Consider the following 114,417-nt stretch of genomic DNA (forward strand, 5'->3'; position numbering starts at 1 on the left):
TGACATCCGTCTTCAGATCCGAGATGTCCCGCTTGACCTCGACCATGTCGTTCTTCAGGAGCGTCACATCGGTCTTCAGATCCGTGACGTCCGTCTTCAGATCCGAGATGTCCTGCCTGACCTCGACCATGCCCCTTTTGAGACCCGAGACATCGATCTTGAGGAACTCGACGCTCCGGTGAACCTTGTTGAGGTCCTCCTTCGTGGCGAGGGTGTCCATCCTCGTCATGATCTGTTCGAACATCGGAGCCACGTATTCCCTGATTTCGGCGCGGATGATCTCCTGCAACATGCGTCTTCTTTCTTGAGAGTACCGGGGCGCCACCGGAGGGGGCCGGCGCCATGACACAGGAGGGGCGGCGAGAACACTACCGGGATCGGGTACTCCAGGTACGGAATCAGTCACGCCGGGTAAAGCGACGGGTAAACGGATCCACTACCTGTAGGGACAGGAGTATCACGGAGAGTTGATATCTCCTATCCCGCGGTGGTGACCTCACATGATCGTGCTCGGTGTCCTGTGGATGATCCTGTCCCCCCTGTGCCTGTGGCTGCTGTTCCGCGGTCGCACACCGGCCAGGCTGGGCGGGCTTCTCACACTCGCCGGGCTTGAGGTGGCCACGATCTGGCTCACCGTCGGGACTGAGACCGAGGTGCCGCTCGCCCTGGCGGTCGGCGCTCCGCCCGCCGTACAGGCCGAGCGGCCCGCGCCGTGCCCGGTGCGGGCGCTCGCGCCGGAGCAGGCCAGGCTGGTCAAGCGCGGAGGCGAGCTCCACTCGGTGACTCTCTCCTGGCCGGCGGCGGCCGGCGAGTGCGACACCGCGACCGTCCGCCTGCACCACGCGCACAACCGGATCAAGGTGTGGGTGCAGGAGGGGCCGGCGGGGCGCCCATCCGCCGGCGCCCGGGCGTTCCCCGTCACCGTGGCGGGCGGTACGGCCTCCACGGAAGTCCTGCTCGTCCCGCCGCTGCCCGGCAGGAAGGGCCTCACGGCGATCGACGGCCGCACCGGCCGCCCCATCGCCCTGCGCTGACCTCTCCGAGGGGCGGCGGCCGACTGCCCCGCCGCCCCGCATCGCCGGGGAGGAGGCGGGCGATCGGATCCGCGCCGGACCCCGGGGCACGGCCGGCGGCCGTCCCGGCGCGGGTCAGGCACCGGTACGACCGATGACCGTCCCGGCCACGCCGGACCCCGGCGCGGCCGTCCCGGTTCCTACCGCGATCGTTGGGTGGCCCAGTGGCGGATCTTGTCGATGCGCTCCTGGATCTGCTCGGCGGTGGCCTGGGCGATGGCCGGGCCGCCGCAGGCGCGGCGCAGTTCGGCGTGGATGACCCCGTGGGGCTGGCCCGTGCGGTGGTTCCAGGCGCCGACCAGGCCGTTGAGCTCCCGGCGCAGGTTGGCGATCACTTCGTGCGGGGTGAGCTCGGGCTCCTTGGGCTCGGGCTTGTTCCGCTTGGCCTTGAGCTGGTCGGACTGCCGCTTGCTCAGCAGGGTCCGGACCTGGTCGGGCTCCAGCAGACCGGGCAGGCCGAGGAAGTCCTCCTCCTCCGGCGACCCGGGCTCGGCGGCGGCGCCGAACTCGCCGCCGTCGAAGAGCACCCGGTCGAAGGTGGCGACCGCCTCCAGGGTCTCGAAGGGCAACTCGTCGCCGACGACGTCGGGGTTGCCCTTCTTCCGGTTGGCGTCCTCGATCAGGAAGTCGTCGAGTCCCTCCTCGGGGAGCTTGCGGTCGAGCACGTGGTCGCGCTCGGCCTCCATCTCCCCGGCCAGGCCCATCAGGGTCGGCACCGAGGGCAGGAACACCGAGGCGGTCTCGCCGCGCTTGCGGGCGCGGACGAAACGGCCGACGGCCTGGGCGAAGAACAGCGGGGTCGAGGTGCTCGTGGCGTAGACGCCGACGGCCAGGCGCGGGATGTCGACGCCCTCGGAGACCATCCGGACCGCGACCAGCCAGCGGTCCTGCGACCCGGAGAACTGCTTGATCTTCTTGGACGCCTCGGGGTCGTCGGACAGGACGACCGTGGCCCCCTCGCCGGTGATCGCGCGGATGTGCCGGGCGTAGGCGCGGGCCGTCTCGTGGTCGGTGGCGATCACCAGGCCGCCCGCGTCGGGCACGCCTCTGCGCACCTCGGTCAGCCGCCGGTCGGCCGCCTGGAGCACCTGCCGGATCCAGTCGCCCTTGGGGTCGAGGGCGGCCTTCCAGGCCTGGCCGAGCTGGTCCTTGGTGAGCGGGGTGCCGAGCGTCGCGGCGATCTCGTCGCCCGCGCGGGTGCGCCAGCGCATCTCCCCCGCGTAGGCGAGGAAGATGACCGGCCGGACGACGCCGTCGGCCAGCGCCGGGCCGTACCCGTAGGAGTAGTCGGAGACGCTCCTGCGCACCCCCTCGCCGTCCTCGGCGTAGGTGACGAACGGGATGGGGTTCACGTCGGAGCGGAAGGGGGTGCCGGTCAGCGCCAGGCGCCGCGCGGCGGGCTCGAAGGCCTCGCGCACTCCGTCGCCCCAGGACTTGGCGTCGCCCGCGTGGTGGATCTCGTCGAAGATGACGAGCGTCTTGCGCGCCTCCGTGCGGGCGCGGTGCAGGGCCGGGTGCATCGAGACCTGGGCGTAGGTCACCGCCACCCCGGTGTAGTCACGGGAGGTCGCGCCCTGGCTGTTCTTGAACTCGGGGTCGATCGCGATGCCGACCCTGCCGGCGGCCTCCGCCCACTGCCGCTTGAGGTGCTCGGTGGGAGTGACGATCGTCACGGCCCTGATGATGCCCCGGGACAGCAGGTCGCTGGCGATCCGCAGCGCGAAGGTGGTCTTGCCCGCGCCGGGGGTCGCCACGGCCAGGAAGTCGCGCGGCTCACGCCTGAGGTAGAGGTCGAAGGCCTCCTGCTGCCATGCGCGCAGCTTCGGCGCGGTGCCCCAGGCGGCCCTGTCCGGGTATGACGGTGACAGGTGGGAGGCGGCGGAAGTGCTCACGCGCCCCTCCTCGCCCGGGGGGTCGTCGGGGCATTCGCAGCGCTGCTGTCTCTGATGGCTCGCTCGCTTCGCTCACTCACAATTCCCCCAGAGTAATCGCCGCCGCCGACAAGACGTGCCGATCGTCCGAGATCCTCGCCAAGGTCATCTCCTCGTGCTAATGGGACCCCGGGTCCCGTACGTCCGCACCCGCCCCGCCCTATCCCGCCGCGACGCCGGCGGGCCCGTACGGCGGGCCGCCCTCACGCCGGTCCCAGGCCCGCGACCACCGCGTCGATCGCGGCGCGGGGCCCGGGGCCGTCGGGCCTGGCCACCGCGAGCAGCACCACCGGAGGCCCGGAGGGCCGGGTGAGGACCACCACCCGCAGGTAGGCGGGGAGGTTCACCACGTCGCGGTACTGCGCCCGCAGGGCGCGGCTGTGCCCGGTCCATCCGCCGACGGTGACCGCCTCGTCCTCCTCGACCTTCACCTCGTCACCGTGGAGCAGCAGCTTGCTGTACAGGTCGGCGAGCTCGGTCGCGCTCCTGCGCGCGTCGGTGACCGGCTCGCCGGGCCCGACCAGCACCGTCACGGTCCGGCCGTCCCCCGCGGCCGAGGTGAAGCCGGTGACCGGGGGCGAGGCCGCCCTGTTCCACCCGGCGGGCAGCCGGTAACCGGCGCCCGCGACCCGGTCGGTCACCCGGGCGGGCTCGGCGGAGGACAGGGACCGCACCGCCAGGACGGCGACGCCGGTGACCGCCCCGGCGCAGATCACCAGGACGAGCAGTCCGATGAGGGGACGGCGCAGGCGCCGCGGGATCCCGTGGCGGGGCGGTGCGACGGGCGCGCCGTACAGGCGGGCCGAGGGCGGCAGGTCCTCCTGCGGCTCGCCGTGAGCCTCGGGCGAGCGGGCGGTACCCGGACGCACCGGGCTCCACCCCGGCCGCGTCACCGGGTCGTACGGCCGCGCCCGGCGGGGGCGGCGGGGCCGCTGCGGGGGCTCCTGCGGCGGTCGCATCCGGTGGGGCGGTTCGTCCACGCGGCCCTCCTCCCGGTGAACGCGGCTCTCCCGTCCTACCATGCCCCCCGGCCGGCGGTCCGGCCATAGGTGATCACCGATATGGAACGGCGGATCAGGCGGCTTCGCGCATGCGCCCGGCGACGACCACGCCGAGCGTCCCGATCGCCGCGGTCATGACGACGATCGACAGGAAACCGGCTCCGATGTCGTCGTGGCCGATCAGGTTGATCAGCACGCCGCCGAAGCCGATGGTCAGGGAGCTGCCCAGGGTGTCGACGACCTGCAGGGCCGCGGAGTTCGCGCCCTGCTCGGCGTCGGGCGACTGGCGCATCGTGGTGAGGCTCACGCTGGACATGCCGACGCCCATGCCCAGCCCGGCGAGTATCCAGGCGGGAGCCATGATCCAGCCGGTCAGCCCGGGGATCATGGTGAGCGCGGTCAGCAGGATGCCCCCGGTGACCGCGGCCGCGCCGAACCGCACCAGCTTGGGCCGGTCCCATTCGCGGCGGGCCTGCAGGTAGGAGCCGCTGCTCCAGCCGATGGCGCCGACGGTGAGGGCGATCCCGGCCTCGGTGAGGGTGAAGCCGAACTCCTTCTGGAGCACCAGCGGGATGAAGGAGTTGACCCCGAAGAAGGCCGCGGACAGGACGCCGCGCATCATGACCGTGGTGGGCAGCCCGCGGCCGAACCGGAGCGCCCCGCGCGGCAGCAGGCGGGGCAGCCCGACGGCCAGGGCGAGCACTCCCACCGCGGACAGGACGCCGCCCCGCACCGGCTCACTGTGCAGCTGGTCGGCCCCGTAGAGCAGCACCCCGGCGCCGACGGCCGTCCCCAGCGCGGCCAGGATCATCGGCAGCGGCCTGGAGCGGGGCCCGGTGGCGCGGGCGGGCGCCTCTTCACGGTCCTGCCCCTCGCCGCCGCGCAGCGCGGGCAGCAGCATCACCAGGGCGGGGATCACCAGCGGGATGATCCCGTAGAAGACCCAGCGCCAGCCGACCGTCTCGGCGACGATCCCGCCGATGCCGGGGCCCACCAGGGCGGGCAGCACCCAGGCCGCCGAGAGCCCGGCGAAGATCTTGGGTCTGGCCGCGGGGGCGTAGACCCGCGCGATCATGACGTAGATCGCGACGACGGCGAACCCGCCGCCCAGCCCCTGCACGGCGCGGGCGACGATGAACACCTCCTTGGAGGGCGCGGCGCCCGCCAGGAACATGCCCACCACGAACAGGCCCACGCCGACCAGGAACGGCACCGGGTGCCCCCGCCGGTCGGACCAGAGCCCGGCGGCCACGTTGGCGAACAACCCGGCGATCAGGAACGCCGAGAAGCTCATGCCGTACAGGTTGAGCGCGTTGAGCTCGGTGGAGGCCGCAGGCATGATCGCGCCGATGGACATGCCCTCGAAGGCGATCAACGTGACGACGAGCAGGATCCCGAGCGACGCCGTCCGGTATTCCGGGCCGAAGATCCGAGGGGGTTGGTATGGAGCGTCAATCGTCTTCGGTGCTGTCACCTGTCAAGAGTAATGTCCGCTCCCGCCTCGCGGTACGCCGCCCAGGCCTCCCGCATCCGGACCGCCTGGCCTGCGGTGAACTCCGACATGCAGGCGTCGTGGGAGTAGTCCATGAAGTTGTGCACCGGGTCCGCGCCGTCCTGCGGGCAGGTGTCCTTGCCCTCCGGGCAGCCGTCGGTGGGGTGCGCCTCGGGAGGCGTGTCGACGACCGCGTCCCCCGGCTCCTGGCAGCCGTTCTCGAAGGTGTGCAGCAGCCCGAGCCAGTGGCCGATCTCGTGGACCCCGGTGAACCCGCGGTCGAAGTCGCGCAGCGACCCGCCGGGCAGGCTGCGCCAGTCGACGACCACGCCGTCGAGCTGGGGCTCGTCGGCGTACCAGTGCGGATAGGTGGAGTAGCCGAGCACCATCCGGCCCAGCTGGGCGATGTAGAGGTTGAGCGTCTCCGCACCGCCCCTGCGCATCCGCTTGATCGACCGCTCGTAGGAGAGCGGGTCGTGGAACCAGGCCGGGCTGTCGGTCCTGGTCAGGCCGTCGAGCCGGAACCGGATGCCGGTGTCGGACCCGCCGAACCGGCCGGCGTAGGCGTCGTTGAGCACGGTCATCTGGTCGTGCACCGCGCTGTCGGGGGCGCCGCGGGGCCCGTCGGTGAGCACGTGCACCCAGGTCGGGACGGTGACCGGCTCCCCGGTGAGCCTGGGCGCCCGCGGGCGGCGGGCCTCCAGATCGGCGATCATCTCGGCGATCTGCGCCCGTCCGGGGGCGTACGGCTCGGCGTCGCGTCCCGGGGGCCGCGGGTTCACGACCCGCGCGGCGGCCGCGCACGGGTCCGTCTCCCGGTGCGCCGCGCCGGACCGGGCGGGCGCCGGGAGGCGGGGCGCCGGAAGGGCCGCGAGCCGGGCAGGGGATTCAGCGGCCGCCTGAGGCGGTGAACCGGCGGCCGGCGGGCCGGTGCCCGCCGAGGCGAGACCCGCCGTCAGCAGGCACGCCGAAGCGACGGCGATCGCGCGCGAAAACATGACTCCCCCGATAAGCCATCCGGCCTGGCCGGATGCCGCCTTTCAGCGACATCTCGACCGTAGCCGCACGGGGCGCGATCACCGGTGAGCAACACTCACTGATTGTCGCCGTCGTCGCCCTTGGGAAGCCCTTCGTAGATCTCCTTGCACTCGGGGCAGACCGGGAACTTCTGCGGATCCCGGTTCGGCACCCAGACCTTGCCGCAGAGCGCGCGCACCGGGATGCCGCTGAGCGCGCTCTCCATGATCTTGTTCTTCTCGACGTAGTGCGCGAACCGCTCGTGGTCGCCGTCACCGTGCGACAGGTCCGGCCGGACGTCGCTCTCTGGAAGGATCTTCGTGCTCACTCTGTCGATTTTATGCCCGCCCCGTCCCGGCGTCCGCGAGAGGGCACCGGGACGGCGGAGGGTCAGCCCATGTGGATCGGGGCGCCCTCGGTCTTGCGACCGGCCTTGACGACCAGCGCGAGCAGCGCGGCGAGCACCGCGACACCCGTGCTGACCTGGAAGCCCAGGTGCATGCCGTCCAGGAAGGAGGAGTTCACCACACCGGTGATGGCCTGGGCCACCGCCTCGGGCGTGCCGGGCTGGACGGGGGCCTCGGCGAAGGACGCGGCCTGCGCGAGCCCCTCCATCTGCGCCGGGGACGGCGCCGGGAGCCCGGTCGCGCTCCAGTAGCCGGGCAGCACGTCACTCACCTTGCCGGCGACGATCGCGCCGAGCACCGCGGTGCCCAGCGAGCCGCCGACCTGCATGGCCGACTGCTGCATGCCGCCCGCGACGCCGCTGAGCTCCTCGGGGGCGTTGCCCACGATGATCTCGGTGGCGCCGACCATGACCGGCGAGAGGCCGAAGGCCAGCAGCACGAACGGGACCGCGCTGGCCGCGTAGCCGTCCTCCAGGCCCAGGCGGGACAGCAGGAACATCGCCACGGAGGTGATCAGCATGCCCGCCACGATCGGGATCTTCGGGCCGAACTTGCTGATGGCCGCACCCGCGAGCGGCGAGGCGACGATCATGCCCGCGCTCATCGGGAGCATCCGGACGCCCGCCTCCAGCGGCGAGAGGTTGTGCACGCCCTGGAAGTAGAAGGTCAGGAAGAACATCGCGCCGAACATCGAGAACGCGGTCAGCACCATCAGCACGGTGCCGATCGAGACCGACAGGCTGCTGAACAGGCTGAGCGGGACCAGCGGCTCGGCCGCCCTGCCCTGCCACCAGACGAACGCCGCGCCGAGCAGCAGGGTCCCGGCCAGGAAGGCGAGCGTCTTGGCGTCGCCCCAGCCGTACTCCGGAGCCTTGATGATCGCCCAGACCAGGCAGAACATCGCGCCCGAGAGCAGCACCACGCCGAGCCAGTCGACCTTGGACAGCGACTCGGCCCTGCTCTCCTTGATGACGAGGAGGGCGACGATCAGCGCGACGATGCCGACCGGGACGTTGATGAAGAACACCGACTGCCAGTCGCCGGTCTTCTCGTCCACCAGCAGACCGCCGAGGAGGGGGCCGGCCGCGCTGGACAGGCCGATCGTGGCGCCCCAGACGCCGATCGCCATGTTGAGCTTCTCGGCGGGGAAGGCGGCGCGGAGCAGGGCGAGGGCGGCGGGCTGCAGCAGCGCGCCGAACAGGCCCTGGAGCACGCGGAAGGCGATCAGCATGCTGATGGAGTCGCTCAGGCCGATCGCGAGCGAGGTGAGCGCGAACCCGGCGATGCCGACGACGAAGACCCTCTTGTGCCCGAACAGGTCACCGAGCTTGCCGGCGGTGATCAGGAACACGGCGAGCGCCAGCAGGTAGCCGCTGGTCACCCACTGCAGGTCGGCGAGGGACGCCTTGAGGTCGGCGCCGATCACCGGGTTGGCGATGGCGACGACCGTGCCGTCGAGCATCACCATCATCACGCCGAGCGAGACCGCCAGCAGAGTGAGCCACGGATGACCCTGCCTGGATGATGCGCCCCCGTCCGGCGGCGGTGCCACCGTTTTGGCCTGTGCCATGGAAGGGTTCCCCCTCTGTCGCTGCGGATACGTCCCATGTTGGGACGTCATCGAGGTAATTTATGGCAGCCACTGACAGATGACAAATCATTTCATTAGGCAGAAAATGACTTATGGCAGACTGTGAACTCTACGTTGCGAGGAGGTGACAGCCATGAGTCAGCCGGGGCTGCGTGAGCGCAAGAAGGAGAGGACACGGCTGGCACTGATCGACGCCGCCCTCGACCTGTTCCTGGCTCAGGGCTACGAGGCCACCACCGTCGACCAGATCGCGGCCGCCGTCGAGGTCTCGCCACGCACGTTCTTCCGCTACTTCGCGACCAAGGAGGACGTCGCGCTCTCCCTTCCCGTCGACGGGCAGGAGGTGATGCTGAGGGAACTGGCCGGCCGTCCCGCCGACGAACCGCCCTTCGTCGCCCTGGGCCACGCCATGCGCGCGGTCGTCGCCGAGCTGCAGAACGGCGACCAGACCGAGACCGGGAGGTTCCTCAAGGCGCGCGAGCTGGTCGAGAGCACCCCCGCGCTCTTCGCCGGCAGCGTCCGCCGGATGATGGAGAACGAGCAGCGGCTGGTCACCGAGATCGCCCGCCGGGAGGGCCGCTCCCCGGCAGACCTGCTCCCCCTCTTCGTCGTCTCGCTGTTCACCACCGTGGCACGCGTCGGCTTCGAGTCCTGCCATCCCCGGGCCGTCGAGGACCTACCGGCCTTCGCCGAACGGCTGGAGCAGATCCTCGCCCTGGCCGAGCGATCACTGCGCCCGGGCTGGGACCGGGTTCAGGGATCGCCGGGCGGCGTCTCCGATCAGTTCATCGAGGGGTCGTCGGGGCAGGTCGCCACGTAGGCCAGTTCGCCGGGCTGGCGGCGGAGTACGGCGCGCCACAGGGTGCCGGGGTCGTCGTGGAAGGTGTCTCCGGCCTCGGCGTCCACCACGTACCAGGCCCCCTCGCCGATCTCGGCCTCCAGCTGGCCGGCGGTCCATCCCGCGTAGCCGGCGAAGATCCGCATCTGGGCGATCTCTCCGGCCAGGATCTCCGGCGGGGCGTCGAGATCGACGGTGCCGAGCCGGGACACCGCGTCGGTGCCCGTGTGCAGGCGCCGCCAGCCCAGGGGCTCCTGGCCGCTCGGCACGGCGGCCAGCGCCAGGGCGCTGTCGGTCTGGACGGGCCCGCCCTGGAACAGCACGGGCGGGCCGGTGACGAGGGAGTCCCAGGTGGGGAGCACCTGGGTCACCGAGATGTCGCTCGGCCGGTTGAGCACCACTCCGAGGGTCCCCCCCTCGGTGTCGTGCTCCAGGATCAGGATCACACTGCGCCGGAAGTTGGGGTCGTCGAGCTTCGGGGTCGCCACCAGCAGACCGCCGACATAGATCGCCTCCGCCATCCCTCCATCATGATGGGTGCGGCCCGCGTTTCGCCGCCCCACCCCCCATCTCACACATCGAACTTCCGCGTTATGCCACCTTTTTCATACGAAATCCCGCGTGAAAGGGTCGGTACGGCTACGCCTCGGTCATCCCGGTACGCGCCCGGCCCCCGGCGGACTCGCGCACGGCCGCCGCGACGGCGCCCGCCACGTCGGGGTGGAACACGCTGGGGATGATGTAGTTCGGGCCGAGCTCCTCGTCGGTCACCACCGCGGCCAGCGCGCGGGCGGCGGCCAGCAGCATCTCCTGGTTGACCACGCTCGCCTGGGCGTCGAGCAGGCCGCGGAAGACCCCGGGGAAGGCCAGGACGTTGTTGATCTGGTTGGGATAGTCCGACCGGCCCGTGGCGACCACGGCGGCGTGCTCGCGGGCGTCGTCGGGCGAGACCTCGGGCTCCGGGTTGGCCAGCGCGAAGACCACGGCGTTCTCGGCCATCGTGGCGATGTCGTCGCCGTTGAGGATGCCCGGCGCGGAGACCCCGATGAACACGTCGGCGCCCTTGACCGCGCCGCGCAGGTCGCCGGAGTATCCCTCGACGTTGGTGTGGTCGGCGATCCACCGGAGCGAGTCGTCCAGGTCGTCGCGTCCCCGGTGCACGGCGCCCAGATAGTCGCAGACGATCACGTTGCGCGCGCCGGCGGCGAGCAGCAGGCGCAGCACGGCCGTACCCGCCGCACCCGCGCCGGCCAGGGTGATGCGCACCCCCGACAGCTCCTTGCCGACCACCCGCAGCGCGTTGGTCAGCGCGGCGAGCACGCAGATCGCGGTGCCGTGCTGGTCGTCGTGGAAGACGGGGATGTCCAGCAGCTCGCGCAGCCTGCGCTCCACCTCGAAACAGCGCGGCGCCGAGATGTCCTCCAGGTTGATGCCGCCGAAACCGGGGGCGATGCAACGGACGATCTCGACGATTTTGTCGACGTCCTGGGTGTCCAGGCAGATCGGCCAGGCGTCGATGTCGGCGAACCTCTTGAAGAGGGCGGCCTTGCCCTCCATGACGGGCAGCGCGGCCGACGGGCCGATGTTGCCCAGGCCGAGCACGGCCGAGCCGTCGGTGACCACGGCGACGCTGTTGCGCTTGATCGTCAGACGGCGGGCGTCCTCGGGATTGCGGGCGATCGCCATGGAGACCCGGGCGACGCCGGGCGTGTAGGCCATGGAGAGCTCGTCACGGTTGCGCAGCGGCACCTTCGACTTCATCTCGATCTTGCCGCCGAGGTGCATGAGGAAGGTCCGGTCGGACACCTTGTGGATGACGACGCCCTCGACGACGTCGAGCTTGTCGACGATGGCCTGGGCGTGGTCGGTGTCGCGCGCGGCGCAGGTGACGTCGATGCGCAGGGTCTCGTGACCGGCGGTGGTCACGTCGAGAGCGGTGACCACACCTCCGGCGGACTCTACGGCGTGGGTGAGCTGGCTGACCGCCTTGCCGCCCGCCGGCACCTCCAGGCGCACGGTTATGGAGTACGACACGCTAGGGACTGTGGCCACAGCCAATCCGCTCCTTTGCGACTGACCCGGTTCGGGGTCCCTCCATCGTGCCACTACCCGGGTGGTGTGCGCGCCGGGGCGGTCAGTCCAGAGCCGTCGAAGCGGTCACGATCAGCTCCACACAGGCGCTCACCGGGATGGTCGTGCTGTCCAGGACCAGGTGGTACAGCTCCGGAGAGGCCGGATCGGCACGATAGAAGTGGCGGACGTAGGCCGTGCGCGCCCGGTCGTTGTCCTCCACCAGCCTGCGCGCCTCGCGCTCGCTCACCCCGGCCAGCGCGGCCGTCTGCAGGATCCGCCGCCGCTGCGGGGCGTCCAGCCGTACGTGCAACGCCCCGGGGTGGGCGGCCAGGACCAGCGCCCCGGCCCGGCCGAGGATCACACCGCCCTGCTCCGCGGCGATCTTCCTGATCACCGCCTCGGTGTGGGAGACGAAGTCCTCCGGGGGCGGAGGCATCGACCCCGGCAGATAGACGTCCACACCGCCGAACGTGGCCGTCGGGAGCCGTACGGCCCCCGACAGCAGCCAGCCGAGCCCGTGCTCGGAACGGTCGTCGTGGGCGAGGGCCTCCTCCAGCGTGCAGCCGAGTTCCCCGGCCACCGCGCCGGGGATGGCCCGGTCCACGAAGGGCACGCCCAGGCGATCGGCCACCGCCGGGCCGATCACGCTTCCGGCGGTGCCGTACGTCGCGGAGATGGTGACGACCCGCATGCTCTGTTTATGCCCGCGAGAGGATGTCCGTACGACTTTTCCGGCCGTCCGGATCGTGAGCTCCCCCGCGGGTCAGAACAGCGCGGAGGCCAGGTTCCTGCGCGCCCTGGCGACGGACGGGTCGTCCACCGGGAGGGTGTCGAACAGGCTGAGCAGGTGCACCCTCGCCTTGTTGCGGTCGTCGCCCGCGGTCCGGCGCACGACCGCGACGAGCCGGTCGAAGGCGGCGTCGACGTCGCCGGAGAGCAGCTCGAAGTCCGCGGCCAGGAGCTGCGCCTCGACGTCCGCCGGATCGCCCAGGCGGCGCTCCAGCTCGGCCGGGTCGACGTCCTGGGTCCGCCGGATCAGCCCGAGCCCGGCCAGGCCCAGCTTGGCGTCGGCGTCGTTCGGGGAACGGGTCAGCAGCCGCTCGTAGGCCGCCGCCGCCGCGTCGAGGTCACCGGCGTCGATGGCGCGCTCGGCCTCGATGATCTCCGGGTCGGCCGGGGGCTCCTGCGGCCCGGCGCCGGGCTCCTCACCGGCCGGCGGGAGGTACTGCGCCAGGGCCTCCAGGAGCTGCGACAGCCAGTCGCGCAGCTGCGCCTCGGTGGCGATCCCGGGGACCACCGCCACCGGCTGGCCCTGGAAGATGGCGTAGAGCGCGGGCACGTTCTGCACCCGCAGGACCTGGGCGATCTGCTGGCTGGTCTCGACGTCCACCCGGGCCAGCGTCCATCGGCCCGCGTTCTCCGCGGCCAGTTTCTCCAGCAGGAGGCTGTACTGCCTGGCCTGCTCGGCACGGGTGACGGTGAGTTCCAGCAGCACCAGGCTGTTCATGGAGCGTTCGACGACCTCGGTCGCGAAGCTCGCGTCGTCGACATCGATGACCGGCGCCGGAACGCCGCCGCTCTCCTGCGCCGCGGCCTCCCGCCGCGCCTGCGCGTCCAGCGCCTGCTTGCGCGCGCCGAGATCCACGGCACCGTAAAGCGATCCGGGTCGAGTGAAGTCCGCTGGGCTCATGGCTCCAATCCTGCCCCATACCGGCCTATGGCCGCGCTATCGCGCGGCGGCTCGGGGGCTCTTTGATCCGGCTCCCGCCCTCGTCACGTCCTCGCTTCGCTGCGGGCGTTCCTCGGTTGGTTCCCCGGCGCCCCCTCGCGTGCGTGTGAGGGGGCGCCGGTGCACTGGACTGAGGAGCGAAGGAGCGCAGCGGATGAGCGACGAGGGAAGGCATCGGATCGAGGAGCCCCCGAGCCGCGACGCGTCAGCGTCGCCGTAGACACAGCCCCCGAGCCGGCCGTGCGCAGCACGGCCGTCAGAAACGCGCGGGTTCGGTGTAGACGCCCCACACCTCGCGCAGGGCGTCGCAGATCTCCCCGAGGGTGGCCTCGGCGCGCACCGCGTCGAGCATGGTGGGGATCAGGTTGCCCTCGCCCCTGGCGACCCGGATCATCGCGGCCAGGGAGGCGTCCACGGCCGCCTGGTCGCGGGCCGCGCGGCGCTCGGCCAGGACGCGGTTCTGCTCGCGCTCGACCTCGTGGCTCACCCGCAGGATCTCCAGGGGCTCCTCGGCTGAGGCCGTGTGGCAGTTCACCCCGACGATCTTCTTCTCGCCCTTCTCCAGCTTGCGCTGGTAGTCGAAGGCGGCCTCGGCGATCTCGGACATGAACCAGCCGTCCTCGATGCCGCGCAGGATGCCGGAGGTCATCGAGCCGTCGGAGCCCATGTCCCGGATCTTCGCGAAGATCGCCTCAGCCTCCGCCTCGATGCGGTCGGTGAGCGTCTCGACGTACCAGGAGCCGCCGAGCGGGTCGGCGACGTTGACGACCTCGGTCTCCTCCATGATCACCTGCTGGGTGCGCAGCGCGATCTCGGCGGCCTTCTCGCTGGGCAGCGCGAGCACCTCGTCCAGCGCGTTGGTGTGCAGCGAGTTGGTCCCGCCCAGTACGGCCGCCAGCGCCTCGATCGCGGTGCGGACCACGTTGTTGTACGGCTGCTGCGCGGTCAGCGAGACCCCGGCCGTCTGGGTGTGGAAGCGCAGCCACTGGGCCTTGTCGGTCTTGGCCCCGTAGACCTCGCGCATCCACCGGGCCCAGATCCGCCGGGCCGCGCGGAACTTGGCGATCTCTTCGAAGAAGTCGATGTGCGCGTCGAAGAAGAACGACAGCCCCGGCGCGAAGACGTCGACGTCGAGACCGCGGGACAGGCCCAGCTCGACGTACCCGAACCCGTCGGCCAGGGTGAAGGCCAGCTCCTGCGCGGCCGTGGAGCCCGCCTCGCGGATGTGGTAGCCGGACACGCTCAGCGGCTTGTAGGCCGGGATCTCGGCGGCGCAGAACTCCATCAGGTCGCCGATCAGGCGCAGGTGCGGCTCGGGGGCGAACAGCCACTCCTTCTGCGCGATGTACTCCTTGAAGATGTCGGTCTGGAGCGTGCCGTTGAGCCGGCCGACCGGCACGCCCTGGCGCTCGGCGGCCACGACGTACATGCAGAAGATCGGCACGGCCGGGCCGCTGATCGTCATGGAGGTCGTGATGTCGCCCAGCGGGATGCCGTCGAACAGCAGGTCCATGTCCAGCGCGGAGTCGATCGCCACCCCGCAGTGCCCGACCTCGCCGAGGGAGCGCGGGTCGTCGGAGTCGCGGCCCATCAGGGTCGGCATGTCGAAGGCCACGCTCAGCCCGCCGCCGCCGGCGGCCAGGATCATCTTGTAGCGCTCGTTGGTCTGGCGGGCGTTGCCGAACCCGGCGAACTGCCGGATGGTCCAGGCCTTGCCCCGGTAGCCGGTGGGGTGCAGGCCCCGGGTGAAGGGGTACTCCCCCGGCCAGCCGATGCGCTCGAAGCGCGGGTCGTCCCCGGAGGGACCGTAGACCGGCTCCACCTCCAGGCCGGAGAGCGTCCGGAACTCGGAATCGCGCTTGGCGGCCTTGTCGAACCGCGCCTGCCAGCGTGCCCGCCCCGCCTCGATCTCCTCGGCGTCCATCGCCCACTCCTTCATCCGGCTTGTGGCCTCGGAAAAATACTAGGACGTCCTAGTATTTCTTGGCCAGAGGCCGCTACGGGCAGTTCCCTGCCCAGCCTCAGCCCCCGAAGTCCCCCGCCGCCACCCGGAGCGTCCTGAGCAGGCCGAACATCTGCTGCAGCTCGTCCTCGCCGTACATCGTCATCGCGAATCCGGCGCCCATCAGCGCCTCGGTCGCCCGGTCCACGACCTCCCGGCCGTCGTCGGTGATCTCCGCCAGCACCCCGCGGCCGTCCTTGGGGTTGCGCATCCGGCGCACCAGCCCGGCCCGCTCAAGCCGATCGACGGTGTTGGTGACGCTCGTCGGGTGCACCATCAGCCGCTCACCGATCTTGGAGAGCGGCAACGCCCCCGTCTTGCTGAAGGTCAGCAAAACCAGCGCCTCGTACCTGGCAAAGGTCAAGTCATGCGGTTTCAGTAGCGTGTCCAGTTGCGACAACAGGATCTGGTGCGCTCTCATGATCGAGGTGACCGCGGCCATGGCCGACGACGGCCCGAAGCGAGCACGCCACGTGTCCGCGGCGCGTTCGATGGGGTCGAACGGCAAGTTCAGCTGACCGGTAGCCACAGGGCTACCGTAGCGCGGCCTCATCCCGGTCCATCCACATACGTACGGCAATCGGATCGATGGCTTCGCCAAGAAGCAGGGCATCAAACGTCACACTCAGTTATGGTTCCCACATCGAATGGTGAGGTCGCGGCCAAGTGGCGCGGGCTCAGCCCGGCCTGCGGGGGAAGCGGGCCGGGCCGGACGCCCGGAGGGCCGGCTCCGCACATTCACGGCACGGGGGGTGCTTGATGAACGACATTACGAAGGCGTTCGGACGCCATACCGATCGTGGCTCGGCCGTCGGCCAGATCGACGCGGCGTGGGTCCGGCCCACGCTCCACGGTGCGTGAGCACAGGGGCGCTTCACGCGAGGAACTCCAGCAGAGCGCACTGGTGGCGGTCGCCGTCCTGCTCGTGCTGGGCGTCGCCGCGGCGTGGAGCGTCCTCATTCCCGGCGTCAGCGCGTGGGAGAACATCATCGTCGCGCTCATCGGCTCGCTCCGGCTCACCGGGCCGGTCGCCGCGGCCTTCGCCGCCTGGGTGGCGGTCCGCAGGCGGCGCGGGAACGGCAACCGCTCGCTGACCGCCTGGCAGGCGGTGCGCGCGCCGCTGGCGATCCTGGTCGTGGTCACCGGCTCCTTCACCGCCACCGTGCTGGTCCTGGCGGTCAGGACGATCCTCACCGAGCAGGCCGGGCGGCTGCTGCCCAGCGGTCTGGTCATGAGCGTGGCCGGGCTGGCGCTGTACGTCATCATCGGATGGATCACCGGCTGGCTGATCCCGTGGACGATCACTCCGGTGCTGGCCGGGCTCGGCTGCTACGGGCTGTTCACCTGGCTCGCCGGCGGGTCGACGTGGACCGACCGGCTGGTGCCCGCCACGCGGGAGCCGTACGACATCTTCCAGGGCCTGAGCTCGGCGGCCTTCACCGACCAGACACTGTGGCTGCTCGGGGTCAGCGCCGCGCTGCTGCTGGGCTGGGCCGCGGTCGTCACCCGTCAGGCGCTCGTGCTGGCCGCGGCGCTGCTGGCGGTCCTGGCCGCCGGGGCCGGCGTCACCCGGCTGCTCACCGAGCCGCGGCCCGTCGCGGCGGAGCGGGTGGTCTACAGCTGCCAGGAGTGGCCGATCATGGTCTGCGTGCACCCGGGGATGCGCACCGGCCTGGACGAGCTCGGCTCCGCCTTCACCAAGATCGCCTCTCGGCTGGCGGGGACGCCGGGCGAGTTCTCCCGGGTCGAGCAGCGGCCCCGCCACGACGACGCCGCCCTCGCGCCGGGCGCGGTCCCGGTCCACGTGGACGACCTGGCCGCCGGGTTCGCCGACCGGGCGGCCGACGAGTTCGTGGAGAAGCTCGCCGAAGCCTGCGAGAACCGCGTGGCCGACGGCTACCGCGACATCGTGGTGGCCTGGCTGCGCGGCGAGCCGCTGCCCGGCGGCCCGCTCGCCGAGCACCAGTACGCCGCGGCGTGGTTCTCCGGCCTGACCGAGGTGCAGCGGCGCGGCTGGCTGCGGATGCACTACACCGACTTCGCCGCGTGCCGCCTGCGCAGCGCGCACTTCGGCGGCCAGGCGGCCCAGGCGATCCAGATGGAGCCCTCGCGCCCGCCGGAGGCCGGCCGCCGTCCGGAGCGCGGAATCCCGGAGGGCGCCGCGGCCCCGGGCGGGATGGTGGACGCAGGAGTGCCGGGGAACTGACAAGATCGACACAGGGGTCCCGCTCCGGGGTGAGGTGAGAAGGCGGTCGCCCCGGGAAGGAGACCCCTGTGAAAGCTGACGTGGAAGCACCCCCCGAGGCCCCTCCTGCGCCTCGCCGGCGCCGCTGGCGCCTCCTGGCCGGGTTCCTCGTGATCGTTATCGTCCTGGTCGTGGGAGCCCGGCTCACCTGGTCGTGGCTGAACCCCTTCGGTGAGACCACGGTCGACCGCAGTCAGCCCGTGCTGCTGCAGTCCATCCACAACCTCAGCCGCTTCGAGGCGGCCACCGGCAACTTCCAGGTCATCGTGGACCTCGAGAAGGACGCCGACTTCCTGCCCGACGCCGTCAAGGGCACCCGGACGCTCTTCGTCGGGGCCGGGAGCGTCGACGCCTACGTCGACTTCGGCGGCCTGACCAAGGACGCGCTGACCGTCTCCCCCGACCGCACCTCGGTCACGGTACGGCTCCCGCGCGCCCAGCTGGAGAAGACCAACCTCGACAACAAGCGCTCCTACGTCTACTCCCAGGAGCGCGGCCTGTTCGACCGGGTCTCCGACTTCCTGTCATCGTCCCCGGGCGAGCAGCAGGAGCTCTACGTGCTGGCCGAGAAGAAGATCGCCGAGGCCGCCCTGGCCAGCGACCTGCGCAACCGCGCCGATCAGAACACCAAGATGATGCTGCAGGGCATGCTGACCACGCTCGGCTTCGACACGGTCACCGTGAAGTTCGCCGACGAGCCCTGAGCCCTCGGACCCGGGCCCCGGATCCCCGGGGTCCGGGTCCGTCAGCCGAGGGCGGCCAGCAGTTCGTCGGCCGCCGTGTACGGGTCCAGGCCGGACTCCCGCACCCGCGTCGCGAGCGCGTCCAGACGCCGGTCACCGTGGAGGTCGGCGAAGCGGGAGCGCAACGCCGCCAGGGCGATGGCCTCGATCTCGTCCCGGGCCCTGGCCTGCCTGCGCCGCTCCAGCTCACCCGACTCCTGCAGGTAGGCCAGATGCTTGTCCAGGGCCTCGACAACGTCCTCGCCGCCCTCGCCCCGGTAGGCCACCGTCGGCACGATCGGCGGCTTCCAGTCCCTCTCGACCAGGGCGATCATGTTGCGGAGCTCGCGGATCGCAGTCTGGGCGCCGTCGCGGTCGGCCTTGTTCACCACGAACACGTCGGCGATCTCCAGGATGCCCGCCTTGGCCGCCTGGACGCCGTCGCCCATGCCCGGAGCCAGCAGCACGATGGTGCTGTCGGCCATGGAGGCGATCTCCACCTCCGCCTGGCCGACCCCCACGGTCTCCACGAGGATGACCTCGCACCCGGCGGCCTCCAGCACGCGCAGCGCCTGCGGCGCGGCCCACGACAGGCCGCCCAGGTGACCCCGGCTGGCCATCGACCGGATGAAGACCTCCGGGTCGGTGGCGTGGTCCTGCATGCGCACCCGGTCGCCCAGCAGCGCCCCGCCGGTGAACGGCGAGGACGGGTCCACCGCGAGCACGCCGACCCTCAGGCCCCGCTTGCGGAAGGCCTGGACCAGCATGCCGGTCGAGGTGGACTTGCCCACGCCCGGCGAGCCGGTGAGCCCGATGATCCTGGCCCGGTTCGGGCGGTCGGCGCAGAGCGCCGCGGTGATCTCCCTCAACCGCGGCGAGCCGTTCTCCACCATGGAGATCAGCCGGGCCACCGCCCGCGGCCGCCCCTCGCGTGCCCCGGAGATCAGGGCGTCCAGATCCATGCCGCTCCCATCCTCTCGATCACGACCTCCCGACCACGGCCCGCGGCTCCGCCCGCCGTACGGCGGGCGGGGCCGAGCCGGCTCCGTGAGGTCACGCCGAGGGGACGCGGATGATCAGCGCGTCACCCTGGCCGCCGCCCCCGCACAGCCCGGCCGCGCCGGTCCCGCCGCCGCGGCGCTTGAGCTCGTAGGCCAGGGCGAGCACGATGCGGGCGCCGGAGGCGCCGATCGGGTGGCCGACGGCGATGCCGCCGCCGTTGACGTTGACCTTGTCGAGGGAGACGCCGAGGTCCTTGGCCGACTGCAGGACGACCTGGGCGAACGCCTCGTTGATCTCCAGCAGGTCGAGGTCGTCGACCGAGAGCCCCTGCTTGCCCAGGGCGTGCTTGACGGCGTTGGCCGGCTGGGACTGCAGCGAGTTGTCGGGACCGGCCACGTTGCCGTGGGCGCCGATCTCGGCCAGCCACTCCAGGCCCAGCTCCTCCGCCTTGGCCTTGGACATCACGACCACCGCGCAGGCGCCGTCGGAGATCTGCGAGGCGGAGCCCGCGGTGATGGTGCCCTCCTTGCCGAAGGCGGGGCGCAGCCGGCTCAGGGCCTCGGCGGTGGTGTCGGCGCGCACGCCCTCGTCGGCGGAGACGACCACCGGGTCGCCCTTGCGCTGCGGGATCGAGACCGGGACGATCTCGTCGAGGATGCCGTTCTTGATCGCCGCGGCGGCGAGCTGGTGGGAGCGGGCGGAGAACTCGTCCTGCTCCTCGCGGCTCCAGCCCAGGCGGGCGTTGTGCCGCTCGGTGGACTCGCCCATGGACACCTGGTCGTAGGCGTCGGTGAGACCGTCGTGGGCCATCGAGTCGACGATGTCCGCGCCGCCGTACTTCACTCCCGTGCGCAGGCCGGGCAGCAGGTGCGGGGCGTTCGACATGGACTCCATGCCGCCCGCGACGACGATGTCGAACTCGCCTGCCCGGATGAGCTGGTCGGCCAGGGCGATCGCGTCCAGGCCCGACAGGCAGACCTTGTTGATCGTCAGCGACGGCACGGTCATCGGGATGCCGGCCTTGACCGCCGCCTGCCGGGAGGGGATCTGACCCGCTCCGGCCTGGAGCACCTGCCCCATGATCACGTACTGCACGGCCTCGGGGGCGAGGCCCGCGCGCTCCAGCGCCGCCTTGATGGCGATGCCGCCGAGGTCGGCGGCCGTCAGGCTGGACAACGAGCCGAGAAGCCGGCCGATGGGGGTGCGAGCTCCGGCGACGATGACGGAACCAGACATGGAGGGGCCTCCCTGGCAGGAAGTGGGATGACTTTGCCACCATACCCATGAGTACCCGAGCGTCCGCCATGGAGGTTGGCCCTATGTTCATGCGCATCGACCATGTGGGAATCGCCTGTCACGACCTGGAAGAGAAGATCGCTTTCTTCGAGCGGACTTTCGAGCTGACCGTGGTGGCCCGAGAGGTCAACGAGGAGCAGGGCGTCAAGGAGGCCATGCTGCACATCGCCGACGGCGAGGGCGGCGGGTCCTACATCCAGCTGCTGGAGCCGCTGGGCCCCGACACCCCCGTCGGGAAGTTCCTCGCCAAGCGCGGCGAGGGCGTGCACCACGTCGCCTTCGGTGTGCCGGACGTCACCCGGGCCCTGCAGGAGATCGGCGGCAAGGGCGTCCGCCTCCTGGACGAGAAGCCGCGCCACGGCTCGATGGGCTCCTCCATCGCCTTCCTGCATCCCAAGGACGTGGGCGGGATGCTCACCGAGCTCGTCCAGGCCCCGGAACAGCGGGCTTAGACGTGTCAAATACAAGAAAGGTTCATGCGTAACAAGTCACGCACATAGTCGGAGGGGGCCGCCAAGGAGGCAACAGCGGAGTACGCTGGCCTATCACCGGACGTGGATCCTCGTCGCGGCTCCCGCCTCGGATACCGACAGCCCTCGTCCGGCCCGTGTAGCCGTCTCGCCAACCCAGGATCGAGCCTCCATGCAGTCCGACATCGACGCCCAGCTCAACAACTTCTTTGAGGACGCCCCCGCTCGGGAATTCGACGTGGTGCTTCGCGGCTATGACCGGCACCAGGTTCACGATCATCTCAAGCAGATCGACGCGGAGCTCCGCCAGGCCCGCGAGCAGGTCACCGGCCTGCAGCGGGACCTGTCCGACTCCCAGCGCCAGCTGCAGGAGCAGGAGCGCCCGACGTACTCCGGTCTCGGCGCCCGCATCGAGCAGCTGCTCCGCCTCGCCGAGGAGCAGGCCACCGAACTCGTCCAGGCCGCCCGTTCCGAGGCCAACGAGATCAAGGCCGCCGCCAAGGTGGAGGCCGCCGACATGCGCGCCGCCGCCGAGAACGAGGCCGCCGAGAAGCGGGCCCTCGCCACCCGCGAGGCCGACGACATGCGCGGCACCGCCGAGCGCGAGGCCGAGGAGATCCGCTCGACCGCCCGCCGCGAGGCCGACGAGCTCACCTCGACCACCGAGCGCGAGGTCGCCAAGCTGCGGGCCACCGCCGACCACGAGGTCGCCGAGAAGCGCGCCGACGCCGAGCGCGAGATCGCCAAGCTGCGCACCACCACCGAGCGCGAGGTCGCCCAGCTGCGCGCCTCCACCAAGCGCGAGCGCGACGAGGTCCTCACCACCGCCAAGCGCCAGGCCGACGAGATGCGGGCCCAGGCCCAGCGCGTCCTGGAGGAGTCCGAGGCCAAGCGGGCCCAGGACGAGGCCGAGTTCGAGATCCAGCTCGCCGCCCGCCGCGAGGAGGCCGAGCGCCAGGAGGCCGAGCGCCACGCCACCGCGCAGGCCGCCACCCAGAAGCTGGTCGCCGAGGCCGAGCAGCGCGCGGCCACCGCCGAGCAGCGGGCCACCAAGGCCACCCAGCAGGCCGAGCAGACCCGCCGCGAGGCCGACACCCACGCCAAGCAGCTGCTGGCCAACGCCCGCAAGAACGCCGACCAGGTCGTCTCCGAGGCCAAGACGAGCGCCGAGTCGATCGTCTCCGAGGCCAAGGCCGAGGCCGAGCGGAGCCGCTCCGTGGCCCAGCGCCAGGTCGACGAGCTGACCCGCCAGCGCGACAGCATCACCAGCCACCTCGCTCAGCTGCGCCAGCTGCTCGGCGGCGCGCCGCTCCCGGCCACCGAGCCGGAGCCCGCGGTCACCGCGGCCCCGCCCAAGCCGGCCATCGCCGCCGCCAACGGCAACGACAAGCCCGCCCCGGCCCCCGCGCCCGCCAAGGCGGAGAAGTCCGACGACGACGCGGAGTGGTGGCAGGAGTAACCTCCCCGCCCCCGCCCCGGGGCTCTGACGACGGCTACAGGAGAGCCCGGCGACTTCCACGGTCGCCGGGCTCTCCTTTTGTTGTCCGGTTCTCAGGCCCGGCTATCGCAGGACACGCCCCGCCCCCGCCGTCGCTCCGGGTCCTCCCGTTCGGCGCCGGTGCGGCGAGACAGGGCGGGGACGCGCTCGACGCCCGGATACGGCGCTTCGTACGATGCCGGCCGCCATCGCATGGCTACGCCTGGACCCATCGATTCACCAGGGAAACGACCGCCGCCTGTTTGGACTCGACGTCTTCCAGGTCCGTGAACGATATGACGCCCCTATCGGGCGCCTGCCATCTCATCAGCCCCGTGGGGTCCTGGAAGGAGAACTCGGCGCTGTCGTCGCGGACTTTGGCCCCGCGGTGGAAAACGAGCTGCAGCCGATCGCTCCGCCGGAGCAGGAAAGTGACTCTGTCCACCCCGTCGTGACAGAAGCTGGGGGCGTTCCACTTCACACGCTCGGTGATCTCCGGATTAGATGCCAGAATCGCTTTCCGCAGCTGCTCGACTCCCGCCTTGAGCGGGTGCTGGAGGGTCACCATGAAGCGATCGACCCCGCCGGACTCATTCGCCATCCGCTTTCCCCTTTCTCCTTTCAGCGCATCATTGCAAAACGGTCCGACAAAAGCACCGTCCAATCGCTTCGCCAAAGGAACCGCGAATGGCATATGAACCTCGCCCGAGGTCTTGACCTCAACTTACCTTGAGGTTCTATCGTGATCTTCATGAGCACAACAGCTGCCGCCGAGATCGCAGCGATCAAGCAGGTGGTCGCCGCGGTCGAACACGTCCAGAACCATGAGCTTCCCGACGAGTTCGCCGCCCTGTTCCGGGCCGACGCGATCTGGACGACGGGCCACGGCAAGCGCCTCTTCGGCCGTGGTGCGATCTCCGCTTTCACCCACCAGGTGCTTCCCGGCGGGATGCAGGACACGACAGTCACGTTCGAGGTCGAACACGTGCTGTTCATCCGCCCCGATGTCGCCGCCGTCAAAGTACGCCAGGTGTATCAGACAGCCCACGGGACGGACGTGGGCACGCCGCTGTTCGTCATGGCCAAGGAGGACGGGCGGTGGCTCTTGACCGCCTGCCAGAACACCAGCGTGATCGACAACGGGTGACCACATCCCGCACTGACTACGCCGGCCCGCTCTACGCTCCTCCCCGCCGCCATGGCCGCAAGGCGACGGCGAGCACCCCTGAACGGCCCCGCACCCACGCTTCAGCCACCCGCAGAACCCTGGGCGCCCGGGAAAGGCCCGCCACTACGGCGCGTCATGAGTACGGCGGAGCAGGGCCGGGCGCGGAGCGGGCGGGTGTGCAGGCCGGCGTATAAAGGACCGCGCCCCGCGCGCCCGGGCAGGCCGAAGGCCTGAATGCACCAGACATCGGCTGAGACGGCCGGCCGGAACACCCGCCCGCACAGCGCCCCGGATGCCCCAGCCCCGGTACCGAAACACCCCCTCCCCGCCACCCTGCCCCACCCGCCGTACGAAGGCGCCGAAAACCACCGCCCAACGCCTCGCCGTACCGGCGCCAGGAGAGGTCACACGCATGCACCAGCGGAAGAAGGCGGCAGCGGGGCCGAGGTGAGGCGGCGAGAGTGGGCACCGAAGGGCCGAAACCGTACCGGCGCCGAGCCCTGCTTTGAATCCGCACCGTACCGGCGCCAACCCCGCCGACCGTGCAGGGTTCTCAGGAAGAGACGATGCGTTCCTGGAGGAAGCCGGTCACGGCGCGGTTGAAGGCTTCGGGTTGTTCCACGGCGCTCAGGTGGCCGGCCTTCTCGATCACGGTCAGGCGGCCGTCGGGAACCGCCTCGGTCATCGCCTCGGCGTCGGACAGCGGGGACAGCTCGTCCTCCTCGCCCACGATCACGAGCACGGGGACCTTCAGGGCGCGCAGGGTGTCGAAGGAGTCGGGGCGGGCGGCCATGGCGCGCTGGGCCCAGGCGACGGCGGCGGGCGGGGCGGACTGGACCAGGCCCCGGATGCGGCCGAACACCATCGCGCGGCGTTGTTTGGTGGTGGGGCCGACGAGCGCCGGGAGGACCTCCTCCAGGAGGATCGAGGGGCCCCTGTCGAGGACGGCGGCGGCGATGCGCTCGCGGTTGGCGCGGGCGGGCTCGGGGTCGGCGGTGGCCTTGGTGTCGGCCAGGATGAGCCCCAGCAGGCGGTCGGGGTGACGGCGGCACAGGGCCATGGTCACGTAGCCGCCCATGGACTGTCCGCCGATCACGGCACGGTCGATGCCCTCGCCGTCGAGGAGGCGTGCGACGTCGTCGGCCATCGCGTCGAGCGACGGCTCGTCGTCTCCGAGCAGCGAGCCGCCGAATCCGCGCAGGTCCGGAGTGATCACCTTGCAGGCGGCGGCGAGTCCCTCGCGCTGGGCCAGCCACATCGTCGATGACATCGGAAACGCGTGGAGAAGGACGACCGGAAGTCCCTCGCCCGCCGATCGCGTGTACAGGCGCACGCCGTCCACCGTAATGGCGGACTCCCGATCTGACACCCCTTGACTATGGACCCGTTATGAGGTGGCGCTGACCCCGCCGTCGACCAGGAGCACCTGGCCGGTCATGTAGGCGGAGGCCGGGGCGGCCAGGAACAGGGCCGGGTACGCCATCTCCTCCGCGGTGCCCCAGCGGCGCATGGGGACGGTCTGGACGGTCGCCTCGCTCGAGGCCGGGTCCTCCCAGAGGTTGCGGTTGAGGTCGGTGGCGGTCCAGCCGGGGCACAGGGCGTTGACCCGGACGCCGCTGCCGGCCCACTCCAGGGCCAGGGTCTTGGTCAGGGCGACCAGGCCCGCCTTGGCCGCGGCGTACGGGGCCAGGAACGGCGCGCCCTTGGCCGCCACCGAGGACACGTTGATCACCGATCCGGAACCGCGGTCGAGTAGGTGGGGGGCGAAGGCGTGGCAGACGGCCATGGCCGAGTCGAGGTTGAGCCGCATCAGCTTGTCCCATCCGGACAGCCGCAGGTCCTTGAACGGTACGAGGAAGTTGGACCCGCCCGCGTTGTTGACCACCACGTCGACGTGGCCCAGGTCCTCGATCGCCCGCCGTACGGCCGCCGCCGCGGCGTCCCGGTCGGTGAGGTCGCACGGGATCACCACGGCCCGGCGGTCGAGCTCCTCGATCTCCTTGGCCGTCTCGGCCAGGGACTCGGGCGACCGGGACACCAGCGCGACGTCCGCGCCGGCCTGGGCGAACGCGACCGCGACGGCCCGCCCGATGCCCCGCGACGCGCCGGTGACGAACGCCTTCTGGCCGGAAAGATCGAACGCCTGCACGGCCGCCTCCTCGTTGTCCGCGAACGCCGCACCGTGCGGCTCGAACCGAACAAGATTCTACGAGTCGGCGACCTCGGTGGGGAGGGGGTAGGCGGCGGGGTTCACCCGGCGGACGATCTCGTCGAGCACGATCCGCACGTACGGCTCGCCCACCCACAGGTGCTTGGCGTCGTCCACCCCCACGACCTCGGCCTGCGGCACCCGCGCGAAGCGGGTGCGGGCCTGCGGCGGCTGGAGGTAGTCGTCGAACTCGGGGACCAGCGCGGTCAGCGGGCGGCCGAACGCCGCCCACGCGTCGAGGTCGGCGTCACCGGCCCGGTGCAGCGGCGGGGAGAGCAGGACGGCGCCCCGCACCAGCGGGTCGTGACCCCACTTGAGGACCAGCTCGGTGCCGAAGGACCAGCCGATCAGCCAGACATTCGGCAGGTCGTGGAACTCGGCGTACTCCAGCGCGGCGGCGACGTCGAACCGCTCGCCCTCCCCGCCGTCGAAGGCGCCCTGCGAGGTGCCGCGTTCGGAGCCGGTGCCGCGGGTGTTGAAGCGCAGCACCGCCAGGTCGGCCAGGGCCGGCAGCCGGTTGGCGGCCTTCTTGTAGACGTGGCTGTCCATCATGCCGCCGTGCGTGGGCAGCGGGTGCAGGCAGATCAGCGTGGCCGCCGGCGGCCGCTCGGGCGGAAGCGCCAGCTCGCCCACGAGCGTCAGCCCGTCGGCCGTGTGCAGCTCGATCGGCTCGCGCCTGGCGGGCAGGACCGTGGCGGCCCGGATCTCCATCTCATGCCTTTCGTGGGTTCGTTGCCATGGCGGGCCGGCGCGTCCCGGCCCTCGGAACCGCTGCCGCCGGTACGGCACCGGCCTTCAGTAACGGCTCCGGCCGGGGCCGCGCCTGGCCCGGTTGCGCCAGCACGCGGTGTGCCAGTGCCTGCGTTCGTCCTCGCCGCCCTGCCAGGCGGGCCAGCTCACCAGGTGCGGCAGGCCCGGGCTGATCAGCTGGTCGCAACCCGGGCAGCGGTAGGTCTTGTCGGCCCCCGCGCCGGTGAGGCGGCGGACGTGCCAGTCGCCGTCGGGCCACTCCTCGATCCGGTCGACGCCGGGCACCGACCGCCCGACGGGCCGGGAGGTCTTGCCCGACCCCCGGTCGAAGGGGTCCATCCGCCTGGCCTTGCGCGGGCTCACGACGACAGGTCGCGGATGCTCGGCACGCCGGCGGTGACGAGCTGGTCCAGCAGCGGCGCGGGGGCGAAGCAGGGGTCGCGGTACTCGGCGTAGAGGGCGCGCAGGCCGTCGCGGACGGTCTCCAGGCCCAGCCGGTCGAGCATCTCGAACGGTCCCTCGGGGTAGCCGCAGCCGAGCCTCATGGCCGTGTCGACGTCCTCGATCGAGGCGTAGCCGGACTCGTACATGCGCACGGCGTCGTTCAGATAGGGGTACAGCAGGGCGTCGACCACGAACTCGGCGCGGTCCTTGCAGGGCACCGCGGTCAGGCCGAGGATCCGCATCAGGCCGTGGGCGACGCTCGCGACCTCCGGCGAGGTGAGCACCGTGGAGGCGACCTCGGCAACCCGGTCGCCGACCAGGTGCAGGCCGACGAGGCGCCCGGGGTGCGGGAGCCGTACGGCCAGCTCGACCACGGGGGTGCGCGACAGGGCGATGACCAGCTCGGCGTCGTCGGCGTCGACGAGCTTGAACCCGGCCCCGGAGAGCCTGGCGCCGAACTCCTCGGCGCCCTCCCCGAGCACCCCCACCGAGCTCGCCGACGGCTTCTCGTCGGGCGAGGGGCTCTCGGGCTCCTCGGCGCAGTGGAAGCCCTGGCCGGACTTGCGCCCTAGCAGGCCGGCGGTGACGAGCTCGCGCAGGATCGGCGCCGGGGCGTGACGGCGGTCGCGGGTCTCGCGGAAGAGCACCTCGCAGATCTCGTAGGAGGTGTCCAGGCCGATCAGGTCGAGCAGGGCGAAGGGGCCCATCGGCAGCCCGACGCCGAGCCGCATCGCGGCGTCGATGTCGTCCCTGCCGGCCACGCCGTTCTCCAGCATGACCGCCGCCTGGTTGAGGTAGGGCAGCAGGAGCCGATTGGCCACGAACCCGGCGCGGTCGCCGACGACGACCGGCGTCTTGCCGAGGCGGCGCGCGAGATCGGCGACCTCGTCGGCGAGTCCCTCGTCGGTGGTCACGGTGCGGACCACCTCGACCAGTTTCATGACCGGGGCGGGATTGAAGAAGTGCATGCCCACGACCCGGCCCGGCCGGGTGGTGGTGGCCGCGATCGCGGTGACCGACAGCGAGGAGGTGTTGGTGGCGAGCACCACGGAGGGCTTGCAGACGCGGTCGAGGTCGGTGAACAGGGCCCGCTTGAAGTCCATGACCTCGGGGATGGCCTCGATGACCAGGTCGGCCTCGGCGAGGTCCTCCAGGGAGGTGGTGAAGGTCACCCTGGAGAGGATCTCCGCCTTCTGGTCCCCGGTCAGCCTGCCCCGCGCCAGGGCCCTGTCCGTGGAGGCCTCCAGGTGGCCCCGTCCGCGCTCCAGCGCTCCGGAGTCGGCCTCGACCCCGATCACCGTCAGTCCGGCGCGGGCGAACACCTCGGCGATTCCCGCGCCCATCGTGCCCAGCCCGACCACGCCGACCGTCTCAAAGGTGCTCGCCATCGCCTCTCCCCGTCGTGCCGTGCACCGGCTGCCCTTTCACGGGGCCTGCCGCCCCGCACCGCCCCAGTGTTTCAGAGGCGGTCCGCGCACCCCAACGGCCGGGTGCCCGCCGATCGCAATGTCGGGGCGGCAACTACTTGAATGAGAGTTGAGTATTGGCTACGGTTTGAGTTGATGAGCGGAGGAGGAGTCATGGAAGACGAGTTCACTCCGGATGACGCCCTTCGGCAGATCGACGAGGTCGACCGGAGGGCCCGGCGCCCGGCCCGGTCGATGGCGATGACGTTCACGGTCATGGGGTTCGCCACCATCGCCTACTGGCTGGTCATGTCCCTCGGACCCGGCTGGTCCAAGGGCGTGGCGGGGGTGACGTGGATCGCCCTCACCGTCGCCTCCGTCGTCCAGATGCACCGGATGGGCGTCAAGGACCGCGAGGTCGAGTGGGTCAACAGACCCACCGGCCCGGTGACGGTCGCCTACTGCGTCCTGACCGTGGCCGTGATGGTGTTCGGGGTCTTCCTGCGCCCCGACGACCCCGGCGGCCTGTGGGTCGCGGCGCTGGTCGTGCTGACGGTGGGCACCAGTCTTCCGCTGTTCTACGCGGTCTGGCGCATCCTGCGGGCGGCCCGATGAGCGGTACCGGCTCGCATCCGCGCCACGATCTGGACGAGGTCATCCACGCCCCCGTCCGGCTGTCGATCATGGCCGCGCTGGCCGCGGCGGAGCGGGCGGAGTTCCGTTTCCTGCGCGACACGATCGAGGTGAGCGACTCCCTGCTCTCCAAGCACATCATCACTTTGGAGGACGCCGGCTACGTCGAGGTCGAGAAGGTGTTCGTCGGCAAACGGCCGCGCACCTGGCTCTCGCTCACCGACGACGGACGCCGCGCGTTCGACGACTACGTCTCCGTGCTGAAAAGACTGACCGAAGGATCCCCCTGATGATCGAAATCGACGATCTGCACAAACGCTACGGCGACAAAACAGCCCTGGCGGGAGTGTCGTTCGCCGTGAAGCCGGGCGAGATGTTCGGCTTCGTGGGCGCCAACGGCGCGGGCAAGACCACCACGATGCGCATCCTGATGGGGGTGCTGGCCGCCGACTCCGGGCAGGTGCGCCGGGACGGCAGGCCGCTCACCTTCGAGGACAGGCGGAAGTTCGGCTACATGCCGGAGGAGCGCGGCCTCTACCAGAAGATGAAGGTCTCCGAGCAGGTCCAGTACTTCGGCCGGCTCAACGGCATGTCCGCCGCCCAGGCGGCGAAGGCCACGGCCGACCTGCTCGAACGGCTCTCGCTCACCGGACGCGCCGGTGACGAGGTGGGCGCCCTGTCCCTGGGCAACCAGCAGCGCGTGCAGCTGGCCGTCGCCCTGGTGCACGACCCCGAGGTGCTCGTCCTGGACGAGCCCTTCTCCGGCCTGGACCCCATCGCCGTCGACGCGCTCGCCGAGGTGCTCGTCGAGCGCCGCACGGCGGGCGTCCCGGTGCTCTTCTCCAGCCACCAGCTCGACCTGGTGGAGCGGCTGTGCGACTCGGTGGGCATCATCTCGGCCGGTCGCATGGTGGCCAGCGACACGGTGGAGGAGCTGCGGGCCCGGGAGGGACGCCGCCTGCTCAAGGTGGTGGTCCGGGACGCGGCGCCCGGCTGGACGGCCGGACTGGGCGGAAATATCACCGAAAAGGGTGATGAGGTGCTCTTCACCGACGTGAACGGCAGCGATCAGGAGATCCTGCGCGCCGCCACGAAGGCGGGGACCGTCGAGCACTTCGGCTGGGAGCGGCCCACGCTCACGGAGATCTTCCGGGAGGCGGTGGCATGAGCAGGCGGATCAACCGGAACGGCACGTTCGCGTACGCGGGCTGCGGACCGATGGGCGAGGAGATCGCATGAGTGGACTGTGGCTGGTCGCGCGACGGGAGATCGCCACGCGCGGCCGTACGAAAGCGTTCGTCATCGGCCTGGTGATCAGCGCGTTGCTGGTCGGCGCCCTGGCCTTCCTGCCCAAGCTCTTCGCCGGCCCCGACTCCTACACCGTGGGATTCGTCGGCCCCTCGACGCTGCAGCCCGCGCTCACCGGGGCGGCCAAGGACGTCGAGATCACCGTGAAGCCGTTCGCGGACGAGGCCGCCGCCCGCAAGGCCGTCCTCGACGGCGACGTGGACGCGGTCGTGGTCGACGACCGCAGGGTGTTCGCCGACGGCGAGGTGGACCGGGAGCTGGGCCTGCTGCTGGAGGGCGCCCACCAGACGGCCCAGGCCGGCAGGCAGCTCGCCGCGGCCGGGCTCGACGCCGCCAAGGTCGCCGAGGCGATGCGGGTCGCCCCGCTGGAGCAGGTCTCCGTCGGCGCCGACACCCGTTACGCGGGCGCGCGGACGGGCATCGCGACGCTGCTGGTCATGCTGCTGTTCTTCCAGCTCCTCCAGCCGTCGATGTACGTCGCCATGGGCGTGGTCGAGGAGAAGGGCAGCCGCATCGTCGAGATCCTGCTGACCTCCATCCGCCCCTGGCAGCTGCTCGGCGGCAAGATCGTGGGACTGGGCGCGCTGGCGCTGCTCAACCTCGTCGTGGTGATCGTGGCCGGCCTGGGAGCCGCCGCGATCAGCGGTTTCGCCTCCGACATGCCGCCCGGGATCGGCGGTGTCGTGGTCAGCACGCTGTTCTGGTTCGTGCTCGGCTACGCCTTCTTCGCCACGCTGGCGGCCGCGCTCGGCTCGCTGGTCTCCCGGCAGGAGGAGGTCAGCAGCGTCCTCACCCCCATGATGATGCTGATCATGGCCGCCTACTTCGTGTCCTACTTCGCGGCCGTCGAGCCGGGCAGCCCGGTGGCCCGCATCCTGTCGATGATCCCGCCCTTCTCCTCGATGGTCATGCCGGTCCGCACGGCGGCCGGCGAGGTGCCCCTGTGGGAGATGGGCGTGGCGGCGGCCCTGATGATCATCGCGACGGCGGCCGTGCTGGTCGTGGGCGCCCGGATCTACGAGCGCGCCGTCCTGCGCACGGGCGCGCGGGTCAAGCTCTCCGAAGTCGTGCGGGACGGTTCCGCCGTCGCGCGCTGACGGGCTCCCGCGGCGGCCCGCCGCCCGTCGCATCCACCGGCCGTCCTCTTCGGAGGGCGGCCGGTGCCGTCGGGCCGGTAGGGTTGTCGCTCATGCGGCTGGTCATCGCTCGTTGCAGCGTGGATTACGTGGGAAAGCTCACCGCCCATCTCCCGATGGCCCCCCGGCTCATCCTCATCAAGGCGGACAGCAGTGTGTCGATCCATGCCGACGACCGTGCGTTCAAACCGCTCAACTGGATGAACCCGCCGTGCAAGCTCCGCGAGGACGGCAGCACCTGGACGGTGACCCACGGCAAGACCGGTGAGAAGCTCGTCCTCACCATGGAGGAGATCCTCCACGACTCCAGCCACGAGCTGGGCGTCGACCCGGGCCTGATCAAGGACGGCGTCGAGGCCCACCTGCAGGAACTGCTGGCCGAGCACATCACCACGCTGGGTCCGGGCTACACGCTCGTCCGGCGCGAGTACATGACGGCGATCGGTCCGGTGGACATCCTCTGCCGCGACCACAACGGCGCCACCGTGGCGGTGGAGATCAAGCGCCGCGGCGAGATCGACGGCGTCGAGCAGCTCACCCGCTATCTCGAACTCCTCAACCGCGACCCCCTGCTGGCGCCGGTCAAGGGCGTCTTCGCCGCCCAGGAGATCAAGCCCCAGGCCCGGGTGCTCGCCGCCGACCGCGGCATCGACTGCGTGACCCTCGACTACGACGCCCTGCGCGGCATCGAGCCGGAGAACCCCACCCTGTTCTGACCCGCCGCCCGTCCCGGTCTGCGGCCCCCGGGTCTGTGACGGCCCGGTGCGGGAGGCCACGCCGTACGGCCCGGGCCTGTCCTCCGAATGGAGGACAGGGGATTCCATCGGCCGTTGGTGCCGGTCGAGGCGTGCCCGGACGAGTCTTGAGGCATGACCACAGCGGTGAAAGTGCGCGGCCTGACCAAGCGTTACGGCGACGTGCAGGCGGTCGGGGGCATCGACCTCGACATCAAGGCGGGCGAGGTGTTCGCGATCCTCGGGCCCAACGGGGCGGGGAAGTCGACCACGGTGGAGATCCTGGAGGGCTACCGGCGGCGCGACGCGGGCGAGGTCAGCGTCCTGGGGACCGACCCGGGCAGGCCCACCCGTGAGTGGCGTTCCCGGGTCGGGGTGGTGCTGCAGACGGCCGACGACGTGGCCGAGGCGACGGTGCGGGAGACGGTCCGGCACTTCGCCGGTTACTACCCCGCCGCCATGGACCCGGATCAGGTGATCGAGCAGGTCGGCCTGACCGACAAGGCCGACAAGCGGATCCGGGAGCTCTCCGGCGGTCAGCGGCGCCGGGTGGACGTGGCGCTGGGCGTGATCGGCGGTCCCGAACTGCTCTTCCTGGACGAGCCGACCACCGGGTTCGACCCGGAGGCCCGCCGCCAGTTCTGGGAGCTGATCGGGAACATGGCCCATCAGGGGACCACGATCGTGCTGACGACCCACTATCTGGACGAGGCCGAGGCGCTGGCCGACCGGGTCGCGGTGATCGCCAAGGGCCGGATCGTGGCCGAAGGAGAGCCCGCGACCCTGGGCGGCCGGGCCACCGCCAAGGCGACGGTCCGCTGGGCGGGAGGCTCCCTGGAGACCGACACCCCCACCGAGACCGTGCTGGAGCTGACCCGGCGGTTCGACGGCGAGATCCCGGAGCTGACGGTGACCCGGCCGTCCCTGGAGGAGATCTATCTCCGCCTCATCGAAGGCTGACGCCGCCTGCGGGAGGACATCCGCTCCGCAAGGAGACCCCTCCGAGGCGAGTCCACCTCTTCGACGGCCGCTCGCCTGCGGCGAGTCCCGCCCCTGCGGGGGATCCTCACCTCCGGCCGCCGGCCGGACGCGGCCGGACCGCCGATCCTCCGGCGGACACCTCACCCCCACCGTCCCCACGCCGCTTATCCGGACAACCCACCTCAGTCGCTTGAGAAAGCAGCTCCATGAGCCAGACCATCGTTCCCGACGCCGCCCTTCCGGTGGCTCCCGCCAAGCTGCCCTCCCCGGTCAGGACGGGCCTGTCGCGGGCGGCCCTCGAGACCCGCATGTTCTTCCGGGAGAGGGACGCGGTCATCTTCACCTTCTCCTTCCCGATCATCCTGCTGGTGATCTTCGGATCGATCTTCGCGGACGATCTGGAGGGCACCGGTCTCAACGTCTCCCAGCTCTACGTCGCCGGGCTGATCGGCTCGGCGGCCATGACGGGCTTCCAGAACCTCGGCATCGGCATCGCGATGGACCGCGACGACGGCACGCTCAAGCGGCTGGCCGGCACGCCGATGCCCCCGGCCGCCTACTTCGTGGGCAAGGCGCTCAACACCCTTCTCATCTCCTTCGTCCAGGTCGTGATCCTGCTGGCCATCGGGGTGGCGCTGTTCGAGCTGGAGCTGCCCGCGGAGGTCTCCACCTGGCTGACCTTCGCCTGGGTGTTCGTGCTCGGCGTGTTCGGATCGTCGCTGCTCGGCATCGCGGTCAGCAGCCTGCCCCGATCGGGCAAGAGCGCCAGCGCGGTGATCGCGATGCCGTTCGTGGTGCTGCAGTTCATCTCGGGGGTGTTCATCCCGATCAGCCAGCTGCCCGAGTGGCTGGTCCGGATCGCGTCGTTCTTCCCGCTCAAGTGGATGTGCCAGGGATTCCGGTCGGTGTTCCTGGGAGAGGCCGGTGCCACACTGGAGCTCGCCGAATCATATGAACTCGACCGGGTCGCGCTGGTTCTGGGCGCGTGGGTCATCGGAGGACTGGTGCTGTGCCTGACGACCTTCCGCTGGAAGAGCCGCCGCGACGGATAGCGGAGCCTCCGGCCGGGCCCTTCCGGCGGCTGGCCGGGTTCGTCGGTCCGCCGGCCCGTCCGGACCGGGCCGGCGGACCGGCGGGGCCGCACGCCTGGGAGTCGCTGATCGGCTGGGAGGCGCTGCTGGTCCTCGCCACCATGATTCCGGCGGTGTTCGTCCTCACGACGAGCGAGGCTCCCGCCCCGGAGAGGTTCGCCGCCGCCGGGCTCATGGCGGCGATCACGCCGGTCTATCTGCTGATCGGCCGCCCCGCCATCACGAACGAGAACCGGCGCCGGGGAATCGTCTATCTCACCCTGATCATGGCCCTGTTCACCCCGGCCGTGCTGATCGAACCGGCGACGACGTTCGCGCTCTTCGGGCTCTGCCCGCAGTGCTTCATGGTGCTCCCGGCCAGGCAGGCGATCCTCGGCGTGGTCGCGCTGAACCTCACCCCCGCCGTGCGGTTCTTCGTCATCGACGGCGGGACGGGCGGCGCGTTCAACCTGCTGACCGTCACCATGATCGTGATCTTCTTCTCCGGCGTGTTCGGCATATGGATGGAGCGGATCATGGAGCAGAGTGAGGAGCGGGCCGCGCTCATCGAGGAGCTGGAGGCCCAGCGGGCGCAGGTCGCGCGGCTGTCGGCCGAGCGGGGAGCCCTGGCCGAGCGGGAGCGCCTGGCCGGGGAGATCCACGACACCCTGGCCCAGGGGTTCACCAGCATCATCATGCTCATCCAGGCCGCCGAGGCCCAGCCCGACCCCGGCCGCCATCTGGCGCTGGCCGTACGGACCGCGCGGGAGAACCTGGCCGAGGCCCGCGCGCTGGTGGCGGCGCTGTCCCCCGCGCCCCTGAACGGCTCCACTCTCGACGAGGCCCTCGGCAGGCTCACCGCCCGGCTCGGCGAGGAGACGGGGATCACGGCCTCCACCGCCGTCCGGGGCGACTCCCGTCCGCTGGCGCCCTCCGTCGAGGTGGTGCTCATCCGGGCCGTCCAGGAGGCTCTGGCCAACGTGCGCAAGCACGCGGCGGCGGACCGCGTGGACGTCGTGACGAGCTACGGGCCGGAGTCGGTGACGCTGCAGGTGCGCGACGACGGGTGCGGCTTCGATCCGGCGGCGGTCGACGGGTACGGCCTGCGCGGCATGCGCGCCCGGGTGGAGCAGGCGGGCGGCGCGCTCGTCCTGACCGGCGTGCCCGGCGCTGGCACGACTCTTGAGGTCACCGTCCCGATCTACCCGGGAGCGGAGCACGCCGCATCCGGAGCCACCGCCCCCATCGGCCCGGGAACAGACCGCACCGCATCCGAAACCGCCGTCCCCGCCGATCCGGGAGTGTGACCTTGCTGCGTCTGATGATCGTCGATGACCATCCGGTGGTCCGGGAAGGGCTGCGCGGGATGCTGGAGGCCGACCCCGGGATCACCGTGGTGGGCGAGGCCGCCTCGGGGGACGAGGCGGTCGTGCGGGCGCGGGAGCTGACGCCGGATGTGATCCTGATGGATCTGCGCATGCCGGGCGGTGACGGGGTGGGCGCGATCTCGCGCATCCTGGCGGACCGGCCGGAGAGCCGGGTGATCGTGCTGACCACCTACGAGACCGACCAGGACATCGTCCGCGCCGTCGAGGCCGGGGCCGCCGGCTATCTGCTCAAGGACACCTCGCGGGCGGACCTGCTGGCCGCGATCCTGGCGGCCTCGCGTGGCGAGACCGTGCTGTCCCCGTCGGTGGCGACCAGGCTGGTGAGCCGGATGCGGGCCCCCGTGACCGAGTCGCTGTCCCCGCGCGAGACCGAGGTGCTCTCCCTGGTGGCGCGCGGGCTGACCAACGCGGAGGTCGGCCGGGAGCTGTTCATCAGTGAGACCACCGTCAAGACGCACCTGCTGCGGATCTTCGGCAAGCTCGGCGTCTCCGATCGCACCGCCGCGGTCACCACGGCTATGGACCGGGGCCTGCTCCTGCGGCGGACGTGACCACCGGCCGGGGCTCCTCGCGCCGCTGCCGGCCCGGCCCTCCCGAGTAAGTGACGGTTTACTGCACAACGGACACGGTCTATCGTGAGCGCACCGTGCCCGTCTCCCGTACAAGGGCAGGGCGGGCGCTCCGCCCTCCGAGGCGTCCGTCATGCGGACGCATCGGGGCGTCCGTCACTCAGACAGGAGACTCGCGATGTCCACGGCGACCGAGCAGCGAACCTTCGATTCCCTCAGCCCCGCCACCGGTGCCGTCGTCGGCACGCACCCGATCCAGGACGCGGCCGCCGTACGCGCGGCGGTGGCCGACGCCGAGCCCGCCGCGGCGTGGTGGGGCGCACTGGACTGGGCCGAGCGCAGGCGGCGGCTGCTCGACTACAAGGCGGTCGTCACCCGTGACATCGCCCGGGTCGTCGACATGGTCCACCAGGAGACCGGCAAGCCGAAGGCGGACGCCACCCTCGAGGTGATCCTCGCCATCACCCACATCGACTGGGCGGCGCGCAACGCGCGCAAGGTCCTGGGACCGCGCCGGGTCTCCCCCGGGATGGTCGGGGTCAACCTCGCGGCCACGCTGGAGTATCTGCCCCTGGGCGTCGTCGGCGTCATCGGCCCCTGGAACTATCCGGTGTTCACGCCCATGGGCTCGATCGCCTACGCGCTGGCGGCGGGGAACGCGGTGGTGTTCAAGCCGAGCGAGCTGACCCCGGGAGTGGGCGTGCTGCTGGCCGACCTGTTCGCCGAGTCGGTGCCGGAGCAGCCGGTCTTGCGCACCGTGACCGGCCTCGGCGAGACCGGCGCCGCCCTCGCGGGCGACCCGGGGATCAAGAAGATCGCGTTCACCGGATCGACGGCCACCGCCAAGCGGGTGATGGCGGCGTGCGCGGAGAACCTGACGCCGCTGGTCGCCGAGTGCGGCGGCAAGGACGCCCTGATCGTGGACGCCGACGCGAACGTGCCGGCGGCGGCGGACGCGGCGCTGTGGGGGGCGATGTCCAACTCCGGGCAGACCTGCGTCGGCGTCGAGCGGGTCTACGTGGTCGACGCGGTCTACGACGACTTCATGCGGGAGCTGACCGGGCGGGCGGCGAACGTGCGGGCCGGGCAGGACTACGGGCCGGTCACCATGCCCGCGCAGATCGACGTGATCCGCCGGCACATCGACGACGCCGTCGCCACGGGCAAGGTGGTCCTCGGCGGGCCGGAGTCCGTGCGGGAGCCGTACGTCGATCCGGTGATCGTGGAGGACGTGCCCGAGGACTCCCCCGCGGTCCGCGAGGAGACGTTCGGCCCGACCCTCACGGTCAGGCGCGTGGCGGACGCCGAGGAGGCGCTGGCGCTGGCCAACGCCTCCGCCTACGGGCTGGCCGGCACGATCTTCTCGGGCGACGTACGGCGGGCCATGGCGCTCGCCCGCCGGATGCGGAGCGGGATGACGGCGATCAACTCGGTCATCTCGTTCGCCTCCATCCCCGCCCTGCCCTTCGGCGGCGTGGGCGACTCCGGCTTCGGCCGGATCCACGGCGCGGACGGGCTGCGGGAGTTCGCCCGGCCCAAGGCCGTCTCCCGCCAGCGCTTCGGGCTTCCCGGAATGAATCTCACATCCTTCACTCGAGGGCAAGCCGAACTTGACCGCTTGGTCAAGCTTGTGACGTTCTTGCATGGGCGACGCAAGCGATAGCGTCTTGACTCTTCCACAAAAAGGATCTTGCACCCATAATGGGTGGTTCCAGAAGCCAAGATCGTGGAGTGGAAGTGATACAGCCAAAAACTGTCAAGTCCTCGCCCCGCAGCGGGGACTTGACATGAGCGGACGCTCATATCGGGGAATGTCTTCGGAAGAACGACTGGCCGAGCGGCGCGAACGGCTCATCAGGTCGGCGTACATCCTCTACGCCGACCTCGGCTTCCCCGATACGACGATCGAGAAGTTGTGCGCCGCCGCGCGCATCTCCAACCGCGCCTTCTACGAGTGCTTCACCGGGCGCGACGAGCTGATGTGGGTGGTCTACAACCGATGTGTGCGCGACAACCTCGCCGCGGTCTCCGCGGCCGTCGAACAGGCCCCGAACACGCTGCTCGGTCGGATCGAGGCGGGGGTCGCCGCGTACATCGAGTTCGTCACCGAGGATCCGCGCCGGGCGCGGATCCTGCACCTGGAGGTACGGCGCGCCGGCGACTGCCTCACCTCGTCCCGGCAGGAGGCCGTGGCCGGTTTCACCCAGATCATCGAGACCAACCTCCTGCAGGTGCCCGAGGAGACCGGGGTCGACCTGCACCTGCTGGTGCTCGGCATGATCGGCGCGATCCAGGAGCTGCTCATCGAGTGGGTGCTGGCCGAGGATCCGCCTCCGGTGGAGAGCGTGGTCAAAACCGCCGTGTACATCTTCAACCGGTCACTGGCGATATGAGCGCTCCGGCGCCGCGGGGGTTCACAACCAGCCCTTCTCCTGCGCGGCCCGGATGGCGGTGATCCGGTTGGTGGCTCCCAGCTTGGTGATCGCGCTGGACAGATAGTTGCGGACGGTGCCCTCGCTGAGGTGGAGCGAGGTCGCGATCTCTCCCACCGAGGCGCCCGAGGCCGCCAGGGCCAGCGAGTCCCGCTCGCGGTCGGTCAGCGGGCTCTCCCCCGCCATCATCGCCGAGGCGGCCATCTCCGGATCGAGATAGCGGCCGCCGGAGCAGACCTTGCGGATCGCCGTCGCGAGCTCGTCGGAGGAGGCGTCCTTGGGGACGAACCCCCGCACCCCCGCCGCCAGCGCCCGCCGGAGGTACCCGGGGCGGCCGAAGCTGGTCAGCATCAGCACGGCGTGCCCCGGGAGGGTCTCGGCGACGCTCAGGCCGTCCATCCCGGGCATCTCGATGTCCAGCACGATCACGTCGGGCGCGTGCTCCCGTACGGCCTGCGCCACCAGGTCCCCGCGGGCGACCTGGGCCACGACCTCGATGTCCGGCTCCAGCCCGAGCAACGTGGCGATCGCGCCCCGGATCAGGTGCTCGTCGTCGGCCAGCAGAACCCGGATCACCGGACCTCCTCCCGCGGCGCCGGACCACCCGGCTCCCGCGTCATCGGACACTCTCGCGCGGGGCCGGAGCATCCGGCTCCCGCGTCGTCGGACACTCTGCGGCGGGACCGGACCACCCGGCGCCCGCCGTTCCTCCTCCGGCGGCACCGCGCTGCGGCGTCCGCCTCATCGGACCCCCTCCAGGGGGACCACCGCCCGCAGCCTGAACTCTCCCGAGCCGTGCGGCCCGGCGGTGACCGAGCCGCCCGAGGAGGCCACCCGCTCGGCCATCCCCGTCAGGCCCGTCCCGCCCCGCCCTCTCACGTCCGCCGCGCCGTCGTTGGTCATCTCCAGCACCGCCTGATCCTCCTGCAGCATGATGGAGATGCGGCAGCGGGTCGCCCTGCTGTGCCGCAGGACGTTGGTGGTGCCCTCGCGGACGAGCCAGGACAGCAACGTGGCGAGTTCCTCGGGCACCCCGTCCGGCGGGGCCTGCAGCGTGCACTGGACGCCGTCCGCCTCCAGGACGGCGACCATGCTGCGCAGCTCCGCGTCGAGGTCGACCGTCCGGTATCCGCGCACCGCCGTGCGGATCTCCTTCAGCGCCTCCCTGGCCAGCCCGCGCACCTCGCCCATCTCGGCGGCCGCCCGGTCGGCGTCGGCCCTGGCGAGCTTGACGGCCACCTCGCTCTTGACCGCGATCGCCGACAGGCTGTGCCCGACGAGATCGTGCAGATCGCGGGCGAAGCGCAGCCGCTCCTCGGTCACCGCCAGCCGGGCCTGGGCCTCTTTGCCGGCCTCCGCCGCCCGGACCACCTCCCAGAACCAGAGCTGGAACCGGTTCGCCCACGGCAGGACCAGAGATATCCCGATATATCCGCCGATCGTCGCGCCGAAGCTCTCCTCGTCCGAGTAGATCGCCAGAGCCTGCGGGGAGTCGGGGGCGCCCGGCCAGAGCAGGTACAGCCCCACCGCGGTCGCACCGAGGGTGGCCAGGAGGGTGGCGGAGCGGCTCAGCAGCAAAGCCGTGCTCGTGCTCCAGGCCAGGGCGGCCAGCCCCCAGGACCAGAGGTGCCCGTCCTGGGTCGCCAGCACGACCAGCGCGATGACGCCCGAGGCGACGATCTCCCGGTTCGCGGTGGTGCCGTCCATCGCGGCCCTGACCATGCGCACCTGGAGCAGGCTGAAGGGGATCAGCAACACGATCCCCAGGAGCATGAGGGGGATCGGCTCCGTCCCGGTGGCCCGGGAGAGCCAGCCGAGGGAGCCCACCCACGGCAGGAAGACCCCGATGCTCAGCATCCAGAAGGTCAGCCGGCGCAGCCGCTCGACCTGGGAGCGTTTGTCCCTCCGGAAGAGCCCGGCGAGGGAGCCCGCTCCCGGGGCCGCCGGCCGCCGGAGCAGGGACCGCAACAGCCCCGAGGGGACGAGTGCCCTCAGGCGCCCCGTCCCCTTGTCATCAGTTTTCGTCAGCATCGGCGGTCCACGTTAGCCGTGCCGGGGCTCCCACCGGAACAGCCACCTGGCCAGCAGCGCTCCGATCACGACCCAGACGAGCAGGATCCCGATCGAGGGCAGTGCGGCCGTCCACTGCCCGGCCATCGTCAGCTTCTCGCCGCCGTCGCCGAAGTGGTCGGCGCCGAGGAAGCCGGTGCGCATCATCTCCACGATCGGAGTGACCGGCAGCAGGTTCGAGACCACGGCCAGCGGGCCGGGCAGCGCGTCGGCGGGGAAGGCGACCGGCGCGGCGACCATCATGACGAGCAGCACCGGCAGCACCGTGATCTGCGCCATCTCCGCGTTGGGCGTCATCCCGGAGAAGGCCGCCGCGAGCAGGCCGAACACCGCGACGCCCAGGACGGCGGCGAGCACCATCAGCGGCACGTTGACCGGCAGGACGTCCTCGAAACGGTTGACCCAGATCCCGATCAGCAGCGCCTGGAAGAGGAAGACGGCCAGGGCGCCGAGGCCGCTGCCCGCCATGACCGCCACCGCCGACGGCTGGCCCCCGCGCAGCCGCTTGAGCACCAGTTCCTCACGGCGGGAGGTGAAGGCGTTGACCAGGTTGATGAAGACGGCGAACGCCAGCATCAGGCCGGGCACGCCGGTCAGGACGAACACCTTGCCCTCCACCCCGGCGACGTCACCGGTCGGGAAGCTGCTGTAGAGGGCCGCGAGCAGCAGCGGCATCAGCATCACGTTGAACAGCACGGTGGTGTTCCTGCCGACCAGGGTCAGGTCGAGCCGCGCCAGCCGTACGGCGTGCAGAACATCGGTCTTCGTCATCGCTCGCCACTCCTCGTCCGCCGCGCGGGCCGTACGCCCCCGCGGACCTCTTTCGTCCGTCACACCGTCGTTCAGCGTCGTCGTGCGCATCTCAGGCCTCTCCCACGACCCGCATGAAGACGTCCTCCAGGGTTCCGCGGCGCACGGCCAGGCGCTCCAGGGTCTCGCCACGCGTGTCGGCCCAGGCGAGCAGCGGCCGGAGGGCGGCGTGCGCGCGGGTCCCGGCGTCGGATCCGGACAGGGTGTAGCCGACCTCGGTGCCGCCGGAGGCGTAGGTCAGCGCCGGGGCGACGCCGTCCAGCACGGGCAGGTCGCCGAAGGTCCAGGAGGTGCCGGGGAGCCGGAAGGCGATCATGTCGCCGGAGGTGGCCACCACCTCCTCGACCGCGCCGTGGGTGTGGATGCGGCCCTCGTGCATGATGGCCAGCCGGTCGGCCAGGCGCTCGGCCTCCTCCAGATAGTGCGTGGTCAGCAGCACGGTGGTGCCCGCGTCGCGCAGGTCCTCCACGACCTTCCAGGTCGTACGGCGCGCCTCGGGGTCCATCCCGGTGGTCGGCTCGTCCAGGAAGAGCACCTCGGGCGCCGCCAGCACCGCGAGCGCGAGGTCGAGCCGGCGCTTCTGGCCGCCGGACAGCTGCTTGACCCTGACCCGGGCCTTCTTCTCCAGGCCCACCAGCTCCAGCGCACCCATGGTGACGCGGTCGACCCGCCGGATCCGGCTGCCCAGGAGGGTGAACCCGCCCGGCAGCTCGGTGCTGCCGGACATGGTGACCGGGCGGCCGGCGTCCCGGCTCAGTCCCTTCCACAGGTCCACGGTCTCGGCCACCGTGAGGTCGCCGAGGAAGCCGCCCTCCTGCAGCATGATGCCCACGCGGGGGCGCAGCTCGCGGTGCTGCCGGATCGGGTCGAGGCCCAGGACCCGGACGGTGCCGTCGGTGGCGGGCGCGTAGCCCTCCAGGACCTCCATCGTGGTGGTCTTGCCGGCCCCGTTGGTGCCCAGCAGGGCGAAGACCTCTCCACGGGGGACGGTGAAGGAGATGCCGCGCACGGCCTCGAAGTCACCGTACTTCTGCCGGAGCCCGCCGACCTCGATCACGTCCTCGGGGCCGGTGGTTCCGGTGCCGGTCGCGTCCGCAAGCTGTCGTGTTCTCATGGGAAAAATCATGATCTACCTGCTCAGTCGCAGGTAGTCGTGGATATCACCAGAGAGATATGGATCTCGTGGGTGCCCCGGATGACATTTGTCATCCGGGGCACCCGAACGCCGGGGCCGGGGCTCCGGATGCCCCCTACGGGCGGGGCGGCAGGGCGGGACGGCGCCGGGAGGGGCGGGTCGCGGCGTCCGGCGGGGTCGCGGCGGGACGTTCCTCCAGAGCGGCCAGCGCGAGCCGTACCGCCTCCTCGATCTGCGGGTCGCGCCCGGCGGCCCAGTCGTCCGGGGTGATGTCCACCTCGACGTCCGGGTCCACTCCGTAGTTCTCCACGCCCCAGCCCAGGCCCTCGAACCAGAAGGAGTACCTCGGCACCGTGACGGCCGACCCGTCCACCAGGCGGTGGTCGTCCTCGATGCCGATGACCCCGCCCCAGGTCCGGGTGCCGACCACCGGGCCCAGCTTGTGGATCTTGAAGGCGGCCGTGACGATGTCGCCGTCGGAGCCGGCGTTGTAGTCGGTGACCGCGACCAGCGGGCCGCGCGGGGCGTCCTCGGGATAGGTGATCGGCATCAGGCCGCGGGGCAGGTCCCAGGCGATGACCCGGCGCAGCAGCTTCTCGATGACCAGCTCGGAGGTATGGCCGCCCCGGTTGCCCCGGACGTCCACCACGAGCCCCTCGAAGGTCATCTCCCGGCGCAGGTCGCGGTGGAACTGGGCCCAGCCCTCGGCGACCATGTCCGGGATGTGCAGATAGCCCAGCCGCCCGCCGCTCAGCTCACGGACGTGCGCCCGGCGACCGGCCACCCAGTCCTGGTAGCGCAGTCGCCGGTCGTCACGCAGCGGCGTGACGACCACCCGGCGCCCGCCCCCGAGGGTCAGCTCGACCGGCTTGCCCGCCGCGCCGACCAGCAGCCGCGCGGGGCCCTGCGGCGGCACCGGGCGGCCGTCGACCGCCAGCAGCGTCTCCCCCCGCAGCACCCCCGCGCCGGGCACGGCCAGCGGGGAGCGGGCGTGCACGTCCGACGACTCGCCGGGCAGCACCCGGTCCACCTGCCAGCGGCCCTCGTCGTTGCGCGAGACGTCCGCGCCGAGCAGGCCCACCGCGTCGCTGGAGGGCGATCCCCAGGGCGCGGGGATGACGTAGGCGTGCGAGCTGCCGAGCTCGCCGGCCACCTCCCACAGCAGGTCGGCGAAGTCGTCGTTGGTGGCGACCCGGTCCACCAGCGGCCGGTACTCCTCCAGCACGGCGTCCCACTCGACGTCCGCCATGTCCTCCACCCAGAAGTCGGCCCGCACCCGGCGGCCCATCTGCGCGTAGGCGTGCCGCCGGTAGACGACGGGGTCGACGGTGATCCGGATCCTCGACACGTCCACGGTCACGTCGTCGTCGCCGTTCTTGCCGGTGGCCGGGCGGACGGTGAGCGTGCCCTTGTCGGAGACGACCAGGCGGGTGCCGTCGCCGCTGACCCGGTACCAGTCGAGCTTGTCGACCAGTTCCTCGCAGGTGCGCTTGACCAGGTCGTAGCGGTCGAGGGCGGGCCTGGGCGATTCCCCGCCGAGGTCGCCCCTGTCCTCGCCCAGTTCCCCGGCCAGCGGCTCGCGCAGCCAGACGAACCCGCCCTTGACCGCGCGCAGCGTCGAGTAGCGGCCCTCGGGCACCGGCACCTGCACGACGCGGGCGACGATCCCCTCGGTGTCCACCGTGATCGGGGCAGGCTCCTTCTTCTTCCCGCCGTCGCCGTCACCGTCGCCGCCGTCCGCCCCGGCCACCGGCCGCCCGTCGATGCTGGGCGCGAAGGGCGAGGGGGTGGAGGCGGCCAGCGGGACCAGATAGGGGCGGTAGCCGTACGGGAAGGACATGTCGAAGGAGTGCGCGTCGTAGACCGGGTCGAAGCCGCGACGCGACAGGAAGGCCAGGTGGTCGCCGGCGAAGGCGGGCGAGACGTCCACGAAGCGGCCGTCGGTCACGTCGTGGATCACCCGGTCCACCACCCTGGCCAGCCGGATCCGGCGCAGCGGGGTGGCCTCGGGGTGCGACCAGGCCAGCCAGGCGGAGTCGGGCGACCAGGCCATGCCGTCGATCTGGCCGTTGGCGCGGGCCAGCTCGACGACCTCGGCGGAGGCCACGTCCACCAGCAGCAGCCTGCCGTCCCTGGCCGCCACCGCGATGGTGCCCCCGTCGGGCGCGACGGCCAGGTCCCCGACCTCGCCCAGCTTCCCCTCGGCGATCCTGCGGGTCTCCCCGCCCCCGGCCGGGCCGATCTCCAGGCCGTGCGTCCGCCCGTCGTCGATGACCCACACCACCTGGTCGGCGCCGAGCATGCGGGGCTTGCCCGCGGCCAGCCCGGAGCTGAGCTGGCGCGCCGGGCCGTCGCGGTGGGTGAGCCAGTGCACGGTGCCCCGCACCTCCACCGCGCTGGCCCGGCCGGTCGCGTCCACGGCCAGGTCGTCCAGCCTCCGGCCGGCGTCCACCGCCCGCGGCTGGCGCCCGCGCAGCGGGGAGCCGGGGCGGACGTCGAGCTTACGGGTCTCGGCGTCCAGGCCGTCGAGGATGTAGAGGTCACCGGCGTTCTGGTAGACGATCCGGGTCCCGTCGGTGGTGGCGTGCCGGGCGTAGAAGACGTCGTGGTCGGTGTGGCGGCGCAGCCCGGTGCCGTCGAGTTCCGTGGAGTAGAGGTTGCCGACCCCCTCGTGGTCGGACAGGAAGACCAGGCGCCCGTCGGCGAGCATCGGGCTGGCGAAGTGGCCGTCCAGCCCGGCCAGCAGCCGGGTGAAGCCGTCCGGCCCGCCGATCCACAGCCGGCCCGCCGTACCGCCCCGGTAGCGCTTCCAGGTCCCCGGGTCACGGGCCAGGGAGGCGGTCAGCAGCGCGGTCGCGTCCTCGGTGATCGCCAGGTCGGTGACCGGGCCGTACGGCAGCCGCTCGGCGTTCCCGGCGGTGTCCAGCGCGTAGGCGAAGCTCATGGAGCCGAACGGCCGGCCGGTCGCGCTGATGGCGAGGATCCGGCCCTCAGGGGTCCACCCGCGAGTCCGGGTGCGGTAGTCGCCCCAGTAGGTCAGCCGCTCGGCGGAACCGCTCTCCAGGTCGGCCAGGAACACCTCGGGATCGCCCTCGCGCACGCTCGTCCATGCGACCTTGGAGGCGTCGGCGGACAGGCGGGGGTGGCTCGCCGGGGCCCGATCGGAGGACAGGCGCCAGGCCCTGCCCCCTTCCGCGGGGGCCGCCCAGACGTCGTCATCGGCGACAAACGTCAGCACATCCCCGGATATATGCGGAAATCGCAGGTAAGAACCAGAAACCATCGTTGCATCATATTGTCAACCATGGTGTTAATACCGGTATTTTTCGGCCCGTTACGCTGGACTCATGACGCGAGCTGACAGAGACAACCCCGTGGTGCTCTCCAAGATCTACACCCGTACCGGAGACGACGGCACCACCGCTCTGGGCGACATGAGCCGCACCCGGAAGACCGATCCGCGCCTGGCCGCCTACGCCGACGTGGAGGAGGCCAACGCGGCGCTCGGCCTGGCCCTGTCCTTCTCGGCGTCCTCCGGGGCGGGATCGGGAAGCCTGGACGAGGACGTCGTCGCCGTCCTCACCCGGATCCAGAACGAGCTGTTCGACGTCGGGGCCGACCTGTGCACCCCGGTCGCGGAGAACCCCGAGTTCCCGCCGCTGCGGGTCGAGCCGTCCTACGTCGAGTGGCTGGAGGCCCGCTGCGACGAGTTCAACGAGCGGCTCAAGCCGCTGCGCAGCTTCATCCTGCCGGGCGGGAACCCGGTCGTCGCCCAGCTCCACGTGGCCAGGACGGTCGTGCGCCGGGCCGAGCGCACGGTCTGGGCGGCCCTGGAGGCCCACGACGACGTCAACCCGCTGACCGCCAAGTATCTCAACCGGCTGAGCGACCTGATGTTCATCCTGTGCCGCATCGCGGCCGCGGGCGAGGAGATCCTCTGGAGGCCCGGCGGCACCCGCTGACGGGCGACCCGGGAGGGGTCAGGCGACGTCGAGGTGGGCGCCGGGCGGGGCCGACTCCAGCCAGGCGACGAACCCGGTGAGGGCGCGGTAACCGGCGGCCAGCTCGAAGGTGAAGCCCGCGCTCTCGCACCGCAGGGCCGTCACGCCCTCCAGGAAGCCGAAGAACTCGCCGGTCCCGATCCGGCGTCGTCCGGAAACCACGAGGCCGCGCCTCACGATGACGTGGCGCGGCCTCGGCAGCAGACCTATGAGCGGGATCCAGTTGAGCCGTCCCCCGGCGTAACGGGCCACCCCCACCCGCCAGCCGCGCTTGCCCTCCACGGGGCGCAGACAGCACAGCACCGATCCGCGGGAACGGATGAGGACCAGGACCCGCAGGGACACAAGGGCGACGAGCACCACCGCCACGATGAGTACGTCACGCGCCATGATGATCGCCGCCCCCAAGAACCACTCCGCCCAGAAGCAGAACCTATCCGACTTCCTCGCCGGCCGCGCGCAGCCGGGCCCGGGCGCGCTTGGCCTCGGCCGCGGCCTCCGCGTTCTCCTGGTCGGTCTCGACGGAGGCCTGAGCGCGCTCCATCGCGTTACGGGCGCGGGCGACGTCCACCTCGGAGCCGAGCTCGGCCACCTCGGCCAGGATCGACACCTCGTTGTTGGCCACCGACACGAACCCGCCGTGCACCGCGGCGACCAGGTCGGGCTCGCCGCCGCGCTTGACCGTCAGCACGCCGCCCTCGACGAGGACGCCCAGCACGGGAGCGTGCTGGGGCATGATGCCGATCTCACCCTCGATGGTCTTGGCGATGACCATGTCGGCCTCACCGGACCAGATCTCGCGCTCCGGCGAGACGACGCCTACTCGCAGCTTCGCCACTTTCTCTGCGTTCCTTTCGAACCAGGTGCCGGTACGGCGGGCCGTACCGGCACCGAAGGCGACTAGCGGGCGAGTTCCTTGGCCTTGGCGATGGCCTGCTCGATGCCACCGACCATGAAGAACGCCTGCTCGGGCAGGTGGTCGTAGTCACCGGCGCACAGACCCTTGAAGGACGCGATGGTCTCGTCCAGCGGCACGAACTCACCCGGCTGACCGGTGAACGCCTCGGCGGCGTACATCGGGTGGGACAGGAAGCGCTCGATGCGGCGGGCCCGGTTGACCGTGACCTTGTCCTCTTCGGAGAGCTCGTCGATGCCCAGGATGGCGATGATGTCCTGCAGTTCCTTGTACTTCTGCAGGATCCGCTTGGTCTCCTGGGCCACGCGGTAGTGCTCCTCGCCGACGACCTGCGGGTCGAGGATCCGCGAGGTGGAGTCGAGCGGGTCCACCGCGGGGTAGATGCCCTTCTCCGAGATCGGCCGGGACAGAACGGTCTGCGCGTCGAGGTGCGCGAACGCGTTGTGCGGGGCCGGGTCGGTGATGTCGTCCGCGGGGACGTAGATCGCCTGCATCGAGGTGATCGAGTGACCGCGGGTGGAGGTGATGCGCTCCTGCAGAACGCCCATCTCGTCGGCCAGGGTCGGCTGGTAGCCCACCGCGGACGGCATGCGGCCGAGCAGGGTGGAGACCTCGGAACCGGCCTGGGTGAACCGGAAGATGTTGTCGATGAACAGAAGCACGTCCTGCTTCTGCACGTCACGGAAGTACTCCGCCATGGTGAGGGCGGACAGCGCGACGCGCAGACGCGTGCCCGGGGGCTCGTCCATCTGACCGAAGACGAGGGCGGTGTCCTTGAGAACGCCCGCCTCCTCCATCTCCAGCCAGAGGTCGTTGCCCTCACGGGTGCGCTCGCCGACGCCCGCGAAGCACGAGGTTCCGGAGAACTTCAGGGCGACGCGGCGGATCATCTCCTGGATCAGAACGGTCTTGCCGACACCGGCGCCGCCGAACAGACCGATCTTGCCACCCTTCACGTACGGGGTGAGCAGGTCGATGACCTTGATGCCGGTGGGCAGCATCTCGGTGCGGGACTCAAGGGTGTCGAAGGCCGGGGAGGGGCGGTGGATGCCCCACTTCTCCGTCACCTTCAGGGAGGCGGTCGGCACGTCCAGGGACTCGCCGAGCGCGTTCCACACGTGGCCCTTGACGATGTCGCCGACCGGCACCGAGATCGGCGCGCCGGAGTCGGACACCGCCGCGCCGCGGACCAGGCCGTCGGTGGGCTGCATCGAGATGGCCCGGACCAGGTTGTCACCCAGGTGCTGGGCGACCTCCAGGGTCAGGGTCTTGGTCTCGCCGCCGACGGTGACGTCGACGTTGAGGGCGTTGTAGATGTCGGGCATCGCCTCGACGGGGAACTCCACGTCGACGACGGGACCCGTCACTCGGGCTACGCGACCGGTTCCGGTCGCGACGGTCTCAACAGTCATTGTGGCTATTCACTCTTTCCCCGCTGCGGCGTCAGCCAGCGCGTTGGCGCCACCGACGATCTCGCTGATTTCCTGGGTGATCTCGGCCTGGCGAGCCTGGTTCATCTGCTGGGTGAACACGCGGATGAGCTCGTTGGCGTTGTCGGTCGCCGACTTCATGGCGCGGCGACGCGCGGCGTGCTCCGAGGCGGCCGACTGGAGCAGCGTGCTGAAGACGCGCGACTCCACGTAACGCGGGAGCAGCGAGTCGAGCACGTCGCCCGCGGTGGGCTCGAACTCGAAGTACGGCAGCGGCGTCTCCGGCTTCTCGGTGGTCTCCTCCACCGTCAGCGGCAGGACCCGCTTGACCGTGACCTCCTGCGTGAGCATGGAGACGAACTCGGTCGAGACGATGTGGATCTCGTCGATCCCGTCCGTCTCGGCCGAGAACGCGGAGATGAGCACGTCGGCGATCTCCTTGGCGTTGGCGTAGGAGGGGTTGTCGGAGAACCCGCCCCACTGCCCGCCCATCTCCCGTCCCCGGAAGCTGTGCCAGGTGATGCCCTTGCGCCCCACCACGTAGGGCACCGGCTCGACGCCCCTGCTGCGCAGCAGACCGGCCAGCGCCTCGGCCTCACGCAGGACGTTGGCGTTGAAGCCGCCGCAGAACCCGCGGTCACTGGTGACGATGAGCACGCCGGCCCTGGTGGGGTTGTCCTTCGCCACCGTCAGCGGGTGGTCGACGCTGGCGGTGTTGCTGACCACGCCCGTCACGGCGCGGGTGATCTCCCGCTCGTACGGCACGGCGGCCTGCATCCGCTGCTGCGCCTTGACGATGCGCGAGGAGGCGATGAGCTCCTGGGCGCGCGTGATCTTCGCCGTTGACCTGACCGACTTGATCCGCCGCCGCAGCAGTCTTAGCTGGGCACCCATCGGCTACTTCTTCTCGTCCGCGCGGACGTGCTTGGTGATCTTCTCCTGGCCGACCTTGTCGGCGCCGAGCGCCGCGACCGGCTCGTCGTTGACCAGCAGCTCGCCGGAGGAGGTCTCGAAGCCCTTCTTGAACTGCGTGATCGCGTCCTTCAGGGTCGTCACCGCGTCGTCCGACAGGTCCTTGGTCTCGCGGATGCTGTCGAAGACGCCCTTGTGCTCGCGACCGAGGTAGTCCAGGAACTCCGCCTCGAAGCGGCGGATGTCCTCGACCGGGACGTCGTCGAGCTCACCGGTGGTGCCGGCCCACACGGAGACGACCTGCTTCTCCACCGAGAACGGGCTGTACTGGGACTGCTTGAGCAGCTCCACCAGGCGCTGACCGCGCTCCAGCTGGGCGCGGGAGGCCGCGTCCAGGTCGGAGGCGAAGGCCGCGAAGGCCTCCAGGTCGCGGTACTGCGACAGGGACAGACGCAGCGTGCCCGCGACCTTCCGCATCGCCTTGACCTGGGCCGAACCGCCGACTCGGGAGACCGAGACACCGACGTTGATCGCCGGGCGCACACCGGAGTTGAACAGGTCGGTCTCGAGGAAGCACTGACCGTCGGTGATGGAGATGACGTTGGTCGGGATGAACGCCGACACGTCGTTGCCCTTGGTCTCGATGATCGGCAGACCGGTCATCGAGCCGGCGCCCATGTCGTCGGAGAGCTTGGCGCAGCGCTCCAGCAGACGCGAGTGCAAGTAGAAGACGTCGCCGGGGAAGGCCTCACGGCCCGGCGGGCGACGCAGCAGCAGGGAGACGGCGCGGTAGGCGTCGGCCTGCTTGGTCAGGTCGTCGAAGATGATGAGGACGTGCTTGCCCTGGTACATCCAGTGCTGGCCGATGGCCGAGCCGGTGTAGGGGGCAAGGTACTTGAAGCCGGCCGGGTCGGAGGCCGGGGCGGCGACGATGGTGGTGTACTCCATCGCGCCCGCCTCCTCGAGGCGACCCCTGACCTGGGCGATCGTCGAGCCCTTCTGGCCGACCGCGACGTAGACGCAGCGGACCTGCTTCGACGGGTCGCCGGACAGCCAGTTCTCACGCTGGTTGAGGATGGTGTCCACGGCGATGGCGGTCTTGCCGGTGCCGCGGTCACCGATGATCAGCTGGCGCTGGCCGCGGCCGATCGGGGTCATGGCGTCGACCGCCTTGAGACCCGTCTGCAGCGGCTCCTTCACCGGCTGGCGCTGGACCACCGAGGGGGCCTGCAGTTCGAGGGCGCGCAGGCCCTCGGACTCGATGGCACCCTTGCCGTCGAGCGGGTTGCCGAGCGGGTCGACCACGCGGCCGAGGAAGTTGTCGCCGATCGGCACGGACAGGACCTCGCCCGTCCGGCGGACCGACTGGCCCTCCTCGATCTTGCTGAAGTCGCCCAGAACAACGACACCGATCTCCCTGGGGTCCAGGTTCAGTGCCAGGCCACGCGTACCGTCCTCGAACTCGAGCAGCTCGTTCGCCATCGCCGAGGGAAGGCCGGAGACATGGGCGATGCCGTCGCCGCAGTCGACGACGGTCCCGATCTCCTCGCGCGCGGCACCTTCCGGCTCGTACGCCTGGACGAAGCGCTCAAGCGCGTCCCGGATCTCGTCCGGCCGGATCGTAAGCTCCGCCATCTCTCTTCTGTCTCCCTATTCGCCTAGCCGGCCAACCGGCGGCGGACTTCTTCGATTCGTCCCGCGATGGTGGTGTCGATGAGGTCGTCCCCGATTCGGACGGAGAACCCACCGATCACTCGCGGATCCACCTCGACGTTCAGATGAACGTCGTGGCCGTAGGAGGTGCGAAGCCACGCGGCGAGGCGCTGCTTCTGCTCCTCGGAGAGCGCGACGGCGCTGCGCACCACCGCGACGAGACGCTGCCGCTGGGCGGCCACCAGGCTGCCGAACTCCTCGAGCCCGCCTTCCAGGCTACGCCCTCGCGGATGTGCCACGAGCTGCCTGATCAGCCGGAGAGTCGTCGGCGCGACCTTGCCGGTCAGGAGCGAGTCGAGCAGCTCCTGCTTGGCCTGCGCGGGCAGTGCCGCGTCGGACAGCGTCCGGTGCAGGTCGAGGTTCGCCGCGGCGATCCGTCCGAACCGGAACAACTCGTCCTCGACGTCGTCGAGCCTGCTCTGCGCCTCGGCCTCGGCCGAGGCGGCGACCACGCCGAGGCGCTCCAGCGCGTCGGCCAGGTCACCGGAGCGCGACCACTTGGCGGACACGGCCGCGACGGCCGTCTCCAGGGCGGCGGTGCCGACCTTGCCCTCCAGCAGGACCCGGACGATCTGCGTCTTCTGCTCGGCCGGGCGGGAGGCGTCGGACAGGTTGCGGCGCAGCCCGTGCTCGCGGTCGAACAGATCGGCGATCGCGAAGAGCTGGTCGGCCAGGGTGCCGAGGTCGGCGCTTCCCGCGACCGCGTTGAAACGCTCCTCGACCTCGGCCAGAGACGTCCTGCTCAAACCCCTCATCGGCCGCTCACCGCTTCCCGCTCACTGCGTCGGGTTCGCTCCGGCATCAGCGGACCGCCGCGTTGCTCGACTCGAGCTCCGTCAGGAACCGGTCGACGGTGCGGCGCTGACGCGCCTCGTCCTCCAGGGACTCGCCGACGATGCGGCTGGCCAGATCGGTCGACAGGCGGCCGATCTCGGAACGGAGCTGGGCGAACGCCTGCTGGCGGTCGGCCTCGATCTGGGCGTGCGCCGCCTCGATGAGACGGCGGGCCTCGGCCTGAGCCTCCTCGCGGAGCTCGGCCTTGATCTGCGCACCCTGCTCGCGGGCCTCCTCACGCAGGCGGGACGCCTCGTGACGGGCCTCGGCGAGCTGCTCCTTGTACTGCGCGAGGGCGCGCTGGGCTTCCTCCTGCGCGTCCGCGGCCTTCTTCAGGCCGCCTTCGATGGCGACGGTGCGCTCTTCCAGAGTCTTCTGGATGCGCGGCACCAGCAGCTTGCCGACGAAGAACAGGACGAGCAGGAAGGCGAAGCCACCGATGACCATTTCGGCCGGGTGCGGGAGCAGGGGGTTGTTCTCTTCCGCTGCCGCTATCAGTTGAATCATGGCTACTGCCTCCCGTCAGGGGCGGTGATCTGTCCTAGGCCCGGAAGACGAACGCGAGCGCGATACCGATCAGCGCGAGCGCCTCGGCGAAGACGAAGCCCAGGAGCATGTTCTGGCGGATGAGGCCGTAGGCCTCGGGCTGGCGGGCGATGGCCTGAACACCCTGACCGAAGATGATGCCGATGCCGACGCCCGGGCCGATGGCGGCCAGGCCATAGCCGATGGAACCGAGGTTGCCGGTGACCTCAGCGAGCACGTTGCTCATTCTTTCGTTTCCTTTTCTATCGACCGGTGGGGGTTGTCCACCGGAACCATCTGTCGTTGGAGGGGGAAGTCTCAGTGCTCGGCGTGCAGAGCGCCGTTGATGAACATGGCGGTCAGCAGCGCGAACACGTAGGCCTGCAGGGCCTGGATGAACAGCTCGAAGGCCGTCAGCAGGATCGTCATGATGACGCCCATGACGCCGATCACGGCGCCGGCCGGAGTGAGCTGGACGAACAGGAAGTGCCAGCCGACCTCGGAGAACAGGGCGATGATCAGGTGACCGGCCATCATCGTCGCGAAGAGCCGGACCGCGTGGGTGACGTGGCGCAGGATGAAGGTGGAGGCGAACTCGATCGGGGCGACCAGGACGTACATCCACTTGGGCAGCCCGGGCGGGAACATCATGTTCTTGAAGTAGCCCAGCGCGCCCTGGTGCTTCATGCCCAGGTAGGTCACCATGATCCACACGCCGATGGCGAGGATGGCCGGGTAGCCGATCCGCGACATCACCGGGAACTGGATGAAGACGACGGACCCGAACAGGTTCATGATCCAGATGAAGAGGAACATGGTGAACAGCAGCGGCATCCAGCGGTCACTGTCCTTGCCCAGGAACGGGCGGGCGACCTGCTCACGGACGAACTCGTAGGCGAGCTCCCCGAGGTTCTGCACGCCCCTCGGAACCAGCCTGGGGTTGGAGAAGGCGCTGTAGGCGAACACGAGGACGATCAACGCGGCGATCAGCGCGAACAGGGCCGGCTTGTTGAACCAAGCCTGACCCGCGACAAGCGCCGGCCATTCGAACAGGCCGAGCCCCGGGGCTTGGAACTCCTCGGCAGCGAGAAGTGGCAGCACGGCGCTCACTCGGCTTTCCCTTCGTCGTGGTGGGTCAGGACGTCTTCCGCTGCCGCGCCGCCGGAGGGCGGTGCCTGGGGAAGATCAAGTAGATGGGTGATGCGATCGCAAGGAGGCCGGGGGCTGCGAGCCCAGGCCGACACTCCCCTACTTTGCATATCGCGTACGCGACGATAGCAGTCGCGGTGGTGACTAGTCATACCGGGCCAGCGCTTGGGACGCGTGGCTCCCATCGGGGCCTCGTGCGGCAGGCTCGCCGGCTCCGCCGCACGGATGTCGCCGGGCGGCGGGAGGGAGGCGCGACCTGTGGCGGAGGTCATCGCTTCTCCTCGTAGTGCCCGGGGACCTTGACGCCCGGTTCGACGTAGAGCATGCGCAGCTTCATGAATCCGCGCGCCTCACCGAAGGTCCAGGCGATGGTGCAGGCGATGGCGGTCAGCGAGAAGGCCCTGGGGTGCCAGACCTCGACGTCCGCGAGGGCCTCCAGCATCACGACGAGGATGATGATCTTGGTGAAGAAGGTGCCCATCGCGGCGGCCATCATCATGGTCGGCGAGATCCGCGAGGCGTAGGCGACGGCGACCAGGCCGACGGTGAAGAAGACCCCCACCACGGCCACGCCGATGCCCGCGCCCAGGGCGCCCTCGGCCCCCGCGAGGAAGGTGGCGACGAGGACGGCGACCAGACCGACCGCCGCCGTCGGGATCGCGGCGGCCTTCATGAGTCGGAGGTCGTTGGCCTGCATCGGCACTCCAGGTGACTGTTATCAAGCGAGCGATTGCTTCTCAGCAGGTCCCAAGCGGTTCAGGACCTGCTAGTGAAAGCTATCACAAGCTCATGGAAGAGCGCCTTTACCTGCCGTTTCAAGTGAACGATCAAGACGTTCCCGGTGGATGTTCAGCGGGACGGCCCGGTCCTCGGGAAGGAGGTCTCCTGGGTCCTGAAGGGCAGGCCGGGGGTGGCGGACGACCGCATCGTGCCCTCGTCTTCCCCGGGGCCCCGGGAGGGCTGCGGGCCGGCGGGTTCCTCGGGGGTCGGAGCAGCGAGGGGGACCGGGGCGCCCTGGGCGGTCTGCGGGGAGAACGGCCCGCGGGGCGCCCTGACGCGCGGAGCGGCCGGGGCCTGCGGGGGGAGCGGCTCCTGCGGCGCCGGGGCGTAGGGATTCTGGCCGCGCTGGGCCTGACGCGGCTGGGCTTGACGGGGCGAGACCCCAGGAGGCGGCGCCTGCCGGGGCTGCGGCTGGGGCTGGGCGGCCGGTGCCTGCGGGATCTGGGGCTGCGCGGCCGGCGGCTGCGGGTTCTCGATGTGCGGAGCCTGGGTGCGCGGCGCCTGCGGAGTCTGGGGGTGCGGAGCCTGGATGTGCGGGACCTGGGGGTACGGGGACTGGGGGTACGGGGACTGGGGGTACGGGGACTGGGCATGCGGAGCCGGGTGCTCCCCCGTGGTCGCGTGGCTCGGGGTGAACGGCCCCGCCGGTTCGGGGACGGGTTCCCCGGCGGAGCGGACGTGCCGGCCGCCCCCGCCGTTGCGGCGCGAGCGCCAGCTCGGCAGGGCCATCGCCACCAGCACCGCGACCGCCAGCAGGACGGTCAGCGGGAACAGGATGAAGGGCACGCCCTCGACGGACATCGCCACGATCGCGAAGGCGAACAGGAACGTCCAGGCGTACATGATCAGGACGCTGCGGCGGTGCGAGTGGCCGATGTCCAGCAGCCGGTGGTGCAGGTGACCGCGGTCGGGGGCGAACGGCGAGAGCCCGTTGGAGGTGCGCCGGACCACCGCCATGATCAGGTCCAGCAGCGGGAGCACCAGGATCGCGACCGGGACCAGCAGCGGCAGGATGACCGGGAAGTTGTTGATGCTGGCGGAGTCGAGCGGCGTGATGGTGATCAGCGTGGAGGCGAGGACGAGACCGATCAGCATGGCGCCGGTGTCGCCCATGAAGATCTTCGCCGGATGGAAGTTGTGCGGCAGGAAGCCCAGGCACACGCCGATGAGCACCGCCGCGACCGCCGCGGTGACGTTGATGCTGGTGTTGCCGAAGTCCTTGGACAGCACGATGGCGTAGGTCCAGGTGGCCATGGCCGCGATGCCGACGATCCCGGCCGCCAGCCCGTCCAGCCCGTCGACGAAGTTGACCGCGTTGATCATGACGACCACGACCATGATGGTGATCAACGGGCTCAGCGTGGAGTCGAGGATGGTCGACCCGCCCAGCGCCGACGGCAGCGGGATCCACGGCAGGCTGACGCCGAAGGCCACCAGCACGCCCGCCGCGCCGACCTGCCCGGCCAGCTTGATCAGGGCGTCCATGCCCCACCAGTCGTCCAGGAAGCCGGTCAGCGTGATCAGACCGCCGGCCACGATCAGCCCGAGGACGACCTTTCCGCCGGTGGCGGCCTCCTCGGCGAGCTTTCCCCCGGCGTACGGCAGCTTGGCGGCCACCAGCAGGCCCGCCACCAGCCCGCCGTACATCGCCAGACCGCCGAGTCTCGGCGTCGGGGTGGTGTGCACGTCCCGGTCACGGACCTCGGGCATCGCACCGATGCGGATGGCGAAGACGCGGACCAGCGGGACCAGCAGATAGGTCGCCGCCGCCGCCACGAGCGCCATCAGTAGGTATTCGCGCACGGACCTAGTTTCGCGGATAGTCGGGCCAGCTGTGACCGGAAAACAGCACAGAACAACTCATAATTCGCTGGGATATGCCGGATGGATCGCCGAGATCGCCAGCACGCGCTCCCTGACCTCATCCGCCGTCTCGGGGCTCCGGACGGCCCGCGCCACCAACGCGGCGACCTCCTTCATCTCCTCCGGCCCCATCCCCTGGGTGGTCACGCAGGGGGTGCCCACCCGGATCCCCGAGGTCACCGTGGCCGGCTCGGGGTCGTAGGGGATGGCGTTGCGGTTCAGCGTGATCCCGGCGGCGGCGCAGCGCTGCTCGGCCAGCGCCCCGGAGACGCCGACGTCGCGCAGGTCGATCAGGGCCAGATGGCTGTCGGTGCCGCCGGAGACCGGTCGCATGCCCTCGGCGGCCAGCGCGTCGGCGAGCGTCCTGGCGTTGTCGACCACCTGCCGCGCGTAGGCGGCGAACTCCGGCTGGAGCGCCTCCCCGAAGGCCACCGCCTTGGCCGCCACCGCGTGCATGAGCGGGCCGCCCTGGACGAAGGGGAACACCGCCCTGTCGATCTTCGTCGCCAGCTCCGCGGTGCACATGATCCCGCCGCCGCGCGGACCGCGCAGCGCCTTGTGGGTGGTGAAGGTCACCACGTCGGCGTACGGCACCGCGGACGGCAGGGCGCCCCCGGCCATCAGCCCCACGGTGTGGGCGACGTCGGCCATCAGCCAGGCGCCCACCTCGTCGGCGATCCCCCGGAAGGCCGCGAAGTCGATCTCCCGCGGATAGGCCGTGGCACCACAGATGATCATCTTTGGCTGGTGCCGCAGCGCCAGCTCCCTGACCTCGTCGTAGTCGATCAGCTCGGTGTCGCGGCGCACGCCGTACGCCACGATGTCGAACCACCGGCCGGAGAAGTTGACCTTCGATCCGTGGGTGAGGTGGCCGCCGTGCGGCAGCGCCATGGCCAGGACGGTGTCGCCCGGCTGCAGCAGCGCGGCGTAGGCCGCCAGGTTGGCCGAGGCGCCCGAGTGCGGCTGCACGTTGACGTGCTCGGCGCCGAACAGCCGCCGGGCCCGGTCGATGGCGAGCCTCTCGGCCCGGTCGACGACCTCGCATCCGCCGTAGTAGCGCCGGCCGGGGTAGCCCTCGGCGTACTTGTTGGTGAGGGTCGAGCCGAGCGCGGCCAGCACCGCCGGCGACGCCAGGTTCTCGCTCGCGATGAGCTGGATGCCGCCGCGCAGGCGATCGAGCTCGTCGAGAAGCACGCTCGCGATCTCCGGGTCCTGACGGAGCAGGAGGCCGATGTCCGGTCCGTAATACGGCGCAGAACTCATTGCCTTACTCCGTTCGGCGACTCTGGCGGACGGCTCACCTCCAACTGTAAGCCCGGCCGTCCCCGTTATCCCATGTCAGGGCGGGAGTCAGGACGGAGTCCGGGAGAACGTCACAGAACGGGGGTCCGGGAGGGGCGTCAGGAGAAGGCGTGCGGGGCGCCCGCGTTGACCGGCACCCAGCGCGGCGTGTCGGCCGCCTGGTCGCTGATCGAGGTGAGGATCGCCTGCCGGTACTGGCCGAGCCGGGTGCGCCACTCCGCCAGGTCCTCCACGTAGCGCTCCCCCACCGGCGCGTCCCAGACGTCGCGGCTCCTGGCCATCTGGTAGGCCCGGTCGAGGGAGGAGGTCAGGTTCTCCAGCATGGGCAGCACCTGCCGCCAGAGCACGACCAGGCGCTGGTAGTCGGGGTTGAACTCCCACGCCGTGGCCGCGTCCGGGGACGGCAGCGCCGAGGTGCCGGCCGACGGCGGGGTCTCCCCCGGCTGGAGCGGCTGCGGGGCGGGCGGGTCCACGTACATCTGAAGGCTCCTCACACCGACTGCGCGCCGGACGATCCGCCGGGCGGCGGAATCGGCCTGCGCGGCTCTCCCGGATCCACCTCACCGGCCGGCCCGTCCGGCCCGACATCCATGGGCGCCCAGCGGCCCTCACCCCACGTCTCCCCGTCGGGCACCTGCACACTCGGCATGTCCAGCGGCTCGATCTCCCGCACGTTGTCGACGAGCGTCTTGAGCACGTCGGCACTCGGCGGACTCACCTCGACCGAGACCACGTCACTGCCGTCATCCGCCCACCGCGCCACGGAATCGCCCTGCGTCCCCGAGTCCTGGGTGCCCGAGCCCTGGGTGCCCGAGCCCTGCGCATCGGAGTCCGCCTGTCCGCCGGGGCTCCCCTGCGCGCCGGGATCGCCGGTCCCGGTCCCGTCCTGGCCCGTCCCGGTGCCGGGTGGCTGGACCGTCTGGTCGGGCGCCGGTTCGGCGGTGTCGAGCACGGTGTCCTGAGGTCTGGCCGAGTCCTGCGCCGGGCTGGGGTCGACCTGGCCGGCGCCCGCTCCGGTGCCGTCCGTGCCTGTGCCGTTCCCGAGGCCGTCCACGGTGGGCATGTCCATGGGCGGGATGTTCTCGATGTCCTCCAGCAGCGCCTCGACCTGCTCCGCGGTCGGCGGGTCGAGCGGGATCTGCAGCACCTTGACGCCGTCCACCTCGACGACCTGCGGTTTGAGGTCGCCGGTCTGGTCGATGTCGTCTGGGTGGTTCTTCTCCGGCGTGTCGAGAGGGCCGTCCCCCGCGCCCTGCGGGCTGCCGGACTCCCCGCCCCGGGGCGAGCGCTCGTCGCCCTTGGAGTCGGTGTCAGGCTTGGGGTCCGGCGCGGTGCCGGTCTCCGGTGCGGGGCTCGGCGTGGTGTCGGGGCTCGGCGTGGTGTCGGGGCTCGGCGTGGTGTCGGGGCTCGGTGTCGTCCCGGTGTCGGGACTCGGATCGGGTTTCCGGTCCGTCTCGGGGGCGGGCGCGTCGGGCGTGCCGGACGGCTGGTCCCCCATGCGGGGATTGCCCTCGGAGTCGGGAACGGCGGGCTTGAGATCCTCCGTCTTCGGAGGTTGCGGCTTGGCGTCCTCCCCCTTCGGAGCCTCCGGCTTTGGATCTTCCGCTTTCGGGGGTCCGGGCGTGGGGTCCGGAGTGGTCCCGCCCTCGGGCCTGGGAGTCTCCGGCTTGGTCTCCTCCGCCTTCGGAGGCTCGGGCGTGGGGGCGGGAGTGGGATTCGGGTCGTCGGCCCGGGTGTTCGGGGCGGCGGAGGTGGTCTCCTGCTTGACCTTCTTCTCCAGCAGGGCCACGCGTGCCGAGACGTCCTTGACCATCGCGTCGCACGCCTCGGCGGTCTGGGACGGACGCTGGGCGGATCCGGAGGACAGCCCCGCCCCGCCCATCAGCTGGGCGACCCGGCTCTCGATCGTCCGCATCTGCCCGGCGGCCTGCTTCACCTCGGACAGCAGATCGCGGACCAGCTCGGGGTCCATTCCGTCGAACTTGCCCATGGGCGTCTCCCGGAAGGTGGCGGCGCACTTCACGCTACCGGGGACGGGCCCGCCCGTCATGGTGATAATCAGCCGGCATGGATGGCGGCCACGGTGGGGACCGGCCCGGCCGGGGCCGGTCCCGCGACCGGGATCAGTTCGTGCTCTCCGGATCGGCGTCCGTCGCCACGTAGCCGATCACTCCGCGCAGCTTCCCCACCGGGATGGCCCCGCGGCGCAGCAGCCGGGGCACCGCCGTGGTGAGGTCGAGGATCGTGGACGGGACGTCATCGGTGCAGGGTCCTCCGTCGAGGTAGACCTCGACGGAGTCGCCGAGCTGCGACTCGGCCTCGGCGGCCGTGGTCGCGGGCGGCGAGCCGGAGCGGTTGGCGCTGGAGACGGCCATCGGCCCGGTCTCCTTGAGCAGGTCGAGCGCGACCGCGTGCAGGGGCATGCGGAGCGCGACGGTGCCCTTGGTGTCGCCCAGGTCCCACGACAGCGAGCGGTTCACCCGGCAGACCAGCGTGAGCGGGCCGGGCCAGAAGGCGTCGACGAGGTCCTGCCCGTAGGGGCCCAGGTTCTCCACCAGGGCGTTGGCCGCGCTCACGGTGCCGACCAGGACCGGCACCGGCATGTCCCGGCCGCGGCCCTTGGCCTCCAGCAGGCGGCTCACGGCCGCGTGGGTGAAGGCGTCACCGCCGATGCCGTAGACGGTGTCGGTGGGCAGCACCACCAGTTCGCCCTGCCGTACGGCCGAGGCCGCGTCGGTCAGGCCCGCGCTCCGCTGCTCCGGGTCACTGCAGTCATAGCGTCTACTCACGGCGTTCGATCCTCATTCCTGGCCGAAACGGGCGGTGACGAAACGATCTCTTCGGGTGAGGTCCTGACGGCTGCGCACGTCACGCCAGCCGTTGTCCTCGGAGAAGATCAGATAGACCGGGGTGCCCTGCTCGTCGGCGTGTTCCACGGCGACGAAGCCGCCGGGCCGCAGCAGCCGCCTGGCGGTCCGCTCGACCGCCCTGACCTCGTCGAGGCCGTCGCTGCCCGAGCCGTACAGCGCGCGGCGAGGATCGTAGTCGCGCACCTCGGGGTCGCGCGGGACCGCGCCGGGCGGGATGTAGGGCGGGTTGGAGATGACCAGGTCCACCCGGCCGTCGAGTTCGGGCAGGGCGTCGGCGAGGTCCTCCGGATGCAGGTGCACCCGGCCCTGGCCCTGCTCCAGGATGTTGCGCTTGGCCCACCGGTAGGCGTCGGGGTCGACCTCCACCGCGTGCACCGTGGCCAGCGCGACCTCCTGGGCGATGGACAGCGCGATCGCCCCGGAGCCGGTGCCCAGGTCCACGACCACCGGCGAGGCCACGTCCATCTCCCGCAGCCGGTCGATGGCCCATCCCGCCACGACCTCGGTCTCCGGGCGCGGGATGAAGACGCCCGGCCCGACCTCCAGGGACAGGTAGCGGAAGTAGGCGCGCCCGGTGATGTGCTGCAGCGGCTCACGGGCCTCACGGCGCGCGACGCCCTCCCAGAAGAGCGCGTCGAAGTCCGCGTCCGCCACGGTGTGCAGCTCGCTGCGCCGTACGCCGTGGACGCAGGCGGCGATCTCCTCGGCGTCGGTGCGCGGCGAGGGCACACCGGCCTCGGCGAGCCTGGCGGTGGCGAGGGCGATCTCGTCCAGCAGAAGGGTCATGGGCGCGTTCTGTGCGTTGGCCTTAGGAGTGGGCTGCGAGCTTCTCCGCCATCTCGGCGTCGAGCAGGGACTGGATGACGGACGTCAGGTCGCCGTCCAGCACCTGGTCGAGGTTGTAGGCCTTGAAACCGGTGCGGTGGTCGGAGATGCGGTTCTCGGGGAAGTTGTAGGTGCGGATGCGCTCGGAGCGGTCGACCGTGCGGATCTGGGACTTGCGCTCGGCCATCGCCGCGGCGTTGGCCTCCTCCTCGGCGAGGGCCTGCAGGCGCGCCCGCAGGATGCGCAGGGCCGACTCCTTGTTCTGGAGCTGGCTCTTCTCGTTCTGGCAGGAGACGACCACGCCGGTCGGCAGGTGCGTGATGCGCACGGCCGAGTCGGTGGTGTTGACGCTCTGGCCGCCGGGGCCGCTGGAGCGGTAGACGTCGATGCGCAGGTCGTTGGGGTCGATCTGGACGTCGACCTCCTCGGCCTCGGGATAGACCAGGACGCCGGCCGCGCTGGTGTGGATGCGGCCCTGCGACTCGGTGACCGGCACGCGCTGCACGCGGTGCACGCCGCCCTCGAACTTCAGCTTCGACCAGACGCCGTCGTCGCCCCTGGCCTTCACCGCGACCGTGACGTCCTTGTATCCGCCGAGGTCGGAGTGGGTCACGTCGATGATCTCGGTCTTCCAGCCCACCCGCTCGGCGTAGCGCAGGTACATCCGCAGCAGGTCGCCGGCGAACAGCGCCGACTCCTCGCCGCCCTCGCCCGCCTTGATCTCCATGATGATGTCCTTGTCATCGTTGGGATCACGCGGGATGAGCAGGTGCCTGAGCTTGTCCTCCAGCTCGGGGATCCGCGCCTCGAGCTCCTTGGCCTCCTCGGCGAAGGCCTCGTCCTCCGGGGCCAGCTCCTTGGCGGTGCCCAGGTCGTTCTGGACGCCCTCGAGCTCGCGGTAGGTGGTGATGATCGGGGTCAGTTCGGCATAACGCCGGCCGAAGGTGCGCGCCTGCGTCGGGTTGGCGTGCACGGTGGGGTCGGCGAGCTTGAGTTCCAGCTCGGCGTACTCACTGAGCAGCTCGTCGAGATTCACCGCACGTCCTCTTCCTTGAAAAGCCCTTGTCAGCCTGCCTCATCACCACGAACGCCGACCCGGGCGCCCCCCGCCGGGGGGGACGCTTCCGAGCCGGCGTCGGGACGAGGGCTACTGGCCCGCGGGCTTCTTGCCGAAGCGCTTCTCGAAGCGCGCCACCCGGCCGCCGGTGTCCAGGATCTTCTGCTTGCCCGTGTAGAACGGGTGGCAGGCGGAGCACACGTCGGCGTGGATCGAGCCGCTCTTGGCGGTGCTGCGGGTGGTGAAGGTGTTACCGCACGTGCAGGTCACCTGCGTGGTGACGTACTCGGGGTGAATCTCGGGCTTCATGGCTCTTGTCCTCTCCAATGCGCGGTCGCCGGGTCGCCACTGTCTTCTCGCCTGATACGGCTTGCGCGCTGAGGCACACCGAGGTGCGCGCGGGCGGGAACCGGAACCGCTGCGGTTCGGCTACCAGTGTGCCAGATGCTCCAACCACTCCAGGCCATCAGGCATTCCCCGAGGCGATCGCCGGAGTCTATGGACGCGTCACCCCCGTCCCACTAGGCTCCGGTGCCCAAACCGTCACTTTTCCCACTTTTCACCTAAATAAGGGGAGCGAATGAAGAAGGGAATGCGGCTGCTTCTCGCGGCCGCAACGGGGGCTGCCGTCTTCACCAGCAGCACGGCGACAGCGCTCGCCGCCGGCTCCGCGACCACCGCGATGGCCTGCGAGCTGTCCGCCGACGTCACCGCGCTGACCATCAGCGACGCCTACGTCCCGCTCAAGGACGACGCCACGGCGACCTTCGAGGCGACCATCAAGAACCCGTACAAGCTCGTCGAGGGCACCGGCGACCTCGCGGGCAAGAAAGTCCTGCAGAAGGACGTGACCGCCGTCAAGGCGGACTTCCAGCGCGTCGGCGAGACCTCCTGGAACGACGCCACGATCGAGCAGGTCCCGGCCCCGGCCGCCGGCGCCCAGACCGCGGCCCCGGCCGACGTCAAGGTCAAGGGCAGCTTCAAGATCAACAAGGACAACAAGGACGGCAAGTGGTCCGTCCGCGTCCTGGTCACCAGGGACGGCGCCACCAAGGAGGCCTGCAAGGAGGTGACCGTCGACCCGAAGGTCAAGTTCGTCTCGGCCGCGGTCACCGACCCCGTCGTCATCACCACCGCCGGTGACACCGAGGTCCAGGTCCGCGCCAGCGTCGTCGGCGCGGACTCGGTCAAGGGCAAGCTGTACGCCACCGACGGCGGCGACTCGATCGACGTGACCCTGGAGAAGGGCAACGGCGCCACCTCCTGGTACGCCGACACCTACTTCGACTACTCCTTCACCACCGGGTCCTGGACCCTGGAGCTGGAGGCCTCGCGCGGCGGGCAGGCCCTCGAGGTCAAGACCGCCGACACCTTCACCGTGAGGAAGGGCTCCTCCAAGAAGGCCTCCTCCAAGATCTCGTTCGACGTGACCGCGAACAAGGTCAAGAAGGGCAAGGCCGTCCGCCTGTACGGCAAGGTCTACCGGGGCAGCCGCGCCTACTCGGGCAAGATGGTCGCGCTCTACTACAAGAAGAAGGGCGGCAGCTGGAAGTTCGCCTACTACGTGAAGGCGAACAGCAGCGGCAAGTACAGCAAGACCCTCAAGCCGAAGTTCGACGCCTACTGGCGCGCCGCCGTCAGCGGGACCGGCAAGACCTACGGTTCCAAGTCCGGCTACGAGTACGTCGACGTCCGCTAGCGGCCTGACGGGCGGATAACACCCGCCGAGAAGCTGTACGGCTCGCGTCCCCAACCCCGGGCGCAAGCCGTACAGACGCAGAGAGACACAGGGACGGATACGGGGAACGCCCGGCGGCCGAGGCCGCCGGGCGTTCTCGCGTGCGTCGCGCGGGGTCAGTCGCGGTCGGAGCTGACCGTCGTCTTCTGCACCTGGAGCAGGAACTCCGCGTTGGACTTGGTCTCCTTCATCTTCTCCAGGAGAAGCTCCAGAGCCTGCTGCATGTCCAGGGCGTGCAGCACCCGGCGCAGCTTCCAGACGATCTGCAGCTCGTCCTTCGACATGAGGATCTCCTCCTTGCGGGTGCCGGACGCGTCGACGTCCACCGCGGGGAAGATCCGCTTGTCGGCGAGGGAGCGGTTGAGCTTGAGCTCCGCGTTGCCGGTGCCCTTGAACTCCTCGAAGATGACCTCGTCCATCTTGGAGCCGGTCTCGACCAGCGCCGTGGCGAGGATCGTCAGCGAGCCGCCGTTCTCGATGTTGCGGGCGGCGCCGAAGAAGCGCTTGGGCGGGTAGAGCGCCGTGGAGTCGACACCACCCGACAGGATCCGGCCGGAGGCCGGGGCGGCCAGGTTGTAGGCCCGGCCCAGGCGGGTGATCGAGTCGAGCAGCACGACGACGTCGTGGCCCAGCTCCACCAGGCGCTTGGCCCGCTCGATGGCCAGCTCGGCGACCGTGGTGTGGTCCTCGGCGGGACGGTCGAAGGTCGAGTGGATGACCTCGCCCTTCACCGAGCGCTGCATGTCGGTGACCTCTTCCGGACGCTCGTCGACCAGGACGACCATCAGGTGGCACTCGGGGTTGTTGCGGGTGATCGCGTTGGCGATCGCCTGCAGCACCATCGTCTTGCCCGCCTTGGGCGGGGAGACGATGAGACCGCGCTGGCCCTTGCCGATCGGGGCGACCAGGTCGATGATCCGGGTCGTCAGGATGTTGGGCTCGGTCTCCAGGCGCAGGCGCTCCTGCGGGTAGAGCGGCGTGAGCTTGTTGAAGTCGGGCCGCTGGCGGGCCTGCTCGGGGTCCATCCCGTTGACCGTGTCGAGCCGGACCAGCGCGTTGAACTTCTCGCGGCGCTCACCGTCGCGCGGCTGGCGGACGGCGCCGGTGACGACGTCGCCCTTGCGCAGGCCGTTGCGGCGGATCTGGGCCAGGGACACGTAGACGTCGTTGGCGCCGGGCAGGTAGCCGCTGGTCCGGACGAACGCGTAGTTGTCGAGGATGTCCAGGATGCCGGCGATCGGGATGAGGACGTCGTCCTCGCCGACCACGGGCTCGTTGCCGTCGAAGCGGTCACGGCCGCGGCGGTTGCGCTCGCGGAACCGGCCGCGGCGCCCGCGGCGGTCGTCGTCCTCGACGCCGGGGCCGTGCTGGTCACCGCGTCCCTGCGGACCGCGGTTCTGCTCGCCCCGGTCGGTGCGCTCACCCCGGTCGGTGCGCTCACCCCGGTCGGTGCGCTCGCCCCGGTCGGTGCGCTCGCCCCGGTCGGTGCGCTCGCCCCGGTCGGTGCGCTCGCCCCGGTCGGTGCGCTCACCGCGCTCGGCACGCTCACCACGGCCCTGGCCCGCGTCCGCGGCGCGCTGGTCGGCGCGGCCCTCACCGCGCTCGCGGCCCTCGCCACGCTCACGGCGCTCGCCGCGGCTGCGGCGCTCACGACGGCTCTCGCCGCGCTCGGAACGGCCCTCGGCCTGTCCGGCCTCGGCCTGCTGCTCCACGACGGACGGGGTGGCCACCACGGGCTCGGGCGCCGCGACCTGCTCGGGCAGCGCCTCGGCGACGGGGGCGGCAGGAGCGGCGGCGGTCCGGGAACGTTCCCGGCGGCTACGGGCGGGGCGCTCGGCGGCCGGCTCGGCGGCGGCCGGAGCCGGGGCCTCCTGGGGCGCCGCCGCGGGCGCCGGGGCGCTCTCGGCGGAGACGCCCTGCTTCTCCTGGATGGCCGCGATCAGCTGGCTCTTGCGCATCCGCCCGGTTCCGCTGATGCCAAGGCCGGAGGCCATGGCCTGCAGCTCGGGCAGCACCATGGCGGACAGGCCGGTGCCGGAGCGACGACGCTTGGTCGCGGCGCGGGTGGGGGTGTCGCCGGCCGCCGGCTGAGTGCCGTTGGCATCGGAGAGGAGTTCGGTGGTGTCGCTCACTAATGGGTCCTTCCCAGGGGTCGGGCGTGGCCACGATCAGCCAATCGTCCCGGTGGTGCGATCGACCCGGAGGGACAGACCGGGTCGGGTTGCACGTCGCGATCCTCGGCGGCCCGTGAGGACCGCCGCCACTGTCGGAGAAGGGCGCATCCACGCCGTCACCATCGAGATTCGCCGACGGTGGGGCTTGGAGGACACCCCCCGGATTGCTACCGGCAACCAGATGTCGAGATGGTTCGAACGCGCATGTCCCCTGAAACGCCGCCTCTCGTTGCCCCAACCGAATGTGGGCCATTCGGAGGCGACGGATTCGGGGAAACCACTGTGGCGCTCACGCCTCGTGGAGCGAGACGTGGGGCGACGATGTGTGGATGACAAGCACGCACCCGAAACGGGGGCACCTGGTGCGGCTATCAGCCTAACATCACCAGCGCACACTGCTATTCCCTGAAGGTCGAAGAGGCTTCAGCGTGTCTCGGGAGAAACAACGCACGCACCGTGGGTTTCGACATCCAGTGGCTGGATGTGCCAGTCAGTACCCACTTCCGGTGCGATCAAATCCTGTGTATCCGGTGTCGAAAACGCAAGAACCGTGGGACCCGCCCCCGAGACGATCGCGGGGACGCCCGCCCCGCGCAGGCGTTTGACCAGTTCGGCGGTCTGCGGCATGGCGGGGGCGCGGTAGTCCTGGTGCAGCCGGTCCTCGGTCGCGGCCAGCAGCAGCTCACGCTCCGGCCGGGTGGTGAGCGCCGCGATCAGCAGCGCCGCCCGCCCGGCGTTCGCGGACGCGTCGGCGTGCGGCACGTCCTTGGGGAGCAGTCCCCTGGCCGCCTCGGTCGACAGGCGGTTCTGGGGGACGATGGCCACCGGCCGGATGTCACCGTGCGGGGCCAGTTTCACCATACGCGGATCGCCGGGCTGTTCCATCCAGGCGATCGTCAGGCCTCCGGCCAGGCAGGGGGCGACGTTGTCCGGATGGCCCTCGATCTCGGTGGCGATCCCGAGGGCGAAGGCGTCCGACAGCACGCCGCCGGCGCGCTCGCGGGCGCTCCGGTCGCCGGCGTGCTCGGGGTGGGCCAGCGCCCTGGCGGCGACGATCCCGGCGCAGATCGCCGCCGAGGACGACCCCAGGCCCCGTCCGTGCGGGATGCGGTTGCGGCACACGAGCCTGAGGGAGTCGGGCTGCCGTACCGAGAAGGCGTCGAAGGCGGCGCGCAGCGAGCGGACCACCAGGTGCCCCTCGCCCGCGTCGAGCTCGCCCTCCCCCTCGCCGGTCACCTCGATGGTCAGGCCGGGCGCCGTGCCGATCTCGACCTCCACCTCGTCGTAGAGGCCCAGCGCCAGACCGAGCGCGTCGAAGCCCGGCCCCAGGTTGGCGCTCGTCGCGGGAACCCGGACGGCGACCTTCCCGCCGTGAATATTGATCATCGTCTCCCCGGTCAGGCGAGTTCGAGGGCGGTGGCGGCGGCGTGGGCGTCGATCGGGATCGTCAGCGGGGTGGGGGCGCCGGAGATGGCCCAGTCGGGGTCCTTGAGGCCGTTGCCCGTCACCGTGCAGACGATGCGCCGGCCGGGGTCGACCAGGCCCTGCTCGTGGGCCTGGAGGAGACCGGCCACGCTGGCCGCCGAGGCCAGCTCGACGAACACGCCCTCCTCCTGCGCCAGCAGCTTGTAGGCGGCGGCGATCTGGCGGTCGGTCACGGACTGGATGACGCCGCCGGACTCGTCGCGCGCGGCCTCGGCCAGCTGCCAGGAGGCGGGGTTGCCGATGCGGATCGCGGTGGCGATCGTGTGCGGGTGGGTCACCGGGGCGCCGTTGACGATCGGCGCGGCGCCGCTGGCCTGGAAGCCGAACATCCTGGGCGTCTTGGTGGCGACGCCGTCCCCGGCGTACTCGGTGTAGCCCATCCAGTAGGCCGAGATGTTGCCGGCGTTGCCCACCGGGATGCAGTGGATGTCGGGCGCGTCGCCGAGGGTGTCGACGATCTCGAAGGCCGCGGTCTTCTGGCCCTGGAGCCGGAAGGGGTTGACCGAGTTGACCAGGGCGATCGGGTAGTTCTCCGACAGCTTCCTGGTCATCTCCAGGCAGTCGTCGAAGGAGCCCTCGACCTGCAGCAGCTTCGCGCCGTGGACCAGCGCCTGGGCCAGCTTGCCCATCGCGATCTTCCCGCGCGGGACGAGCACCGCGCAGGTCAGGCCCGCGCGGACGGCATAGGCGGCGGCGGAGGCGCTGGTGTTGCCGGTGGAGGCGCAGATGACGGCCTTGGCACCCTCCTCGACGGCCTTGCTGATGGCCATCGTCATGCCGCGGTCCTTGAAGCTGCCGGTCGGGTTGAGCCCTTCGACCTTCAGGTAGACGTCACAGCCGGTCAGCGCCGAGACCCGGTGCGCCGGGACGAGCGGCGTGCCGCCCTCCAGCAGGGTGACGACGGGCGTCGCCGTGGTCACCGGAAGCCGGTCACGATACTCCTCGATGAGGCCGCGCCACGCCCTGGTCATGATTGCTCCTCCCGCGCAAGGCTCCGCCGTGCGCGTTCTACCTGCGATGTTGGGCAAAGAGTCTACGGGCAACGGTCTCGGAGAGGCGATGCGGCGTCCACCAGATGGACAGGCCGCGCGTCCTGTGTACAGGAAACGCTCAGCAACCGCAGGTAGGGTCGAGGGCTTGACAAGCGGGAACGCCGGCGACGGCACACCACCGGTAAAGGGGTACGGCATCATGACGGGCGGAGCGGCGAACGGCCTGCCGCCGATCCGGCACAACGACTACTCCCCCTTGCGACCGCCCGAAATAGGCGCCTGGGACCCGTCCCTCCCGGTCAGCGTGATCATCCCCGCGCACGGCGGGCAGCACCGGCTCGACCTGACCCTCGCCGCCCTGGCCGCGCAGACCTACCCGGATCACCTCATGGAGGTGATCGTGGTCGACGACGGCAGCCGGCCGCCGCTGCGCCTGCCGGAGATCGCCCCGACGGGCACCCGGATCGTCACCGCGGACCCCGGCGGCTGGGGCATCGCGCACGCGGTCAACACGGGGGCCGCCCTCGCCGGAGGCGACATCCTGCAGCGCCTGGACGCCGACATGGTCGTCTGCCGCGAGCACATCGAGGCGCTGGCGCGCTGGCACCACCTGGCCGAGCACCTGGTCGCCATCGGCGCGAAGAAGTTCGTCGAGGAGCCCCGGCTGACGCCCGAGCAGGTCCACGAGGCGGTGCGGACGGGCTCGCTGGAGGAGGTCTTCGACCTGTCGAAGGCGCTGCCCAGCTCCACCGAGCAGACGATCGCCCGCACCGACGGGCTGCGGGCCAGCCGCAACCCCTACCACGTGTGCACCGGGCCCACGGTGTCGATGCGGCGCGAGACCTTCCACGCCGTGGGCGGGATCGACCCGGAGGTGCTGCGGGGCGAGGACACCGAGTTCGCCTACCGGCTGGCCCAGCGCGGCGTGGTGTTCATCCCCGACATGGCGGCCGGGGCCGTGCACCTGGGGCTGCCCGCCCAGCGCCGCGACCGGCAGCGGGTCGTCCGCGCGGTCACCCCGTACCTGGCCCATCGGATCCCGCTCCGCCGGGACCTGCGCAAGGACCGGGGACGCCGCTGGCTGGTGCCGTACGCCGAGGTGGTCCTGCACGTGGGCGAGGCCGCCCAGGAGCAGGTGCGCGAGGCGGTCAACGCGGCGCTGGAGGGGTCGGTGACCGACGTGCTGGTCACCCTGGTCGCCCCCTGGTCGGAGCTGTCGCGGGGACGCCGGCCGGTGCTCGGCGACCCCGACTTCGAGCTGCGCCTGATGCGTGAGCACTTCGGCCACGACGAGCGGGTACGGCTGGCCGACGCGGTCTCCCCCACCCCGGCGCCGACGCCGTTCCGCTACACGGGGCCCGTCTCGGTCCCGCTGGGCCACGACTCCCTGGAGCGGATGATCTCCGCCGTGCAGGCGGACAGGTCGGGGCTCCTGGTCGTCGGCCTGCCCGGCGCGGGCCCGGCCACGCTGGAGCGCGCCGAGGCGGTGGGCCGTGCCCTGCTGCTCGGCGCCCGGGACCCCGGGGAGGTGGCCGCCTCGATCGAGGTCACCCACGGCGTACGGCACGGCGCGGCGAAGGAGTTCTGGCCCTCCGGCGCCATCGACGGAGTCACCGGCGGCGTCGGCGACGGCGGCGGCGACATCACCGGGACACCGCCGGAGGCCGCCCCCGCCGCGACCGCCGCCCCGGCGGGAACGGGTCACGCGCGGCCGGAGCCACGCCGCCCGGCCTCCGGCGACAGGTCCGCGCCGGACAAGCCCGCGCCCGGAGACCGCAGGCAGGGCAAGCCCGTCTCCGGGGATCGCAACCAGGTCAGGCCCGCGGCGCGCAGGTCCCTGCTCGCCAGGCTCCGCGACGGCCTGCGCGCCGACTGACGCGGGACGGCCGAGGCCGGGACCGCCGGGCGGGGACGGGGCCTCACGCCGGTCAGCGGCGGCGGATGATGGCCCGTTTCACCGAGGAGATCAGGCCGTCCTGGACGACCTTCCTGGCCGCCGCCAGTTCCTTGCGCAGTGTGCCGACCTCGCGCCTGAGCTCCACCGTGCTCTTGCGCCAGCGTCCGGCCTCCTCGCGCCACTTGCCCACCTGGCCGCGCAGCCGTTCGACCTCCTTGGTGAGGCGGACCACCTCGGCCTGCGCCTCGGTCCGGGCCCGGTAGGCGCCGCGGCGGCCGGTGATCGGCTGGGGCTCGGGGGTGAAGCCGTAGGCCTGGCCCTCCACCCACAGCGTGCCGAAGGTCTCCTCCACGGCGTCGTCGAGGTCCTCGCCCTCCCGCAGCACGATCGCCGCCCGGGCGAACGCGGCGGCGCGCTCCAGCCGGGCCGTCGTCACCCTCCGGCCCGGCCCCTCCGACAGCAGCACCGACACCAGGCCGTACCCGCCCTCCACGGCCAGGTCGAGCAGGCGGGCCAGGCTGTCCTCGCCGGGCACCCAGCCCGCGGGCAGCCTGAGGCGGTACGGCGCCGCGTTCCGGGTGAGGGGCTCCAGCCGTACCCGGGGCTCGTGGGCGTAGTGCCCGCGCACCAGGACCAGGTCGAGGTCGGGATTGGTCAGCGGCGCGCGGTCCTCGGTCCCGAGGTCGTCCCAGGGACCGGGGATCGTCACCGCGACGTCGGGGACGGTCCCCGCGAGCACCGCGTCCACGGTCGCGCGGATCTCGTCGTATCCCGGCCGGGAGCCGTCCGCCTCCTCCGATGGGCCCGCCGTCTCGACGACCACCTCCACGTACGGGACCTTCCACTGCCGGGCAGGGTGGGATCGCAGCCAGCGGTAGGAGGGGATCCGGTCGGCGACGAACGCGTGGCTGACCCGGTCGATGGGGGCCTTGCCGCGCATGCGCATGGTCGGGCCGAGGTGGAAGGCGCGCGAGAGCGGCTCGGGCACGAAGACCGCGCCCGCCTGGGCCAGCCGGTAGCCCATCTCGGTGTCCTGGCCGAGGATCAGGTCGGTGTCCATCGGCCCGGCCTGGGCCAGCAGCGCCGCGTTGACGGAGGTGGCGCCGCCGACGTGGAGGCTGAAGGCGCGGCCGGGGTTGTCGGTGAGGCCGTCGGTCCGCTCGATCAGGTCCACCAGCCAGGCGTGCGGCTCGGCGGGCTCGAAGAGCCCGGCCAGGTCGTCGGTGGCGGCGACCACCTCGGGGGTCGGCGGCTCCGCGGGGGTGAAGCGCAGGTATCCGGTCACCACGAGGTACGGCGCCGCGTGGTGCCAGCGCATGTGGGCCTCGACCGAGCGGCGGTCCAGGACCACGTCGGAGTCCAGCCAGTGCACGACGTCGCCGCCCGCCTCGGCCAGCCCGGCGTTGCGGGCGTGCGCCCGGCCCGGGACCGGGCAGACGACCAGCCGGGTGTGCGGCGGGCGGATCCCGGGCAGGCGCAGCGGCGGCTCGCTGCCGTTGTCCACCACGATGACCTCGGTGAGGTCGGCGGGATAGCTCTGCCCGGCCAGTCCCGCCAGCGTCAGGTCGAGCTTGCGCTGGTCGCCGTAGGCCGGCACGACCACGCTGACCCGCAACGACGGCGTCCATGCGCCCAGTTCGGGCGGGGTGAGGGTGCGGTAGTCGTTGCCCACGATCCGTGCTGTCATGACATTTCCAGAATCAGGCTGGGGCGGAATCCCCGCCACTGGTTCGACGCGACACGCAGGAAATGCGCCAGGGAGAGCCGCCAGGTGTGCTCGGCGCTCACCGAGCGGCGCAGCACGTATCCCAGGCCGTGGGTCCGGTAGACGCGCGCCCCCGCGCCGTGGGCGGCCTTCAGGAAGGCCGCGTCGACCCCCGCGGGCAGGCCGGGGAACCCACCGGTCTCCCGGAACCCGTCGCGGTCCAGCAGGATCGTCCCCCCGGCCACGTGGTCGGACCAGACCTCGCTGGTGTAGTCGGTGCGCCGGACGGTGACGTTCAGCGGCTCCAGGTAGAAGAACTCGGCCGCCGTGCCCACGATGTCCGCCCCGCTGTAGGAGCGGGCGAGCAGGAGGTCGGACAGGTGCTCGGGGCCGTACCAGTCGTCGTCGTCCCATTTGGCGAGGTGGTCGCCGCTCGCGCGGGCCGCCGCGAGGTTGAGCACCTCCCCGAACGGCGTGTCGGCCCCGGCCTCGACCACCGTGACCGGCAGCGGGCAGTCCGCGACCGCCCGGCGCACCGCCTCGTGGCCGGCGGGGACGCCGTGCAGGCCCAGCAGGACCTCGACCTCCACCCCGCGCTGCCGGGCGATCTGCGCGAGCGCCGGTTCCAGCAGGTGCGGGCGCATGCTGGACATCACGACGCTGACCGCGGGCGTGCCCGGCCCTCCTCCCGGCGTGGGAGCCCCGGGTGTGAGCGCGCGGCGTCCGAGGCCGTGACGGCGCAGCCGTACGCTGTGCTCCTCGCGGCGCAGGGCGGCCGTGCAGCGCGGCGTGTCGCGCGGGGTCCCGGCGAGCCAGGCGCCGTCGGACAGGAGTTTGGCGAGTTCGGGATCGGCGCCGGTGACCCAGCCGGGGACGTGCGGCGCGTGCATCGGCACCCCGGCCGCGGCGAGGTCGAGCACCCCGGTCAGGTCCACGGCGTCCTCGGGCAGGTGGACGCGCAGCCCGCGCCGTGTCCTCAGCGCGGCGAGAGAGTCATCCTCGACGGTCCATCCACCGTGTCCCCAGCGCAGGTCGCCGGTGTCCCCGGACGCGATTCTCAGGAAACCCACAGGTTCCAGCCCGGCCCCCGGGGAGCCGAGATCGGCGACAGCTGCCATAGAGGTCGTTTCCCACCTGATTCCTCCGCCGGGGCGGTTCTCACCGCATGCAGGGACACCTTAACCAAGGTCCGGCAATCTCCAGGTCAGAGATACGCGGACCGCATCGTTCGCCGTTCCCTCACCGCCGGAACTCTTTCGATCTTCCTAGGGAACTCTCAGCAATCACGCAGAACTCATATAGTTCTAAACGTTACATTTAACGATGTATCCGCATCCGGGCAGTGGATAAGCCCCGACCTGTCCCCCGTCGGCGGGTGAAGACGAGACAGCACGAAAGGTAACTACACGGATGCCAACGCCCCGACAACTGGTGCTCCCGGCCGCCGCCGCCGGACTCCTGGCTCTGGTCGCTCTGGCGGCGCTGGTGGGCACCGGCGCCGTTTCCGTGACGGTCGCCGTGCTGTTCGGCATGATCGTGCTCCTGCTCGGCCTCCAGGTGCTCGTGGTCGCCGGGATCCGCAGGGCCGACGGCAAGGTCCTGCGGCTCGACGCCAGGGTCAAGCGCTGCGAGGCCGGTATCACGCAGGTCGCCGCGGCCGCCGAGCGGCTCGACACCCGGCTCGGGGAGATCGCCGAGCTGCTGAACCAGGACCGCCTGCGCCGCGACGAGGACCTGAACGCCGTGCTGGCCTCCCTCGGGGAGGAGCGGCTCCACGCGATGTCCCTGCGGCAGGAGATGAGGGAGCTGGCCGAAGGCCTGATGCCCCGCCTGGCCGCCGTCGAGGCGCGGACCTCCTCCGAGACCGGGACATGACGGGGGGCCAGGGCACGGCAGGGGACCGGGACACGACGCCGGGCCGGGACACGACGCCGGGCCGGGACACGGCACGGGAGCAGGGCATGACACCGGACCGGGACACGCCGGAGGCCGACCCGCTCCCCGGACCTCTACCGGCCTCCCCCGCCTCCCTCACCTGGCCGCCGGCCTCCCGTTCCTGCGCGGAGCCCTCGCCCGAGGCGCGGATCCGGCACAACGACTACGGGCCGCTGCGGCCCGCGGCCCTCGGCGGCTGGCGGCCCCGGCTGACGGTCAGCGTGGTGATCCCCGCCTACGACTGCCAGGACGCGCTGGACCGCACGCTCGCCGGGCTGGCCGCGCAGAGCTATCCCGCCGCCCTGACCGAGGTGGTCGTCGCCGACGACGGCAGCTCCCCCGAACTGCGCGTTCCCGGCCTCGCGCCCGCCCGCACCCGGATCGTGCGGGTGCCGCGGGGCCGGTGGGGACGGGGCTGGGCCCGCCAGACCGGCGCGGACGCCGCGCGGGGCGACGTCGTGCACTGGATCGACTCCGACATGGTCCTCGACCGGGAGCACCTCGAGGCGCACATGCGCTGGCACCACCTCGCCTCCTACGCGGTCGTGCTCGGCGACGTCCTGTTCACCCCCGACGGACCGGCCCCCTCCGCCCGGGAGATCTTCACCGCGGTCGGCGCGGGCACCGCGGCCGGCCTGTTCGACGAGACGGTCCCGCACGCCTACCGGGTGGGCGTGCTGGAGGAGACCCGGGGACTGCGCGAGGCCGGGGCGGGCGCCTACCGCCTGCACTCCGGCGCCACCGCCTCGGTGCCGGCCGCCCTGCTGCGGGCGGCGGGAGGGGTGAACACCGACCTCACCATGGGTGAGGACACCGATCTCGGATACCGGCTGGCCCAGGCGGGCGCGGTCTTCGTGCCCGACCCGCAGGCCCGCAGCTGGCATCTCGGCTCCTCCACCGTCATGCGCCGGGAGAAGGAGGTGCACCGGCACAACTGGTCCCTGCTGCCCGACCTCATCCCGGATCTGCGCTGGCTGCGGACCCACCCGCGCAGGAGCTGGCTGGTGCCGTACGTCGAGGTGGTCGTGGACGCCCGAGGCGCCTCCTACGAGGACGTCCGCGCGAGCGTGGACGCCGCGCTCGCCGGGACCCTGGCCGACGTCGCCGTCACCGTGCTGGGCCCCTGGCGGGACCTCACCTCCGGACGCCATCCCTCCCTCGACGACCCGATGCTGGACCTGCGGCTGGTCCGCAACTTCTACGCCCACGAGCCGCGGGTGCGCCTGGCCGGGGAGCTCACGGCGACCTCCGCTCCCGCGCCGTTCCGGCTGACCTGCCCGGCCGGGCGGGTCCTGGCCGCCGACAGCCTCGCCGAGCTGGTACGGCTGGCCGAGCGGGAGGGGTACGGCCTGTTGAGCGTGGTGCTCGGCGAGGGCCCCGACGGGATCGAGGCCATGCGGCTGGAGCGCGCCGCCGCCTTCGCCAGGGCCGCGCTGGTGGACGGCGCGCCGGTGGACGACGTGCACAGGACCGGCGCGCCGGACGACACCGTGCACGAGCTGTTCGGCTCGTTCTGGGTGAGCGCGGAGGAGTTCGGCGTGACGACCGCCGAGGAGGCGGAGCCCGCCGCCGGCGACCCCGCGAAGTGGCGGGCCAGCTCGGCGAAGTGGCGGCGGGAGGCCGAGGCCCTGCGCGGCGAGGCCGAGACGCTCCGCGCCGAGGTCGAGAGCCTGCGGGCCGAACTGGAGCGGGTGGAGGGCGAGCGCTCACGCGGCCACCTGCGGGAGATCATCTCCGCGGCCGTGCGGCAGAGGAGGACGGGCTGATGCCTCACCTGACCGATCTCGTCCGCGCCGCGGTGGAGCGCAACCCGGGACGGCGCGTGCTGGTCTACTGCGCCGGTCTCGAAACGCTCGACGAGCTGGAGGCGGCCGCCGGGGCCGGGCGCTGCCGGGTCCTGGACCTGGACGGCGACCTGACCGACGCGCCCTCCCCCGAGGAGAGCGTCGCCGAGGTGCTGCTGCTGGCCCAGACGCCGACCGACGTCCGCCGGGCCGCCAGCATGCAGGCGCTGCTCCCCTCGGCCTCGCGGACCACCGTCGCGGTCGCGGAGACGCCCCACTGGTACACCGCGCCGGTCCTGTCGCCCACCCCCGCCCACCGCTGGCGCGCCCTGACCGAGCTGCGGGTGCACCGCACCGGCGCGTCCACGTGGGTGGTGGACGCGCGCTTCTCCAAGCCCACGCCCGCGGGCCGTACCCTGGCCGCCACGGCCAGGGCCTTCGCCGGATATCGGCTGGACGTCGTCGCGGCGCCGGTGGCCGGGCTGGCGGGCCCGGGGGCCGCGCACTGGCGGCCCGGCGACCCGAACGCCGCCCCGGCCGACGTCGCCGGGCCCGTCCCCGACCGGTTCGGCGCGCGCGGCGGCGACCTGGTGCTGCGCACCACCGACAGCGACCCGGAGCCCTGGGAGGGCGAGGAGATCCCGGTGGAGCGGCCGCTGGCCGAGCTGGTCAGCTGGGAGCGGCTGGGCCGTCCCGGCGGGGAGGAGATCTTCAGGAACGGGCTGGCCGACCTGTCCGATCCCCGGGCCGTACCGCCGGTGGACGACCGCTCGGTCAACCCCATGGGCTTCCTCACCGTGCCCGCGCTGGGCATGGCCGACCTCTCCCTCGACTCCGACCGGTGGGCGATCACCTGCGAGGGCCGCACGCTCACCCGGTTCGCCGCCTCCGGGTGCGTCACCGACGTCGACGTCAGCCGGATCAGGCGGGTCCGCGGAGTGCGCGTGGACTGGGGGCGCAGCCACACCGGCCCCGTCGCCGCGCTGCGCGTCGTCACCGGGCTGGCCGCCGCGGGCGTCCCCCTGATCTGCGACGCCGTGCCCGCCTGGGCGGGCGCGCTCGGCGAGGAGCTGACCCGGCTGCTGACCTCGGTGCCGGAGACCGGCCTCGCCGACGACCTGGAGCGGGAGGAGCACAGCGTCCGGCTGCGGCGCGAGGCTCTGCGCACCCACGGCGTGCGGACCCGCTGGGAGCAGTTCGGCGCGCCCTCCGCGCCCGCCCCGCTGACCTCGGTGCTGCTGGCCACCCGCCGCCCGGAGATGGTGCGCTTCGCGCTGGAGCAGGTGGGCAGGCAGCGCGGCGCCGAGCTGGAGGTGATCCTCGCCCTGCACGGCGTGCCCGCCGGTCACCCGGAGGTGGCCTCGGCGCTGGCCTCCTTCGACCGGCCGGTCACCGTGTTCGAGGCCGAGGGGCGCACGGTGTTCGGCGCGGTGCTCAACGAGGCCGCCGCCAGGGCCTCGGGGTCGTACCTGCTGAAGATGGACGACGACGACTGGTACGGCCCGGACTTCCTGTCCGACCTGATCCTCGCGCACTCCTACTCGGGGGCCGAGGTCGTGGGGACGGTCCCGGAGTTCGTCTATCTCGCCTCGATCGGCGTGACGGTCCACCGGGAGCAGATCACCGAGCAGATCACCAACTTCATCGCCGGAGGGACGATCTTCGCCGAGCGCTCGGCGTTCGAGGCGGTGGGCGGCTTCCGGCCGCTGCCGGGCACCATCGACGCCCAGTTCCAGCACGCCGTACAGGCCGCCGGCGGGCAGATCTACCGCACGCACGGCCTGGGCTACATCCTGCGGCGCGGCAACGTGACGAGCCACACCTGGCGTGAGCCGATCGGCACGTTCCTGCGGCGCAACAAGCGCCAGTGGCGCGGCTTCCGGCCGAACGCCCTGATGGAGCTCCCCGTGGAGGCCTCATGAGCGAGCCCCGCATCCCCGGCAACGACTACGGGGTGCTGGAGCCGCCTCCGCTCGGCGGATGGGAGCCGCGGCTGCCGGTGAGCGTGGTGATCCCCGCCAGGGGAGGTCAGGAGAAGCTCGACCTCCTCCTGGCCGCGCTGGCCGCGCAGTCCTACCCGGACCACCTGATGGAGGTGGTCGTCGTGGACGACGGCAGCACGCCGCCGCTGCGCATCCCCGAGATCGCGCCCGAACGCACCCGCCTGGTCCCCACCGCCCCCGGCGGCTGGGGCATCGCCTGGGCCCTGCGGTCCGGTACGGCGGTCGCGGACGGCGAGGTCGTCCACCGGATGGACGCCGACATCGTCCCCTACCGCGACCACGTCGAGGCGCACATGCGCTGGCACCACCTGGCAGGCTATCTGGTGGTCACGGGCACGCTGCGGTTCACCGCCGCGGGCGGCCCCCCGTCCGCCGGCGCCCGGAACACCGTCACCGGGGCCCTGCCCATGCCCGCCGAGGTCCGCACCGCCGTCGCCAAGGACGGGGCCGGGTCCCTGTTCGACCCCGACCCCGAGCACGGGCACGACTGGATCGACCGGCTCGTCGCCGAGCACCGCGGCTTCCGCGACGCGCCCGGCGCGCTCCTGCACCGCGTCCACGTCGGCGCGACGGTCTCGGCCCGCGCCCGTCTGCTGCGGGAGGCGGGCGGGTACGACACCTCCCTGGTGCTGGGCGAGGACACCGACCTGGGCTACCGGCTGACCCAGGCGGGCGGGGTGTTCGTCCCCGAAACCGGGGCCCTGGCCTGGCACCTGGGGACGACCACGGCGATGCGCCGCGGCGTCGAGGTCCGGCGCTACACCGCCCCGCTCGTCGCCGACCGGATCCCCTACCGGCGCCACCTGCGCACGGACCCGGGCCGCCAGTGGCTGGTGCCGTACGTCGAGGTGGTCGTGGACGCCCGTGACGCCTCGTTCGAGGACGTGCGCGCGAGCGTGGACGGGGCGCTGGCGAGCACCCTGCCCGACGTCCGGGTCACCGTGACCGGCCCGTGGTCGTCGCTCACCGACGAGCGCCGGGCCCCGCTCGACGATCCCCTGCTCGACCTGCGGCTGCTGCGGGCCCAGTACGCCCATGACGGCCGCGTCGTCTTCGCCGAGGCACCGGCTGCGCCCCCGGCCTCTTCCGTCCATGCGCCCCCGGTGTCCGGCGGCTCCCAGCCGGCCCCCGCTCCCGCGCCGTTCCGCCTGCTGTGCCCGGCGGGCTGGGTCCCGGGGGCCGCCTCGATCCAGTCGCTGGTCGAGCGGGCCGAGCAGGACGGGGCCGGGCTGCTGCTCGTCGCCCTGGACGAGGACGAGTCCGGGGTGATCTCGGCCCGGCTGGAGCGGACCGCCGCCGCGGCCAGGGCGGAGCTGGTCGCCCGTGACGGCGAGTCCTCCGACGACGTGATCGCCGAGCTGTACGGCGTGACCTGGCTGGACGGCGAGTCGTGGAAGTTCCGCCCGGCGGCCAGGGCCTATCCCTCCTGGGCGTCCAACCGCAACCGCGAGGCCGCCCGGTGGCGCGCCGAGGCCGAGTCCCGCGGCAAGGAGCTCGAACGCGCCCGCCGCCAGGTCGCCGCGCTCAAGGCCGAGATGAAGGAGCTGCGCGCCGCCGCGACCAAGGGGCAGCGCGACGCGGACCGGTGGCGGGACAAGGCCGAGCAGCGTCGCAAGGAGGCGGTCGCCCTCCAGGCGGCGGCCCGGCGCTCCCTGCTGCGGCGGGCCGGCAACCGCCTCCGCCGCCTGCAGAACGGCTCCTGACCGGGCCGGACCCCGCAGGATTGTGCGGGTCCGCTCCACGGCTTCCGAGCGGCCGGGTCCCGCAGGGCTGTGCGGGTCCGGTCTGCGGCTCCCGGCCGGTCGGCGCGCGGGCGGCTCCCGGCGCGGGTCAGCCCTTGGGCATCGGGCGCAGCGGGCCGCCGATCGCCTCGGCCATGGTCCTGACCACCGTGCCGCGGCTCTTCCTGGAGGCAAGCCAGTCGAGGAACTCCTCCACGTCCCCGGGCGAGTTCGAGTACCAGCCGCAGCCGGCGCAGACACGGTGGAAGACGAGCGGGATCAGGCCGCCGGTCTTCTCGGCGTTCAGCACCAGCTGCCTCATCTGCCGCACCTGCGTCTCCTCCGTGAAGGAGCCCGGCGAGCGGATCCCCCAGCGGTCGGCCGGCGGCAGGCTCTCGGCGGGAGGACAGCCGGGACAGTTCCACTGCCTGATGCCGCCCACCACGCGGGCCGCGTTGTACCCGCACGACTTCGCCGTCCGCTTGGCGTCGGCGTCCACCGACCCGAAGGGGTAGGCCAGGGTGGTGACCCGGTAGCCCATCTTCATCAGGGCGCGGCGGTCGTCGCAGATCTGCGTGCGCTGCTGGTCCGGCAGGAGCTCGGTGAGGCGGCTGTGGTTCAGCGTGTGGCCGCCGATCTCGTGACCGGCCTTGGCGATGGCCGCCAGCTCGCGGGTGGTCAGCTTCTCCTCGTCCCCGAGCGTGGCGCTGTTGACGTAGAAGGTGCCCCGCATGCCGCGTTTCTGGAGCATGCGCGCGACCGCCAGGTGCGTGGCGTCACCGTCGTCGAAGGTCAGGACCACGATCGTCCGCGGTTTCTTCGGCTTCTTCGGCGCCTCGGTCTCCGCCCGGGCCGGGGCGCCCAGCGGGAGGAGGAGTGCGGCCAGGGCCAGTACCGCCGAAATCCAGGCCGCGCGGGGGAAAGTCGCGGTCTTCACCGTGCCATGTCCTTTCGGGTGATGTAGGCGGTCCATAGGGGTTCGCCATTTTTTTCACGCAGAACGTACCTCTGCCAGCCCGCCATGGCCGCCGGTGGTTCCTTTTTGGTAAGGAGAACGAAGACCCGGCCGGGCTCGGCCGCCGCCATCCGCGCCTCCAGCGAGTCGCCGGGGTCGGTGAGGTTGAGGGTGTCGCAGCGGGAGACGAAGGTCATGGCGGGGTCGACGAGGTCGTCCACCATCGTGCAGGGCGGCCGCACGCCCCGCTTGGCCATGTCCCTGACCACCTGGGCGTTGTAGCCGCGCTGCCTGTCCTGCTGACCGGCCAGCTCCACCAGGACGGTCATCTGCACCGCGGTGTGCGCCAGCAGCGCCACGGCGACCGCGCCCGCCGCCACCCGGGAGGCCCGGCGCGCGACGAGCCAGACCAGGAACTCGGCCGCAGGGACGGCCAGGAGGGCGTAGGCGGGCAGCAGGAAGCGGGGCGCCCCGTAGTCCACCAGCAGCAGGTACGGCACCGCCACGCTGAAACCGGTGACGGCCGCCACGACGGCGGCCGGGACGCCGGGGGCCGACGGCGCGGAGACGGGTTCCCGGGAGGCGGGATCGTGGGAGACGGGGTCCCGGGAGACGGACCTCAGGGAGACGATCGCACCGGCGAGGGCGAGGACGGGCAGGACCACCCACCACGCCGCCGGCCACGGATCCTCCAGGGGGATCGTGCAGGGCCGGCAGAACACCGGGCCGTTGGCCGTCTTGAACTGGTGCAGGAATCCCGGGGAGAGCGCCAGGCCTCCCTGTACCTCACCCGCCGCGCGCCAGCGCGACAGCGGGTCGCCGTAGGAGACGTAGGCCTCGATGATCCACGGGACGAACCCCGCGACCACCCCGGCCGACGTCACCGCGGCGAGCTTGACGCGCCGCCGCAGCAGGCTCACCGCCGCCAGCGGCAGGGCCAGCCACAGGGCGTCGCCCGGCCGCAGCACCGCCACCGCGGCGACGGAGGCTCCCAGCCCGGCCAGGGCCGCCCGGGCGGGTCCGCCCCGCAGGGCGAGCAGCAGGCAGCCGGCCGCCGCCGTACACCCGAAGGCCACGTAGAGGTTGGGCATGACCTGCGTGCCGTACAGCAGGGTGGTCCACAGCCCGCCGAACAGCGCCGCCGACAGCACCAGGACGCTCCGGCGCAGCAGGAAGGCCCAGGGCAGGAAGGCCAGATAGAAGCCGATCCCGGACAGCAGGGTCATCCACAGGCGGATGAGTACCGGGTCCCGGGTGAAGTAGACGACCGGTGCGACCAGCCAGACGATCCCCCGGGCCCGGGGGGCGCTGAAGACCGCGTCGGGGACGCCGGGCGCGACCTGGCTGGCGTAGACGGCCTCGTCCCACTCCAGCGGCATGCCGTACGGCAGCACGGCCGGCTGCACCGCGACGTAGACGATCGCGATCAGCGCGAGGAGGACGGCGGGGTTTCTCGGCAGTCGGGGGACCAAGTGCACAGAAAACCACCATACCGACATATCCACCGACCGCGCCGCCCGTCACCCCGGCCCGTTGCGTCACTTCAGGCCCGTACGGCACGGGCCCGAAGCGGGTCCGGACGAGTAGGTCCCGGGCTGAGAGGGGGTACGGCGATGCGTGCCGAGTGACGGGCTCGCCCACGGGCGGGCGGCGCCCGGCCCGCCGCGCACCGCCGTACCCGCTCTCGACCTCGGGGCCTGCTCCTCCGGGAGGCCGCTAGGAGGCGTCCTCGCCCTCGACGCGCATGACGCTCACCACGTCGCGCACGATGTCCAGCTCCCGCAGGCCGTCGATGGTCGCCGACAGCGCGGCGTCGCTGGCACGGTGGGTGACCAGGACGAGCTGGGCGTCGGCGCCGAGCCCCTCCTGGCGGACCGTCTGGATGGAGACGTCCTGCTTGGCGAACATGTCGGCGACCCGGGCGAGCACGCCCGGCTTGTCGGCGACGTCGAGGGAGACGTGATAGCGGGTCACCGTCTCGCCCACCGGGTGGACGGTCAGGTCGGCGTAGGTCGACTCCTCGGGGCCGCGCGTGCCGGCCAGGCGGTTGCGGGCCACGGCCACGATGTCGCCCAGCACCGCGCTCGCCGTCGGGGCGCCGCCGGCGCCGGCGCCGTAGAACATCAGCTGCCCGGCGGACTCGGCCTCGACGAAGACCGCGTTGTAGGCCTCGCGGACGCCGGCCAGCGGGTGCGTCCTGGGGATCATCGCCGGGTGCACCCGCACGCCGAAGGAACGGCCGTCCTCCGAGCGCGCGCAGATCGCCAGCAGCTTGATGACGTAGCCCATGGCCTTGGCGCTGGCCACGTCCGTCGCGGTGATCTCGGTGATCCCCTCGCGGTGCACGTCGGCGGCCGTCACCCGGCTGTGGAAGGCGATCCCGGCCAGGATCGCGGCCTTGGCCGCGGCGTCGAAGCCCTCGACGTCGGCGGTGGGGTCGGCCTCGGCGTAGCCCAGCGCCTGCGCCTCCTCCAGCGCGTCGGAGAAGGAGGCCCCGGAGGAGTCCATCTTGTCGAGGATGTAGTTGGTGGTGCCGTTGACGATGCCGAGCACCCGGTGCACGTGGTCCCCGGCCAGGGACTCGCGCAGCGGCCTGATCAGCGGGATCGCACCGGCGACGGCGGCCTCGAAGTACAGGTCCACGGAGTTGTCGCGGGCGGCGCGGTGGATCGTCGCGCCGTCCTCGGCGAGCAGGGCCTTGTTGGCGGTGACGACCGACTTGCCGCTGTTCATCGCGGCCAGGATGAGCGAGCGGGCGGGCTCGATGCCGCCGATCACCTCGACGACGATGTCGACGTCGTCGCGCGTCACCAGCGCCTCGGCGTCGGTGGTGATCAGCTCGGGGTCCACGTCGACGTCACGGGCCCGGCCGGGGCGCCGTACGGCCACGCCCGCCAGCTCCAGCGGGGCCCCGACCCGGGCGGCGAGATCGTCGGCCTGCTCCCGCATCAGCCGGATCACCTGGGAGCCGACGACGCCGCAGCCGAGGAGCGCGACGCGCAGCTTCTTGCCTGGGGTCTGTTTCACAGCTGCCCTCTCAACAGGTCATCCTCGGTCTCCCGCCGGACGATCACACGGGACTCCCCGTCCTTGACCGCGACCACGGCGGGCTTGGGAAGGTAGTTGTAGTTGTTGGCGAGCGAGCGGCAGTAGGCGCCGGTGCCCGCGACGGCGATCAGGTCGCCGGTGGCCAGGTCCTGCGGCAGCCACAGGTCCCGGACCACCATGTCGCCGCTCTCGCAGTGCTTGCCGACCATGCGCGAGAGCATCGGCCCGGCGTCGCTCTCACGGGAGGCCAGGCGCGCGGTGTAGTCGGCGCCGTACAGGGCGGTGCGGATGTTGTCGCTCATGCCGCCGTCGACGCTGACGTAGGTGCGCAGGCCCTCCACGTCCTTGATCGTGCCGACCTCGTAGAGCGTCACGCCCGCGATCCCGGCGATGGACCGGCCGGGCTCGACGGTCAGCCTGGGGACCGGCAGGCCCGCGGACTCGGCCACCCTGGTGACGATCTCGCGCAGGCTGTCGGCGATCTCCTTGACGTCGAGCGTCTCGTCGCCCTCGACGTAGGCGATGCCGTACCCGCCGCCGAGGTCGAGCTCGGGCAGGACGACGTCGTGCTCCTCCTTGATCTGCACCATGAGCTTGGCCAGGCGGCCGGCGGCCACCTCGAACCCGGCCGTGTCGGTGATCTGCGACCCGATGTGGGAGTGCAGGCCGACCAGCTCCAGCTGGGGCAGGGCCAGGATCCTGCGGGCGGCCTCGGCCGCCGCCCCGCTGTTCAGCGAGAGACCGAACTTCTGGTCGTCGTGGGCGGTGGCGATGAACTCGTGGGTGTGCGCCTCCACGCCCACCGTCACGCGGATCATGACCTTGGGCCGCTTGCCGTGCCTGTCGGCCAGGAAGCCGAGCCGGGCGATCTCCTCGAAGGAGTCGACCACGATGTGCCCGACGCCGGCCTCGACGGCCCGCTCCAGCTCGGCGGGCGACTTGTTGTTGCCGTGCATGGTGATGCGCTCGGGCGGGAAGCCGACGCTGAGCGCCACGGCGAGCTCGCCGGCGCTGCACACGTCGAGGCCCAGGCCCTCCTGCATGATCCAGCGGGCGACCTCGCGGCAGAGGAAGGCCTTGCCCGCGTAGTGGACCTCGCCGTCGGCGAACGCGGCGCGGTAGTCGCGGCAGCGGGAGCGGAAGTCCTCCTCGTCCACGACGTAGAGGGGCGTGCCGTGCTCGGCCACCAGGTCTCTGACGTCCACGCCGCCGATCGTTATCGAGCCGCCGACGCGGCCCGACGTTCGGGGCCAGATCGTCGGGTCGAGGGTGTTCAGGTCGGCGGGTGCGTGCGGAGGCCGGTCCTCTGGCAGCACTTCGGCGTGGCGGTCACCGGCGGGGTGGACGAATCGACTCACCCAAAGGAGGCTATCGGACCCGCTGATCCCCGTGGGACGGGTGACCAACTGGCGAGACGGAATCACCCCGCAGCACGCGAACTTTTCACCTTTCGCACCCAATCGACCGGATATTTTGGCGTTTCATAGAGGCCGGACGATCAGGACACCTCGCCGCCGGACGCCCTCCACCACTCATCAGGACACCTCGCCGTCGGGCGCCTTCCACGTGTTGCAGGATCCGACCGTGCCGCCCTTCTGCCCGCGCAGCATCCACCGGGCGCCCGCGCCCTCCGAGCCGTGCGACTCCCGCCGGGCCGCGGCCTCCTCCTCCACCGCGTCGTCCACCGCGCGGGCCAGGGACCGGCGCAGGTCGTTGAGCAGGTACGGCTGGATGTCGCGCAGCGCGGCCGCCGCCAGGCAGTCGGCCTGCAGCTCCAGGCGCCGCGACCACGCCTCGTCGAAGACCTCCGAGCCCTCCCTGCCGGAGATGCCGATGAGCTCCTGGACGTGGTGGGCGTACTCATGAGCGAGGGTGAACATCATCGGGAAGACCTCGCGCCCCTCGGGGGCGTCCTCGACCAGGACGTTGACGCTCCGCTCCTGCCCGCAGTAGATCCCCGCCCAGTCGAAGTCCTCGGTCCCGCAGGCCGCCTCCTCCGGGGTGGCGACCAGCCGGACCTCCTCCGGCTTCTCGTACTCGATCCCGGCCGGCTCCAGCGCGGCCGCCCACATCCGGTCCAGGCAGCGCGCCAGCGCGTTCAGCGTCGCGTCGGCGTCGGCGTCGAAGTCCTCCGGCAGGCCGTCGCACCGGCCGCCGAGCGGGCCCGCCTCCTCGTAGACGTGACTGGCGGCCACGGCCGAGCGGGCCGAACCCGGCGCCGTCCCGATCACGTCCCGCAGGTCGTGGCGCAGGTAGAACACCCCGCCGCCGATGATCGCGAAGGCCAGGGCGATCGGCAGGATCCGGCGGATCACACCGCGCCGCGGCGACCCTTCGGGCGACCAGTCCCGCGGACCGTTCACTCGATCTCCAAACGCCGGTTTTCTAGAGGTTTGTCACAATCTATCGGGTGCCACCGCACCGACGGCCGCCATCGCCTCGGCCAGGACGTCCCGTACGGCCCGCGCCAGCCGTACCCGGGCCACGTGCAGCGGCGACGGCTCCTCCCCGCCCGACGGCAGCGCCGGGGCCCGCTCGAACGCGTCGTGGTAGGCCAGGGCGAGCTGCTCGGCGTAGGAGGCCCATCCGGGATCGCGGCCCGCCCTGCGGCCGGGCGCCTCCGCCAGCAGCCGCAGCACAGCCCTGTCCCGTTCGCCGTCCAGCAGCTCCGGCCTGAACCGCCCGGCCACGCCCAGCTCCCGCGCCCAGCGCTGTACGGCGACCGCCCTGGCGTGCGCGTACCCGACGACGAAGCCGGGGTTGTCCCAGGTGCCGGGGGTGAACGACCACGGCGGCCCGCCCTCGGCCTCCGGCGGCCGGACCGGAGCCGGGCCGATCTCCTCGACCAGCTCCCCCGGCACGGCCACCACGATCTCCAGGAAGCCGTTGGCCCGGACCCGCACCTCCGCCACCCCCGGCAGCGCGCGCAGCCGCCCGGCCAGCTCCCCGGGCGGTTCGCCCCGCCGCAGCGCGGCCGGGGAGACGTAGAGCGCCTCGGCGGCCCACGTACCCTGCGGGGTCGGCGGCATCCCGAGGATCCCGCCGAGCCGTCCGGGCGTCACCTCCGGGCCGTCCCGTCCGTCCGCGCCTACACGAAGGCGTGCGGCCCGGCCGGGCCGTAGTCGACGAGCAGCGCCGAACCCAGCAGCCAGCGGTCGCGGTCGCGCAGGCGGACGTAGCCGTAGCGGTCGGCGGAGAAGACCTTGATCCCGTCGGTACGGCACTGCCGCATCAGCACCTCGTCCCAGCCCTCGGAGACGTCGGCGAACCCGATGGAGCGCAGCACGGTCCTGCGCGCCAGGAGGGTGGCCCCGGCGACCTCGGGAAGGTAGGAGTACTCCGCGTCGGGCTGGCGCAGCACGGTCGCGGCCACGTCGCGCAGGTGCGCGAAGTAGGCGGCCTTGCCGACGATGTCGGCCGTGGTGAACAGGAAGGCCCGCGACAGGTCGGTCAGATAGTGCTCGCCGTAGGCGTCCTGACCGTCCATGACCGCCACCAGATCGCCCTCGCACAGGTCCAGCGCCCGGTTGAGCACGGCCCCGGTGCTGAGCTCCGGATCCGTCCCGCGGACCACGACGTCCACGTGATCGGGCAGCGCCGCGCGGGCCCGCTTCTCGGCGTCCTCGGCGTCCGACAGCAGCACCAGCTGCACGACGCCCTTCTGCGGGGCGACCTGGGCCAGGGTGTGGTCGAGGTCCCCCCGGTCGATCATGATCACCGAGATGTTCAGCGTCGCGCGGGCGCTGGGCAGGCCGATCGCCTCCAGCAGCTCGTCGGCCTTCTGCGTCATCGTCCCCGAGGCGTAGGCCTGCCGGAGGGCGACGTGGGCCCGGCGCTCGTCGGGCTCGGTGCCGATCGGCGTGCCGCAGGCGGCCAGTTCGGCCATCCGCCACGGCTCGGTGCCCGGCGGGCAGTCCACCGACTTGGGCCAGCGGTAGGAGGTGAGCACGTCCGGATACGACAGGTGCGCGGGCAGGAGCTCCTCCAGGGTGAGCACCCGGTCGAACCTGTCACCGCCCAGCGGCAGCGGGTTGTGCACGCGCGGCTGGATCGCGAAGGGCAGCAGGCCCAGCGAGGGCTCACGGCGGCCCGGACCCGGCTCCCCCTGCGCCAGTGCCGCGCCCCAGGCGGCGACCGAGGAGGGCAGGGCGGTGACGATGTGCTCGAACAGCGAGGCCGCCGCGGCGAAATCACCCACCTGGCCCTTGGTGTGCCAGAAGACCGTCCGGATGCCCCGCTCCGCGCACCACGCCAGAAGGGCCCGCAGGCCCTCCCCCCGCTCCTTCAGCTCCGCGGCCCACGGCCCCTCGGTGACCGACTCGACCAGCAGCAGGTGCGGCACCTCGGCGGCCAGCACGCGGGCGAAGTCCTTCGGTGTGAAACCGGTGGTCTGGCGCCACTCATAACGCAGCAGCGCCTCGGCGTGCGGCTCGGCGACGACCGCCGAGGTCAGGTGCGGGCGGGTGTTCGGCCCGGTGGGCACCCGGAACGGCTTGAGCTTGACCGACACGCCGCCGACCGTCCGGGTCGACGTGGTGGCCTGGAAGGCCGCGCCCGGCACCGACTTGGCCTCGGCCTTCGTCTGCGGGACGGGCTGGCGCTTGGGCGCGCTGGGCCGCTTGGCCGGCTTGGCGGCGCCGCGCAGACCGCGCGCCAGCCGTACCGGATTGCTCTTGCCCGTCTTGATCGCGTCGCCCAGCCGCGACCAGCGCGCCACCTGCACCGACGACAGCTTCCACCGCGCCACCTCGGTCTGGTAGCGCTGCTCGGCCAGGTCCTTGCGGAGCCTGGCCTCGACCTCCTGGGCGGCGGCCAGGCGCTCCTCGACCTCGTCCAGCCGCTCGCGGACCCCGCCCAGTTCCTCGGCCGCACGCTCGGCCTCGGCGAGCCTCGCCTGTGCCGCGTCGAGAAGCCTGGCCAGCTCGGCCGCCCGCTCCGCATGGGCCACGGCCTCACGCAACGCCTGCCGCGTGCTCTCGAGTTGCTCGCCCGCCACGTCGTCCTCCGATTCACGAACTGGGACCGAAGGATACCCTTTGGTCAATCGCGACACAGAGGAGTCAGCACGGTGCAGTGGCCGACGTTCAATGTGAGGCCGTACGTCTGCGGCGGCCTGGGTCACCTGGACGAGGGCGTCCTCGCCATGCTGCAGGCGTCGGGGCCCAAGGTACGGCCCGCGGTGCGGACCTCCGAGGCGGCGCTGTTCAGCTCCGCTCCGCTGCCGCCGTACGCCAGGGGCCGCGGGAACGGTCCGGAGGGTGATTCCGCGGGCGGCGGTGAGACGTGGGCGTTCTCCTGGGGGGAGCGCCGGCCGGCCGGGGTCGCGCCGTGGATCACCGTGGCGGAGACCTACGAGACGCCGGGGCTGATCGACGACGGCGACACCGTCACGCTGCACGCGGGCGGGCTCGGCCTGATCGACGTCTACTATCTGGTCTCCGGTGACGCGGTCTACTTCTCCTCGCTGCTGGAGCCGCTGCTCTCCCTGGCGGAGCGGCCCCACGACGTCAACTGGGACGCCTGGGCCGCGATCGTCCAGCTCACCTTCCCGCTCCGCGACGACACGCCGTACACGGAGGTCAGGAGGCTGGCCGGGGCCAGTGCGCTGGTGTGGGACAAGCGGACGGGCCGGTTGTCGACCGACCGGCGGCTGCCCCGCTGGCTGCGTGAGGAGCCCTTCGAGGCCGGGCGCAGCGCCGGGGAGATCCTGGAGATCCTGCACGAGGTCTACAAGGAGTTCGACGGCCGGCCGCTGCTGGTGCCGGTCAGCGGCGGCTACGACTCGCGGCTGCTGTGCTCGGTGGCCGTGGCCCGCGGCGCGGACGTGGAGTCGTGGACGACCAGCCCGGACGACGGCACCGACACCGACATCGCCTTCGCCAAGGCGATCACCCGCGAGCTCGGGGTGCGGCACCGCGTGATCGGCCAGGATCCGGCGGCCTATCCGGACGACGCCCTGGCCGTGGCCCGGCGGCTGGAGTACATGACTCCGCACCACGCCTGGTACGCCCCGTTCGCCCGTGAGGTGCACAAGGCCGGGCGGGTCCTGATCGACGGCCTGGCGGGCGGCCCGCTGCTGAAGAACTTCATGGTCAGCGGGGCCGCGCTGACCGCCTCCACGCAGGCCGAGCGCAAGGCCGCGCTGCTCGGCTCGCTCGCGCTGGGCGCCCCGTCGGTGCCGTTCCTGTCGGAGCCGGCCGCCGAGTGGATCGCCTCCTCGGTGAGCACGGCCTTCGCCCAGGCCACCTCCATGCTCAACGGCCACCGGGCCGAGCTGCCCCTGTCGGTCCTGCACACCCGTACCGCCCGGGGCATCGCCCGCTCGGCCGTCAACCTGGTCGGCCCCGAGGCCTCGTTCGCGGCGCCGTTCATGCACCCGGACTTCTTCGACGCCGCCCTCTCGGTGGGCGTGACCCGCAAGGACGGCGGGAAGTTCTACCGCGAGGTGCTGCACGCGGCCAACCCGCGCGTGGCGGCGCTTCCGTCCACGAACGTGGTCAAGCAGCCGCTGCAGCGGGTCCCGCTGCGCTCGGCCGCCGCCCCGGCCCGGGCCTACGGCCACGCGATGCTGACCCGGGTCGCGGCCACGGTGCCGTCCCTGCTGTCGGAGCAGCTGCACGCGGTGGTCGCCGAGGGCCCGGACGCCCTGGCCCGGTTCAACGGCTGGAACGACCGGTTCTGGGTCCGGAGCCTGGTGCTGTTCGGCGCCTGGCTCGGCGACTACGAGGACCGCCTGTCCGACCTCACCCCGCCCTGGGCCTGATCGCCACCGCCGGTGACGGCGACCGCGAGCAGGGTCAGCTCGTCCCGGGCGGCCGGGGGCCGGCCCACTGGTGGACGCCTCCCCGGTGCACGGCCGCGTAGATGCGATCGCGTACGGCGTTCGCCTCGTCGTCGGCCAGGGTTCGGGCGGGGTCGCGCAGGACGACGCGCAGCAGCACGTTCTTCTGGCCGGGTCGCGCTCCGAGACGGTCGACCGCGGACGGGGGCAGGTCCTCGACCGGTGTCTCGGCGACGACGCGGATCTCCTCGATCGCCCCGGCGTAGGAGCCGAGAGCGTCACGCACCGCGCCGCCCAGCGTCTCGGCGTCGGCCTCGGCGGGTACGGCCACCGACAGGTCGCGGGATATCGCCGGATGCCTGGACACCGGCCGGTAGGGGGCGAGGTCGAGCATCTGACCGGCGATCCGGGAGTCCGCCGCCCTCAGCATGCGGATGTCGGGGATCCGCTTGCGCACCATCAGCAACCGGTCCAGCCCGAGTCCCATGGCCAGGCCGCTGACGGAGGGGGGCAGTCCCGCCCCCGCCAGGACCCGGGGGGCGGCCAGCCCGCACTCGCCGACCTCGACCCACTCCTCCCCGACCAGGACGTCGATCTGGCGTCCGTGCTCGGTGTAGGGGTGCACCGCCGGGACGGCCCGGTACGGTGCCCCGGGAAGGACCGAGCCCACGACGACGGCGATCATCTCGTCGAGGTCGTCGACGCCCGTCCGCCGGTCCGCGACGATGCGCCAGAGATCGATCTGGTGCGGTGTGCCGGTGTGGATCCGGTCGACGACGTCGCGCCGGTAGACCATCCCGGGACAGGCCAGCAGCACATCGCGCCAGGGGCGGCCCCCGCCGTCGGCGGTCCGGCCCGCCAGTTCGCGCAGAGCCGGGGGGATCATGGCGCTGGTGTGGCTGCGCAGCATGCAGGTCCGGCTGACGTAGCGGGTGTAACGGGCGTCGCGGGAGATGGCGTCCTGCGGGTAGCCCAGCCGTTCGTAGTTGTCCTCGACGGCCACCAGCGGATGATCCCGTATCAACCGGACCTGGCCGCCCCAGGAGGCCCGCAGGGCCCGTACGAGGATGTCGACGATCAGCTGAACGGCGTGCGCCCCGTGGGCGGGGTCGCTCAGGTCGCGGACGGCCAGCGCGCGGGCGAGCTCATCGGCGCCGAGCGCGTCCGGGCGGGAGGAGACAGGGGAGGCAGAGATGGAGGGCATGACGATTCCGATCGGTTCGCAGCGGACGGGAGGTCTCCCCCGGCCGGCCCGCCGCCGGGCACCGATGCGGACGCCGCCTTCCAGATCAGGTCAGAGCACGCCGTTTCGCCCCAGCGGCCGGCATAGCCAGCCGGGGGCGGATAAATCGCCGGACTCCCAACATGCGGGGATCGTAACACCCGGGTATCGCTCCAGACCTTCCCTTTTCTGCCCGCGATCGCCCCTGCGCTCCGTACGAAGCACTCCACAAGAAACGACGCCGACCGCGTACCCGTCGGTAACCCCGTGCCCGGCGGGGAACCCCTGGACGCCGGGGCGCGACGCATGATCGAATCTTCGGGGTCGCCCGGGCTCCCGCATGCGGCCGTTGTTCTGCACGCGCGACTCGGGGAATCTCCATGACACCGGCCTTAGAGATCATCGGCCTTTCCAAGACCTTCGGTGAGAAGGTCGCCGTCGACCATGTGGACCTGGCCGTGCCCCAGGGTTCGTTCTACGGGCTGGTCGGCCAGAACGGGGCCGGCAAGACCACGACCCTGTCCATGGCCGTCGGCCTGCTGCGTCCCGACGGCGGGTCCGCGCGGATCTTCGGGGCGGACGTCTGGTCCGACCCCTCGGGGGCCAAGTCGCTGGTCGGCGTGCTGCCCGACGGCATGGCCATGCCCGAGCGGCTGACCGGGCGCGAGGTGCTCACCTACCTCGGCCTGCTGCGCGGACTGTCCAAGGAGATCGTGGCCGAGCGCGCCGAGGAGCTGCTGTCGGTGCTGGAGCTCGACGAGGCGGAGAAGACCCTCGTCATCGAGTACTCCACCGGCATGCGCAAGAAGATCGGGCTGGCCATCGCGCTGCTGCACGCCCCGCGGCTGCTCGTGCTCGACGAGCCCTTCGAGGCCGTCGACCCCGTCTCGGCGGCCACGATCAAGACCATCCTGCGGGGGTTCGTGGCGGGGGGCGGGTCCATCGTGCTGTCCAGCCACGTCATGGCCCTGGTCGAGCAGCTCTGCGACCACGTCGGCGTGATCGACAAGGGCCGGGTGGCCGCCGCCGGGACGCTGGAGCAGGTCCGGGGCGGGCGTTCCCTGGAGGACACCTTCGTCGGGCTGGTCGGGTCGGCCGACACGGGGACGAAGGAGCTGTCGTGGCTGTCGCGCTGACCGCGTCCGGCGTCGCGGCTGTCACGCTGACCGCGTCCGGCGTCGGCGTCGGCGTCGGCGGAACCGTCACGGCGCCCCGGGCCGGAGCGGGGCGGTCCTCGTGACCTCCATGACGACCGTGCTCGGGACCATGGCCGGCATGAAGCTGGCCGTACTGCGTCACTCGATGAGCGGCCAGAAGGCCGGTCTCGTCGCCACCGGCGGCGTGCTGGGGCTCGTCCTGGCGGGCGGCACCCTGTTCACCGCCTTCCAGGGCGGCGACCTGCTGGCCGCGGCCTACGCGGTCTGGATGCTCGGCTGGATCCTCGGCCCGGTCTTCTCCGGAGGCGGCGACGAGACCCTGCGACCGGAGTACTTCACCCTGCTCGGCCTCCCGCCGCGCCGCCTGGCCGCCGGGCTGCTGGCCGGGGCCTTCGTCGGGGTCGCGCCCGCGGTCAACCTGCTCGCCCTGACCGGTCTGGTGGTCTTCGGGGTACGGCAGAGCCCGGCCGCCGCGCTGGTGGCGCTCCCCGCGATGATCCTGCAGCTGGCGATCTTCGTTCTGCTGTCGAGGGTCGCGGTGGCCGCCCTGGGCATCGCCCTGCGCTCGCGCCTGGGCGCGATCGGCACCGGCCTGGTCAACGGCGCGATCCTGGCCGCTCTCGGCCAGGTGTGGGTCTTCGCCATCGCCCTGGGACAGACGGGCGGGATCACCCCCGGCGCGTCGGCGGTCCTGCGCTATCTGCCCTCCGGGTGGGGGCTGGCCGCGGTCGAGGGGGCGGGCACCGGACGCTGGGACCGTACGGGCCTGGCGCTGGGCGCGATGGCGGTGCTCGTCGCGCTGCTGCTGGCCGCCTGGGCCGCCCTGCTCACCCGGCGCGCGAGCGCGGCCAGGGCCTCCGCCCGCGGCCGGCGTCCCATGACGGCCTCGACCGCCTCCGGCGCCGTGGTGGCCAAGGAACTGCGCACCTGGTCGCGCGACCTGGTCCGGACCCACCAGCTGACCTTCGCCCTGGCCTACGGCGTGTTCTTCGCCGCCGCCCCGCTGCTGCTGGGCCTGGACGTCATGCTGGCCTGGGCCGGTCCGGTCGCCGTCCTGATGGCCGCCGCCATGACGGCCGGCGTCTACGCCGTCGACGGCACCGCGCTCTGGCTCACCCTGATGGTCCCGGCCGCCGCCGACGTGCGGGGCAGGCAGCGGGCCTGGCTGCTGGTCGTGGGCCCGCCGGTCGTGGCGCTGAGCCTGGCCCTGACCGCCGTGACCGGCGGTCCCTGGCCCCCGGTGCTCGCGGTCACGGCCGCGCTGCTCGGCGGCGGAGCCGGGATCGTGCCGCTCATCTCGGTCTACGCGCTGGTCCCCGGCACCGACCCGCACCGGCGCGGCGGCAACCCGCTGCGCGTCAGCGAGGACGACGGCGCGCTGACCGGCATGGCCTACGCCGTACTGGCCCTGGTGGCGCTCACCGGGGCCCCGGCCGCGGTGGTGGCCGTGATGTACGGCTGGCCGGGAGTGGCCGTCGGCGTGGCGACCGGCGTCCTGTGCTGGTGGGGGTTCGGGCTGCTGGCCCAGCGGCGGCTGCACGGCCGCGGTCCCGAGCTGCTGCAGATGATGCGCACGGGCAAGCGCCCCCCGTCCGGGCAGGGCGGCTGGGTGCGGATCGACGAGCTGCCGAAGCGCGAGCAGATCATCACGGCCGTCTGCTGGTCGGTCGGGGCGATCCCGCTGTTCCCGCAGGGCATCGTGGCCGGTTTCCTCAAGGCGCAGGAGTCCGAGACCCGCAGCTGGTTCCTGGCGCTCCACCTGCCCGAGGCGTTCCAGTGGCCGGTGATCGTCTTCATGGTCCTGCTCGGCCTGGGGATCTACGGTCTGGGCCTGTGGATTCCCTACCGCCACCGCCGGCGCGCCGTACCCGAGGCGTCCTGAGGCGCGCCCCCCGCGAATCCGCGGCCGCCGGAGGGCGTCGCGCGGGGTGCCGCGTGCGTATGAACTGGATATGAGGGAGCGATTACGCGTAACACCAGGGGGATCTTGCGGATTCCGTTCCCCGGGCACGAGAAGTCCTGCTGAACGGCCTTCCCGGTATGCGGGCGACTGGTAGTGTTCGCCCCAGAAAGCGCCAGAACGGTCGGCCCGAACCACGAATTCGGTCCGGCCGGGGGCGGGGAGCACGTGGGGATGACGGCTCCCGCCAGCGCGGTCACCAAACATCATGAGCCGGGGCACCCGGTGACTTCGTCCTGCCCTTTTTCTCATCGTGAGCGAGAATGATGAACACATCCCCCCGCCCCGAGTCGGTCCCCGAGGACTTCGTCTCGGCGGACCCCCAGTGGTACAAGCGCGCCGTCTTCTACGAGGTGCTGGTCCGGGGGTTCAAGGACTCCAACGGCGACGGCACGGGCGACCTGCGCGGCCTCATCGACAGGCTCGACTATCTGCAGTGGCTCGGTGTCGACTGCCTGTGGCTGCTGCCGCTGTACGAGTCGCCGCTGCGCGACGGCGGCTACGACATCTCGGACTACATGAAGATCCTGCCGGACTTCGGGGACCTGGCGGACTTCGTGGAACTGGTCGAGCAGGCCCACCGGCGGGGCATGCGCGTCATCACCGACCTGGTGATGAACCACACCAGCGACCGGCACCCGTGGTTCCAGGCCTCCCGGCACGACCCCGAGGGGCCCTACGGCGACTTCTACGTCTGGGGGGACGACCCGTCCCGCTATCCCGACGCGCCGATCATCTTCGTCGGCGCCGAGGAGTCGAACTGGACCTACGACCCGGTCCGCAAGCAGTACTACTGGCACCGTTTCTTCCACCACCAGCCGGACCTGAACTACGACAACCCCGCGGTTCAGGAGGCCATGCTGGAGGTGCTGCGCTTCTGGCTGGACCTGGGCATCGACGGCTTCCGCCTGGACGCGGTGCCGTACCTGTTCGAGCGTGAGGGCACCGCCTGCTCCGGCCTGCCGGAGACGCACGCCTACCTGCGCAAGGTCCGCGCCGAGGTGGACCGGCTCTACCCGGACCGGGTGCTGCTGGCCGAGGCCAACGGCTGGCCCGAGGACGTGGTGGCGTACTTCGGCGACCCGGCCGTGGGCGGCGACGAGTGCCACATGGCCTTCCACTTCCCGCTCATGCCGCGCATCTTCATGGCGGTACGGCGCGGCAGCCGCGAGCCGATCTCGGAGATCATGTCGCGGACCCCGAAGCTGCCCGACAGCGCCCAGTGGGGCATCTTCCTGCGCAACCACGACGAGCTGACCCTGGAGACGGTCACCGACGACGAGCGCGACTACATGCACGCCGAGTACGCCAAGGACCCGCGCATGCGGGCCTACCTGGGCATCCGGCGCCGCCTGGCCCCGCTGCTGGACAACGACCGCGACCGGATCGAGCTGTTCACCGCGCTGTTGCTGTCGCTGCCGGGCTCCCCGGTCATGTACTACGGCGACGAGATCGGCATGGGCGACAACATCTGGCTGGAGGACCGCGACGCGGTCCGCACCCCGATGCAGTGGAGCCCCGACCGCAACGCCGGGTTCTCCACCGCCGACCCGGGCCGCCTCTACCTGCCGGCCGTCATGGACCCGATCTACGGCTTCCAGGCGGTCAACGTCGAGGCCCAGCAGAAGAACGAGTCGTCGCTGCTGCACTTCACCCGCAGGATGCTGAAGATCCGCCGGCGGCACCCGGTCTTCGGCACCGGCGCCTACATCGAGCTGTGGTCGGACAACCCCGCGGTGCTGACCTTCGTCCGCGAGGACGGCGACGACGTGATGCTGTGCGTCAACAACCTGTCGGGGCACCCGCAGCCGGTCCAGCTCGACCTGCGCCGCTACAAGGGCATGACGCCGGTCGAGGCGCGCGGCGGGGTGCCCTTCCCCGTCGTCGGCGACCTGCCGTACCTGCTGACCCTGCCGGGTCACGGTTTCTACTGGTTCCAGCTCACCGCGCGGTGACCGGGACCTGAGCGCGGGCGGCCCTGCGCGCCGGTACGGACGTCACCAGCAGGGCCGCCCCGATCGCGGTGCAGGCGGTGACCACCAGGGTCAGCGCGGAGGGGGTGCGGCCGATGCCCGCCCCCACCCCGCTCGTGTGGCCCTGCAGGTCGATCAGGCCGCCGACCACCGAGGCGCCGGCGGCCGTCCCCGCCACCACGCCCAGCACCACCAGCAGCCCGGTGCCGGTGACCAGGGTGGCGGCCACCTGCCCCGGCGTCAGGCCCATGGCCTTGAGCACCGCCAGGTCGAACGCGTGGTCGCGCAGGCCCAGGGACCTGGCGGTGAGCAGGTTGGTCAGGCCCAGCAGCGCCAGCACGACGGTCAGCGCCACGATCACCACCCGGATGACCGCGAGCCGCTCGGCCGGGTTGACCGCCCGCCGTACCTCCAGCGCCTCGCCGGAGGCCGCCAGCAGCCGGGCCCCGACCGCCTCGGGGTCGGCGCCCTTCTTGAGCACCAGGCCGTAGAACTGGGGCGGCACCGTGTCCTTGGCCGCCAGGCTGTCCATCCCCAGGGAGAGCACCTGCCCGTCGTGGTCGGGCTCGACCACCCGGCCCACGATGTGCACGATCAGCGGCGTGCCGCCGACCGTCATCCGGACCCGGTCGCCGATCTCCGCGCCCAGCAGGTCGAGCAGCCCCTGCCCGGCGACGGCCTCCCCCCGCGCGGCGAACATCCGCCCCTCCACGACCGAGAAGGGGTACGGCTCGGCGGAGGTGCCCAGCGCGCGGGCCAGAACGCTCCTGGTCTGCTCGGGCTCCAGCGCGGAGACCTCGCTGCCCGGATAGACCGCCAGCACGTCCGGGTCGGCCCGGGCGAGGCGGGCGGCGTCCTCGGCGGGCAGCCCGTCGGGGTGCACGGTGAGGGCGGCGGCCTGGCCGACCTGCTCGGGATGGCGCAGGAAGTCGTCGAGGGTCGCCCAGCAGCCGAGGCCGATGGTGATCATCATCATCGGCACGGCGAGGCCGACGATGCTCAGGAAGGCGGGCGTCCTGCGGGTGAAGGCGTCCCGCGTGCCCAGGACGAGGGCGGGCGGGAGCCGTACCAGGAGCGCGAGCCGGGCCACCCGCGACAGCCGGCCGCGGGGCGGCGCGGCCGGGGCGGCGGGGATGGGCGGGGTGCGCCCGCCGCGCCAGGCCGGCAGGGCCACCGCCACCAGCACCACCGCGGCGGTGCCCGCGACGATCGCGAGCAGCGGGACCGGGGAGAGCGGCAGCACGGACAGGCCGTCCAGCGCGAGGGTCGTCACGAGCAGGCCGCAGACCGTCCCGAGGCCGATCCCCAGCAGCCCGAGCGCGCCGTGCTCGGCCACCAGCACGGCGAAGACCTGGCCCCGCGTGTAGCCGAGGGACTTCAGGGTGGCGATGTCGCGCGTCTGGGTGAGCACCCGGCCGCCCACCGCGTTGGCGGTGGCCAGCGCGGCGGCGACCAGCCCGGCGGTGCCGAACAGCGCCAGCAGCAGCCCGAGCAGCCGGTTGTCCAGCTCCATGGACGCGCGCACCTCGCGCCAGGTGGACATGCGCTGGATCTGCTCGTCCAGCAGGGTGACCGCGCCGTGCACGACCGGCAGCGTGTCCTCCCCGTCGGCCAGCCGCAGCCCGGTGACCGACTCGCTGCGGCCCAGCGCGGGCTCGATCCCGGCGAGGGTCTGCGGCAGCACCCAGGCCAGGCCGGGGGTCCACTCGGGATAGAAGCCCTGGTCGGCGGTCTCGGCGAGCCCGACCACGACCAGGGCGTGGGAGGCGCCGTTGAGGGCGGTGACCGTGAACGGCCCGCCGACCCGCAGGTCCAGCGCCTCGGCGAAGGATCGCTCGACGACCACGCCGGCGGCGTCGGCGGGACGCAGCCAGCGGCCCCCGTCGACCAGCGGCGCGGCCACCCGGGGCGGCTGCGCGGTCGCCTCGCGCAGCGCGACCGGCGACTTCTTGCCGCCCATCGCGAGCGTCACGGGCGCCGTCCGGTACGGCCCCGCCACCTGCTCCACGCCGGGCAGCCGCGACAGGGCCGCCACGTCCGGCGCGTCCTTGGTGTGGATCCACACGTGCGCGCCCCTGGTCTGCGCGAACAGCCCTCTCCAGGGGTTTGTCCCGTCCTCCAGCAGGGTCGCCGAGGTGATCAGCGCGGTGACGATCCCGGCCACGGCCAGGATCGTGAGGGCGGCCTGACCGCGCCGGGCCCGCAGGTCGGCCCTGATCCACCGGGCCGACGCCCGGAACGTGCTCACCGTCATCCCCGCAGCTCGACCACGTCGCCGGCGGTGCCCTTGGGGCGGCGGCGGAAGGTCCCGACGGCGCCGTCGTCGACGATCTGGCCGTCGAGCAGGGAGACCACCCGGTCGGCGAGGCTGGCCACCCGGGCGTCGTGGGTGACCAGGATGATCGTCTGCCCGTCGCGGTGCACGTCGGTCAGCAGTTTCAGCACGTCGCGGGTGTTGCGGCTGTCGAGGTTGCCGGTGGGCTCGTCGGCCAGCAGCAGGCTGGGCTTGTTGGCCAGGGCCCGGGCCAGCGCGACCCGCTGCTGCTCGCCGCCGGCGAGCTGGGCGGGGGCGGCGTCGGCGCGGCCGGTCAGTCCGAGCGCGCCCAGCAGGTGCTCCCTGCGCTCGCGGGCCTCGCGGGGGGAGGCTCCGGCCAGCAGCGCGGGCAGCTCGACGTTGTCGGCCACGGTCATGTTGGCGATCAGGTTGAAGAACTGGAAGACGAAGCCGATCTTCTGGCGGCGCAGCAGCGCCCAGGCGCTCTCGCCCAGAGTGTCGGCGCGCCGGCCGTCCAGCCAGATCTCGCCGCTGGTGCGGGCGTCCAGGCCGCCGAGCATGTGCACCAGCGTGGACTTCCCCGAACCCGAGGGACCCATGATCGCGACGAACTCCCCCGCCTCCACCCGCAGGTCCACCCCGCGCACGGCGGGCACCGGCACCCCGCCGCTCTGGTAGATCTTGACGAGGTTGACGGTGTTGACCACCGGGTCTGCGCTCACGAGTCGCTCACCACTCCATTTCCTCGCGGACCGCGCGCCGTACGGGCTCAGCTCAAATCTTCCTGGCAACGGTCGAGCCAGTCGAGATCCGCCTGCAGATGCAGCATGGCGCCCTCGATCAGCAGGAGCGCGACGCGGTCTGCCGGGTCGGTGCGTTCGGAGAGCTCGTTGAGGTCGCGCATCAGCGCGATGTAGTGACGGCGCTGGCGGTTGATCAGCGTCATCCGGTCGGCGATGCCGGTCATCGGGGCCAGCACGAGCTTCATGAAGAACTCGTCGCGGACCCGCGGGCCCTCCGCCGGCTCCTCCGCCCAGGCGTCGAGGGCGTCCCGGCCCGCGGCGGTCAGATAGTAGACCTTCTTGTTCGGCCGGTTGGACTGTTCGACGTCCACCGCGCGCACCAGCCCGTCCTTCTCGAGGCGGCCGAGCGTCACGTAGATCTGCCCGATGTTCGGTGAGGGGTAGGCACTGCCAAAGATCTGTTCAAGCGCCTGTTTGAGCTCGTAGCCGTGGGCAGGTTCCTTTGCGAGGAGCGCCAGCAGGAACGGCCGCACGCTCACCTCCTCCTCGTGCTCACGTTATGTGAGCGTTACGGACTTATCCGTTGACGGTCACATTACCGCTGTGCATAACATGAATGCACCCTACCTAACACGTATGTAACCACCGCGAAACCCGGAGGTCACGAGTGCGCCGTCCGCTCATCGCCCTTCTCGCCGCGCTCGCGCTGGCGGGATGTTCGGCGGGGGCGGAGGGAGAGGCGGACGCCGGCCCGGCCGGGCCGGCGGACGGCAGCGGGCCCATCACCCTGGTGATCGGGCGCGACACGACCTCCTACCTGCAACCGCTGCTCGACCGGTGGAACCGGGATCATCCCGCCGAGCGGGTCACCCTGCTCGAGCTTCCCGAGGCCGCCGACGAGCAGCGCGCGCAGATGGTCGCCAACCTCCAGGCCAAGAGCGACCGTTACGACGTGCTGGGGCTGGACGTGGTCTGGACGGCGGAGTTCGCCGACGCCGGCTGGATCGTGCCGCTGGACCGCAGCCTGTTCCCGCTCGACCGGTTCCTGCAGCCGCTGGTGGCCACCGCCGTCTACCGGGACAAGCTCTGGGCGGTGCCGTACACCGGCAACGCCGGGCTGCTCTACTACCGCAAGGACCTGCTGGCCGAGGAGGGCTTCGCTCCGCCCACGACCTGGGCGCAGCTGCGCGAGCAGGCGCGCGCCCTGCACGCCAGGTACGGCATCGGCGGCTACGCCGGGCAGTTCCTGGCCTACGAGGGGCTGACCGTCAACTTCGCCGAGGCCGTGCAGTCGGCGGGCGGCGGGCAGATCCTCAGCACCGACGGCACGCAGGTGACCATGGACTCCGGCCGGGCGAAGGTCGGCCTCGACTTCCTGGTCGACGGGTTCCGGGAGGGGTGGATCCCGTCCGAGTCGCTCTCCTACAAGGAGGAGGAGTCGCGGCTCGCCTTCCAGGAGGGGCGGCTGGCCTTCGCCCGCAACTGGCCGCACGCCTACGGCCCGGCGACCCAGTCGGAGATCGCGGAGAAGTTCGCGGTCACCCGGCTGCCCGGGCTCGACGGTCCCGGATCCAGCTCGCTGGGCGGGCTCAACCTCGCCATCAGCGCCTATTCCAGGAAGCAGAGGTCGGCGCTGGAGTTCATCCGCTACTTCACCGGCCTGGAGAACCAGCGGCGGGTGCTCACCGACGGCTCGTTCCCGCCCGTGTGGGCCGAGCTGTACGACGACCCCGCCCTGATCAAGCGTTTTCCCTATCTGCCGGTCCTCAAGGAGAGCATCCTCTCCGCCAAGCCGAGGCCGGTCACCGCCAACTACGAACAGGTGAGCCTGGCGATCGCCAGTTCGGTCTCCAACGCGCTCACCCCGCCCTTCGAGGAGTCGAGCGGCGACGTCGTCGCCTCCATGAGAAACCAGCTCAACGAGATCATCCGGGCTCCATGACCGGGGCGATCCCCCACGGGAGCCGTCATCCCCTCGCCAGTCAGAACATCGGGGTTCCGACAAGCACAGGAGGTCTGTTCCGCATGCGTAAGACCATGACCATAGTGACAACGGCGGGGCTCGCGATCGCCCTCGCCGCGTGCGGTGGCGGCGGTGAGACCGCGAGCCCCTCTCCCGGGGCGGCGAGCGGCACCGCCTCCGCTCCGGCGGCGGCCAAGACCCTGGAGGGCCAGACCGTCGAGGTCGCCGCCAAGTGGACCGGGGCCGAGCAGGAGAACTTCCAGAAGGTGCTGGACGCCTTCACCGCCAAGACCGGCGCCAAGGTCACCTACTCCTCCACCGGTGAGGACACCGGCGCCTACCTCGGCCCGCGGATCCAGGGCGGCAGCCCGCCGGACGTGGCGATCCTGCCCCAGCCCGGCCTGGTCCAGCAGTACGCCGACCAGGACGCGCTCAAGCCGCTCACCCCCGAGGTGGTCAAGCAGATCGACGAGAACTACACCCCGTACTGGAAGGAGCTGGGCTCGGCCGACGGCCAGACGTACGGCGTGCTGGTCAAGGCCGCCCACAAGTCGCTCGTCTGGTACCGCGACCAGGCCTTCACCGACGCCGGCGTGCAGCCGACCACCACCTGGGACGAGCTCATCACGAGCGCCCAGACCGTCGCCGACTCCGGGACCGCGCCGTTCGCCCTGTGCGGGGCCTCCGGCTGGACGCTCACCGACCTGTTCGAGAACGTCTACCTGTCCACCGCCGGGCCGGACAACTACACCAAGCTCTCCAAGCACGAGATCCCGTGGACCGACCCCAGCGTGACCACCGCGCTGGAGAAGATGGCGCAGATCTTCGGCAAGCAGGAGCTCATGCTCGGCGGCAGCTCCGGCGCCCTGCAGACCGACTTCCCGACCTGCGTGACCCAGGTCTACGGCCAGGACAAGGCGGCCATGGTCATCGAGGCCGACTTCGTGGGCACCACGGCCGAGGAGTCGGACGCCAAGCTGGGCGAGGAGGCCAAGTACTTCCCCTTCCCCAAGGCCGGTGACACCGCGCCGGTCGTGCTGGGCGGCGACATCGCGGTGGCGATGAAGGAGACCCCGGGCGCCATGGCGCTGCTGGAGTTCCTCGCCTCCAAGGAGGGCGGCGAGGTCTGGGCCAAGCTCCCCGGTTACCTCTCGCCCAACCGCAACGTCTCACCCGACAACTACCCGAGCGACCTGACCAAGCAGCTCGCCCAGACGATCATTTCCGCCGGTGAGACGGTCCGCTACGACATGTCCGACCTGGCGCCCAGCGCCTTCGGCGGCACCGACGGCAAGGGCGAGTGGAAGCTCCTGCAGGACTTCCTGCGCGACCCGTCCGACATCAAGAAGATCCAGAGCCAGCTCGAGGCCGAGGCCGAGAAGGCCTGGAAGTAAAGGGGACAGGCCGTGACCGACAGGTTGGACGGCCCGCAGGACCCGCGCGGCGGCGACGCCGCCCGCGGGTCCTCCCCCGGACCGAACGACGCATCCGCCGACGACGGGCGGGTGCACCCCGCGCTGTCCGACGTCCGCTCGGAGGACCCGATCACCCCCCCGGCCGCGCCGGAGGTCGCGACCGCCGGGCCCGCCGCCCCGGAGGCCGCGCCGGCGCAGGCCAAGGGCTCCAGGCTGGGCCCGCCGTCGACGATGGCGATCATGTTCCTGCTGCCGAGCCTGGTCCTGCTCGGCGCGATGGTGCTCTATCCGATCTTCTACTCCGTCTACCGGAGCTTCTACGGCGCGAACGAGGCCGAGTTCGTCGGCCTGGACAACTACGCGGCGATCTTCACCGACGCCTCGACCCTGACCACCATCAGGAACAACCTGATCTGGGTCGTGGTGGCCCCCCTGCTGGTCACCACGATCGGCCTGATCTTCGCGGTGATGACCGAGCGGATCCGCTGGGCGACCGCGTTCAAGCTGATCGTGTTCATGCCCATGGCCGTCTCGCTGCTGGCCTCCGGCGTCATCTTCCGCCTGGTCTACGAGCAGGACCCGGACCGCGGCGTGGCCAACGCCGTGATCGCCTCGGTCTCGGGCGCGTTCGGCGGCGGTCAGGGATATCCGGACGCCAGGGCCAGGGGAGGCGACCAGTCCCCCGCCGCCGCCGAGGGCCGCGCGGTGGTGACCAAGCAGCCCTCCCAGCCGGGACAGGTCGCGCTCCTGCCCCTGGTCGGCGTCAAACCCGCCGACCTCGCCACGGCCGCCACGGCGAAGGCCGCCCAGCCGGCCCCGGGCGAGCTGACCGGCACCGTGTGGGTGGACTTCACCCAGGGCGGCGGCGGGCAGCCCAACCAGGTGGACGGCACCGAGAAGGGCCTGGAGGGGATGACCGTCGAGGCGGTGCAGAACGGCGCGGTCAAGGCGGAGGCCACCACCGAGGCCGACGGGACCTTCCGGATCACCGGGCTCGCCCCGGGCGACTACATCGTACGGCTCCCGCAGTCGAACTTCGAGGCGTCCTTCAACGGCCTGACCTGGCTCGGCCCGACGCTGATCACCCCGGCGATCATCGGCGCGTTCATCTGGGTGTGGGCGGGCTTCGCCATGGTGCTGATCGCGGCGGGGCTGTCGGCCATCCCGCGTGACGCGCTGGAGGCCGCCCGCATCGACGGCGCCACCGAGTGGCAGGTGTTCCGCCGGATCACCGTGCCGCTGCTCTCCCCGGTGCTGCTCGTCGTGTTCGTCACGATGATCATCAACACGCTGAAGGTGTTCGACCTCGTCTTCATCATCGCGCCGGGATCGGTGCAGCCGAACGCCAACGTGATCGCGCTGGAGATGTGGCGGGTCTCCTTCGGCGGCGGCGGGAACCAGGGACTGGGCAGCGCGCTGGCCATCTTCCTGCTGGTCCTCGTACTGCCCTTCATGATCCTCAACATCCGGCGGTTCAGGAGGGACAACCAGTGACGGCCCCGACTCTCGGCGCACCGCCGCGCAGCACCCTCGGCCGGATCGTCGACCGGGTGGGCGGCGGCGTGCTCCAGGTGCTGCTCGTGCTGATCGGCATCTTCTGGCTGGTCCCCACCCTCGGCCTGTTCGTGGTCTCGATCCGCGAGGAGGCCGCCAACAACTCCAGCGGCTGGTGGACGGTGTTCACCAAGCCGGCCGAGCTGACCCTGTCCAGCTACAGCAACCTGCTGGCCACCGACTTCACCGCGTCGTTCTGGAACACCGTGCTCATCACGGTGCCCACGACGATCCTGGTGATCGGCGTCGCGGCCATGGCGGCCTACGCGTTCGCCTGGATGGACTTCCCCGGCAGGGACGCGCTGTTCCTGGTGGTCGTCGCCCTGCTGGTGGTGCCGATCCAGATCGCCCTCATCCCGATCGCGCAGCTGTACGGCTTCCTCGGCATCTTCGGCTCGATCCCCGGCGTGGTGCTCTTCCACGTCTCATTCGGACTCCCCTTCGCCATCTTCCTGCTCCGCAACTTCTTCGTGGGCATCCCCTCCTCGTTGCTGGAGGCGGCGCGGATGGACGGCGCGGGAGAGTGGAGGATCTTCTCGACCGTGGTGTTCCCGCTGGCCAAGCCGGCGATCGCCTCGCTCGGGATCTTCCAGTTCCTCTGGGTCTGGAACGACCTGCTCGTCGCCCTGGTCTTCGCCAACACCGAGAACCAGCCGATGACCAAGTCCCTGCAGTCCCAGATGCGGCAGTTCGGGACCAACGTCGACATCCTGGCGCCGGGAGCATTCCTGTCGCTGATCATCCCGTTGATCCTGTTCTTCGCCTTCCAGCGTTACTTCGTGCAGGGAATGCTGGCGGGCTCGGTGAAATAAGGGGGCAGGCCCGGTACGGCCCGCGCGGGCCGTACCGGACCTCCGCCATCCCCGATGGGATCGGGCTTCACGGAGTGATGCGTACCTCCCCGCAATGTCGGCGGAGCCCGATAGGGTTCCGACCATGGCCGCACGTCCGTTGAACGAAATCGTGGAAGCCGGGTGGGCCGAGGCCCTGGAACCCGTCGCCGGCAAGATCGCCGAAATGGGCGACTTCCTCCGCAAGGAGGTCGCCGCGGGCAGGCAGTACCTCCCCGCGGGAGACAACGTCCTCCGAGCTTTCAAGCAGCCCTTCGACCAGGTCAAGGTGCTGATCGTCGGGCAGGACCCCTACCCCACGCCGGGGCACCCGATCGGGCTGAGCTTCTCCGTCGCCGCGGACGTGCGCCCCATCCCGGGCAGTCTGCGCAACATCTACAAGGAGCTCACCGAGGACCTCGGCCTGCCGATGCCGGGCAACGGCGACCTGACCCCGTGGGCCGAGCACGGCGTGCTGCTGCTCAACAGGGTGCTCACCGTCATGCCGGGCAAGCCCGCCTCGCACCGGGGCAAGGGCTGGGAGGAGGTCACCGAGCAGGCCATCAGGGCGCTCGTGGCCCGCGACAAGCCGCTGGTCGCGATCCTGTGGGGCCGCGACGCCCGCTCCCTCGTGCCGATGCTCGGTGACACGCCGACCGTCGAGTCGGCCCACCCGAGCCCGCTGTCGGCGCGCAGCGGCTTCTTCGGCTCCCGCCCCTTCAGCCGGGCCAACCAGCTTCTGGAGAAGCAGGGCGCGACCCCGGTCGACTGGAAACTGCCGTAGGCTGATCCCTGAGCCGCGGGGCACTAGGATCATTGACCATGAGCGATGATTCGAGCACCGAACGCTATCTCCGTCTGACGGTCGAGCTGACTGTGGAGGTGCGGGACCTCGGCGCTCTCCAGGCCGCCGCGCTGAAGGAGATCGAGCACCCCGACGCCGACCTCGACGACGAGGAGCGCCGTGAGCAGGCGGAGATGGTCTCCGCCGACGACACCGGCGCCACGGCCCTGCAGTGGCTGATCGAGCCTGACCACGTCCTGGGACTGATCGAGCACGTCGAGCATGTCGAGCCGCGTGAGGCCGTGCTGGGCGTCGAGCCCTCCGACGGTCCCTCCGACGAGGAGGACGACGACCACGGGCACGACCATGACCACGATCACCACCACTGACATGTGACGCGCACACGCCCGGCCCCCCTCGGGGACCGGGCGTGTGCGTGTTCCGGCGGCTCCCGCCTCTCGGGGACCGGGCGTGCGCGCGCTCCGGCGGCCACGCGGCTCCGGGCTCTCGCAGGCCCCGGGCTCTCGCAGGCCCCGGGCTCTCGCAGGCCCCGGGCTCTCGCAGGCTCCGGCCGGTCGTGCGCGGTTCAGCCGGCGAGGATCTCCTCGCGGCGGGCGACCAGGCGGTCGCGCCGTACGGCCAGCTCGGCGGAGCGGGAGGCCAGGCCGTCGACCGTCTCGCCGACCCACCGGCCCATCTCGGCGACGGCCTCCCCGGTGCGGGAGATCCGCTGGTGCTTGATGGCGTCGGTGATGATGTTGTCGAAGAAGGTGTCGGCGAACCACCGGGTGTCCACCTCGGGCATGGCCGGGGCGACGTGCGTCCCGATGTCGGCCAGCTCCCGGGCGAAGGCGTCCAGCGCCTGCTGGGCGTGCCAGGTGGCCTCGTCGGCCCGGCGCAGGTGGCCGTGCTCCATCATGTCCGCGATGGTGCCGCCGCCGATCAGGTCCCAGGTGGAGGCGCCGCGTGCGCCGCCCAGGCAGCGCAGGACCTGGCCGATCGCGTGGCCGGCCTCGATCCCGGCCTGCCGGGCCTCCTCGTGCTCGCGCAGGTCCGCCGCGGTGTCGGCCAGGTTCCGGGAGATCTCGACGAGCTCGCGGCCGCGCGGGTCGTCCGACCCCACCAGCAGCCGCTCCTTGTGCCCGAGCAGGATGTCGAACTCCTGCCTGGCGTTCTCCAGCCCGGCCAGGCCGCCGCTCAGGGCCGCCAGGTCCGACTGCAGCCACTGGAGCCGGGTCCGTTGCCCGCGCAGCCGTTCCCGTACGACCTCCGCCTCCGCCCGCTCCCGGTCGAGCCTGTCCTGCCGGGATCCGGCCAGCCCCGACAGGAAGGCGGCGAAGCCGCCCTTCTCCAGCCGGGAGACGTCGTCCTCCTCCTCGGCGAGCCGGGCCTCCAGGTCGGCGACGAGGCGGCCCGCCTCCTCGATCTGCACGGCCACGGCCCGGTGCTGCGCGGTCAGTCGATCCAGCCGCCGGGCTCGCTCCCGGGCGGTTCGCAGATCATCGTCAATGGGGGTGTAGGAGGTCACACCTGTGCGACGTGCGGGAGGGTCAAATCGTTCCTGCCGCACGACGGGCCTCTCCGCACCGCAGCCTCCCGCACCACGGGCCTTGCCGCGCTCAGAGCTTCCCGTCCTCAGGCCTTCTTGCGGCCGACCCCGCCCCAGCCCAGGATCGCCATGCGCTCCAGGGCGTTGGGGGCGATGAAGGCGTCGTTGTCCAGCAGCTCGAAGTCGCCGAAGAAGAGCCTGATCTCCTCGGGCGTCCGCGGGAACACCCCCGAGCTGGCCCGGGCGTAGACGTCCTTCACCTTGTCGGTGTCCTTGGCCCGGCGCTCGGCCATCGACATGTGGGTGATCACCAGGAAGCTGCCGGGCGCCATCATCTCCCGCAGCTTGGCCACCTCGGAATAGGGATCGTCGAGGAAGTGCAGGAGCGCGACCATTAGCACGGCGACCGGCTCCTCCGGGTCGAGCAGGCCGGTCTCCTTGGCCTTGGCCCAGATGTCCTCGGGGTCGCGCAGGTCGCCCTCCACCATGGCGACCGTCGGGGCGTGGGCGAGCAACGCCCTGCCGTGCACGCACACGATCGAATCGTTGTCCACGTAGACCGTGCGGGCCTCGGGGTCGACCGTGCCCGCGACCTGGTGCACGTTCTGCTGGGTGGGCAGCCCGGCGCCGATGTCGACGAACTGGCGGATGCCCTCCCGGGCCGCGAGGTGGTGCACCGCGTTGCCGAGGTACTGGCGGTTGAGCCGGACGCCCTCGCGCGACTCGGGGAAGGCCTTCAGGACCTGCTCGGCGGCGGCGCGGTCGGCGGCGAAGTTGTCCTTGCCGCCGAGCATGTAGTCGTAGATCCGTGCGACGTTCGCCGTGTTGACGTCAAGACCGTAGGGATTCCGCTCGCTCATGCAGCCCACCTCACCCCGACGCCGTCACCCTGGGTCGACCCTGTCGCAGATCGTAGCCGACGAAAAGCCTCCATGGACGGCATCGCGGACATTATCCGCGCCCAGTTCCAGACCGCCGTAACCCCCAGAGAATCGGCGGTTCGGCTCAGTCGAGCGGGACCAGCGGGCCGGGATAGCCGTGGACGGCCGAGGGCAGCCGCCACGGCCGGTGGACCGCCCTGCCCGGGACGGCCTCCAGCTCGGGAAGATAACGGCGGACGTACTCCCCGTCGGGGTCGAAGCGCACGGCCTGCCTGATCGGGTTGATGACCCGGTTGGGCCGGGTGTCGTTGCCGGTGCCCGCCACCCACTGCCAGTTGCCGTAGTTGTTGGCCACGTCGCCGTCGAGCAGCAGCTCCCAGAAGTGCGCGGCCCCCACCCGCCAGTCGACCTTCAGCCACTTGACCAGGAACGAGGAGGTGATCAGGCGGGCCCGGTTGTGCATCCAGCCCTCGGCGCGCAGCTGCCGCATGCCCGCGTCGACGATCGGCACCCCCGTCATGCCCGCCTTCCAGGCCTGGGCGGCGTGTTCGTCGTCGTGCCAGCGCAGCCCCCGCGACCGGTAGTCGTCCCGGTTGATCCGGGGGAAGGCGAAGGTCACCTGGTGGTGGAAGTCGCGCCAGCACAGCTGCCTGACGAACTCCCCGCCGTCCTCGGCCAGCGATTCCAGCTCCAGCGGCGACAGGCAGCCGAAGCGCAGGTAGGGGCTGAGCTTGGAGGTGCGGTTCCCGGCGAGGTCGTCCTGCCCCTCGGCGTAGTCCCCGACGCACCACCTCAGCCACTGCGACATCCGCTTGCGCGCCACCGTCTCCCCTCCGGTCAGCAGGGGGTGCCCCTCCCCGCGGGCCCGCTCCCGCCACGTCCCTTCGGGCCAGCCCGATCGCAGGTTCTCGGGCACGGGGACCCATCGCGGGGCCGGCAGCACCCGCCGGCGCTCCGTGCGCGACCAGGACCGGAGGTAGGGAGTGAAGATCCGGTAGTGGTCGCCTCCGCCCGAGGGGCGCAGGGCCCCCGGCGGCACGATGGTCACGCCGGGGAAGGTGCGGAACTCCATCCGGTGCCGCGCGCACTCCTCGGCCAGCCGCCGTTCCCTGGCGCGGGCGAACGCGCTGACGTCGGCGCTGACGTAGACGGCCCGCGCCGACAGCTCCCGCGCCAGCCGTACCGTCTCCGTCACCGGGTCCCCCCGGCGGACCGCGAGATCCCCGCCCCGCCTGCGCAGCGAGTCGCGCAGGTCGGCAAGGCACTCGACCAGGAAGCCCCCGCGCGGGCTCCCCGTCAGGGCCGGGTCCACCACGAAGAGCGGGACGACCCGGCGCGCGCCGGCGCACGCGGCGGCCAGCGCGGGGTGGTCGTGCACGCGCAGGTCCCGGTTGAACAAGACGATGACGGTGTCCATCACCAGCCGTCTTCGTACGCTTACGGTCCATGGTTGCATCCGCCATGGGATCGGTTCCGAAAGAATGGGAGCCCCCACTGCCGCGAGCCGCGGCCCGGGGCGCCGTGGAGGTCCGGGACGGGAGGAAGAACGGCAGCGGATGGACGAGCGACCGACCACCGAGGATGAACCGGGATACGGAATCGGCGCCGTGGCCCGGCGGCTCGGCGTGCCCGCCCCGACGCTCCGCACCTGGAACCTGCGCTACGGCCTCGGCCCGAGCCGCCGCAGCCCGGGCGGGCACCGCCGTTACGACTCCCGTGACCTGCGGCGCCTGGAGGAGATGAACCGGCTGATCAGGAGCGGTGTCCCGGCCGCCGACGCGGCCAAGCTGGTCATGGGCCCCGGCTTCACCGAGGAGATCGCCACCGCGCCCCGGCCGGCGCCCGCCCCCGGCCGGTCCGCCGCCGGGAACGGGACGCCCCCGCCGCAGCCGCCCGCCGGGCCCGGCCCGCACGCGCCGTCCGGGACCTCGCCCGGCACCGCGGCCGGCTCACCCGAGGTCCCGCCCGAGATTCCGTCCGAGATTCCCACGGTGGCCATGCTGACCCGCGCGGCGGTCGCGCTGGACAGCGGGACCGTCTCCGGCTGGATCGGCGCCGCGCTGGCCAGGTACGGGGTCCAGTGGACCTGGGAGCACCTGGTGCTGCCGGTCTTCGCCTCGATCTCCAGGCGCCAGGCCGAGACCGGGGCCGCCATCGAGATCGAGCACGTGTTCTCCGACCGGGTGCTGGCCGCGCTGATCCCGCTCGTCAGGCCGCCGCAGGTCCCGGTCAACGACCGGCCGGTCCTGCTTGCCTGCGCCGAGGACGAGCAGCACAGCCTGGCCGTCTACGCCCTGGCGGCGGCCCTGACCACCGGGCAGCGGGTCGAGACGCGCGTCCTGGGCGCGCGCACGCCGTTCTCCGCCCTGGCCGAGGCGATGCGCCGGGTCGGCCCCTCGGTCGTCTTCGTCTGGTCGCAGCAGTCGGCGACCGGCGACCCCGGTCCCCTGACGAGACTGCCCGTGTCCCGCCCGCCGAGCCGGATCGTGGCGGGGGGGCCGGGATGGTGGCCGGAGGACCTGCCGCCGTCGATCCCGCACGTCACCTCCTTCCGTGACGCCCTCGTCGGGATCTCCGCCGCCCTGAGTTGATCAACCCGATCGCCTTGTGGTCTTGGACGCGAATGGGTATGAATAAGTTTTGAATAGGTTTTCAGGGAAGGAGGAGATCATGACCACGGACACTTTGAACGCGCGCCTGGCCGCCGGCGACGACATGGCCCTGGTGGAGTGCCTGCGCACCCACGCGGCCCTCATCCGCTCCTACCTGCGCCGCTTCGTGCCCGCCCAGGACGTGGAAGACCTGCAACAGGTGGTCTTCGCGGAGGTGTGGCGCTGCCGTCACCGCTTCGACCCGGCCAGGAGCCTGCCTGCGTGGCTGCTCGGCATCGCGCACAACCGCGCGGTCGACCACCTGCGGGTGCGCCGGCTGACGACCGTGCCGCTGGAGGCGGTCGCCGACCCGCCGGGCGCCGACGGGCGGTCGTACGGCGACGGCCTCGCCGACCGCGACCGGATCCGCCGGGCGCTGGCCGAGCTGCCCGCGCCGCAGCGCCAGGCCATCGAACTGGCCTACTACGGCGACCTGACGCAGCGGGAGATCGCGGAGAGGCTGAGCGTCCCGCTCGGCACCGTCAAGGCCCGCACGGCCCGGGGCCTGCGCCGGCTGTCGGATCTCCTCACCCCGGCTGCGGCGTGAAAGGCGGTCTGAGCGGTATGAACCACGACATGAGAGCCCATACGAACCACGAGGTCAGGCCCAGGATCGCGGTGTCGAGCTGCCTGATCGGCGAGATGGTGCGCTTCAACGGCGGGCACAGCCGCGACCGGTTCCTCAGCGGGGAACTGGATCCGCACGTGGACTGGGTGCCGATCTGCCCGGAGATGGAGATCGGTCTCGGTGCCCCCCGCGAGAGCCTGCGCCTCGAACGCTCGCCCGACGGCCCCCGCCTGGTCACCAGGAAGACGCGGGCCGACCTCACCGGCCCGATGGCGCTCCTGGCCACCGAGCGGGCGGCCGCCCTCGACGTGGACGGTTACGTCTTCAAGTCCAAGAGCCCCAGCTGCGGGATCCACGGCATACCGATCTACGCCGGGGACGCGGCCGTCGACCGCAGGAGCCGGGGCGTGTTCGCCGCCCGCGTCATGGACACCCATCCGCTGCTGCCGGTGGAGGACGAGGGACGGCTGAACGACGCGCTGCTGCGCGAGACCTTCGTCGAGCGCGTCTTCGCCCACGCGCGGCTGCGCGCGTTCCTGGAGAGCGACTGGAGCCCGCGCGACCTGGTCGCCTTCCACACCCGCCACAAGATGCAGCTGCTCTCGCACGACCCCGTCGCCTACCACGAGGCCGGCCGGGCCGTCGCCCTCGCCGGCGTGCTGAGCCGCCGGGAGCTGGCCGCCAAATACAGCACCGCCTTCCGTACGGCCTTCAGCCGCAAGGCGAGCATCGGCCGCCACGTCAACGTGCTCCAGCACTGCATGGGGATGATCGGCGACTCCCTGGACCCCGCCCGGCGGGCCGACCTGATGGAGGTCATCTCCTCCTACCAGGCCGGCCTGGTGTCCCTCAGCGTGCCCGTGGCCCTGATCATGCACGACGCCCAGGGAGAGGGCGCCGGCTACGTCAGCGACCAGACCTACTTCGCGCCCTACCCGGAAGAACTCCGCCTGCGCAACCACGTCCCCGGCTGAGCCGCCCCGGCCCGCCGGGCGCTCATCCGGCCGCGGCCCTGAGCACGGCCAGGGAGCGCGGGGGCAGGACGAGATCGGGGCTCAGGTGCACTCCGGGATCGGAGGCGAGCACGATCTCGGCCGGCCGGGTCTGCAGCGTGACCGGCGCCGGGCCGAGGTTGGCCGCCACCCGGAAGGCGCCCCGGTGCACCACCAGCCAGGCGTCCTCGTGCTCCACCCGGACGCGGTCCAGCCGCGGATCCGACAGGTCCGGGTGCTGCCGGCGCAGCGCGATCAGCGCGCGGTACCAGTCGAGATGGGCCCGGTGGGCGTCGTGCTCCAGTTCGCTCCAGTCGAGCTTGGCCCGCAGGAACGTCGTCTCCTCGCTCGGGTCGGGCGCCTTGCGCGCCCAGTCGTCGTAGCCGAAGCCGACGAACTCCCTGCGCCGCCGGTCGGCCTCGTCCTCGCGCAGGTGCGGCTCGACGTGGTCGGTGAAGAACAGGAACGGCGTGCGCGCCCCCCACTCCTCGCCCATGAACAACATCGGGGTGAACGGCGAGGTCAGCAGCAGCCCGGCCGCCAGCCGCAGGGCCTGGGGGTCCATCCGGTCCCCCTCGGCGCGGTTGCCGATCTGGTCGTGGTTCTGAGCGCAGACGACGAACCGGTGGCCGGGGACGTGCCGGGCCGGACGGCCGTGGTCGCGCCCGCGGAAGCTGGAGTAGGTCCCGTCGTGGTAGTAGGCCGAGGTCAGCACCTTGGCCAGCGCGCCGGCCGGCGTCGCGGCGAAGTCCTCGTAGTAGCCGTGCCGCTCCCCCGTCACCGCCGCGTGCAGGGCGTGGTGCACGTCGTCGTTCCAGACCGCGGCCAGGCCGTACCCGCCGGCCTCCCGGGGGGTCACCAGCCGCGGGTCGTTGAGGTCGGACTCGGCGATGAGC

At 71.7% G+C, this 114,417-nt stretch carries 102 protein-coding genes (1 of these 102 only partly in view); 38 read left to right on the top strand and 64 right to left on the bottom strand.

The window, feature by feature from the left end:
* On the bottom strand, positions 1–292 hold a 292-nt coding region (locus Pta02_RS15990; protein ID WP_203875613.1), incomplete at its 3' end, for a hypothetical protein.
* A gap of 208 nt (positions 293–500) precedes the next feature.
* On the opposite strand from Pta02_RS15990, the gene Pta02_RS15995 reads away from it, so the two are divergent.
* Positions 501–1,034: a hypothetical protein gene (locus Pta02_RS15995; RefSeq protein ID WP_203875614.1), complete on the top strand. Its 534-nt coding sequence runs from the start codon at positions 501–503 to the stop codon at positions 1,032–1,034.
* A 179-nt stretch (positions 1,035–1,213) separates the two neighbouring features.
* Here the strand turns inward: Pta02_RS15995 and Pta02_RS16000 are convergent, their stop codons facing one another.
* From Pta02_RS16000 to Pta02_RS16025, 6 genes are all read right to left on the bottom strand, one after another.
* Positions 1,214–2,965 (bottom strand): DEAD/DEAH box helicase, encoded by a 1,752-nt coding sequence (locus Pta02_RS16000; protein ID WP_203875615.1) that lies wholly within the window; start codon positions 2,963–2,965, stop codon positions 1,214–1,216.
* Positions 2,966–3,207: 242 nt separating this feature from the next.
* A complete protein-coding gene (locus Pta02_RS16005) occupies positions 3,208–3,984 on the bottom strand; it encodes a hypothetical protein (protein ID WP_203875616.1) in 777 nt (258 codons plus the stop codon).
* Positions 3,985–4,078: 94 nt separating this feature from the next.
* Positions 4,079–5,479 carry an MFS transporter gene (locus tag Pta02_RS16010; protein WP_203875617.1) on the bottom strand — a complete coding sequence of 467 codons (1,401 nt, stop codon included), beginning with the start codon at positions 5,477–5,479 and terminating at the stop codon, positions 4,079–4,081.
* A complete protein-coding gene (locus Pta02_RS16015; RefSeq protein ID WP_239130708.1) occupies positions 5,476–6,495 on the bottom strand; it encodes a zinc metalloprotease in 1,020 nt (339 codons plus the stop codon). Before Pta02_RS16015 ends, Pta02_RS16010 begins: the two co-directional genes overlap by 4 nt.
* Positions 6,496–6,590: 95 nt before the next feature.
* A complete protein-coding gene (locus Pta02_RS16020; protein ID WP_203875618.1) occupies positions 6,591–6,842 on the bottom strand; it encodes a DUF3039 domain-containing protein in 252 nt (83 codons plus the stop codon).
* 62 nt (positions 6,843–6,904) lie between these two features.
* Positions 6,905–8,491 (bottom strand): MFS transporter, encoded by a 1,587-nt coding sequence (locus tag Pta02_RS16025; protein WP_203875619.1) that lies wholly within the window; start codon positions 8,489–8,491, stop codon positions 6,905–6,907.
* Between the two features lie 154 nt (positions 8,492–8,645).
* Between Pta02_RS16025 and Pta02_RS16030 the strand changes: the two genes are divergently transcribed.
* Positions 8,646–9,332 carry a TetR family transcriptional regulator gene (locus Pta02_RS16030; protein ID WP_203875620.1) on the top strand — a complete coding sequence of 229 codons (687 nt, stop codon included), beginning with the start codon at positions 8,646–8,648 and terminating at the stop codon, positions 9,330–9,332.
* Here Pta02_RS16030 and Pta02_RS16035 read toward each other — a convergent pair.
* The 6 genes from Pta02_RS16035 to Pta02_RS16060 form a co-directional block, all read right to left on the bottom strand.
* Positions 9,293–9,871, bottom strand: a complete 579-nt coding sequence (locus Pta02_RS16035; protein WP_203875621.1) for a YqgE/AlgH family protein — start codon at positions 9,869–9,871, stop codon at positions 9,293–9,295. The genes Pta02_RS16030 and Pta02_RS16035 overlap by 40 nt on opposite strands.
* Positions 9,872–9,989: 118 nt before the next feature.
* Positions 9,990–11,402, bottom strand: a complete 1,413-nt coding sequence (locus Pta02_RS16040) for an NAD-dependent malic enzyme (RefSeq protein WP_203875622.1) — start codon at positions 11,400–11,402, stop codon at positions 9,990–9,992.
* An 82-nt stretch (positions 11,403–11,484) separates the two neighbouring features.
* Entirely contained in the window at positions 11,485–12,114 is a 630-nt protein-coding gene (locus tag Pta02_RS16045; protein ID WP_203875623.1) for a cytidylate kinase-like family protein, read from the bottom strand.
* Positions 12,115–12,186: 72 nt separating this feature from the next.
* Complete coding sequence (locus tag Pta02_RS16050) at positions 12,187–13,068, bottom strand: tetratricopeptide repeat protein (protein ID WP_239130710.1); 882 nt, start codon at positions 13,066–13,068, stop codon at positions 12,187–12,189.
* A 340-nt stretch (positions 13,069–13,408) separates the two neighbouring features.
* A complete protein-coding gene (icmA, locus tag Pta02_RS16055; protein ID WP_203875625.1) occupies positions 13,409–15,076 on the bottom strand; it encodes a coenzyme B12-dependent isobutyryl-CoA mutase large subunit in 1,668 nt (555 codons plus the stop codon).
* Positions 15,077–15,173: 97 nt separating this feature from the next.
* Positions 15,174–15,707, bottom strand: a complete 534-nt coding sequence (locus tag Pta02_RS16060; protein ID WP_203875626.1) for a MarR family winged helix-turn-helix transcriptional regulator — start codon at positions 15,705–15,707, stop codon at positions 15,174–15,176.
* Positions 15,708–16,007: 300 nt separating this feature from the next.
* Here Pta02_RS16060 and Pta02_RS16065 point away from each other — a divergent pair, with 300 nt between their 5' ends.
* Both Pta02_RS16065 and Pta02_RS16070 read left to right on the top strand, forming a co-directional pair.
* Positions 16,008–17,360: a hypothetical protein gene (locus Pta02_RS16065; RefSeq protein ID WP_203875627.1), complete on the top strand. Its 1,353-nt coding sequence runs from the start codon at positions 16,008–16,010 to the stop codon at positions 17,358–17,360.
* 68 nt (positions 17,361–17,428) lie between these two features.
* On the top strand, positions 17,429–18,103 hold the full coding sequence (locus Pta02_RS16070; RefSeq protein WP_203875628.1) for a DUF4230 domain-containing protein: 675 nt from the start codon (positions 17,429–17,431) through the stop codon (positions 18,101–18,103).
* Between the two features lie 41 nt (positions 18,104–18,144).
* Here Pta02_RS16070 and meaB read toward each other — a convergent pair whose 3' ends face one another.
* Both meaB and Pta02_RS16080 read right to left on the bottom strand, forming a co-directional pair.
* The gene (meaB, locus tag Pta02_RS16075) at positions 18,145–19,083 is read right to left on the bottom strand and encodes a methylmalonyl Co-A mutase-associated GTPase MeaB (RefSeq protein WP_203875629.1); all 939 of its coding nucleotides are present in this window, start codon (positions 19,081–19,083) and stop codon (positions 18,145–18,147) included.
* 91 nt (positions 19,084–19,174) lie between these two features.
* Positions 19,175–20,359: an acetyl-CoA C-acetyltransferase gene (locus tag Pta02_RS16080; RefSeq protein ID WP_203875630.1), complete on the bottom strand. Its 1,185-nt coding sequence runs from the start codon at positions 20,357–20,359 to the stop codon at positions 19,175–19,177.
* A gap of 83 nt (positions 20,360–20,442) precedes the next feature.
* On the opposite strand from Pta02_RS16080, the gene mce reads away from it, so the two are divergent.
* Positions 20,443–20,871, top strand: coding sequence for a methylmalonyl-CoA epimerase (mce, locus tag Pta02_RS16085; RefSeq protein WP_203875631.1), 429 nt, complete (start codon positions 20,443–20,445; stop codon positions 20,869–20,871).
* 190 nt (positions 20,872–21,061) lie between these two features.
* Positions 21,062–22,348: a DivIVA domain-containing protein gene (locus Pta02_RS16090; protein ID WP_203875632.1), complete on the top strand. Its 1,287-nt coding sequence runs from the start codon at positions 21,062–21,064 to the stop codon at positions 22,346–22,348.
* Between the two features lie 235 nt (positions 22,349–22,583).
* Here the strand turns inward: Pta02_RS16090 and Pta02_RS16095 are convergent, their stop codons facing one another.
* Positions 22,584–22,967, bottom strand: coding sequence for a DUF1801 domain-containing protein (locus Pta02_RS16095; RefSeq protein WP_203875633.1), 384 nt, complete (start codon positions 22,965–22,967; stop codon positions 22,584–22,586).
* 150 nt (positions 22,968–23,117) lie between these two features.
* Here Pta02_RS16095 and Pta02_RS16100 point away from each other — a divergent pair, with 150 nt between their 5' ends.
* Positions 23,118–23,513: an SgcJ/EcaC family oxidoreductase gene (locus Pta02_RS16100; protein ID WP_203875715.1), complete on the top strand. Its 396-nt coding sequence runs from the start codon at positions 23,118–23,120 to the stop codon at positions 23,511–23,513.
* 574 nt (positions 23,514–24,087) lie between these two features.
* Here the strand turns inward: Pta02_RS16100 and Pta02_RS16105 are convergent.
* From Pta02_RS16105 to Pta02_RS16125, 5 genes are all read right to left on the bottom strand, one after another.
* Positions 24,088–24,867: an alpha/beta fold hydrolase gene (locus tag Pta02_RS16105; RefSeq protein WP_203875634.1), complete on the bottom strand. Its 780-nt coding sequence runs from the start codon at positions 24,865–24,867 to the stop codon at positions 24,088–24,090.
* 54 nt (positions 24,868–24,921) lie between these two features.
* Entirely contained in the window at positions 24,922–25,683 is a 762-nt protein-coding gene (locus tag Pta02_RS16110; RefSeq protein WP_203875635.1) for an SDR family NAD(P)-dependent oxidoreductase, read from the bottom strand.
* 57 nt (positions 25,684–25,740) lie between these two features.
* A complete protein-coding gene (locus Pta02_RS16115; RefSeq protein ID WP_203875636.1) occupies positions 25,741–26,454 on the bottom strand; it encodes an alpha/beta hydrolase in 714 nt (237 codons plus the stop codon).
* Between the two features lie 84 nt (positions 26,455–26,538).
* Positions 26,539–26,856, bottom strand: a complete 318-nt coding sequence (locus tag Pta02_RS16120; protein WP_203875637.1) for an Rv1322 family protein — start codon at positions 26,854–26,856, stop codon at positions 26,539–26,541.
* The gene (locus Pta02_RS16125) at positions 26,853–28,325 is read right to left on the bottom strand and encodes a 3-hydroxyacyl-CoA dehydrogenase family protein (RefSeq protein WP_203875638.1); all 1,473 of its coding nucleotides are present in this window, start codon (positions 28,323–28,325) and stop codon (positions 26,853–26,855) included. Before Pta02_RS16125 ends, Pta02_RS16120 begins: the two co-directional genes overlap by 4 nt.
* Before the next feature lie 192 nt (positions 28,326–28,517).
* Here Pta02_RS16125 and Pta02_RS16130 point away from each other — a divergent pair, with 192 nt between their 5' ends.
* From Pta02_RS16130 to Pta02_RS16180, 11 genes are all read left to right on the top strand, one after another.
* On the top strand, positions 28,518–28,958 hold the full coding sequence (locus Pta02_RS16130; protein ID WP_203875639.1) for a hypothetical protein: 441 nt from the start codon (positions 28,518–28,520) through the stop codon (positions 28,956–28,958).
* Positions 28,955–29,266: a winged helix-turn-helix domain-containing protein gene (locus Pta02_RS16135; protein WP_203875640.1), complete on the top strand. Its 312-nt coding sequence runs from the start codon at positions 28,955–28,957 to the stop codon at positions 29,264–29,266. The genes Pta02_RS16130 and Pta02_RS16135 overlap by 4 nt, the downstream gene beginning before the upstream one ends.
* Positions 29,266–30,144, top strand: a complete 879-nt coding sequence (locus tag Pta02_RS16140; protein WP_203875641.1) for an ABC transporter ATP-binding protein — start codon at positions 29,266–29,268, stop codon at positions 30,142–30,144. Before Pta02_RS16135 ends, Pta02_RS16140 begins: the two co-directional genes overlap by 1 nt.
* 67 nt (positions 30,145–30,211) lie before the next feature.
* On the top strand, positions 30,212–31,381 hold the full coding sequence (locus Pta02_RS16145; RefSeq protein ID WP_203875642.1) for an ABC transporter permease: 1,170 nt from the start codon (positions 30,212–30,214) through the stop codon (positions 31,379–31,381).
* A 92-nt stretch (positions 31,382–31,473) separates the two neighbouring features.
* Entirely contained in the window at positions 31,474–32,136 is a 663-nt protein-coding gene (gene nucS / locus Pta02_RS16150) for an endonuclease NucS (protein ID WP_203875643.1), read from the top strand.
* A gap of 153 nt (positions 32,137–32,289) precedes the next feature.
* Positions 32,290–33,114 (top strand): ABC transporter ATP-binding protein, encoded by an 825-nt coding sequence (locus Pta02_RS16155; protein ID WP_203875644.1) that lies wholly within the window; start codon positions 32,290–32,292, stop codon positions 33,112–33,114.
* Between the two features lie 227 nt (positions 33,115–33,341).
* A complete protein-coding gene (locus tag Pta02_RS16160; RefSeq protein ID WP_203875645.1) occupies positions 33,342–34,187 on the top strand; it encodes an ABC transporter permease in 846 nt (281 codons plus the stop codon).
* Complete coding sequence (locus Pta02_RS16165) at positions 34,145–35,512, top strand: sensor histidine kinase (protein ID WP_203875646.1); 1,368 nt, start codon at positions 34,145–34,147, stop codon at positions 35,510–35,512. Before Pta02_RS16160 ends, Pta02_RS16165 begins: the two co-directional genes overlap by 43 nt.
* Before the next feature lie 2 nt (positions 35,513–35,514).
* Positions 35,515–36,144, top strand: coding sequence for a response regulator (locus Pta02_RS16170; protein ID WP_203875647.1), 630 nt, complete (start codon positions 35,515–35,517; stop codon positions 36,142–36,144).
* Between the two features lie 196 nt (positions 36,145–36,340).
* Positions 36,341–37,825, top strand: a complete 1,485-nt coding sequence (locus Pta02_RS16175) for an aldehyde dehydrogenase family protein (protein WP_203875648.1) — start codon at positions 36,341–36,343, stop codon at positions 37,823–37,825.
* A gap of 148 nt (positions 37,826–37,973) precedes the next feature.
* Positions 37,974–38,555 (top strand): TetR/AcrR family transcriptional regulator, encoded by a 582-nt coding sequence (locus tag Pta02_RS16180; protein ID WP_239130712.1) that lies wholly within the window; start codon positions 37,974–37,976, stop codon positions 38,553–38,555.
* Between the two features lie 21 nt (positions 38,556–38,576).
* Here Pta02_RS16180 and Pta02_RS16185 read toward each other — a convergent pair whose 3' ends face one another.
* The 5 genes from Pta02_RS16185 to Pta02_RS16205 form a co-directional block, all read right to left on the bottom strand.
* The gene (locus Pta02_RS16185; RefSeq protein WP_203875650.1) at positions 38,577–39,170 is read right to left on the bottom strand and encodes a response regulator transcription factor; all 594 of its coding nucleotides are present in this window, start codon (positions 39,168–39,170) and stop codon (positions 38,577–38,579) included.
* A gap of 165 nt (positions 39,171–39,335) precedes the next feature.
* Entirely contained in the window at positions 39,336–40,625 is a 1,290-nt protein-coding gene (locus Pta02_RS16190) for a sensor histidine kinase (protein ID WP_203875651.1), read from the bottom strand.
* 12 nt (positions 40,626–40,637) lie between these two features.
* Complete coding sequence (locus Pta02_RS16195; protein ID WP_203875652.1) at positions 40,638–41,435, bottom strand: ABC transporter permease; 798 nt, start codon at positions 41,433–41,435, stop codon at positions 40,638–40,640.
* Between the two features lie 91 nt (positions 41,436–41,526).
* The gene (locus Pta02_RS16200; RefSeq protein WP_203875653.1) at positions 41,527–42,588 is read right to left on the bottom strand and encodes an ABC transporter ATP-binding protein; all 1,062 of its coding nucleotides are present in this window, start codon (positions 42,586–42,588) and stop codon (positions 41,527–41,529) included.
* Between the two features lie 136 nt (positions 42,589–42,724).
* Positions 42,725–45,892 (bottom strand): S41 family peptidase, encoded by a 3,168-nt coding sequence (locus tag Pta02_RS16205; protein ID WP_203875654.1) that lies wholly within the window; start codon positions 45,890–45,892, stop codon positions 42,725–42,727.
* A gap of 64 nt (positions 45,893–45,956) precedes the next feature.
* Between Pta02_RS16205 and Pta02_RS16210 the strand changes: the two genes are divergently transcribed.
* A complete protein-coding gene (locus Pta02_RS16210) occupies positions 45,957–46,571 on the top strand; it encodes a cob(I)yrinic acid a,c-diamide adenosyltransferase (RefSeq protein WP_203875655.1) in 615 nt (204 codons plus the stop codon).
* A gap of 18 nt (positions 46,572–46,589) precedes the next feature.
* Here the strand turns inward: Pta02_RS16210 and Pta02_RS16215 are convergent, their stop codons facing one another.
* The 18 genes from Pta02_RS16215 to rpmE all read right to left on the bottom strand — a co-directional run bounded on the left by Pta02_RS16215 (position 46,590) and on the right by rpmE (position 63,095).
* On the bottom strand, positions 46,590–47,000 hold the full coding sequence (locus Pta02_RS16215; RefSeq protein ID WP_203875656.1) for a DUF2550 domain-containing protein: 411 nt from the start codon (positions 46,998–47,000) through the stop codon (positions 46,590–46,592).
* A 43-nt stretch (positions 47,001–47,043) separates the two neighbouring features.
* Positions 47,044–47,448 (bottom strand): F0F1 ATP synthase subunit epsilon, encoded by a 405-nt coding sequence (locus Pta02_RS16220; RefSeq protein ID WP_203875657.1) that lies wholly within the window; start codon positions 47,446–47,448, stop codon positions 47,044–47,046.
* A gap of 62 nt (positions 47,449–47,510) precedes the next feature.
* Positions 47,511–48,938 (bottom strand): F0F1 ATP synthase subunit beta, encoded by a 1,428-nt coding sequence (gene atpD / locus Pta02_RS16225; RefSeq protein ID WP_203875658.1) that lies wholly within the window; start codon positions 48,936–48,938, stop codon positions 47,511–47,513.
* A 9-nt stretch (positions 48,939–48,947) separates the two neighbouring features.
* Positions 48,948–49,850: a F0F1 ATP synthase subunit gamma gene (locus Pta02_RS16230; protein WP_203875659.1), complete on the bottom strand. Its 903-nt coding sequence runs from the start codon at positions 49,848–49,850 to the stop codon at positions 48,948–48,950.
* A 3-nt stretch (positions 49,851–49,853) separates the two neighbouring features.
* The gene (gene atpA, locus Pta02_RS16235) at positions 49,854–51,503 is read right to left on the bottom strand and encodes a F0F1 ATP synthase subunit alpha (RefSeq protein ID WP_203875660.1); all 1,650 of its coding nucleotides are present in this window, start codon (positions 51,501–51,503) and stop codon (positions 49,854–49,856) included.
* A gap of 23 nt (positions 51,504–51,526) precedes the next feature.
* Positions 51,527–52,336 carry a F0F1 ATP synthase subunit delta gene (locus Pta02_RS16240; protein ID WP_203875661.1) on the bottom strand — a complete coding sequence of 270 codons (810 nt, stop codon included), beginning with the start codon at positions 52,334–52,336 and terminating at the stop codon, positions 51,527–51,529.
* 46 nt (positions 52,337–52,382) lie between these two features.
* Positions 52,383–52,913 (bottom strand): F0F1 ATP synthase subunit B, encoded by a 531-nt coding sequence (locus Pta02_RS16245; protein WP_373872389.1) that lies wholly within the window; start codon positions 52,911–52,913, stop codon positions 52,383–52,385.
* Between the two features lie 43 nt (positions 52,914–52,956).
* Positions 52,957–53,187, bottom strand: coding sequence for an ATP synthase F0 subunit C (gene atpE, locus Pta02_RS16250; protein WP_203875663.1), 231 nt, complete (start codon positions 53,185–53,187; stop codon positions 52,957–52,959).
* 71 nt (positions 53,188–53,258) lie between these two features.
* Positions 53,259–54,050: a F0F1 ATP synthase subunit A gene (gene atpB / locus Pta02_RS16255; protein WP_203875664.1), complete on the bottom strand. Its 792-nt coding sequence runs from the start codon at positions 54,048–54,050 to the stop codon at positions 53,259–53,261.
* Positions 54,051–54,357: 307 nt separating this feature from the next.
* Complete coding sequence (locus Pta02_RS16260) at positions 54,358–54,786, bottom strand: Cg1360 family ATP-synthase-associated protein (protein WP_203875665.1); 429 nt, start codon at positions 54,784–54,786, stop codon at positions 54,358–54,360.
* A gap of 152 nt (positions 54,787–54,938) precedes the next feature.
* On the bottom strand, positions 54,939–56,672 hold the full coding sequence (locus tag Pta02_RS16265; RefSeq protein WP_203875666.1) for an MraY family glycosyltransferase: 1,734 nt from the start codon (positions 56,670–56,672) through the stop codon (positions 54,939–54,941).
* A 57-nt stretch (positions 56,673–56,729) separates the two neighbouring features.
* A complete protein-coding gene (gene glyA / locus Pta02_RS16270; RefSeq protein ID WP_203875667.1) occupies positions 56,730–57,995 on the bottom strand; it encodes a serine hydroxymethyltransferase in 1,266 nt (421 codons plus the stop codon).
* 137 nt (positions 57,996–58,132) lie between these two features.
* Positions 58,133–58,513: a hypothetical protein gene (locus Pta02_RS16275; RefSeq protein WP_203875668.1), complete on the bottom strand. Its 381-nt coding sequence runs from the start codon at positions 58,511–58,513 to the stop codon at positions 58,133–58,135.
* A gap of 11 nt (positions 58,514–58,524) precedes the next feature.
* Entirely contained in the window at positions 58,525–60,024 is a 1,500-nt protein-coding gene (locus Pta02_RS16280) for a hypothetical protein (protein ID WP_203875669.1), read from the bottom strand.
* Positions 60,025–60,157: 133 nt separating this feature from the next.
* Entirely contained in the window at positions 60,158–60,823 is a 666-nt protein-coding gene (locus Pta02_RS16285; protein WP_203875670.1) for an L-threonylcarbamoyladenylate synthase, read from the bottom strand.
* A 12-nt stretch (positions 60,824–60,835) separates the two neighbouring features.
* Positions 60,836–61,690, bottom strand: a complete 855-nt coding sequence (gene prmC / locus Pta02_RS16290) for a peptide chain release factor N(5)-glutamine methyltransferase (protein ID WP_203875671.1) — start codon at positions 61,688–61,690, stop codon at positions 60,836–60,838.
* Positions 61,691–61,712: 22 nt separating this feature from the next.
* Positions 61,713–62,765, bottom strand: coding sequence for a peptide chain release factor 1 (gene prfA, locus Pta02_RS16295; RefSeq protein WP_203875672.1), 1,053 nt, complete (start codon positions 62,763–62,765; stop codon positions 61,713–61,715).
* Positions 62,766–62,876: 111 nt separating this feature from the next.
* Positions 62,877–63,095: a 50S ribosomal protein L31 gene (gene rpmE, locus Pta02_RS16300; RefSeq protein ID WP_203875673.1), complete on the bottom strand. Its 219-nt coding sequence runs from the start codon at positions 63,093–63,095 to the stop codon at positions 62,877–62,879.
* 271 nt (positions 63,096–63,366) lie between these two features.
* On the opposite strand from rpmE, the gene Pta02_RS16305 reads away from it, so the two are divergent.
* The gene (locus Pta02_RS16305) at positions 63,367–64,485 is read left to right on the top strand and encodes a hypothetical protein (RefSeq protein WP_203875674.1); all 1,119 of its coding nucleotides are present in this window, start codon (positions 63,367–63,369) and stop codon (positions 64,483–64,485) included.
* 155 nt (positions 64,486–64,640) lie between these two features.
* Here Pta02_RS16305 and rho read toward each other — a convergent pair whose 3' ends face one another.
* From rho to thrC, 3 genes are all read right to left on the bottom strand, one after another.
* On the bottom strand, positions 64,641–66,656 hold the full coding sequence (gene rho / locus Pta02_RS16310; protein WP_203875675.1) for a transcription termination factor Rho: 2,016 nt from the start codon (positions 66,654–66,656) through the stop codon (positions 64,641–64,643).
* A 465-nt stretch (positions 66,657–67,121) separates the two neighbouring features.
* Positions 67,122–68,084, bottom strand: coding sequence for a homoserine kinase (gene thrB, locus Pta02_RS16315; protein WP_203875676.1), 963 nt, complete (start codon positions 68,082–68,084; stop codon positions 67,122–67,124).
* Positions 68,085–68,095: 11 nt separating this feature from the next.
* The gene (gene thrC / locus Pta02_RS16320; RefSeq protein ID WP_203875677.1) at positions 68,096–69,154 is read right to left on the bottom strand and encodes a threonine synthase; all 1,059 of its coding nucleotides are present in this window, start codon (positions 69,152–69,154) and stop codon (positions 68,096–68,098) included.
* Positions 69,155–69,374: 220 nt separating this feature from the next.
* Between thrC and Pta02_RS16325 the strand changes: the two genes are divergently transcribed.
* On the top strand, positions 69,375–71,051 hold the full coding sequence (locus Pta02_RS16325; RefSeq protein ID WP_203875678.1) for a glycosyltransferase family 2 protein: 1,677 nt from the start codon (positions 69,375–69,377) through the stop codon (positions 71,049–71,051).
* Positions 71,052–71,103: 52 nt separating this feature from the next.
* Here the strand turns inward: Pta02_RS16325 and Pta02_RS16330 are convergent, their stop codons facing one another.
* Together Pta02_RS16330 and Pta02_RS16335 are read right to left on the bottom strand one after the other, a co-directional pair.
* Positions 71,104–72,759: a glycosyltransferase family 2 protein gene (locus Pta02_RS16330; protein ID WP_203875679.1), complete on the bottom strand. Its 1,656-nt coding sequence runs from the start codon at positions 72,757–72,759 to the stop codon at positions 71,104–71,106.
* Positions 72,756–73,847 (bottom strand): glycosyltransferase, encoded by a 1,092-nt coding sequence (locus Pta02_RS16335; RefSeq protein ID WP_203875680.1) that lies wholly within the window; start codon positions 73,845–73,847, stop codon positions 72,756–72,758. Before Pta02_RS16335 ends, Pta02_RS16330 begins: the two co-directional genes overlap by 4 nt.
* 340 nt (positions 73,848–74,187) lie before the next feature.
* Between Pta02_RS16335 and Pta02_RS16340 the strand changes: the two genes are divergently transcribed.
* The 4 genes from Pta02_RS16340 to Pta02_RS16355 all read left to right on the top strand — a co-directional run bounded on the left by Pta02_RS16340 (position 74,188) and on the right by Pta02_RS16355 (position 80,202).
* Entirely contained in the window at positions 74,188–74,652 is a 465-nt protein-coding gene (locus Pta02_RS16340; protein WP_203875681.1) for a hypothetical protein, read from the top strand.
* An 86-nt stretch (positions 74,653–74,738) separates the two neighbouring features.
* Positions 74,739–76,478 (top strand): glycosyltransferase family 2 protein, encoded by a 1,740-nt coding sequence (locus tag Pta02_RS16345; protein ID WP_203875682.1) that lies wholly within the window; start codon positions 74,739–74,741, stop codon positions 76,476–76,478.
* Positions 76,478–78,418 carry a glycosyltransferase gene (locus Pta02_RS16350; RefSeq protein ID WP_203875683.1) on the top strand — a complete coding sequence of 647 codons (1,941 nt, stop codon included), beginning with the start codon at positions 76,478–76,480 and terminating at the stop codon, positions 78,416–78,418. Before Pta02_RS16345 ends, Pta02_RS16350 begins: the two co-directional genes overlap by 1 nt.
* A complete protein-coding gene (locus tag Pta02_RS16355) occupies positions 78,415–80,202 on the top strand; it encodes a glycosyltransferase (RefSeq protein ID WP_203875684.1) in 1,788 nt (595 codons plus the stop codon). The genes Pta02_RS16350 and Pta02_RS16355 overlap by 4 nt, the downstream gene beginning before the upstream one ends.
* A 127-nt stretch (positions 80,203–80,329) precedes the next feature.
* On the opposite strand, the gene Pta02_RS16360 is transcribed toward Pta02_RS16355, so the two are convergent.
* The 7 genes from Pta02_RS16360 to Pta02_RS16390 all read right to left on the bottom strand — a co-directional run bounded on the left by Pta02_RS16360 (position 80,330) and on the right by Pta02_RS16390 (position 89,219).
* The gene (locus tag Pta02_RS16360) at positions 80,330–81,157 is read right to left on the bottom strand and encodes a polysaccharide deacetylase family protein (RefSeq protein WP_203875685.1); all 828 of its coding nucleotides are present in this window, start codon (positions 81,155–81,157) and stop codon (positions 80,330–80,332) included.
* The gene (locus tag Pta02_RS16365; protein ID WP_203875686.1) at positions 81,154–82,653 is read right to left on the bottom strand and encodes a hypothetical protein; all 1,500 of its coding nucleotides are present in this window, start codon (positions 82,651–82,653) and stop codon (positions 81,154–81,156) included. The genes Pta02_RS16360 and Pta02_RS16365 overlap by 4 nt, the downstream gene beginning before the upstream one ends.
* A 238-nt stretch (positions 82,654–82,891) precedes the next feature.
* Positions 82,892–84,202, bottom strand: a complete 1,311-nt coding sequence (locus Pta02_RS16370) for a homoserine dehydrogenase (RefSeq protein ID WP_275423585.1) — start codon at positions 84,200–84,202, stop codon at positions 82,892–82,894.
* On the bottom strand, positions 84,199–85,581 hold the full coding sequence (gene lysA / locus Pta02_RS16375; RefSeq protein WP_203875687.1) for a diaminopimelate decarboxylase: 1,383 nt from the start codon (positions 85,579–85,581) through the stop codon (positions 84,199–84,201). Before lysA ends, Pta02_RS16370 begins: the two co-directional genes overlap by 4 nt.
* 177 nt (positions 85,582–85,758) lie before the next feature.
* Positions 85,759–86,586 carry a neutral zinc metallopeptidase gene (locus tag Pta02_RS16380; RefSeq protein WP_203875688.1) on the bottom strand — a complete coding sequence of 276 codons (828 nt, stop codon included), beginning with the start codon at positions 86,584–86,586 and terminating at the stop codon, positions 85,759–85,761.
* Positions 86,587–86,619: 33 nt separating this feature from the next.
* Positions 86,620–87,285: a DALR anticodon-binding domain-containing protein gene (locus tag Pta02_RS16385; RefSeq protein ID WP_203875689.1), complete on the bottom strand. Its 666-nt coding sequence runs from the start codon at positions 87,283–87,285 to the stop codon at positions 86,620–86,622.
* Positions 87,286–87,311: 26 nt separating this feature from the next.
* Positions 87,312–89,219, bottom strand: coding sequence for a glycosyltransferase family protein (locus Pta02_RS16390; protein WP_203875690.1), 1,908 nt, complete (start codon positions 89,217–89,219; stop codon positions 87,312–87,314).
* 72 nt (positions 89,220–89,291) lie between these two features.
* Here Pta02_RS16390 and Pta02_RS16395 point away from each other — a divergent pair, with 72 nt between their 5' ends.
* Positions 89,292–90,986: an adenine nucleotide alpha hydrolase family protein gene (locus Pta02_RS16395; RefSeq protein WP_203875691.1), complete on the top strand. Its 1,695-nt coding sequence runs from the start codon at positions 89,292–89,294 to the stop codon at positions 90,984–90,986.
* Positions 90,987–91,020: 34 nt separating this feature from the next.
* On the opposite strand, the gene srmL is transcribed toward Pta02_RS16395, so the two are convergent.
* Positions 91,021–92,208 carry a PheS-related mystery ligase SrmL gene (gene srmL / locus Pta02_RS16400; protein WP_203875692.1) on the bottom strand — a complete coding sequence of 396 codons (1,188 nt, stop codon included), beginning with the start codon at positions 92,206–92,208 and terminating at the stop codon, positions 91,021–91,023.
* A gap of 398 nt (positions 92,209–92,606) precedes the next feature.
* Here srmL and Pta02_RS16405 point away from each other — a divergent pair, with 398 nt between their 5' ends.
* From Pta02_RS16405 to treS, 3 genes are all read left to right on the top strand, one after another.
* The gene (locus Pta02_RS16405) at positions 92,607–93,362 is read left to right on the top strand and encodes an ABC transporter ATP-binding protein (RefSeq protein ID WP_203875693.1); all 756 of its coding nucleotides are present in this window, start codon (positions 92,607–92,609) and stop codon (positions 93,360–93,362) included.
* 109 nt (positions 93,363–93,471) lie between these two features.
* Positions 93,472–95,265 carry a hypothetical protein gene (locus Pta02_RS16410; RefSeq protein ID WP_203875694.1) on the top strand — a complete coding sequence of 598 codons (1,794 nt, stop codon included), beginning with the start codon at positions 93,472–93,474 and terminating at the stop codon, positions 95,263–95,265.
* A 344-nt stretch (positions 95,266–95,609) separates the two neighbouring features.
* The gene (treS, locus tag Pta02_RS16415) at positions 95,610–97,298 is read left to right on the top strand and encodes a maltose alpha-D-glucosyltransferase (protein ID WP_203875717.1); all 1,689 of its coding nucleotides are present in this window, start codon (positions 95,610–95,612) and stop codon (positions 97,296–97,298) included.
* On the opposite strand, the gene Pta02_RS16420 is transcribed toward treS, so the two are convergent.
* Genes Pta02_RS16420 through Pta02_RS16430 form a run of 3 tightly spaced genes read right to left on the bottom strand, consistent with a single transcriptional unit; the run spans position 97,285 to position 100,867 of the window.
* Positions 97,285–99,564 (bottom strand): FtsX-like permease family protein, encoded by a 2,280-nt coding sequence (locus Pta02_RS16420; RefSeq protein ID WP_203875695.1) that lies wholly within the window; start codon positions 99,562–99,564, stop codon positions 97,285–97,287. The two genes, treS and Pta02_RS16420, sit on opposite strands and share 14 nt — an antisense overlap.
* 2 nt (positions 99,565–99,566) lie before the next feature.
* A complete protein-coding gene (locus Pta02_RS16425) occupies positions 99,567–100,313 on the bottom strand; it encodes an ABC transporter ATP-binding protein (RefSeq protein ID WP_203875696.1) in 747 nt (248 codons plus the stop codon).
* 47 nt (positions 100,314–100,360) lie between these two features.
* Entirely contained in the window at positions 100,361–100,867 is a 507-nt protein-coding gene (locus Pta02_RS16430) for a PadR family transcriptional regulator (protein ID WP_203875697.1), read from the bottom strand.
* 134 nt (positions 100,868–101,001) lie between these two features.
* Here Pta02_RS16430 and Pta02_RS16435 point away from each other — a divergent pair, with 134 nt between their 5' ends.
* The 6 genes from Pta02_RS16435 (at position 101,002) to Pta02_RS16460 (ending at position 107,269) form a co-directional block, all read left to right on the top strand.
* Entirely contained in the window at positions 101,002–102,276 is a 1,275-nt protein-coding gene (locus Pta02_RS16435) for an ABC transporter substrate-binding protein (RefSeq protein ID WP_203875698.1), read from the top strand.
* Between the two features lie 95 nt (positions 102,277–102,371).
* Positions 102,372–103,691, top strand: coding sequence for an ABC transporter substrate-binding protein (locus Pta02_RS16440; protein ID WP_373872387.1), 1,320 nt, complete (start codon positions 102,372–102,374; stop codon positions 103,689–103,691).
* Positions 103,692–103,703: 12 nt separating this feature from the next.
* Positions 103,704–105,206 carry an ABC transporter permease gene (locus tag Pta02_RS16445; RefSeq protein WP_373872388.1) on the top strand — a complete coding sequence of 501 codons (1,503 nt, stop codon included), beginning with the start codon at positions 103,704–103,706 and terminating at the stop codon, positions 105,204–105,206.
* The gene (locus Pta02_RS16450; protein WP_203875700.1) at positions 105,203–106,078 is read left to right on the top strand and encodes a carbohydrate ABC transporter permease; all 876 of its coding nucleotides are present in this window, start codon (positions 105,203–105,205) and stop codon (positions 106,076–106,078) included. Before Pta02_RS16445 ends, Pta02_RS16450 begins: the two co-directional genes overlap by 4 nt.
* Before the next feature lie 124 nt (positions 106,079–106,202).
* Positions 106,203–106,880, top strand: a complete 678-nt coding sequence (locus Pta02_RS16455) for a uracil-DNA glycosylase (RefSeq protein ID WP_203875701.1) — start codon at positions 106,203–106,205, stop codon at positions 106,878–106,880.
* A gap of 38 nt (positions 106,881–106,918) precedes the next feature.
* On the top strand, positions 106,919–107,269 hold the full coding sequence (locus tag Pta02_RS16460; RefSeq protein ID WP_203875702.1) for a hypothetical protein: 351 nt from the start codon (positions 106,919–106,921) through the stop codon (positions 107,267–107,269).
* A 197-nt stretch (positions 107,270–107,466) separates the two neighbouring features.
* On the opposite strand, the gene Pta02_RS16465 is transcribed toward Pta02_RS16460, so the two are convergent.
* From Pta02_RS16465 to Pta02_RS16475, 3 genes are all read right to left on the bottom strand, one after another.
* Positions 107,467–108,318, bottom strand: coding sequence for a hypothetical protein (locus Pta02_RS16465; RefSeq protein ID WP_203875703.1), 852 nt, complete (start codon positions 108,316–108,318; stop codon positions 107,467–107,469).
* A 197-nt stretch (positions 108,319–108,515) separates the two neighbouring features.
* On the bottom strand, positions 108,516–109,289 hold the full coding sequence (locus Pta02_RS16470) for an SAM-dependent methyltransferase (RefSeq protein WP_203875704.1): 774 nt from the start codon (positions 109,287–109,289) through the stop codon (positions 108,516–108,518).
* A gap of 145 nt (positions 109,290–109,434) precedes the next feature.
* Complete coding sequence (locus Pta02_RS16475) at positions 109,435–110,727, bottom strand: cryptochrome/photolyase family protein (protein ID WP_203875719.1); 1,293 nt, start codon at positions 110,725–110,727, stop codon at positions 109,435–109,437.
* 139 nt (positions 110,728–110,866) lie between these two features.
* Between Pta02_RS16475 and Pta02_RS16480 the strand changes: the two genes are divergently transcribed.
* The 3 genes from Pta02_RS16480 (at position 110,867) to Pta02_RS16490 (ending at position 113,503) form a co-directional block, all read left to right on the top strand.
* Positions 110,867–111,901, top strand: coding sequence for a MerR family transcriptional regulator (locus Pta02_RS16480; protein ID WP_203875705.1), 1,035 nt, complete (start codon positions 110,867–110,869; stop codon positions 111,899–111,901).
* A gap of 79 nt (positions 111,902–111,980) precedes the next feature.
* On the top strand, positions 111,981–112,508 hold the full coding sequence (locus Pta02_RS16485; protein ID WP_203875706.1) for an RNA polymerase sigma factor: 528 nt from the start codon (positions 111,981–111,983) through the stop codon (positions 112,506–112,508).
* 29 nt (positions 112,509–112,537) lie between these two features.
* Positions 112,538–113,503, top strand: a complete 966-nt coding sequence (locus Pta02_RS16490) for a YbgA family protein (RefSeq protein ID WP_203875707.1) — start codon at positions 112,538–112,540, stop codon at positions 113,501–113,503.
* Between the two features lie 22 nt (positions 113,504–113,525).
* Here Pta02_RS16490 and treZ read toward each other — a convergent pair whose 3' ends face one another.
* Positions 113,526–114,417, bottom strand: the 3' portion of a protein-coding gene (gene treZ / locus Pta02_RS16495) for a malto-oligosyltrehalose trehalohydrolase (protein WP_203875708.1). The gene runs 827 nt beyond the window's last position; only the last 892 of its 1,719 coding nucleotides appear in the window; the start codon falls outside the window, past its right edge; the stop codon is at positions 113,526–113,528.

The sequence above is a fragment of the Paraplanobispora takensis genome (assembly GCF_016863195.1).
Taxonomy (GTDB): Bacteria; Actinomycetota; Actinomycetes; order Streptosporangiales; family Streptosporangiaceae; genus Planobispora; species Planobispora takensis.

Bases quoted from the DNA above. Each gene is read 5' to 3' on its own strand.
- Pta02_RS16080 (WP_203875630.1), bottom strand. From the start codon at position 20,359: ATGTCTGGTTCCGTCATCGTCGCCGGAGCTCGCACCCCCATCGGCCGG.
- Pta02_RS16260 (WP_203875665.1), bottom strand. From the start codon at position 54,786: ATGCAGGCCAACGACCTCCGACTCATGAAGGCCGCCGCGATCCCGACG.
- Pta02_RS16160 (WP_203875645.1), top strand. From the start codon at position 33,342: ATGAGCCAGACCATCGTTCCCGACGCCGCCCTTCCGGTGGCTCCCGCC.
- Pta02_RS16355 (WP_203875684.1), top strand. From the start codon at position 78,415: ATGAGCGAGCCCCGCATCCCCGGCAACGACTACGGGGTGCTGGAGCCG.
- Pta02_RS16485 (WP_203875706.1), top strand. From the start codon at position 111,981: ATGACCACGGACACTTTGAACGCGCGCCTGGCCGCCGGCGACGACATG.
- Pta02_RS16100 (WP_203875715.1), top strand. From the start codon at position 23,118: ATGAGCACAACAGCTGCCGCCGAGATCGCAGCGATCAAGCAGGTGGTC.
- Pta02_RS16060 (WP_203875626.1), bottom strand. From the start codon at position 15,707: ATGAGGCCGCGCTACGGTAGCCCTGTGGCTACCGGTCAGCTGAACTTG.
- treS (WP_203875717.1), top strand. From the start codon at position 95,610: ATGAACACATCCCCCCGCCCCGAGTCGGTCCCCGAGGACTTCGTCTCG.
- Pta02_RS16440 (WP_373872387.1), top strand. From the start codon at position 102,372: ATGACCATAGTGACAACGGCGGGGCTCGCGATCGCCCTCGCCGCGTGC.
- Pta02_RS16490 (WP_203875707.1), top strand. From the start codon at position 112,538: ATGAGAGCCCATACGAACCACGAGGTCAGGCCCAGGATCGCGGTGTCG.
- srmL (WP_203875692.1), bottom strand. From the start codon at position 92,208: ATGCCCTCCATCTCTGCCTCCCCTGTCTCCTCCCGCCCGGACGCGCTC.
- Pta02_RS16230 (WP_203875659.1), bottom strand. From the start codon at position 49,850: ATGGGTGCCCAGCTAAGACTGCTGCGGCGGCGGATCAAGTCGGTCAGG.
- glyA (WP_203875667.1), bottom strand. From the start codon at position 57,995: ATGAGTTCTGCGCCGTATTACGGACCGGACATCGGCCTCCTGCTCCGT.
- icmA (WP_203875625.1), bottom strand. From the start codon at position 15,076: ATGGACGCCGAGGAGATCGAGGCGGGGCGGGCACGCTGGCAGGCGCGG.
- Pta02_RS16350 (WP_203875683.1), top strand. From the start codon at position 76,478: ATGCCTCACCTGACCGATCTCGTCCGCGCCGCGGTGGAGCGCAACCCG.
- atpA (WP_203875660.1), bottom strand. From the start codon at position 51,503: ATGGCGGAGCTTACGATCCGGCCGGACGAGATCCGGGACGCGCTTGAG.
- mce (WP_203875631.1), top strand. From the start codon at position 20,443: ATGTTCATGCGCATCGACCATGTGGGAATCGCCTGTCACGACCTGGAA.
- Pta02_RS16135 (WP_203875640.1), top strand. From the start codon at position 28,955: ATGAGCGGTACCGGCTCGCATCCGCGCCACGATCTGGACGAGGTCATC.
- Pta02_RS16475 (WP_203875719.1), bottom strand. From the start codon at position 110,727: ATGGACACCGTCATCGTCTTGTTCAACCGGGACCTGCGCGTGCACGAC.
- Pta02_RS16410 (WP_203875694.1), top strand. From the start codon at position 93,472: ATGACGACCGTGCTCGGGACCATGGCCGGCATGAAGCTGGCCGTACTG.
- Pta02_RS16340 (WP_203875681.1), top strand. From the start codon at position 74,188: ATGCCAACGCCCCGACAACTGGTGCTCCCGGCCGCCGCCGCCGGACTC.
- Pta02_RS16145 (WP_203875642.1), top strand. From the start codon at position 30,212: ATGAGTGGACTGTGGCTGGTCGCGCGACGGGAGATCGCCACGCGCGGC.
- thrB (WP_203875676.1), bottom strand. From the start codon at position 68,084: ATGATCAATATTCACGGCGGGAAGGTCGCCGTCCGGGTTCCCGCGACG.
- Pta02_RS16240 (WP_203875661.1), bottom strand. From the start codon at position 52,336: ATGAGGGGTTTGAGCAGGACGTCTCTGGCCGAGGTCGAGGAGCGTTTC.
- Pta02_RS16470 (WP_203875704.1), bottom strand. From the start codon at position 109,289: ATGAGCGAGCGGAATCCCTACGGTCTTGACGTCAACACGGCGAACGTC.
- Pta02_RS16140 (WP_203875641.1), top strand. From the start codon at position 29,266: ATGATCGAAATCGACGATCTGCACAAACGCTACGGCGACAAAACAGCC.
- Pta02_RS16090 (WP_203875632.1), top strand. From the start codon at position 21,062: ATGCAGTCCGACATCGACGCCCAGCTCAACAACTTCTTTGAGGACGCC.
- Pta02_RS16210 (WP_203875655.1), top strand. From the start codon at position 45,957: ATGACGCGAGCTGACAGAGACAACCCCGTGGTGCTCTCCAAGATCTAC.
- rpmE (WP_203875673.1), bottom strand. From the start codon at position 63,095: ATGAAGCCCGAGATTCACCCCGAGTACGTCACCACGCAGGTGACCTGC.
- Pta02_RS16280 (WP_203875669.1), bottom strand. From the start codon at position 60,024: ATGGGCAAGTTCGACGGAATGGACCCCGAGCTGGTCCGCGATCTGCTG.
- Pta02_RS16200 (WP_203875653.1), bottom strand. From the start codon at position 42,588: ATGAGAACACGACAGCTTGCGGACGCGACCGGCACCGGAACCACCGGC.
- Pta02_RS16095 (WP_203875633.1), bottom strand. From the start codon at position 22,967: ATGGCGAATGAGTCCGGCGGGGTCGATCGCTTCATGGTGACCCTCCAG.
- Pta02_RS16015 (WP_239130708.1), bottom strand. From the start codon at position 6,495: ATGTTTTCGCGCGCGATCGCCGTCGCTTCGGCGTGCCTGCTGACGGCG.
- Pta02_RS16130 (WP_203875639.1), top strand. From the start codon at position 28,518: ATGGAAGACGAGTTCACTCCGGATGACGCCCTTCGGCAGATCGACGAG.
- Pta02_RS16455 (WP_203875701.1), top strand. From the start codon at position 106,203: ATGGCCGCACGTCCGTTGAACGAAATCGTGGAAGCCGGGTGGGCCGAG.
- atpE (WP_203875663.1), bottom strand. From the start codon at position 53,187: ATGAGCAACGTGCTCGCTGAGGTCACCGGCAACCTCGGTTCCATCGGC.
- nucS (WP_203875643.1), top strand. From the start codon at position 31,474: ATGCGGCTGGTCATCGCTCGTTGCAGCGTGGATTACGTGGGAAAGCTC.
- Pta02_RS16045 (WP_203875623.1), bottom strand. From the start codon at position 12,114: ATGCGGGTCGTCACCATCTCCGCGACGTACGGCACCGCCGGAAGCGTG.
- Pta02_RS16215 (WP_203875656.1), bottom strand. From the start codon at position 47,000: ATGGCGCGTGACGTACTCATCGTGGCGGTGGTGCTCGTCGCCCTTGTG.
- atpD (WP_203875658.1), bottom strand. From the start codon at position 48,938: ATGACTGTTGAGACCGTCGCGACCGGAACCGGTCGCGTAGCCCGAGTG.
- thrC (WP_203875677.1), bottom strand. From the start codon at position 69,154: ATGACCAGGGCGTGGCGCGGCCTCATCGAGGAGTATCGTGACCGGCTT.
- meaB (WP_203875629.1), bottom strand. From the start codon at position 19,083: ATGGATCTGGACGCCCTGATCTCCGGGGCACGCGAGGGGCGGCCGCGG.
- Pta02_RS16275 (WP_203875668.1), bottom strand. From the start codon at position 58,513: ATGTACGTGGACCCGCCCGCCCCGCAGCCGCTCCAGCCGGGGGAGACC.
- Pta02_RS16330 (WP_203875679.1), bottom strand. From the start codon at position 72,759: ATGACAGCACGGATCGTGGGCAACGACTACCGCACCCTCACCCCGCCC.
- Pta02_RS16345 (WP_203875682.1), top strand. From the start codon at position 74,739: ATGACACCGGACCGGGACACGCCGGAGGCCGACCCGCTCCCCGGACCT.
- Pta02_RS16035 (WP_203875621.1), bottom strand. From the start codon at position 9,871: ATGGCGGAGGCGATCTATGTCGGCGGTCTGCTGGTGGCGACCCCGAAG.
- prmC (WP_203875671.1), bottom strand. From the start codon at position 61,690: ATGACCCTTCTGCTGGACGAGATCGCCCTCGCCACCGCCAGGCTCGCC.
- Pta02_RS16155 (WP_203875644.1), top strand. From the start codon at position 32,290: ATGACCACAGCGGTGAAAGTGCGCGGCCTGACCAAGCGTTACGGCGAC.
- Pta02_RS16030 (WP_203875620.1), top strand. From the start codon at position 8,646: ATGAGTCAGCCGGGGCTGCGTGAGCGCAAGAAGGAGAGGACACGGCTG.
- Pta02_RS16115 (WP_203875636.1), bottom strand. From the start codon at position 26,454: ATGGAGATCCGGGCCGCCACGGTCCTGCCCGCCAGGCGCGAGCCGATC.
- Pta02_RS16460 (WP_203875702.1), top strand. From the start codon at position 106,919: ATGAGCGATGATTCGAGCACCGAACGCTATCTCCGTCTGACGGTCGAG.
- Pta02_RS16190 (WP_203875651.1), bottom strand. From the start codon at position 40,625: ATGCTGACGAAAACTGATGACAAGGGGACGGGGCGCCTGAGGGCACTC.
- Pta02_RS16180 (WP_239130712.1), top strand. From the start codon at position 37,974: ATGTCTTCGGAAGAACGACTGGCCGAGCGGCGCGAACGGCTCATCAGG.
- Pta02_RS16325 (WP_203875678.1), top strand. From the start codon at position 69,375: ATGACGGGCGGAGCGGCGAACGGCCTGCCGCCGATCCGGCACAACGAC.
- Pta02_RS16025 (WP_203875619.1), bottom strand. From the start codon at position 8,491: ATGGCACAGGCCAAAACGGTGGCACCGCCGCCGGACGGGGGCGCATCA.
- Pta02_RS15995 (WP_203875614.1), top strand. From the start codon at position 501: ATGATCGTGCTCGGTGTCCTGTGGATGATCCTGTCCCCCCTGTGCCTG.
- Pta02_RS16175 (WP_203875648.1), top strand. From the start codon at position 36,341: ATGTCCACGGCGACCGAGCAGCGAACCTTCGATTCCCTCAGCCCCGCC.
- Pta02_RS16205 (WP_203875654.1), bottom strand. From the start codon at position 45,892: ATGGTTTCTGGTTCTTACCTGCGATTTCCGCATATATCCGGGGATGTG.
- Pta02_RS16305 (WP_203875674.1), top strand. From the start codon at position 63,367: ATGAAGAAGGGAATGCGGCTGCTTCTCGCGGCCGCAACGGGGGCTGCC.
- Pta02_RS16405 (WP_203875693.1), top strand. From the start codon at position 92,607: ATGACACCGGCCTTAGAGATCATCGGCCTTTCCAAGACCTTCGGTGAG.
- Pta02_RS16195 (WP_203875652.1), bottom strand. From the start codon at position 41,435: ATGACGAAGACCGATGTTCTGCACGCCGTACGGCTGGCGCGGCTCGAC.
- Pta02_RS16480 (WP_203875705.1), top strand. From the start codon at position 110,867: ATGGACGAGCGACCGACCACCGAGGATGAACCGGGATACGGAATCGGC.
- Pta02_RS16125 (WP_203875638.1), bottom strand. From the start codon at position 28,325: ATGGCGAGCACCTTTGAGACGGTCGGCGTGGTCGGGCTGGGCACGATG.